Raw genomic sequence first — 115,343 nt, 5'->3', positions numbered from 1 at the left:
CCGGTCAACAATAGCCAATTAATTCACTATCATTCCACTCCAAAGTATCACCAATTTTTTCGCCGTCGTGGTAGGCGGCGAGTAAGATTTCGCTAGTTTTGCCCCAAGCGATCGCTCCACTACAATCTAAAGCGATCGCTCCCAAATCCCGTTTGTTCTGGTGCGCTTCTCCAAAGGATCGCAGCATGGCTTCCTTCAAAGACATTCCATCAGTGACACGTATTACAATCCGCGGAGCTAAACATTCATCAATGATATCTTCGCCAATGCCAGTACAGCTAACACCAGCATAATTAGTAGCATAATTACCTGCTGGCATCGCAGAATCACTTACTCTGCCAATCCGCTCAAAGCCTTTACCACCTGTAGAAGTGCCAGCAGCTAATTTACCCGATGCATCTAAAACTACCACACCGATGGTTCCGCGTCCGGTATTGCTGGTTTCTATCAGTTCGGGTTCTGCTACTACGCCAGCCATTGCACTTTTAAAATTATCCTGACGTTCTTGTATCCACTCTTGTAACCGCAAATCAGTTAAAGCGTTATAGCTGGGAAGTTGCATTTCCCGCGCCAACTCAGCCGAGCCGAAATCTGATAGCACTCGGTCTGGCGAGTTTTGTAAAAATTGTGCCAACTCAATGGGATTTTTCACCCGTGAAATATTAATTACACCACTAAACCGTCCTAATGCGCCATCCATCAGCGAAGCACTCATGCGGATTTGCCCATCAGATTGTAGTACTGAACCAGTACCAGCATTAAAGCGGGGGTTATCTTCGAGCATTTGGCAACCATGCACCACCGCCTGTGAGGCAGTTGCTCCGCATAATAGTAGAGAATAGACTTCTTCTATTACTGTATGGAGCGATTGGCGCACCGCCTCTAATCCTCCTTTACCGTGGAGAGAACTACCAGCCCCCCCATGAATAATTAATTTAGGTTGCACCTGTAACTCCATTAATCTCTTGCGCTATTTGCGTCTGTGTTGCGGTTAGTTTCATTTTGAGCTTCAGAACGGCGACGACGACAACGTTCTGAGCAGTATTTCACATCGTCCCAACAATCTTGCCACTTTTTACGCCATGTGAAAGGACGTTGACATACCGGACAGATTTTTGTAGGTAGGTCAGATTTAGAACGAACACGTCCCATATAAATGCTGTGTATATAAGAATTTAATTTCTGAGAGAGATGGAAAATAATTATAACCAGTTTGCTAGGAAGGAAGGAAACTTTCGGCGAACAAATGTAATGTCAATCTATCCTTAGACTTGTTTTTGAGCTACTTGTCTAGGAATATAGAACTATGAGCAGAAATACTGACAAAATCAGATGTAGTGTATATGTATTAAATAAGTCTTACAACTATAAACTAGAAAAGTGAGCAAGTTTTGGTGTGGAAAGTGAGTAATAGGAGCTAATAAGCTGTAAGGCGCTTTGGTAATAACCGCACTATTTACGCATACAATACTAGAGACAAAACACCTCAACAAAGGCAACTATGAGAATAAATGCTCAAAGCCTTACTTCTTTTATACCAACTGAAGGCTTGGTATTTATAGATAAACTAGTGCAAAATATGGCATTTTTTCGGATCAAGCGATCGCTATATTGGACTAAAGCTACTCGTTTTTTTCGTACTATAGTGGCATTTGTCGCTATTTTGCTGGTAGTCCTAACCTATGCAACCCCTAAAGCTTTGGCTTCAGACCACCAGGACACAATTTTTCTTGCCAGTAGGCTTACTGCTGCGGATCTCACAGATTTGTTTGTGTTTGAGAGTCCGACAAACCCCAAAAATGTTGTCTTAGTGATGGATTTCGACCCTCTGATCGTTTCTGGTGAAAACAGACCATTCGAGCCAAATGTTCTTTATCAGTTCAAGATTGATAACACTGGCGACAGTATTGAAGATGTCGTACTTCAATTCAATATAAATGGTAAAGGCTCACAGCAAACGGTCACAGTGCGCGGCCCAAGTAGTCCAATCAAAGTAGGAACAACGTCAGCTTTGCTTCCAGTAAGTTGGACGGGGCAACTCAACCAAACATTCTCCGCATCTAACGGCATAAAGTTCTTTGTTGGGACACGCAAAGACCCGTTCTTTTTCGATCTGGAACAGTTCTTCAAAATCATCCCGGATCGTGATTATAATATTCAGCCTAATCCCAATCCTCCCTTCACAGTTCTTACCTTCAGACCACCTGGACAAGCACAAGACACCCTAGCGCCATTCAATGTTCACTCAATTATTGTCGAGCTACCCAGGAAACTGCTTGGTAAAGGCAAGATTGGTGCTTGGATAACAACTAGTGTTAGAACTCCTAGACTCAGAAACGGGAATTTAGCTCAGATTGAGCGGTTAGCAGTTCCAGCCCTGAATGAACTTTTTATGGACTACAAGGATCATAATAATAGTAATCTTCAGACACCAACACAAGACGCTAGCAATCAATCCCAATTTATTCAAACCTTTGTCAAAGCGATCGGAAGACCGAAAGGCATAGCCGATGCAGTGATCTCAGTGGCGATTCCTGATGTGATCCAAGCTGACCTTTCTAAAGCTAGCGGTAGTTATTTTGGTACTCAGTTAGGCAACAACTTTGGTGGTAGAAGACCAAAAGATGACGTAATCGATGTAACAGCATCTGTTGTCTTTGGTAATGCAGTTACAGGGATTACTACAGGACAAATTCCGGCGCTGACTAGCGATAATGTTGGGCCTAATAATGCTAACTTTCTTTCTACCTTCCCTTATTTAGGTAATCCTTTGTAAGGTTTATGCATCTACGAATACTATGGGTGTTAGTGCTGACTAGCCTACTGGTTTTACTAAGACCCTGTGATACAGAAGCGTTAAGTTTAGGCTACACCAATAGTAATTTAGGCGCATATTCCTCTGCTGTGCAACTGCTGACTGTTAATTCTAGGCAGATATTATCAGTTCAGCAGTCCGATTTAGTCTTCCCCGATTATTTACAGCGATCGCATATTATCAGCATCTATGAGGAGAAAGTTGCTCAATCTCCCGATTCCTCAATATTTTTACGTCTGTTAGCCGATCAATATTTGAGGCGCTTTCGAGAAATTGGAGATATAGACGATGTGTTACGAGCAGAACAAGCGGCACGTAGATCCCTGGCACTACAGCCGCTCTATAATGATGTTTCTTCCATGCTCCTAGCATCAGCTTTATTATCTCAACACCAGTTTCGATCAGCTTTAGAAGTATTAAATAATTCATCTGTTGATAATCCCAGTATTATCTCGCTCTTGGCATCGATTCAGATGGAGTTGGGTGATTATGAAGCAACTCATCAACTATTGCAGAGCCTTGCAAAGGAGGAATCGAACTCTGGTCATAACGCAATTGTCGCCCGTTACTTAGAGTTAACTGGCAATTTAGCCTCAGCGCGACAACTGCTAGATGAGGCTATGCAGGAGATGGACTCTTTCTACACGACGAGCGCAGAAACTCGTGCTTGGTTTCATGTGCGGACTGGGGATCTGGCTTTTGCATCTGGGGATTTTGCCCTGTCTGAGCAGCGATATCGGGAGAGCTTTGACCTCTTCCCACGGTATATACCTGCGTTTACAGGACTAGCCCGCCTCTATGCGGCACAGCATCGCTGGCAGGATGCCCTGAATGCAGCCAATCAGGGTATAGAACTAATGCCGTTGGTAGAAACGCTGGGGTATAAAACTGATGCTCAAATAGCGCTGGGAGACCAAAAAGGCGCAACTGAAACTGAAGATTTGATCGGGGTAGTCGCTTACCTGAGCAAGGTTAAAGGAATCTATGATCGCGCTTTGGCGGTCTATTATACTGAACACGGAATCCACTTACCAGAGGCGCTACAGATTGCCCGTAGTGAAGTGGCAGTGCGAGATGATGTATATGCAGAGGATACGTTAGCTTGGGCAGCTGCGGCTAATGGGCAATGGGAAGAAGCGCAAAGGGCAGCACAACGGGCAACTCGCTTTGGAACAGAAGATGCTTTGCTGCAATTTCATGCTGGCATGATTGCGTTTCACTTAGGTAATCGTGAGGAAGCAATAAAGCGATTAACTCAAGCTGTTAGCCTCAATCCTCAATTTCATCACAAGTATGCTGATCAAGCTCGTCAAGTTTTGGCTAACTTAGTACCCTCTGTCTCTTTTCCCACTGCTAACGCTATAGGGAGTTCTTTATGAAAAAGCTGTTACATTACTTGGCTTGGACTACTGCTATCATCGCAATATGTTTATTTTGGATGCTCCCGGCGGATGCCCATCCTTTAGGCAATTTTACCATCAATCACTACGCAGGAGTGCAGGTAGCAACCGATGGTGTGGGGATTGATTATGTTCTAGACATGGCAGAGATTCCTGCTTTTCAGGAAATTAATCACTTAGATACCAATCGCAACCGCAAAGCTGAACCTGTAGAGACGGTTCAATACCCTGACCAAAAATGCCAGGAAGTCAATTCACATCTGGAACTGTTGATCGATAAACAGCCTTTAGCACTGTCTTTGATCAAATCAACAGTCGAATTTCCTCCAGGTGTAGGAGGATTATCTACGCTGCGGCTGAGTTGTAACTTTCAAGGGCCAACGAAGTTAGTAGGCGCGAATCAGTTAATATTTGAAGATCAGTTTTATCCACAGCGCTTGGGCTGGCGTGAAATTACTGTTGCGGCAAATGGCGTTCCCATTGAAGGTGATTTCACCTCTTTGAGTATCACCAACCGCTTGAGAGATTACCCCAGTGAGTTACTTAGCAGTCCTCTCGACCAGCGTCGGATTGACTTTAAACTCAATCCGTCTCTGACATTGAGTGAACAAGCGCCTCCACCGTTTGTTAAATCATCCAGCCGTTTAGATAATGCTTTGACGGGAAGAAGCAACGATGTCTTCACTAGCCTAATTACCCAGGAAAATCATAATTTCCTGACTATCCTAATAGCTCTAGCGATCGCCTTTTTATGGGGTGGTTTACACGCCCTGTCTCCTGGTCATGGGAAAACGATAGTGGGTGCTTATTTGGTTGGTTCCCGCAGTAATGCCCAACACGCCCTATTCCTGGGGTTGATTATGACGATTACCCATACTGCTGGAATATTTGCTCTGGGTCTAGTCACTCTTGGCACATCCCAGTTTATTTTAACAGAGCAATTGTATCCTTGGTTAAGCGTACTCTCTGGTGTGCTGGTAACTGTAATTGGTCTGAATTTGTTTATCAGTCGATTGCAAGGGACTCAGGTTTCTCATTCACATGACCATGTACATAGTCATCAACACAGCCACGACTTGCATCATCACCATCACCATCACCATGAGCATTCGCATCTACCGCCTCACGATGATGTAAGTTCCATGAAGTGGTCTAGCCTATTAGCGCTAGGAATTTCCGGCGGCTTGTTACCTTGTCCTTCAGCCTTAGTAGTGTTGCTGAGTGCGATCGCAATGGGACGAGTAGGCTTTGGATTAGCGCTGGTATCTGCTTTTAGCTTAGGTCTAGCAGCAGTACTAACTGGAATCGGCTTAATGCTAGTCTACGCCAAGGATCGGTTTGAGCATTTACCATTGCAGATACCCAGGATAAAAATGTTACCTGTGGCAAGCGCTTTATGTATCACCCTAATTGGCTTAGGCATTACTTCACAGGCTTTACTCGCTCATCCCTGGAACTAGATGAAAGTGCAATCATAACAAAGCACTCAGTTTTGTCAAATAACCCTGAACAACTAGATGTCAGAAAATCTTATTTCGAGGAAAATATGAAACGATTTATCTTCATCTCTTTAATAACTGCTTTGTGCATAATCGGCTACTTTGAAATTAGCTTATCACAGGCTGAAAAACTTTTTTGGCTTAATTTGAGTCTTTGAAAGCCTGCTCACGAAATCATTTTACACTTCGCACTCGGAATTTTTGCTGATTATTAGTACATTCGTAGGGGCGTATTGCAATATGCCCCTACGATGGGATATTTTTTCGATTTAAGTTCTGCAAAATGGATGGTTCGCGTTTCTCGCCATACCATAAAGCCGTACAGTTCAGTTAAGCATTTTTTGCTTCTCTTCCTTCTCTGCGAGACGCTACGTGAATGCGTTCTTAGCGGTTCGTTAAAAAAATTCACTTTGGTAAAGAGTTAAGCTTAACTGAACCGTATTGTACTATAAAGAGGGCGATTTAATGCCTAATTCAAAGGGTTATAGTCTGAGAGTAGATGATCTAAAAGCTTACCTTCGTAATGATTTAAATATGAAGCAGATGTTCCTAACTCCTGTAATTTCTGGTAAATAAAATCACGTTCAAATGTTTCGATACGTTCTTCTAAGTTTCCATAAAGTTCCTGAAAGGTGAACTCAGTTGCTAAAGCTAAGGCAATTTGTTCTCGATTTTTGCCAATTGACCGACTGTTAAATTGATAATCACCTTGAGAATTCTGGGTTAGTAGCCCAAGGGCGATCGCTAACAGCAGGGTTTGATAAGCTAGTTTTAATTCCCTACCAGAACCAATTTCTTCTGGGATTAAATCACGAATGTTTTCGTCTGGCTCGATTTGTTCGCTCTGAGTCCGTTCGTAGCAATCTCGATAATACTCAATTTGACTGAGGAAATAAGCCGGAAAACCCAACGAACGAGTCAAAATACACAATCGCTGCTCATCTTCAGCTACCAAGGCGGTTAAACTACGACTAAAGCGACTATAAAATGCAAAAATTTGTTCTTTATCTTTTGCTCCCACCCAGAGGGTAATCTCCCGTTGAGAGGTTGGGTTTAAGTTAGTGTCAATATCTTGAATTCGCAGCAACAAATTAGCGCTATCATAAAGTTGATTCAAACGCAAATTAGCTGTATTAGCGGTCATTAAATCTGACTGCTTTAATACTTCGCCAATAGACAAATTACCCAATTGCTCGAACTGCTGCCGAGCAAAGGGCATAAGTTGGTTCTGAAATTCTTCAGCAGAAATTTTCCACGACTGAGAACGGCTAACCTGTTCTTGAGTAAACTTTTCAGTTGGTAATATAGAAAGGAAACTTTGGTAATAAGTATCAATATCCGCATCAGTTAGAACTGTAAGCCGAATTTCAGAAAACTTTGTGGTCGCTCGATCGCGTTGAGCAACCAAATTATTGTATATTTCAGAGAAATCGGACAGAGTTTGACGTAAGGTTTCAGTTCTTTGTTTAGCTGTTTTAATCAAATAATTTAACGCCTCGACACGGAGATTTTGGGCGTATAAATCGTACTCTAACTTTAATTGTTCATTATAACTGCGACGCAATTCGACGGCGGTTGCTTTAATAGTGCTTTCTAGGCGTTTAATATGTTTCTGAACCTTCTGAATGCGATCGCGAATATTAGTGCTGTACTTCAGCCAAACTATACCCAAATAAGTCAAAATTGTTACCGCAGTCCAAAGCAGATAAGTAACTAAGTTAGCCCAAAACTTTTGCAAAAATAGCCATAGTGTTGATTGGCTGAAAATTCCGGTCAGAATCAGCAAGGCTAATAAAGCACCAGTAACCAAGGTAGGATAAACGATTAGATACTGCGATCGAAAACGGTTTTCTTCTGTTAGTAGTTCATTTAAACTATCTGTGGCTTTTTCGAGTTGATTTTCAATGGCCGTTAAGTGGTTCTGAGCTACAATGATCGCAGCTTCGGCTTGTTCACGAGCGCGAGCAATCGCCATAAAGCGGATTTGTCGAGCTTGTTCGATTTCGGCATTTAATGCTTGACGATAGTCAGCAACTGCGGTTTCTAGCTGTTTCTGAGTTGTTTGTAACTCTTGCAGTTGTTCTTCAGATTTTCTTTCAACTAAACCATCTTGTAATTGTTGCTGCCGTAATTTTAAGGATAGAACTTGGTTAAGCAGCTTTTGAGTGGCTTCTCGATCAATTGTTACCTGCAATCTTGAGTCGAGAAATGCTTCAGCCGCACGCAGTTCTGTAACCAGATTCTGGGATTGCTCACCAATGGCATCTGTTTGCAGTTCCAAATACAAAAAGGTCAATATGTTTAATAGCCTAACTCCTTCATGTAAGCCTCTAGGTGTAGCATCAACATAGTGATTGATGCTGCGATCTAAGAAGTCGGTTAAGTTTCCTTGTAGTTGTTTGCAACACTTTTCCAATGTGCGCTTATACGCAAGCAACTCTTTATTTTCAAATTGCCGATAAGCACGTTGCAATTCTATGCCATATTCTTGCGCCATCCCAGGATGGATGTCGATACGCGGATTAAAATCTTGCCAAACTGGTTTACCGTTGTCTCGTTCTAATTGCAGAAAAGCATTACTGAAATCTTCGCTGAGGACAAATTCTTTGGCATCTAACAGGCATTTACGGCTTGCTTCGGGAGTGAATTCTGCCTTTGGTAAAAACTGCTCCATAATAATATCGGCAGCTAAGGCAGCACTCAAACGATTAATAGTTGTTTCTCCAGCGAAAAACAATTCTCCATAACCAAATGAACTGTAAGCGGGTATTTTCCCCCGTACTTTTTGGGTGCCAATCAATAAGCCATTGGTTTCCGGTTCCACGGTGAGAAAACCTGCCAAAGCATCAGCATAACTAGGTAAATTATCCCTTAGTCCGCCAATTCGCCCGTCCATTAGCCAGCAGTTATCAAAAGGCGGTACTTTTTGAGTACCTTTAATCACAACTCCACTGGTCATTTTGTAATCTAACTCTTTCAGGAAGGCGTAAGCAGCACCGTAATCAGCAGTTGTGACTTGGGAAAATAACCCTGGCAGTAACAACAAAGCTTCTAAGCTGTAAGGAATATCGGCAAAGTAGTTAGAAAATAGCCAACGAATCAAGCGTACTATGTCAAAAACTACTCCCTTAGCAAATTGATTGCTGACTGAGAGCATGAGATATACTTGATGGCTGCTGCTGATTTCCACTCCTTGGCGTTTCGCTGCTATCGCTTCTTTTGATTGACTAGCCGTTTTCAATAATTCAATCAGTGCAGTTTGGATCTCGCCAGTCGCTTCGCTGAACTGGGTACGAATTTTGGAGACATAAGCTTGTTTACTATGAGTTTGAGCCAGAGCAAAACTCGTGTCAGCAAACTGATCTAACTCGCCACTAAAGCCAAAAGCTTGACCATCCCAAGTTAAGGTATAAGTTTGAATTAAGCAGCTTTCGGCGGCTGGAAATTCTTGCAGTTGCCGTTTAATGGCTGCACAAAAAGCGGCACTGTGAGGATCGAGTGCAAGTAAAATAGTTGGTTTTGGCATGGGGACACTCTCAGAGTGCAAACTATGGGGCTAAATAATCACATCTAAATCTTCCAGGTAAGCTTCAATTTCCTGGATTTCCATTTCTACCTGTTCTTGAATTTGGGGATCAACCTTGCCTCCCTTTAAAACCTGATTGAGGTGATTGATGTAATTTTGCAAAGTGAATTTGGTTTTGTTTTGGTCTTCGTGAGTAATACGCTCAACTTTGTCAGCAATTTCCTTGACTAGAGGCAAGTTACTTTTGAAAGTTTTAAATGCTGACTTGCGATCGCTTCCCAAAGGCAAAACCCCGCCCTCTAATTTTTTCGCTTGTTGTGTAGAAACGAAATATTTCCTACCCTCATTAACAACCAATTTATATGGATCGGGTGCTAAAGCTAAAGCAAACCAACGCAACGCCCCACCGTCGTCTTCTGGAGGAATTAAATTGGCTAAGTTTGCCCAATTGCGATGCAGGTGCTTAAAGACTTTATTCGGATCTAGGTAAGCTGACTCCATATCCCTCATTCCGTTGAATGCAAATAAGGGAACACCAATTTCGACTCGAAATAGCATCACCTTATGGGGTTCACCTGTTGGTACGAAAGAAGGATGATTATTTCCTTTAGGCAAACGACTAGAAAGAGGCGGATCGCTAAAAATTGTGTTGTTGCTCTCTACTCCGTAGTAATAAAATTCTGTGATTACGTGCTGCTGTTGAACGGGAATTTCCGTTTCTTCATACTGCCAAAGAGGAACTGCAAGTTTGCCAAGTTGTTGCAAATCTTGCCCTGCATCTTCGGGATTACTATCTGCTAAAACCTGCTCAACAGTCATACTGGTTAGCGGATAGTAAGCTTCATTGACAAATTTTAGGATTTCGTTCTTGACATCTTCAGCTTTTTTCTCAGACCAATTCGTTAAAGTTTGAGACTGTTCTCGATACCAACGGATAAAATCTTCGCCAGTAACTTTAGGGCGTTTTGATTGCAGATTGATGCGCCCAATGGTATGAATAAAAGGATTATCGTTACTTCCTTGACGGTTAACCTCGTGATAACTCTGTTCTAAATCTCGATAAACTTTATCTAAGTTGCTATGTAAACGCTGACACTTTTCTTGGATTTGCTCTATCTTAGCCCGTAGTACACCATAGAGTTCAGCCGCTTTATCACAACGTTTCCAATGTAAATAAGTCTTCCACTTCTGGTCAGCCCTTTCTTTGTATCTCTGGCAAGCTGCTTGAATATTGTTTTTATTTGGGAACCAAGTTTCTGCGGCTTCTTTAATTTTTTCTTCTTGTGATTCTAATTTCAAAGCATTGAAACTGGATTGTGCCTCTTGTGATTTGCGCTGCACGCTTTGCTGTAATTCGTCTAATTTTTGGGAAAGGCTACTCAAAAATTCCAAAATATAAGCTAGTCCATTGGGACGATTCAGACTGCGCTCCCAGAAAGTTGCGATCGCAGCAGTTGTAGTTTGTTGTAAGCGATGAAAATTCGATCCCAATTCTTGAGCCGTTCGTTGTTCAAATTGATCTAACTGCCGTTTATAGAGTTCTTTAATGGTTGGTAAAGCAGTGCGATCGTGACGGATTTCGCCAATTCTAAATTCGGGTTTCATTTGTCCGCCGCGATCGCTTTCAGTCAACGCATTCAAGACAGTAGTAGCGTCTGCTAACTTGCAATCTTCTAAAAACCGGGCGATGTCGCTTTCTAAATCGATTGCTGGGGTAGATGCCATTAACTCATTCTTCAGCAAGCTTTGAGCATCCTCTAATTTCATCCGCTCGTATTGCTGTACTGGCAGAGTCAAGGTGGCAAAGCCAAAACTACAGTAATTTATATTGCGCCCTCGAACTTTTTCACCATTTGCCAGATAAGCGCGAATGTTATCAGCAACGTTAGCGGCGTCTAGACCGATTTGAGAACCAATTTGGATATATAAGCCATCTGCAACTAAATTTTGCAAATCGTCTGGACGACCGACTACAGTTCCATTTTTGTTAACCCCGTCAATTAAAAATACAGCATCAAAAGGAGGGCGATCGGCTTTGATTTTTCTGATACCATAATCAATCTCAATGCTATTAGATGGTGACAATCCCCAGAAGTTTTCTATTTCCTTGAGAGCGCCATAAGCATTAGACTTCACCAAGTGAGTTTGGGGAATATTGGCAAACACTCTGGGTAAAACAAATACCCCAGTAATATTAGAAAAATTATTCAGATGTTGCCGTGTTAAAAAAGCCGTATCTAAGAATGTGCCACTGCCGGTCCCACCTGCCAAACTGCCAACAATAAAAACTTCGACACCATCCCGACTGGAAACTTGAAAGTTATCTGTAAATGTTTGTTTACTAGTGCGAATTTCGCGTACAGCATTGATTGCTTGAGCAATCAATGCGTCAATATCGCTTACTTTCGCAAATAAGGCGAGCCGTCCCCGGGCCCGAATCTGTCCAGCACCATTGATCAGGGCGTTTGCTGGAATGTCCCTAGGCCACCATTCTGCGATGTGGTCGTTACGTGTTAGTGGTAATGGATTTGCGACAGAAATTGCATAAAGTTCATTAGGTTCTAAAAAAACTTTAGTGCCATCAGGTGATTTTTCTCGTTCTTGGATATTTTCAGTAGTATCAATAGAAATAAAACGAATAACTTCTGGAACTGAGCCGTAAACATCTATAAATCGCTTTTTAAGTTTAAGCACGACTTCATAACCCGTTCCTCCTAGCCCGATAACAACAGTAGGACGAAAAACAACCGTGGGACGCACAACCGTGGGACTTAACATTCACTTTCCTGTGATATTATTCAAAAGTTTGTTTGCCCACTGCTTGGCTCAGAGGGTCTTTGGTGTTCAATCCAGTTAAATCGCAGCTTAACGTTGCCAATCTGGATGATGTCCTCGTCGAAGAGTTCATCTGTATTTATATTTTTAGTATTGACAAAAATTACACCTTTCAAACACTGCAAATCTATATTTTTTTTGCCTGCCCGCCAAACTGTGACTAACTCAGCATCAGAATTTGTAGTCGCAATAGCTGGTATCAAATCACTTAGGCATACTTTACCCTTTTGTAGATGAGTAAGACTAATCTCTTCGTCTTCCGATGATTGTGGGAGTGGTTCGAGCAATACCAACGCTCCTTCTAAACGGTTGCGGTTGCGGAAATCTTCGACTAATTCCAAGGGGGTTTTGCGTTGAATCAAACAAACTACTATCAGGGCAATTAACAACACCAACAGCACTAAGAGTAATGAAATAACTATTTTCCGCCATAGTGGCATCAAAATATACAGATGAACTTCTGCACTGACAGGATTAGCAATTGAGTTATCTGGGGTTATAACTAGGGTAAAGGTGCGATCGCCTGCAAAACTGTTATCAGTAACCTGTAACTGCACAGGAATTTTAGTTTCTCCTGGTTGTAAGGATATGGCTGCTGAAGGTTCTGCCATAGAAACGTTTTTGAAATTACCTTGCAGTTGTGAGCTAGCTGTTCCAGATATATTGCTGCGAACTACCAAAGTTTGAGTTTCAGTGGTTTTGCCTGCTTCTATTGAGCCAAAATCTATCTTTGTAGGTTGTATTTGCAGTTGTGACTTAATGGTTACAGGTAGGTCAATTTTAATTGGTGCAATCGCTTGGTCTGCGCTGATCAACACCAAGCGCAAGTTATTTGCGCCCCCTTTTGCCTCTGGTGGTATCTGTAAACGCACAGGAATGACTGTTGCTTGATTAGCAGCTAAGTCAATGGTGCGATCGGGTGAAATTAAGCGAATACCACTTTGATTAGGGTCTTCCAGTTGCAAACTTACCTTACCATTGACATTACTGATGGTATTAACATTGAAGGGTTCAGTAGTTGTTCCCGGTAATACTGGTGGCAAATTGGCAGTGGGTAAATTAACATCAAGCTTGGGTGTAATCAGCACTGGTCGGATATTTTGAGCCAGTTGATTTAGCTGAACTCCTCCAGGATCTCGCAATACTTGCCCCTTACCACAAAGTGCTGGATTACTAGCAAAGTCATTTAGTTGCTTTTCATGTTCTTTTAATCCTAAAGACACAAAAAATATATAGGGCTTGCATTGTTGCTCACGTAAAAATTGGGTATTACTAGGAATATAAACAGGATTAGGAATACCACGCACATCTTCTAATCCATCTGTCATAAATACGATACTAACAGTACGACCAAGAGCGTTAGCACGTTTATTTAACAGGGCAGAATGTTCCAAAGCTTTTTGTACAGCCTTACCTGTATGAGTACGCACACCCTCAGCTTGAAGTGAGCTAATTATTTGCTTGAGTTTACCTCTGTCTGGATTAGTGTTAATAGCGATATCATTGGCATTTAGGGTGACATCTTTATCAAAACTATAAATAGTAACTGTATCGCCTAATCTGGCTGTGTTAACAAATTCGGTAATAGAATTTTTTACTGAGTCAAAAATGTTTTTTGTTCCACCAGCACCACGCATGGAAGCAGAAGTATCTACGACTAAAATCCAGTCAATTCCCCCTTTAGGAGTAGTCTGAGCAGATGCACTATATAAGTTAGGAATTGATATTAGAGCCAAAACAATAATGCTTCGGATTGAACTAAATCTTAACCAATGCTTGAAGTATCTAAAATTCATTGATAGATTTCTCCAGACATATACATTTTATTTTGGTCTTCTTCAATACTGTATATTAAAAGTCTATATTTAATTTTATTGATACTTATAAATATATTTTGATAGTATTTATGTATTTTTATATATAGGAAATTAATAATTCCTGAACTGGCATTTATAATTTGATATAATGATTCCATATTGTTCATTAATAAATGTATGATCAATCGAATATTTAGCTTTTAAAAAATATAATAATTAGATAAGATTGTAAAAACATATTTAAATATAATTAATTTGGTTATTGTCAAGATAAGAACAACATTGTAATAAGTGACAAAGCGTTAATAAAAATTGGTAATTATTTCTGCTTGCATCACATTTCTAGATGGGCTTTATATAAAAAATTGACAAATTTAAACTGGCTAATTACTTTTTCATAAATTAAAAACCTGGAATAGTGTTAATCAGCGTTTTATCAAGTTATATGTTAACTAGTATTTTAAAAAATGTCACGTTTTTTTGAGACATTCAAGTTATTAAAAGCTATCAGTTTAACTCTTGATGGAGTCAGTAAATATATACAAAATAGTTGAGATAATTGCCAAAATAATTTTATATTTCCGTTTAATTAACCTTGACAGTGACAAGATAAATTGTTAACGCTTGTAGTTATAGCAGTTGTCAAATAATTACCACAGTCAAGCAATACATCAGTACTATTATAACCTGCGGAAATGTTAGTGTATCTGCGTTTAAATTTCAACTAAATACAGCATTTCATTAATTCGTAGCGAATTCTTTGCGTGCCTCTGCGCTTACCTCTGTACCCTTTTGCGTTTAAACTTTAACCCTCAATTCACACGAATTTACACAAAGCTGTACTAAGAATCATGATCAATTAAGGTCAACAACAAGCGGCTAACTACCCGATTATCTGGTAATTGATAGAAATTCAATTCTCCTCCTAGTTTCTGGATAAGGTTTTGGCAGATTAGCAGATGTAAACCTGGCGGTTGTTCGAGGTTGGAGGGAGCAAGCACATCTTTGGGTCTATTATCATGTAACTCTGTGAGTAGCTGTGGTTCGATCGCACCGTTGTATGTAATCGACAGTTCTAGCGATGTCTGATTTTCAGTCGCTTCACTTGCAGAAGAATATTTTACATTTGAGGGTTTTGACGGATCTAAACGACGACACCAAATATCAATTCTGCCGCCGCTTTGAGAACGGTTGCAGGCATTAACCAATAGTTCATGGATTACTAACTCAATTTTGACAATATCACCAGCGATCGCCATTGCAGATTGAGCGCTGGAGATAGGAACACCTCTGGCGAGTGAAGAATTTTTTGGCGATTGTTCCTCAATTTGTTGCCCCAAACCATGTACACCAATCCACAGCTTTTGGTGTTTAAGGAAATTTTCAATACGTTCGAGCGATCGCTTTAGTAAACTGGCTATGGGCATAGTTTCCCAACTTATATTTAGCTGCCATTGCTCAAGTTTTAGCATTCCACTCATGGAGGCGGTTGTATGATCTAATTGCCGCAGCAATAGCTCGTAGCGCATCTGAGTTAGTTCATTAGCAGGAATACCCAAATCATGTATTTGTCTAAGAGATAGCGCCGTTATTCTTTGAATTTCTTCTAAGCGGCGATGTTTGTACCAGTTGAGTTGTCGTAATTCTTCTGTTGTGGATTCTAAAAGTTGGGTAATTTGCTTTTCACGACGCCACCAGGCTAATTGAGAAATCAAAGTTGCGGTCGCACTGAGGTTTTGTTCTGACCAGCGACGCTCTTGATAGTCTGCTAACAATACCACACCTGTAATTTCATAATCAGCATTAGTACGTAATGCCATCACCAAAATTTGACCTTTATTGGGAGTATTCAACCATTTTCGAGTTTTCGGGGGTAAATCATCTACGTTCAAAGTCAGGTAACTGTCTGTGGCAAGTGCCCACTGAATTAGTGCCTCAGCCTGGATAGAAATAGATGCGTCTGAAAAAAGCCCAAATAGGCTATTATCAACCACTCCAGTGATAATTTCTGCCCAATTTTCACCAGGCGACCAGGATAGCAGTACCGCTAAGGGACAACCCAGAATCGATGCTATTTGTTCGAGTGCTGTACGTTCTAAATATTTTTTCCCTACCTCGATTTTGCTATTTTGGGATTGTGTCAAGATGCGTAGGCATTGCTCAAATGCCTGGGAAGTTTTTTGCTGCTGGGTAGTGCGGTTATGTAATTGCCACTGGCGAATAATTACACCAATCTGTTGACTAACTGCCCAGAGTAATTCTTTTTCTAGAGTTGTCCAACAACGATGGGTTTCGTGAGTGATGACCAGAAGCGTTGCTGGTATATGCTCGTGAGTGCATTTAGAAATAAGTAGTGATCGCACTCCACTTTCTAATAACAAGGGACGCCAATTAAAAAAGCGTAAATCTTCATCTAAGTTCTCAATTTCCACTGCATGAGTTGAACGTTGCAAAAGCTGCTCATCTAATTCTTTGAGAGTATTAAGGGCAAATGTCAACGGTCGGCGATTATAGGGCTGATTTTGGTAAATAAATTGATAGTTATTCTGTTCAGGATCGTACTGCAACAGCAAAAATCGCGTAGCAATTAATCGAGCTAAAACTCTTTTAGCACAGCTGTCTAAAGTTTCCTGAAGGTTGTGTTCGCTATAGATACCTTGAGCAACTTGACTAGTCAGTTGGGCATCCTCCTGAATCTGTTTGATAATGCTTTCCATGCTTTCGGTAGTTGCAACCAGGGAAATTAAACCAGCAGCACCTTGGACAAAATTTTTGTCTGCCTCTGTCCAGATTCGAGGTTCATTGCTTTCTACCGCCAAAAAACCAAGCAAGTTCTTTTGCCAGATAATCGGCGCTGCTAAGAGCGATCGCACCTTCAGCCGTTGCAGCAATTTTGCGGTAAAATGACTCTTTAAAGAAGTGCGTGCATCACCAATCAAGACAATTTGATTAACTGTCAAAGCATAATAAAAGTCACTCAACTCCTGTACTGTTATTCCCGCCGCTTGCTGAGTGCTAAAATTGCGATCGATTTTGACTAGCTGATTGCTCATCCGACACCAAAAATAGCGCCCTTCCCGCTCAAACCAGTAAACATTTGTCCGGTTGGGAGAGACAAATTTATGAGTTGCTTGCACTGCTGCTTCTAGTCTTTGATTAAGGTTACTAAGGGTGCCTAAATTTTCTAGCAATTCTAATAATGGTTCGTCGGTTCGCTTGGTTTGCTTTTGCTGCTTATCTATCTCATTTTGATAAAGCACTGCCCCCAGTTCGCCTAATACCATCATTAAACGTGCTTTGGCTTCCCCTGTCACTAGGTAGCCCCAGCGTTCTGAACCCAGTAACAGCACACCTAAACAACGGTCTTTATAACGAATTGGTAAAATAATCGTTCCTTGAATGTGGAATTTTTCAGCAATTTTTCGCCATTCGGCGGCGCGGATTTCAGTTTGCAAATCAGCTATACCCAAGGGATGCTGTTCAATCACCACTTGCTCTAATAAATCCCCAGGACTGAGAACAACCCTTTGGCGTAAAAAGCTCGTGTCACGATCGGGTGTGATGCCCCCTTTGCCGAATAATATGTGATTTAGGCGATCATAAAGAGCAATCCAAATCAGTTTGTAGTCAAACTGTTCTTTAAGATAAGAAATAGTAGTTTCAATCAGAACGTCAACATCATCTTCTTCTCTAAGGCTCTGGAGGACGCGCCCCAATGAGAGGATTTGCTGTTCGGCGGCTATAGGTTTTTGCGGCTGCCCCATCTGATTTATTGGTTAACATAACTTGTAATATATAAGATGCCCAGAAAAGTACCCTGAGTAATATTGCCACGGGTGTTTGCTAAAAGTTTTAGGTAAACAGGTTCGTTGAAGTTAGATTATGGAGTGCTAGTAAATGGGTGAAACTTCCTCCAATGCTCAAGAGGAGCAAAGACAAATCTCAGAGGAAAAGCGACAGTCTGCTGAAGATAAAAGGCTTTTACAAGAGAACGAGCGAGAGTCTGCTGAAGATAGAAGGTTCTCACAAGAGAACGAGCGAGAGTCTGCTGAAGAAATGCGGGAGATTGCTGAAGAAATAAGAAATTCTGCCGAAGAAATGCGGCAGATTGCTGAAAAAGTACGACTAGGTAAAGAAGAACTCCAACAGGCTAAAGAGGAAGCACACCAAGCTAGAGAGGAACTTCAACAAGCTAAAGAGGAACTCCGACAAGCTAAACAAGAAGCGCGGCGTCTACCGAATTCGGATAGTGTTAAGGATTGAAATGGATATTTATCAACTTGCCATTCGTCCACTTTTGTTCAATCTGGCAAAAACCGATCCAGAGTGGTTGCACCAGCAGACGATTCGCAGTTTTAGCTGGCTATCGCAAACCCCTGCTAGTTGGGCAAACCAACGCTTACAAAAATCTTTATGTCTGTACGATTCACGCTTAGAACAAAATTTGTTTGGGCTAAACTTCCCAAATCCTGTAGGGTTAGCAGCTGGCTTCGACAAGGATGGAGTAGCTGCTAACATTTGGTCTAACCTGGGTTTTGGTTTTGCGGAATTAGGAACTGTAACTTTTCATGCACAGCCAGGAAATCCGCTTCCCCGCTTGTTTCGCTTGCCGTTGGATAAAGGTGCTCTTAATCGGATGGGCTTTAATAATAGCGGTGCAGCAGCAATGGCGGCACGTTTGGCACAAGAAAAACAGAAGTTAACCCAGTCAATACCCATAGGGATAAATTTGGGTAAATCTAAGGTAACTCCTCTAGAAGCAGCCGCACAGGATTATCTCGATAGTTTTCGCTTACTCAAGGATTTGGGAGACTATTTTGTTGTTAATGTCTCTTCTCCTAATACACCTGGGTTGCGATCGCTCCAAGATGCTTCTATGCTCAGTGCCATCTTGAATTTCTTACAACAAGAAAATATCTCACAAAAACCTATTTTTGTCAAGATAGCGCCAGATTTGGATTGGGTTGCGATCGCTAACATTATTTCTTTGGCTAAAACCTACCAACTCGCAGGAATTATCGCTACTAATACCACCATCCGCCGTGATGGACTCAAAACCCAGGTGATTGACCAAACAGGCAAATCACCCCAGGATGAAGCTGGCGGAATTAGCGGTGAACCATTGCGCGATCGCTCCACTGAGGTAATTCGTTTTATTTGGCAGCAAACCCAAGGACAAATCCTGATTATTGGCGTTGGTGGCATCTTTTCTGCTGAAGATGCTTGGGAGAAAATTACTGCTGGTGCTAGTTTGATCCAGATTTATACAGGCTGGATTTACGAAGGCCCACTGATGGTACGCCAGATTTTAGCAGGTTTGCTTTTCAAGCTAGAACAAAGCGGCTTAAATTCCATCAACGAAGCTGTGGGTTTAGAATTCAAAAATCAAAAGTAATTAATACTCTTGAATTTTGAATTATTTAACCTTCTTCCTCCACTGGGAAAAACTCCTTCATTTTTTCTGAGTATGACCAGGCAATACCATCAGGGTCTTTACTGCGACTCCACTCAGGAAACTCTGGATCGTTTCGCCGTTTATAAACCGTGCTGGAATAGACATTTAGCCGTTTGGCAAGTTCAGATTGAATCAGAGAACCAAAAACTAGCTGTTTGTCGAGGGATCTTTGAGCTGAATCATGGGTTAGCTGTGGTGGTGATTCGGTTTCTGGTTCTTCCTCCTGTAGGGTTGATAGTGGTGCTAAAAGCGATCGCGCAGTTTTAGTAACTGGTTGATTAGGAAGTTCTTTAACAGGCTCACTACTATCAAGAATATTGCCGAGAATGCTGGCAGTTATAAAGTAATAAGACTGCCCCGCTTCTTCGGAGTTCACTATACTAGCGCCAAATTCCGAGGCTTTACTATCCAAGTAGCGTTTCGCCGTTGTTCCAGGAAAATTGCCCCTCATTGCCAAGTCCATTGGCGTAAGTCTGCCTTGATTTTCCCGAACCAACTGATGAAAAATTGGGTTAACTCGATGAGTCCACTGTTGCCATTGATATTCCTGCCAAAGCTTGAAGCCAATTACCAGAACAATTAGCGCTAGTAAAAATCTCCAAGTGGTAACTAGGAAAATAATCAAGAACGAGATGGGCAAAAGTAGAACGAGAAAAGCCTTGCCGTTATCTTCTATGGGTTTCTCACTCATGCCGATTTTTGCCAAGTGAATTTTGGGAAATCATATTATATATCTTGGCAAAAATTGTGACACTTTTTTGTATCTTTTGGCAAATTCGCCGGCAAAAGCTTTATTTATTAGGTGTTATAGCTTATTGAACTGGAACTTATCCAAAATTAGTCTGCGATCGCACAAAAGTTTTTATTAACGAAAATAAAAGGTTTTTTGACTCAACCAAAAACTTTATAAATTAGCTTCCCAGCCCCTTGACAACTAATATTACATATACTACATTAATAATACAAGTCAATTTTACTTGATATGTGGTGGGTAGCTTAGTGGTTAGAGCGCCTAAACATCCTTGTTCTATTCCTTGCCTGAAAAGGCCGACGAATTGAGGGTTATCGCCTGCCAAGCGGGAGGTCGCGGGTTCGATTCCTGCTCCACTACACCAATTAATTTTAGATTTTAAATTCAATCCAAAATCTAAAATCCAAAATTTTTATGTGGCGGGTAGCTCAGAGGTAGAGCGCTAAACATCCTTGTTCATTCCTTGCCTGAAAAGGCCGACGAATTAGGGTTATCGAATTGGGTTCGAGAGGTCGCAGGTTCAAATCCCGCTCCGCCACCTTTCATTTTTGCCCGCAAGGGCCGGGAGATGAAAACATGAATTACAATTTTTTCACTAAAAAGAAAACAACTACACCACAAAATCAGCCTATCCCCGGACGAGAAGCAGAAATGATTCAAGGACGTTCCGGCGGCTGGATGTTTGATGCTGGCATTTGGAAAATGCTGCGCCGTTGTTTATTGGTTGGCACAGCAAAAAGCACTTACTACGCTGGAAAACAGAAATTAACTGAGGATTTTGTAGCAGTTGTCAGACAAGCTGTTGCTGAAAATCCTGGCCGTGTAGCGGAAGAAATTTTGTATGCTAGCGATGGACGCGCCATCAATAACAGTGCGCCTATCTTAGCTTTGGTGCTGCTGTCGATGGGCGAAGCCCCAGAAGCAAAACAGGCTTTTGGTGAAATCTTCCCGCAAGTTGTCCGCACTGGTAGCCACTTCTACGAATGGCTGAACTACACCAAATCTCTACGGGGATTTGGCAAAGTAGTACGGGAAGCTGGTAAAACTTGGCTCTCACGGGAAGATGTTAAGGGTTTAGCTTATCAACTGTTGAAATATCAACAGCGTCAAGGCTTCTCCCACCGAGATGCATTGCGGTTATTCCATGTCAAACCGCCTACAGAAAATCACCGTCAACTATTTGAGTGGGTAGTTAGAGGCTGGGAAGAATTGCCAGCAGACATCCCCTCGGAGGCGTTGGCGCAGATTTGGTGGTATGAGTGGCTCAAGCAAAATCCAACTCAAACCCATGAAGCTATTTCCCAAGGACGCCTAACCCACGAAATGGCTGCACCTGTAGGCAAAATGGATAAGCTTGCTTGGCAACTGCTATTTCAGGAAATGCCAATAGGTGCAATGCTGCGTAACTTAGGTTCTTTAACTGAACTGGGTGTGTTGCGAGCTGATGAAAGCGCAAATTTACTGCAAGTGGAAACAGTTCTTAATCGTAGAGAACATCTGCGTAAAGGTCGCATTCATCCGATTGATGTTTTGAAAGCACTCAAAACATATCAATCTGGTGGAACATTAGGACGCAGTAAGAAAACTTGGAACCCAGTTCCTCGGATTGTGGACATCTTAGAAAAGGCCGTTGAACTGTCTTTTGATGTTGTGCAACCCACAGGTAAAGTGTTTATGCACGCCGTAGACGTTTCTGGTTCTATGGGTAGTTTAGTTGCAGATATGGGACTGACTTGCTGTGAAATTGCCACCACAATGGCACTGGTGACAGCAAAAGCAGAGAAAAACTATATGATTCGTGGTTTTGCTACGGAATTCCGTGAATTAAATATCACTGCCAAAGATAGTTTTAGTTCTGCGGTTCGCAAAGCTAGCAATCAAAACTTCGGTGGAACGGATGCGTCTGTAGCTTATGACTGGATGATTAAGAATAAGTTTAAAGCAGATGTAGTCTGCTTTTGGACTGACTCGGAAAGCTGGGCTGGGTATAAGCATCCAAGTCAAGCGCTGAAGGAGTACCGCAAAAAGGTAAATCCCAACATTAAGGCGGTATATGTCACCTTGACACCTTACCAAATTACTTTGGTAGATCCTGAAGATTCGCTGTCTTGGGATTTGGCAGGGTTCGACCCAGGTACACCTCGGATTATCCAGATGCTGGCTACAGGTGAATTGTAGATATTACTGAAGGGTAAAGAATGAAAAACTTTATCCTTCATACTTCATGGCGGGTTATCCTTGTTCGCAACTTGCCTTTCGGGGCCGAAGAATTTAGGATTATCGGTTACGTCTCCACCATTGTGGGGATTAGCGGGTTCAATCCCCGCACCCGCCTTTGTTTTTTTGCACGATTCCCAAACGAATGGAATTTGCAGCTATACAAACGAAGCCTGCCTTCGCAAGCAAGCTACAGGACGATCACGCAAGCTAATCTTAATAAACAGAGTTATCGCTTTACTAAGATTATGTAGTCTGAAACCCCATTATCTATATTTCTAAGCTTATACATAGTAGTATTCAAACTCACTCAAGAAAATATTAGTTTAATTTCCTAATCTATCTAATTTAAATTCCACAGCAATAGATAAAGCTTTTAGCATCAATTTCTGGCTAGCTTCCAAACATCTTTGCCAATATTCAAATCCCTGTTGACTTTGTTGAAAATTAAATCCCATCTGATCAATTAATGCTATTTCAAATGTGGACTTTCCTAATTCATAAATGCTTTTAGATAGGTTTTTACGCCATTCAACACACTCAAAAATAAGTTGGACAAAAAATAATATACCGGAATTATCTAAAAGACTTGTCTTTAAAATTAATTCTTCTAAAGAATCTAAATTATGCAAACATAATAAATGATAAAATATTTCAAAAACTATAATTTCTTCTGGATAGTTTTCCTGTTTAACAACCAATTCTAAATAATCTATGAGCAAATATAAACGTTCTTCATAGCTTTTTGCTTGATTTAAATCTATCATTTGAATTTGTAATTGTTCACTTTTCACTATTTGTGAGAAATTTATACTCCAAAAAGAAGCAGCTTTTTCGTGAGCTTGCCTCCATTCAAATGTTTGCTTGAGTCTTTTGATTGCCTCTGAACAAATTATAGGATGTAACCAGTATTCTCTATTTTTCCACTCGACTAAAGACCTATCTTGCAAAGATTTAACCACCCTCTCCTGCTGAGATTCTGGCACATCCCACAGCAAACAGAAAAGTCCTTCGATGCTTACAGAAGGAAAAGTTTGATAGCGATAGCATCCCAAACGGTAGAGAAGTCGATACGCATCACGATCAATTTCTTCCAAACGCTCGAATTGACTTATAACTAAATCTTCTAAGCTTTTATCCTTTAATAGTTCACTCTGATTTTCTTGCCAATATTCCTTTAAATTGCTTGAATAATCTTTTTTGATGATCCCGCAGAGGATTTCCATTACTTTGGCATTGCCACCGTAGGCGTTGTGCATTGTACTCAGAGAAGAAGTGTCTGTTTTAATGTAGCGGCTGTTAAAAAACTCCTGCCATACTTCTACAGCCAAACCTTTTAAGCGATAGTCATCAATTTTGACACTAGATTCATGCAAGCGATCGCGGCTAGTAATTAGCGTGACAGATTTCACTCCTTCATCAGCTAAGACTCTCAATAGCTCTACATAAGAGCGATGAGCCTTAATAAATTTACCATTCCCATCTAAGGCAGGTTCAAGATTATCAATCAACACTCCAATTCTTTTACTTGAGTCTCGCAGATGCTGCCTCAATCGTTCTAAACTAATGCTAAACTCCCGCCCTGGCTCTTCGTTAAATTTTCGTCTTAACCATTCCTCAATAATACTGTTAGCTGAACAGATATTTTGGGTTTCCTTTGCCATCCAAAGTTCCAGCACCAAGTCGAACTGCTGGATGTACTCCCAGGCTAGCTTTGTCTTACCAATACCACCTTTTGCATAAATCAGGATTATCTTCACACCTTGCTTAATCACGTTGTTGAGGTGTGTGATCGCTTCCTCACGCCCCACAAAATTATTGTTGATTGCCGTATCTTGAAGTTGCTCTGTTCTAGGTTCATTAGCTGGAATATCAACTATCTTTTTCCAATCTAAACCTAGCCTTTTACAAATTTCTTCAAAATTAAGTCGGTCAACTGCTTTACGGCTAAAAAAGTTATGTACTGTTGACCGAGCTATTCCTAACTCTAAGGCTAAAGCCTTTTTACTCAAAGCATTACAAGATAAAGCTTTGCTTGCTTGTTCTATTCCTTTTAGAGATGCTTTAAGTGATCGCCCAGTCATATTTTAAATATGCAACTTTGAATAATTTTAACTGAGTTAATTAAAAGTCATACGTACTCATACACAAAGTCAGACACTCTGGACTTCTGGCTCAAACACAATCTCAGACACCAGCCCTCGAAGCTAGTTGATGTACTCATTCACAACATTTATGAAATCTACCTACATCAACGGACGATGCTACTATCAAGGCAATAGTGGCGTTCTTCTTCCTGCTGTCACCACAGTTTTAAAAGCAACACAGCCACTAAAGTCTCTAGCCGCCCTTTCCTATTGGCGTAATAAAGTTGGCGATGCAGAAGCAAATCGAATCGCTGCTAACAGCCGTCGCCGAGGAAATGCCTTACACCAGTTGATTAAAGAACACTTGCAAGGTTACTCGTCCAAACCTGACAGTAGCCTGATTCAGCCTTACTGGGATAGCGTTCAATCTGTGCTAAACCAACTTAGCGATGTTCAACTAGTTGAGCAAGTTGTGCCTAACTATCAAGAACTTTACGCCGGGAAAGTTGATTTAGTTGCTCGTTACCAAGGTGTTCCGCATTTAATTGAATGGACTACAGTTGAGGAACCAAAACTGAGAATTGATAAGCTTTATGACAAGCCTTTACAACTAGCTGCTTATGGTGGTGCGATAAATCGGTATTATAGCGATCGCCTCTTTAACTGTAAAATTAACCATGCTCTGATTGTCGTAGCCTTGCCAGGTGAGGAAGCAGAGATTTTTGAATTTGACCGTGCAAGGTTAATTCATGTTTGGCATCAATGGCTTAATCGGCTGAATTTTTTCTTCAGTGCAGTTGCTGCCTAAAAGTGCGATCGCATACCCACCCAAACTAGGCGATGTCTACGACGGGCTACGCCTACGCAAACATCTACCTATTGTGGAATAGACAAAATCCTTCTTTGGCAACATAATGTAATATAAATTAGCAAGAATCGAGCGATCGCTGTTCCTTTTGAATGTAACTGCTATTAATGTGGCAACTTGCTAGATATCAGCCTGGCTTCATGCTAAATTGTCCACCCAAAGACAGTAGATTAAGTTTTGTGTGAATCACTATAAGGTATGAAATAGCTCTGCTTTCCAAAAAGTGAAAAAGGAACAGATTTTTATGACATTTGATTACGATTTGTTTGTCATTGGTGCTGGGCCTGGGGGATTGGCAGCAGCTAAAAAAGCAGCTAGTTACGGTGTACGTGTCGCTGTTGCTGAACAAGAATCCATCGGTGGGACTTGTGTAAATCGCGGCTGTGTTCCGAAAAAACTGATTGTCTACGCAGCTGACTTCGCCCTGCAAAATCAAATAGCCCACAGTTATGGGTGGAGTGACTGTCAAACATACTTTGACTGGACATTATTTATTAAGTCAGTACATCAGCATATTGACAGGATTAATCAGTCGTATTTTCAGCAATTGCAAAAAGCTGGAATTGAGTTAATTTCTCAACATGTCACTTTCATCGATACCCATACTATCAGTATTGATGGACGCAAAGTTACAGCCGACAAAATTTTAATTGCTGTGGGAGGGCAACCCCTCAAGCCCAAAATTCCAGGTATAGAATACGCTATCACATCCCGCGAGATGTTTCAGCTACCCTATCTGCCCAAACGTTTAGCAATTATTGGCGGTGGCTACATTGGCGTAGAATTTTCCAGCATGATGCACGCTTTTGGCTGCGAAGTGACTGTGATTGAAAAAGACGGGATGATTTTATCAGGGTTTGATGATGATATTCGCTCTGCTGTACAACAGGGTTTGATTAAACGCAAAATTAAGTTATTCACCGATAGCACTGTTGGTGAAATCAAATTTTCAGAAGAAGGTTTCTTGTTGACTATTAGTGGTGAGAGTCAAGAAATAATTACAGCAGATACCATCTTAGTTGCCATAGGTTACGTTGCAAATACCAAGAATCTTGGTTTGGAAAATGCCCATGTTGAACTTGGCGAAGATGGTGCAATCAAAGTAGATGAATACAGCCGCACCAGCCAAGAAAACATTTTTGCTGTGGGTGATTGCACCAACCGCGTGCAATTGACTCCAGTAGCAAAGGCAGAAGGTATTGCCTTTGCTGATACAGTTTTTGGCAACAAGGCGCAAAAACTAAATTATGATTATGTACCCACTGCTGTTTTTTGCCGTCCAGAAGCGGCTAGTGTGGGGATGACGGAGGCCAAAGCACGAGAAAAATTTGGTGAATCTGTACAATCCTACTGCACCCAGTTCCAACCACTGTTGTATCAGCTAATTGAACAGGATGAGCCAACAACTATCAAATTAGTGCTAAATACTGATTCTGGTCAAGTTTTGGGTGCTCACATGGTGGGTGAACATGCAGCAGATATCATTCAAAGTCTGGGTGTGGCAATTCGCAAGGGCATTACTAAGGAAGATTTGGATGAAACAATAGGCATTCATCCCACGACAGGAGAAGAATTTTTGTCGTTAAACTAAAATTATATGCACAACTAAGTGAAGAACATACGGGGAGGGAAAGAAGACTTGGGGACAAGAAGAAAGACTTGTTGCAAGTTCTAACTTTTGTCACCTCCTCTCCCCTGCTTATTTATCCAAATTATCCCCCATCCTTGCGTCCTTCTTAAGTAGTTTCTTAGGATGCTTCTGAGCAAGATTTTGTGGGAGCGCCTAAGTCATCTAAAGTATTCATTAATGAGTCATTCTGTAGCATGGGGTATCTGGTTGGAAAATTTAAAACATCGTCAAAAGCTTTAAGATCCTCAAGAGCCTCTGATGCAGACTGATATCGCTGTTTGAAATCCTCTAGCACCATTTTACTGAGAATCTTAGCGAGGGAGTGACTTACCTGGGTGCTTAGTTTACCGTCGTAGGCATCGCTCCATTTTATCTCTCCATCAGCATCTCTAGGTAGCTCACGGGGAGCCATACCAGTCAAGGCTTTAATCCCAACCATGCCGACTGCATAGATATCACTACTATAGTGGGGACGCCCAAAACATTGCTCGCTTGGTGCATAACCCTGAGTACCAATGCCAATGGTAAAGGGGCTTTGCTCCTGATGAGCAAGCTGTTTTGTACTAACTTCTTTGACAGCCCCAAAGTCAATCAAGATTAGTTTACCGTCTGAATGGCGGCGGATAATATTGCTGGGCTTAATATCCCGGTGAATCACATTATTTTTATGGACAAATGTTAATGTTTGCAATAAGTCCCTGACAATTCTGATCACTGCAATTTCCTCAATTGCTCTACCTGATGGCAATTCCTGATTTAAAGGATGACCAATGATTTGCTCTTGTACTAAATAAAATTCTTCATCTTCTTCAAAATACGCCAAAAGTTGCGGAATTTGAGGGTATGTTCCCAATTTTTCGAGTGTTTGTGCCTCTGAGTTAAATAAACGTCTGGCAAGTTGCAAGGCTTCTGGTTTGGTGTTGGCTGGTTTTAGTTGTTTGACAACACATCGCGGATTTCCAGGACGTTGGGTATCTTCGGCAATGTAGGTTTCACTAAATCCACCAGAACCGAGAACTTTAACAATTCTGTAGCGTCTAGCAAGGACTTTTCCTGATAAGGCTAAATCTCGTTGCTGGATTAGGTCTTGCAAGTCATCTTGTTGGCTGATAATTTCTTGGACAATGGCGGAAGTTTTATATTTCTGAAAAATATCTACTAATTGACGTTTTTTGATGCTTTCTCTAACTAATGAGGTTCCTAGATAGGAAAATCCAATCATAGCGATCGCGATCGTTGGTACAGTAGTGGGAAATATTAACCGACCATGAACAAATAACCCATAACTAATTCCTACCCAAGTGCCACAGAGGGCGAGACTATATAGAAATCTATTGATAGCAGGCTTGCGTTTGCTAATCATAAAGGCTGTACTGCCAACTATAATTAGCACAAATAAACCCCGCAACCTTAGACTGGTAATTCCTAGAGCGATCGCTTTACCTTGCATCAAAGTTGCGATTGCATTAGCGTGAATTTCCACGCCCGACATGGGTTTAGTGCTGTTACTTGCAGCAACTGGATAATAATCATTGTGTAACTTCTCTGTTGCACCAATTACCACTATCTTGTCTTTGAAGACCTTTCCCTGCTGCAAATATGTGTTCCAGTTTCCCGGGTCGAGTACATACCAAAAGGGAATTTGCTCAAATGTATCCGCAGGCCCCCAAAAATTAATGTGATCGCCCTTTGGTCGGGGATAATTTACTTGTGCTGCCTTCAATGCTGCTTCATCAAAAGAGGGTAGCTTCTCAATCAAATTATCTTCAGCTAACAATTTAGAAAATTCACTCGCCAATCGATGAACTTTACCATCCGCCTCCAAGGGAAAATTAACTGAGCCAATAAACACAGATCCTGTATGAAACATCTGTTGTGGGTCAATCAGTTGCATAAAAGACCCTTGGTGTGTCTGGGAATTTTCGTAGACGGCTGCTAAGGTAACTTTGCTGCCATATTTTTGCAATACTGCCTGGAGTTGGCGGTCGTCAGTAGCTCCATAACTACTTTGCGTGTCAAAAACTACATCTACTGCTACAGAACGGACACCTGCTTTGATTAACTTTGTTATTACCTGAGCATAAGCAGCCCGTTTATAAGGATAAGATTTCAGTGTTTCTAAGTAGGCATACTGTTTCGGATTTTTTTTATAATACTGTTTGGGAACTGATATTGACTGATCGTCTATTGCTAAAATTACGATGTCTTCTGGAGGCAAAATCGGGCCACGCACTTGAAAAAAGGCAGAAAGCGCCTTATTTTCCATCAATTGAACTAATTCTCCACCAGAAGCACTCATCACTGCTGCACCCATTGCCCAACCGCCAGCCAGAAGATGACCTAAGAGAACCATCCATTTAGACTGACGAGCCGATGCTGTTGACGTTACCTTGGTCGGTTTACTTGAGTGTCTATTGGCAGCAGAGACATAGTTTTTAGTTAAGGTAGATGTAGGTTCTTCTGCCATATCGTGTTACTGATTGATTTAAGTCCAACACTTTTATTTATTCAGACCACGTTTTAGTACAAGCACATTGAAATAAGACTTAAATGACAATTTTATACATTTGTAAAGTATCTTCTATTCATCAACAAACTTTTATTGGCAAACGTAGCCTCCAAGAGATTCCTACTTTGGTCTAAATTATTATTTTTCTGTTAAGTGAGTTACAAGTAGTGATTGTCTCACAGATCATAGCCGAATATACTTTGTCTCTTTAGTTGGTTGCAGCGAGATTTTAGCCTAACCTAACCAACAAGTATGCTCTTAACTGGGGTTTTACCAGAAGCTGTCCCAAGCTTGTCTTCTGTCTTTGGCGCAATATTGGTACTCCCCACAAAGCGTATCCTGATACTGAAAGCTAAACCTATAGATAGGGATCAACTTATATCTTACCCTAAGCCTATGCTATACCTCTTTAGGAGTAAAATTTATTGTTATACAGTTATGAATGCTGTTACTAGTTCAATTTTATTGGTAGATTTTGATCGCAGGGTGGCTCTTGCAGTGCTGGAGGTGAATAAGGTTTAGCACCCAGTATCTTAACTCCAATGTTGCAGGCGTTTTTATGCCTTGAAAGAGGTAGGATAAAAGCTACAGATGAAGAGTTAGTTTATAGATATTAGCAAACAAGGCATTTGAAAATTGCTATAATCTATTGTTCCATCTAAATTCATATATATTATTAGGTGTAAATTTGTATGGGTTCTCCAATGAATCGTCTGTCTATTTTTGTAGATGGAAACAATATGTTCTATGCTCAACAAAAAAATGGTTGGTTTTTTGACCCGAGGCGAGTTTTAGAATACTTTAAACATGAGCAATCAGAAACAACATTAATTAACGCATTCTGGTACACTGGCTTAAAAGACCCACAAGATCAGCGAGGTTTTAGAGATGCTCTAATTAGTTTAGGATATACAGTTAGAACTAAAATTCTTAAAGAATATTATGATGATACTTCTGGTCGTTACTCCCAAAAAGCGAATTTAGATATTGAAATTGTTGTAGATATGTTTAATACAGTAGACCAGTATGACAGAGTGGTATTATTCAGTGGCGATGGAGATTTTGAAAGAGCAATCGAACTATTACGTTCAAAAAATACACATATTACAGTAGTATCTACAGAAGGAATGATAGCTAGAGAACTACGAAATGCTACTGACAGATATATAGATTTAAATGATATCAGAGATCAAATAGAAAAAACAGAAGGTTAGTAGTCTTAGCAATTATTTACAAAGGTAAGAGTAAAAGAAAAATTAAGGTTGAAGATATTTTGATACACAAGTAAAAACTAAACAACAAAGCGCAAATGACAAACAAAACAGACCGAATCATCATTTTTGATACTACATTGCGAGATGGAGAGCAGTGTCCAGGAGCAACTCTGAATATAGACGAAAAGCTAGTTATTGCCAAGCAACTAGCGCGTTTGGGTGTAGATATAATTGAGGCAGGCTTTGCCTTTGCCAGCCCTGGAGATTTTGAAGCAGTCAGCAAGATTGCCAAAATTGTGGGGACAGAAAATGGCCCGGTAATTTGTAGTTTGGCAAGAGCGATCAAAGCAGATATTGAAGCAGCCGCAGAAGCATTAAAACCAGCAGTTAACGCCAGAATTCACACGTTTATTTCGACTTCAGATATACATTTAGAGTATCAGTTGCGAAAGTCACGGGCAGAAGTGCTAGCGATCGCAGAAGAAATGGTAGCTTATGCCAAGTCTTTCATGACAGATGTAGAATTTTCACCGATGGATGCGGCTCGTTCCGATCCAGAATTTCTTTACCAAGTGTTAGAACGAACGATCGCAGCTGGTGCAACAACAGTTAATATTCCCGATACAGTCGGTTACACCACCCCTAGCGAGTTTGGGGCAATTATTAAGGGGATTATCAAAAATGTCCCTAACATCGACCAAGCGATTATTTCCGTTCACGGTCATAATGATTTAGGCTTGGCAGTTGCTAACTTCTTAGAAGCCGTGAAAAATGGCGCGCGCCAACTAGAATGTACCATCAATGGCATTGGCGAACGCGCCGGAAATGCCTCACTAGAAGAATTGGTGATGGCGCTACATGTGCGGCGACAATATTTTAATCCCTATCTTGGAAGACCAGAAGAATCTCAAGAATCCCTGACAAATATCGACACCCGGCAAATTTACAAAACCTCACGCTTAGTTTCTAATTTGACGGGAATGTTAGTACAACCAAATAAAGCGATCGTCGGGGCGAATGCCTTTGCTCATGAGTCTGGGATTCATCAAGATGGTGTGTTAAAAAATAAGCTCACCTACGAAATTATGGATGCCCAATTGATTGGTTTAACAGACAATCAAATAGTTTTGGGCAAACATTCCGGCAGAAATGCTTTCCGCACCCGGTTGAAAGAATTGGGCTTTGAATTGTCAGATACTGATTTAAATAAAGCATTTGTTAGATTCAAAGAAATAGCAGATAAAAAGAAAGAAATTTCTGATTGGGATTTGGAAGCAATCGTTAACGATGAAATCCAACAAGCACCCGATTTGTTCCGGGTGGAATTAGTGCAAGTTTCCTGTGGTAGCAATGCTCGTCCTACAGCTACAGTTACCTTGCGTACTCCAGATGGTGAAGAATTAACCGATGCTGCGATCGGTACTGGGCCTGTGGATGCAGTTTACAAGGCTATCAACCGTGTGGTGAATGTGCCCAACGAGTTGATTGAGTTTTCTGTGCAGTCAGTAACAGCCGGTATTGATGCTATTGGAGAAGTGACGATTCGTTTACGTTATCAATCTAAAGTGTTTTCTGGTCATGCAGCGAACACAGATATTATCGTCGCATCCGCGCAAGCTTATGTAAATGCGCTCAATAGGCTATATTCTGCGTTGCAAAAGCAAGAAAAGCCAGAGGAAGTATCTGCACAGAAAGTCTGAGATGATAATATAAGCACCACACCTTGTTTTTAGCTGATGCTAAAAAACTCCTTCCCGACTTTGGGGAGGAGTTATATCGTGTCCGGTGAAAGACTTATCATTAAGATTGCAGTTCTTGCTGGGGGCTATTAGCTGGGGGAAAGAGGGTTTTCCGATTTCTACATAGATTACAGGATTTATAACTAATCAACCGGACTTGATATTAAGTGTGAGTTCCGAAAATTTGTTGGAAAATGATGCTGACCAGAAAGCGATCGCATTACAGACAACCTAAAACTAGCTAAGTATAAGCGATCGCATCTTGTTCAGCTTTAGGAAGTTGCATCTTACAGTGCGTAACTCTTACTACTCACTCCATATATCAAGAGTTTTAGGATATGAGTGAAATTTCCTCATATCGTAATCGATATTGTCCAAAAAGATAGCGAAGCTGTGTCGGCTATATTCTCCCTCTAGAACTGAGGTCAAGACAATAATAGGAGAATTATCTTCAAAGACGCGAATGTATGCTTTTACAAAGATAAAGATACTGTTTAATTCATTAACATACATATATAGTGGAATCAAGTCATTATAAAATTTTGCTGGCAACGAATAAATAATTTGAGCCATCACACCTACATTTTGCTTTAGTAGAATTAATTTCAGTAAATCCTTTCTTGGGTGATGGCAGACAATACAAAATTCACCTTCTTCCTCTATTGAATACCCTAAAAATTCACAATGATTCTTGTAGTATTCGAGAGCATGGGTAATTGGCATATCTTCTAGCTTTCTTTTTGGTTCCACTATTTTGTGCCTCATTATGAAGTAAGGAATACGACTGTTACCCTCAAAAGTGCATCAGTTTACTAGGTAACTTGCTACTCAATTTCTAGTGTTCCCCAACTATGGCAAGGTCTAACTACTAATTAGATGGAAAATCCCTAATATTCTCTGCAATTAATATTTAATGTAGAGCGATCGCTTACAATACACTCAGATAAGTTTGCTCAGAATTCATCGGTAAAATCCGTAACTTTCGATTTTTAAGGTCTGGTTCTAACCCTAAAACTTCCATTGGTGTTACACCTAAAAGGGGATATGGTACTTCTGTGAGTTCCAAACAATCAAAGGTTCCTTGGCGCTGTGCAATACTAAGTTCAACATCTCGGAAAATCCGCCCCTGCTGTACTCCAGCAGCAGTCTGTACCTGAGCTTCTCCACCTTGGACTAAACCTAGTTGACTAATAACGCTAGCAGGTAAACATAGCAACGTTGCACCCGTATCAACTAAAACATTATCCAGAGTATAAGAGCGAACTTCCCCCGAAGAAATAAAGCCTCGCTGTGCCAAAACTCGATCAATTCGATTCGTGAAAGTAAGGGTAACTATTACTTGCCCCATTTGCTTACCCCGAAGATTTGGCAGTACCAGTTTACCCATTTGAGCAAACTCCTGAAAACAAAATATTTTTGAGAGATGCCTGAAAACACAAAGACGCAAAAGCACTTTCTGCGCCTTTGCGTCTCTGCATGAGATATTCCCTACTTATACCATCTCAGACGAAGCCTGCATCATTTGCTGCGGCTGCGGCTGGAACATGAACAACGAGTACACTACATCTCGGCGAATGTTGACCATCATATCCAAGAAGAGTTCGTAACCCTCACTCTTATACTCAATCAACGGGTCTTTTTGCCCATAACCACGTAATCCTACTGATTCGCGCAAAGCATCCATTTGTTGCAGGTGTTCCCGCCACAGTGTATCAATGCGTTGCAAGATAAAGAAGCGTTCAGCTTGGCGCATAAGTCCGGGTTGAACTTGGTCAATCTGCGCTTCTTTAAGGTCGTAAGCAATTCGCACCTGTTCATGGAGGAAGGCTTTAATCTCGCTGACTGTCATATCCTCTAATTGATTTGGGTGCAAATCCGCTAGCAAATAGACGAATTCTTTAACTTTCTCAACCAACTTTTCTAACTCCCACTCTTCCGAGGGCAAGTCTACGTTGATATAGTAATCAACGATGTCATCCATCGTTTTTTCGGCGTACTTGATTACCTGTTCTTTCAAGTCTTGACCTTCTAACACCCGGCGACGTTCAGCGTAAATAGCACGACGTTGATTATTCATCACTTCGTCATACTCAAACACCTGCTTACGAATGTCGTAGTAATAGGTTTCAACTTTTTTCTGTGCGCCTTCCAAACTGCGGGTGAGCATCCCAGATTCGATGGGCATATCTTCTTCCACTTGGAAAGCATTCATTAATCCAGCAACGCGATCGCCACCAAAAATCCGCAGTAGGTTATCCTCTAAACTGAGGAAAAATCTGGTGGTTCCAGGGTCGCCTTGTCTTCCTGCACGTCCGCGCAACTGGTTGTCAATCCGCCGTGATTCATGGCGTTCTGTACCAATTACGTGCAAACCACCAATTTCTACTACCTCATTGTGTTCGCGGGTAGTAAATTGTTCGTATTCTTGCTTAACGCGGTTGTAAGCTGACCGCAATTTCTGGATTACAGAATCATCAATGGGAGCTTTTTCTGCGGCTATAGCTACCTTGTCTTCTGCTTCCAGTTCCGATAAACTGCGATCGCCATACTCACGCACCGCAATTTCTACTGCATCTTTGAGTAGTTTTTCGGTTTCTTTTGTCAACTGGGTTGGGAAAATTTCTGGCGAAGCCCGCCAAGTTTTGACTTTCTTACCAGGGACAAAGCCTTGACCACCACCGTGTCCTGTAGGCAATCCGGCAGCTCTTTGCACGCCAAAGGCATCTTCATCTTCTGGCATGACGATTCGGGGCATAAAGTATTCCCGCAGCTTCAGACGTGCCATATATTCGGAGTTACCACCCAAGATGATGTCTGTACCTCTACCAGCCATGTTAGTAGCAATGGTAACAGCACCTTTGCGTCCGGCTTGGGCAACAATTTCCGCCTCACGTTCGACGTTTTCTGGCCGGGCGTTGAGTAATTCATGAGGAATCTCTAGCTGCTTCAGTAGCCGACTGAGAAGTTCAGATTTTTCTACACTAGTGGTTCCTACTAATACAGGTCTGCCAAGTTCGTGCATTTCGGCACATTCTCTAGCGATCGCCCCCCACTTGCCTGCTTCTGTCTTAAAGACCATATCAGACAAATCTTGGCGTCTGCGCTCGCGGTTGGTAGGAATTACCGCAACTTCCAATTTGTAAATTTTTTCAAATTCCGGTTCTTCCGTTTTTGCCGTTCCGGTCATTCCACCGAGTTTTGGATACAGCAAGAACAGGTTTTGATAAGTAATTGTCGCTAGAGTTTGAGTTTCTGGCTGAATTTCTACGTGTTCTTTGGCTTCAATCGCCTGGTGTAGTCCATCACTCCAACGCCGTCCGGGTAGTACTCGACCGGTAAATTCATCCACAATTACCACTTCCCCATTGCGGACGATGTAATTTACATCTTTAAGGAAAAGTTCTTTAGCTTTAATTGCATTGAAAATGAAGTGCGCCCAAGGATCTTCTGGGTCAAATAAATCTGTGACTCCCAAAAGATTTTCTGATTCAGCAAACCCTTCATCTGTCAAAAGCACGTTACGAGCTTTTTCATCCACATCATAATGCTCGTCTTTTTTGAGTGTGAATGCGATTTGGGCTGCTTGCAGATACTTTTCTGTAGGTCTTTCTACCTGCCCAGAAATAATTAGCGGTGTCCGCGCCTCATCAATTAAAATCGAGTCTACCTCGTCAATCACGCAATAATTAAACGGCCGTTGCACCACATCTGCCATTGATGTCGCCATGTTATCCCGCAGGTAGTCAAACCCTACCTCACTGTTGGTAACATAAGTAATATCGCAATCATAGTTTTTTTGGCGTTCACTGGGAGTCATAGTTGACTGGATTAGCCCCACACTCAGCCCCAAGAACCGATGCACCTGTCCCATCCATTCAGCATCCCGACGAGCTAGGTAATCGTTCACAGTGACGACGTGTACACCTTTACCAGTAAGGCCATTTAAATAGCTTGGTAAGGTTGCTACAAGCGTTTTACCCTCACCGGTCTTCATTTCGGCAATTTGCCCTACATGCAAAATGATACCGCCAAGGAGTTGAACATCGAAGTGCCGCAAGCCCAAGACTCGCCGTCCTGCTTCCCGGACAACGGCGTAAGCTTCGGGCAATAGGTCATCTAGAGTTTCGCCTTTGGCAAACCGTTGTTTAAATTCGGCGGTTTTACCTTTTAACTCCTCATCAGAAAGAGCCTTAATTTCTTCCTCTAGAAGGTTAATTTCAGTAACAGAAGGTTGGTATTTTTTAAGCTTACGAGCGTTGGGGTCGCCCAACAAAAGTTTTAGCATGGCAGATTATAGAACTGAATCAAGGGGGATGGGAATTAAAGCAGTTATCAGTTATCAGTTATCAGTTACACGGAGCGTTGGTGGCAAGTAGAAATCTCCCACCAACGCATTGCACCATTCGTTGGTGGGGGACTTAGACCCAAGGATAAATAGATCGCTGATAACTGTTCACTGTTCACTGTTAAAGGTTTGGCATTGATTATAAACATATAACCCAACCCAACCTTCTTGGTTGTGGATAGGTGTCAAATGAGAATTAACTCAAAAACAGGAGAAAAACGAGGCAATCAGTTTACTAAATGATTGGTTTTAACTCTTATCTGATTATTTAGTCTTTCTTCATAGTATCATTTTGCCCTCAGATGGGGCCGGAGAGGGAATAGAGTTAGGAGTTATAAATTTTTCAATTAACTCACAACTCCTTACTCTTCACTTCCATTCTGGTGTTAAGCGGCGGAAATTGTAATCGTTAGCGCTTTGATGACAGCTAACACAACTGCCAAGCTGGACGGGACGTGGTAACTTAACTCCTGGATGCAAAGCTTTGAAATAACGCGAGTCATTAAGGCGATATGGCGTTTCTTCGTCGTCTCGCTGGAGACGGGAGAAAGTCAAAAGATATTTCCACACCAAGATGCGTTGCGGATCGACTAAAGGCTTTAGTTGTGCGCCGTAGTGCTGCGAGTCTTCCAGGAGATTTTTCCAAGTTTGGGTGGGTAAAACGGCTGGTGGTAAGCCGATGTGGCATGTAGAGCAATTTTCTAAATACAGTTCTTGTCCTAATTGATACTGTGCCGGCACTACGTCAACAGTGCCAATTTCGGCGGTAGGAGTAGCACTTTGGGCATTAGTTGCTAAGGCTAGAAGCCAACCCATAGCTAGGCTCCAGGTTACAATTACTAGAAGTAAACCGAAAAATTGGCGTTTGAATTGGCGTTCGACGCTTTGCTGTAGCGATTGACGATCGCTCTTTGGCAGGTGATTTTTGCGATCGCGGATTTTGCGCTTAAGAAAAATTGACATTCCTCACATTCCCAGATATTTAGAAGTGGCGCTTGTGCTAATCATAGAACTTACGCAGCCTTGGCAGTAGCAACATAGCTCTTCACACAGTTTGGTTTTATTGCACCGACTTACTTGTAGGTGATTCAACTTGATAAATCAATCGATATCCAGCACTCTTACCTTTTTGGATATTACTATTGCGAACTCTCACTTTATAAACAATATACTCCTCACCAATGTCCGCAATGCGATCGCCAAACTGATTTTGTAGGAGATCCTAACATTTGAAGGATTTTAGGTGCATTAGGACGAATTTCCGTAAAAGAAAGGCAGTTATGAGCAGTGCCTTGAGTTGCTCATAACTACCTTTTTTAGACAACTACTGAAAAAGCTGCCAACAGTTCTACCATTTTTGCTTTCAGTACTGTAATTGCCTCTTCTAAAGTTTCACTTGGTTCTGTATCTAGCAAATGAGCATCACCGACATTAGCACTTGATTAAAAATAGCTAACAGTTATCTTTAAGGAATAGAAACCGATCGCAATAATCGCTCAACAACAGTTCTTGCATTCCTTCCTCCTCTAGGAATAAGGCGATGGCAAAGAACATGAGGGACGAGAAATTTTACATCATCGGGAATAGCATAATCACGCCCTAATATAAAAGCTAGCGCTTGGGTAGCCCGTTGTAATGCTAATGTACCACGCGGACTAACACCAAGGGCTATTTCTTCATCTTGCCGTGTTACTCGCACCAATTCGAGGATGTACTGTTGCAAAGAGGTTGCCACTTTTACTTGAGAGCAGAGGTAACGCAATTCCTCTACTTCTGCCAAGGTAATACAAGGCTGCAAATCAGCAACTTTCACACCATTTTGGAGATTTTGCAGCATAAGGAGTTCTTCTGCCTCGGAAGGATAGCCCAAACTTAGCGACAACATGAACCGATCCATTTGCGCTTCCGGTAGGGGAAAAGTACCTTGATACTCAATCGGGTTTTGAGTGGCAATCACAAAAAAGGGCTGGGGAACTGTACGAGAGACACCATCAACTGTTACCTGATGTTCTTCCATGACTTCTAGTAAAGCTGACTGAGTGCGGGGTGTAGCGCGGTTAATTTCGTCAGCTAGAAGAATATTGGTAAAGACTGGCCCAGTCAGAAAAGTAAATTCGCCGCTTTTTGGGTTCCAGATATTGGTGCCAGTAATGTCAGTTGGCAGTAAATCGGGGGTACATTGTAGCCGTTGAAACTTACCATCCAGTGAACGAGCTAGAGATTTAGCCAGTAAGGTTTTGCCAACACCAGGGACATCTTCTAGCAGGGCATGACCACCACCCAGCAAGGCTACTAGCACTAAACGTATTGCCTCAACTTTGCCAACGATGGTAAGAGCTAGATTTTGTGTTAAAGCGTCAATTTTTTCTCTCATGGGGTGCGGGGAGTGGGGAGTGGAGAGTGGGGAAGCAAGGGAGCATACTTCGACTGCGCCCTTCGACTACGCTCAGGACAAGCTCAGTAACCAGGGGAGCAGGGGAGCAGAGGAGAAGTTGCAGTAAGTTTTCCCCTCTGCCCCTCTGCCCCTTTGCACCTCTGCCTCTTCCCATGCCCCATGCCCTATCTATTGTTCCCACTCAGCACTCAAAACTTCTTTAGCAACAACGCAGTCAAGTTGAATTTGTGTTTTCAGGGCTTCTAGAGAAGCAAATTTTTGTTCAGAGCGCAAAAATTTCACTAGTTCTACAGCCAGTTTTTTGCCATACAAATCACCAGACCAATCGAACAGATGTACTTCCGCAGATGAATAAGTACCATTTACAGTTGGGCGGTTACCGATATTCATTACACCTAAATTTTCACTAGGAGCGACATCTGATGTTTCACTGAGAATGAAAACGCGGACAGCATAGACTCCTTGGTGGGGCAAAAACTTTTCTTTTGGTAGTTGGAGGTTGGCAGTGGGAAAGCCAATTGTTCTGCCCAATTGTTGACCTTGAACGACAACACCAAGGAGAGTATAGGGGCGTCCTAGTAGTAGATTTGCATTTTCGATGTCGCCTTGCTCAAGGGTTTGGCGAATTAATGAAGTGCTAATGCGGACATCCTGAGTCGGATTAGTACTGACGCAACTGCTTTCGGTGGGCGAGTTACCTGTATAAGTTTGTAAGGGAACGATGGTAACAGGGATATTGTGTTTGGCGGCAATTAATTGCAAATCTTTGGCAGTACCACTACGCTTTTCGCCAAAACAAAAATCCTGCCCGATGCTAATTTGCTGGCATTGCAGTTGTTGCACAAGAATTTTTTGGACGAATTCTTCGGGGGTCAAAGCAGATAATTCTTTGTCAAAGGGTAGTAATACCAGTTGTTCTACCCCAAGCGATCGCAATTGTTGGACTTTTTCATCCAGTGGCGTTAACAAAGTCCGGGGCTGCCCCGTAAAAAATTCCTGTGGATGGGGGTCAAAGGTAACAACTGTTGAGTAAATATATTCTTGATTTTCCTTTGACTGCGGACTACTAGCTACTGACAACTGGCTATCAGCGTGCAAGACTGGCTGAATTACCCTTTGATGACCAAGATGAACACCATCAAACTTGCCAAGGGCAACAGCAGTCGGCGTTAGCAGCCCAACGTTAGAAGAAGCAACCCACACAGAACACCCATTTTTAGACAAATTTAGCACGTGGATTCTGAGATTTTAGGTTTATTTTAGCTATCAGCAGGAAGCTACCTTATGGTAAACCGCCTTCAGGAAGACATTCATCAACTGCCCATAAGGTGTTGTGCGATCGGCCAGGGTGTTGCTGCTACCCCTTTTAGCTATCAGCCAAAAGCCTAACCAAGGGAAGTTGCCTAAAATGGTATCTTGCGCTATTAGCTTAAGAGCTAATTACTAAGTCCAGATAACCCCAAATACCAGAGCTAGAAAGGCTCTAGTTTCTTGTTGAGACTACAACGAAGGTTTTACCCTCTGATCAGCCGCAATCTTAGAGTGTCTGTGAGTATCTGGGCTGTATTGGTGAATCTATAAGGTATGTCCTCCTGTTGTCGCCCTTATCCTGTGGTTGGCGTGACAACTCTAGGCAGTGCTGTCTCACCATATAGCCAACAGGTACGCTCTTGCGCTGAAAGCTTCTGATCACCAATCTAATCTAAAATCTCCAATTCCTCCGATCGCAATCTTTAAGTAGAAAACTTACTAACAGGAAAAGATTCTGATAAGACAACTGAGGTGGGAATCTGAAGTACCAGTCCTTCCCGTGCCATAATCGCCCCAGGAAATTTTGCAGCTGCTTGTTTCCCTACACAATCCAAAAAATCGTCATCGTGTGCGGGGTCGTGGTGGTAAATCACCAGAGTTTTGACGTTAGCAGCTTGTGCCATTTTCACCGCTTCTTGCCAAGTAGAATGTCCCCAGCCAATTTTCGAGGATTTGGGAGAATAGTATTCCTCATCTGTGTAAGTGGAATCGTAAACCAGAATGTCAGCATTACGAGCTAGCCACAGGACATTATCATCAAGTCGGTCGGGAAAATGTTCGGTATCAGTGATGTAACTAGCAGCACCACCACGCCAGTTGACGCGGTATCCTACAGCTTCACCTGGATGGTTTAAAGGTGCTGTTTCTACGGTAACGTCATCAATGTGGATTGGTTGCCCCGGTCGAATGTCGTAGAAACTTAAATTGGCTTGCATAATTTGCAAGGGTACGGGAAAGTTCGGGTGCAACATCTGGTCATTGAGGCGCTGTTCTATGGTAGAACCATCAGGTGCGATCGCGCCGTAGATATGAAAGTCATTCCCCTTCACAAATCCTGGGGTAAAGAAGGGAAAACCCTGCATGTGATCCCAATGAGAATGGGTAAAAAATATATGAGCTTCTAACGGCATTTGGCGCAACAAAGATTGCCCCAAAACATGTAGTCCCGTGCCAGCATCGAAAACTAAGCGTTTATCGCCCGCTTGCATTGAGATGCAAGGGGTATTACCGCCGTAACGAACGGTGTTTGGCCCTGGGCTGGGGATGCTGCCGCGAACACCCCAAAATTGTACGGTAAATTGATTCTCTATCCTAGACATGGTGTTGCTTGCTGGACTGAGCGGGCGATAAGTGGAATAATTGTTACTGATTTTGTCTAAATTTATGCTGTCTTACCGATTTTGCTAAAGGGAGGATTTCTTGGTAAAACAGCATACCCTGTTTCTGGCTGATTGTGTAAATCTGAATGAGATACTCTCAAGTAGAATTTTCCAGTTTTTCTGGTGGATGTGTATCGGTTATTTCAAGAGTGCCCCTACGTTATAACCTACATTTTTCTCTGATGCCTTTACATAATTCTAGTTTTATCCTGATAAATCATATGATTCACGAAAAATTGAATTCCCACTCAGACAATTTATTTAGCCCATCTGCGTAAGTAAGATTGTATTGTAACGGGGTTATACTGATGTAGTTTTTACGTACAACATGCACATCTAACGGTACATTTGGAAGCAGATTTAATTCCGTTAGGGGTTCTACATCCTCAATTACCTCTCCGGTTAACCAGTAGTACGTTTTTCCACGAGGATCAACTCGTTTATTAAACACATCAATGTAACGCCGCACTCCTTGACGGGTAAGAGTAACTCCGGCAATTTCTTCCCACTTAAGGGCAGGAATATTGACATTGAGCAACATTAAATCTGGCAGGGGTTTTTGGGCTAACTGCTCTACAAGAATCTTGGCAAACTTAGCAGCAGGTTGAAAGTCTTTAGAAGTGTGACTCATAAGACTCAGCGCCACACTGGGAATGCCTTCAATTAAACCTTCCATTGCCGCAGATACAGTGCCAGAATACAAGATTTCAGTTCCCAAATTCGCACCTTGATTAATGCCAGAGAGAACCAAATCGGGGGGAGTATCTAGCAAAGCCCACAGCGCCAATTTGACGCAATCTGAAGGTGTACCATCGCAAGCCCAAGCTTTGACAGCAGGATGAAAAATCTCTTCAACAATTTCGGCGCGAATGGGTTGGTGTAGAGTTAATCCGTGTCCAGTTGCCGATCGCTCTCGATCTGGGCAAACTACATTCACATCATGACCTGCCTCTGCCAAGTAGTTGGCTAGGGTACGAATACCCAAGGCAGAAATGCCGTCATCATTGCTAATTAGTAATTTCATAGTCATTGGTCATTGGTCATTGGTCATTAGTCATTAGTTATTTGTTATTTGTTATTAGCCATTTGTCAATGTCTGAGGTCACAAGCAGCAAAAAACCATACATACTCACTAGTAGACTGTGGCGGAAGTTTGCCTACTTTTAACAAAGGCTTTCAGCTCCTTGTCTAATGAATTGAGATGTATTTTAGCTAGATATTGAGATGTTACCTGCATTTGTGTCAAGCTGTACTAGTATCGCAAGGCAGAGTTCAAAATTAAAAATTGTCTTGAAAAGTTCTGATGCCTCGAAACTTTCCCTTTGACTAATATTGATGGCATAACCGTAAGTTGATTTATCGAGCAGCTTACAGCTTTTGAATATAGACTAATGACTAATGACCCTCACGGGTGACGCTCGTGCCTCGCTAACGCTGCGAAGACAGCCAGTCACTCATGGGGGAAACCCCCTTGGCGCTAGCCTCTCACGAATGGGAGAAGACCGCGCTGGCTCACTAATGACCAATGACAAATAACTAATGACTAGCAATTTAGAAGCTCAACTTTTAGCACTGCGGCAGTCAGGAGAAAAAGCGATCGCAGCCGCCGACACCCTAGAACGTCTGGAGGAACTCAGAGTTAACTATCTAGGTAAGAAAGGAGAACTGGGGGCGCTGTTGCGAAGTATGGGGCAGATGAGCGCAGAGGAACGACCAAAAATTGGAGCGATCGCCAATACAGTCAAAGAATCTTTGCAAACTAGTCTAGACCAGCAACGCGTCGCCCTGGAAGCCGCGCAAATTCAGGTACAGCTAGAGGCTGAAACTCTGGATGTTACTATGCCGGGAATTTATAGCCCCCAAGGTCGCATTCATCCCCTCAACGGCATTATCGACCGGGCACTGGATATTTTTGTCGGTATGGGCTACACCGTGGCTCAAGGGCCAGAGATGGAAACAGATTACTATAATTTCGAGGCTCTTAATACCCCGCCTGACCACCCCGCCCGTGATATGCAGGATACCTTCTACCTGCCAGATGGTAATCTTTTACGGACTCATACCTCATCAGTGCAAATTCGTTACATGGAAAGAGAAGAACCACCGATTCGGGTTGTCGCTCCAGGGCGAGTTTATCGGCGAGATAATGTAGATGCGACTCACTCAGCAGTTTTCCATCAAATAGAACTTTTAGCCATTGATGAGGGATTAACTTTTACAGACCTCAAAGGCACAATTAAAGTATTTTTACAAACAATATTTGGCGATTTGCCAATTCGCTTCCGTGCCAGTTATTTCCCGTTTACTGAACCCTCCGCTGAGGTGGATTTGCAGTGGAATGGGCGTTGGCTGGAGGTGATGGGCTGCGGTATGGTCGATCCAAATGTACTTAAAGCAGTGGGTTATGACCCAGAAGTTTATACTGGGTTTGCTGCCGGTTTTGGTGTAGAACGCTTTGCAATGGTGTTACATCAAATCGATGATATTCGTCGCTTGTATGCTAGTGATTTGCGGTTTTTACAGCAATTTTAGGTAAGCGATCGGGCATTTGCTCAAATCTCTTGCAAAAATCAATTTGATGAAAATAGAACCACAGAAAAACATCGACGAATTATACCAATTATTTAAAATCAGGCTAAATACTTAATCGGGATTTCCAGGTTAAACCTGATTTTGTTAATACGAATTAGGAATTGGTATTATCTGTGGTTCTAAATAATAAACCAGGATTTTTGCAAGCTCTATAATTTCTACAATCAAAACTAGCCTGAGCAATGACCGAATCTAAGCACGTGTAAGCTGATGCAATAAGGAAGATAGGCGAAGGAATTTGAGAGGTGCGATCGCACAGTTTTCTTGAGCCAGAATCGCTCAACAGATTTCTGAACGTACACAAGTCCCAAAAATGAGGAAATTAAGGAACTTTTGCAGATTTGAAATTAATTATTTTTTATTTAGATATGTATTTCTGTATAGATTGCTAATGGGTCGATGACTGTTTGAACTTCTCCTGCCATTTGAGTCCATAACTCAGCCATGTTTAGATTTCCTGCCAATCCAGGGAATGTAGTTTGTTCTATCTTTCGTTTTGGTACAAATCCAACAATAGTTGTTTCTACATCCCCTGGCATTACGTATGTTGAACGTAGTTGATCTTTTGTCATGCATAAATTTTCAACATTAAGAGAGCTAATTAAAATTGAATTTCCTATTTTCGTGTGCAAAGTAATTTCACCCAGGGAGAATAATTTCACTGCTTGGAATATTAGTTTAATTGCATCTGCTTGTAATGCTTCTTCTGGAGGTGAATTATTAGCTAGAACATTTCCAAATTCATCAACAACTTTTAGTAATGAATTCCAATCAAAGAATTTTGAGGTTCCTGTAATTTTAATTAAAGATGCATACTGTTTTAATTGGTCTTCATGGTGTATTTCTTTTAAAATACCTTTTGTAATTAGTTGATTTTCAAACATTAAATAAGTGTTGTGATAATCAATTTTATCTTGCGAAAAGCTTTCTGATGATTCGTCCGTTATTGTTTTTGCACCTTCTTTATATCCTTCTTTTTTAGTTAATTTATCATTTCCTTTCGCTGATACCCCCCCCATAATGTTCTTTGGCCCTAGACTGACCTCTATGTCTCTTGCTTCTTCTTCTGTTTTTTCTGTATATCTCTCTCCGTGTACATCAGAAGTTTTATTTCCTAAATTTTCTGTTAATCTTCTTATTTGAATTATCCCGTCTTCTAATTGGGAAGAATATGAATTTAGACGATTTCTATCTAAGTAGATAAAGTGTTTTAGACTAGTAGCGCTTCCATTGTTTTCTGATTTCATCTCTTCTTGCTTTACGTTTAATCTCTGCTTCTGAGGTTCGTTCTTCTTCTTCATTCTCATTATTTTTAATTATTGAATTCAATTCTTCTAAGGCCTGTTCTAATTTTTCTTTTGATGTTTCTTTTAATTCATTAATAATTTTTTGACTCAGTTCCGCCGCCGACTGAATCTTTTTATCTAATTCACTGGGTTCGGAGGACATCATTATTAGCCCTACTACTTGCGGACTATTCTAATTTATTTTACTCATTTTTAGCCAAAATTTTGATTTATTATTCTTTAAGACAGTTGTAGCGAAGCCGTGACTGAACTCTATAAGCGTCATCTGTGTTGCTCAAATTAAGTCAAAAATCAATGGCCCTTTCATTGGAATTAAACGAAAAACAATACTCTCCCAAAACTATGGCTTTCAACGTTGCCTTAGTGTAAAGTTTTCTCGTTTGTCACGGTGATTCACTTTGCGTCTACGTTTACTTGATTAAAAATATCAAGGTGGTCGGTGAATGACACTAACCACCATGCGTGAAACTTTATTTAACTATTCCTGAATGACCGGGGATATCTGCCAAAGGTTCAAATCTACCGCCTATGTATTTGGCGAGAAACTCTTCTGCGATCGCAAAAAAGTGCAAGCGATTTTCTGGTCTGGCAAAACCATGTCCTTCATCACTGTAAAGTACATATTGCACTGGTAAACCAGCTTGTTGCATTGCGTTGACAATTTGATCGCTTTCTGATTGTTTCACTCGCGGATCGTTTGCACCTTGACCGATGAGTAAAGGTTTTTGAATTCGATCAGCAAAAAATAAAGGCGATCGCGATTTGAGAAACTCCTCTTCTGTCTCCAAGTTGCCAATGCGATGATAAATCATTGCTTTGATCGGTTCCCAATAAGGCGGTATAGTTTCTATCAGGGTAATCAGGTTACTCGGCCCAACAATATCCACGCCAGCAGCAAAGATTTCGGGTGTAAAAGTCAACCCCGCTAGGGTGGCGTAACCTCCATAAGAACCGCCCATAATCGCAATCTTTTGCGGATCGGAAATGCCTTTTTCTACTAGCCAGTTCACGCTGTCAATCAAGTCATCGTGCATTGTGCCACCCCATTCCCGATTTCCAGCATTCAAAAATGCTTTACCATAGCCAGTGGAACCGCGAAAGTTGACTTGCAACACCGCATAACCTCGGTTAGCTAGCCATTGCGTTGTGGGAGAAAAACCCCAAGTATCCCGCGCCCAAGGCCCGCCATGAACCAGCAAGACTGTTGGGAGATTCTGCGTCGGTATTCCCACAGGAGTTGTCAGGTAACTGTGGATAGTTAAGCCATCCCGCGCTTCGTAGGAAATCGGTTGCATTGAAGCTAACTGCAATGTTTCCAGTTTGGGCTGGTTGCTAAAAAGGAAAGTGCTAGTTTTAGATTCTCGGTTGTAGGCATAGTAATAAACTGGGCCATTGTCAGTTCTATAAGCTAAAGCCCAAGTTTTATCTTCCAAGTCGCGGCTAATTATAGAGAATTCTCCAGGACGCACCTTGGCGATTTCCTCAAAATCTGCGGCGATACTGCGATCAATTACCCGCCATTCTTGTTTATCTTTATAGAAAGAAACTGCTTGAATAACTCGCGTCAGTGGATGAATAATTATTCCCACGACATCATACTGCTCATCTTCAGCAATGACAGTTTCTTTACGGGTTTCTAAGTCAACAGCTAGCAGACGTTTGGCGTTAGCATCATGATTCCCTTGAATATAAAGGGTTTTGCCATCATCTGAGAAACTTAAAGAATTTCCTTCCTCCTCTGCCCCCCAATGGCGAAGAATTTCCCACTGTTTATCGGGTTTCTGCAACAATAAATCGTAACCACCATCAGGTGTGCTAGCTGTTGCTGCACGTATTTGTAACTGGGCGTTAGATGTCCAACTGATAATGTTACCCGGGTTATCAGTGTCGAACTCAACCGCACCATTTTTGAGGTTGATACGGTAAACGTCAAACTTTTGAGGATTGTTCAAGTTCAACGCTACCAGCGCTTCATTTGGAAATTTGGGTTCTAGTTCTACAAGTTCGGCCTTTACACCCTGGAATGGCGTTAAGTCACGCACAATCTGGGAGTGAATATTAACTAAGTGGAGGTGAAAGTTCTCATCGCCATCCGAGTCTTGCATATAAATCAACTGGTCGGCGTTATAAGTCCAGAAGAAAATGCGGATACCACGCTTTTTGTCAGCAGTTAGTATTTTGTCGTCTTCTTGTCCTATAGTTCGCAACCATACCTGCAAGACATTTTTCTCATCAGGGGCGATATATGCCAAGTACTTGCCATCAGGGGAGAGTTGTGGGCTAGTTTTTTCGGGATTCCCAAACAGGATTTCACGCGGAATCAGTGGTGGTAAGGAAGGCGCTTGAGCAGATGACATATTTTTATCCTCTACTTAACTACCCTATTGTCACTTGGTTATGAAAATGACAATTCATCCTATTGGGTGAACCTAGTACCGCAAGGCGGAAGTCAACCCCTTCCCTACGGGACGCACTCGCGTTCGGGGAAGTCAAAAGTCAAAAGTCAAAAGTCGAAAGTATTTCTTGCGCTGTGCCACTCGTTATACATTTTTTATTGTTTCCATAAATAAATTTACTTGCTCTGTACCTTTTTCTTTCTGGTAAATGAGTCTTTGATACTCGGCGACGAGTCTTTAATACTCGGCGACGAGTCTTTGATACTCGTGAATGAGTCTTTGATACTCGGCGACGAGTCTTTGATACTCGTGAATGAGTCTTTGATACTCGTGAATGAGTCTTTGATACTCGGCGACGAGTCTTTAATACTCGTGAATGAGTCTTTGATACTCGGCGACGAGTCTTTAATACTCGTGAATGAGTCTTTGATACTCGGCGACGAGTCTTTAATACTCGGCGACGAGTCTTTAATACTCGTGAATGAGTCTTTAATACTCGTGAACGAGTCTTTGATACTCATTGACGGCAATTATCGCAATGTCCGCAACGCAAGTTAGCAGCTTCTTTGTCAAAACCAAAGGCATTTAACAAAAACTGCCAACGACACTGCTTAGTTGTCAGGTATTGATGCATCTGTTTAGCAGCATGTAATTGCGTTGGTGGCTGATTTCCGGCTTTTTGAGCAATGGTGTAATGAAAAGGATCAAGCCAGTTTAACTGACCACTGCTGTGGAGTAAAGCTAGAGCCATTGCACCTTCAGGAAATTGTCGCGTTACGGCATTCACTTCTCCCTGTTTTGGTAATTTTTTCACAAGTTGCTGTGCTATTTGTTGTTGCGATCGCATTTTTTCTTGAAAAAACTCCTGTCTTTGCTTATCCTCTGGATCTAACCATCCCGTAGGTTCACTAACTAATGTCAGTGCTTCAGCCGGTTTCCCATCCCTTCCAGCCCGGCCAATTTCTTGCACATATTCAGATAGCAAATGTGGCGCGTGAAAATGGGCAACCCAACGGACATCACTTTTATTTATCCCCATACCAAACGCACAGGTACACACAACAAAAGGAATTTTGCCACCTAACCAGCTTGCTTCTACTTCACGGCGTTCGGTTGCACCCAATCCCGCATGATAACTAGCTGTTGCATAACCCATCTCTGCTAACCATTGGGCTAAATCTTCGCTATCTTTTCTAGTGCGAACATAAACTAACCCCGATTGTTGCGGTCTATTTTGAATAAACTTTAATAATTGTTGTTTTCTACCTCGTGGTGTCCAAGCGATGCGAACGCTGGGATGCAAATTAGGACGGTAGGGATTCAATCGGAAAATCTCTGGTTGTTGTAATTGTAAAACTGTTTGAATAATCTTTTGGGCTAAAGGGTCAGCAGTCGCAGTAAAAGCGGCGATGCTGATTTTTGTTCCTGGTGGTTTTGATTTTAGTAGTGCAGGACGCACCGCCCCTAATCTGCGATAAGCTGGGCGAAACGTGTCTCCCCACTGCACTAAACAATGGGCTTCATCTAAAATTAAGCCATTAATTTGCAATTGCGCCTGACATAATCTCTCCCAGACTGGCGCACTTAACAAAGTTTCTGGCGATAAATACAGCAATCTTAGCTGTTGACGTTCTAAAGCTTGCAGAGTTGCACGGCGTTGAGATGAAGATAATTCACTATGCAAAAGTGCTGCTTTTTGATTACTTTGTAATAGTTCCTGAACTTGATTTTCCATCAATGCTACCAAGGGCGAAACTACTAAAGTTAATCCTGTTTGTAGTAGTGCGGGAAGTTGAAAACAGATTGATTTCCCTCCACCTGTGGGCATAATAATAATTGCATCTTTTTGAGACAATAAACTGCTGACAATTTCTCCTTGTGGCGGACGGAAATCTTCATAACCCCAAATTTTTTTAAACGTAGCGATAACTTCTTGCCAAGATTTTATTGTAGGCTGATTCATATAGATACATTTATATCCTTAAAAATCGAATATAGCCCCTGTTATCTAGCTAATGGTTCAGTAATTTCATCATCTCAGGTTGCAATCTATTGACTACAAGAATCAATTAGAACTATAGTGATTCTCATAAGCTTGAGGTGCAGAGGGAGAAAGAACTTGTACAAAAACTCTCCTCTGCTCCCCTGCTCAAGCGCAGGCTTTGAGAGATGTGGTGAGAAATCCGGGTATAGTAATTCTTACTTGGCTTTCTATCAGCCTACCGTTAGATAAGCTGACGCCAAACGGCTAGAGGAATAGAAGTTTAAAATTATCCTGATTAACGGACAAAGCAGTGTAATTACTAAATACTGAGTGTTATATAACTCACAACACTAGTTGATTTAGTATAAATAATTTTATGTTGTCTGATATAGATTTAGTTCGAGAGTTCGTATCCAACTCTATCCAGAAAAAAGATATTTTATTGGCAAATCGTTCTTTAACAGCACAAACAATTTATAATACTAACCGTTTAGCAACGAAGGCTGAAGGCGTAATTGCCACTGCCCAAATAAATACTACACAAACGGAATTCTTGATTTTGTCTAACTCATCCCATTGGGAATTACTAAATCAAGCTTTACCAGAATCTAATTATCTCCTGAAAGGAAATATGGACAGTAGTGGTTTCTATCACTATCAACATTGCGAAATACCTAAAAACTATAAGTTGCAATGTACTAAATCTGTGATGCTATGGCGAGCTTGGTGGAAATATCGCAAAAATACTTTACAACTAGGAATTCCATTGGATATTTTAATCCAGACAAGAGATACATGGTATCCAATCATAGATTTAAACATTAGTGATGGACTTCTGTATGTTAAAACTTTAGCAAATGAAATAGAAATTTATGCAGATGATTTAGTAATTTGGTTAAGCAAAAGTGAAGTTAATTCTCAAAATTAATTATTAGTCAAAAACTTCACCTCTCTCTATGCATCATAAATCAGTTCCCGATCGCCTCAGTGGTGTGTCTGATTAATTTTGATGAGTTCGTAGTAAGCATAAAGGTGCTTAAAGATATAGGACTAAAGTCCTGATACAAACTTTTCAGCCTTCATAACTAATGCGATCGCCTTGGTCAAAAAAAGTGAAGCACGAATTTTTTCAAGCGTGCTATCCGTCTGTGAGTGAATCATATCTTTTTCGAGCTTCCAAGGATTGTAAGTTAGTTTGCAGATCGCTACAACTATAAATCAAGAAATCAAGTTAGCGATCGCTCGAATTAATTTAGCTGGTTCCACAGGCTTGGTGATATGCAGCCCAAATCCGGCGGCAATTGCCTGTTGGGAATCAGCCTCAGCTGCATAAGCTGTAAGGGCGATCGCTGGAATTGTCCCTCCTTGTTCTGGTGACATAGCTCTGATTTGACGCATTAGCATATAGCCGTCTACTTCCGGCATTCCTATATCGCTTAACAACAGATTTGGCTGAAACTCAGGCATAATTCGTAGTGCTTCTATAGCAGATGCGGTCTGAGTTACTACCGCGCCAGACTGCTCCAAAATGAAAGCAATTAACTCTCGCGTATCATGTTCATCATCCACAAGTAGAACTTTTACCCCATTTAGATTAAGTGAATCATCAATTTGTCTATCAATTTGATGGCTATTGGGGTGAGTCTTCATTAGAGGTAGCATGACTGTAAAAGTTGCTCCCTGTTCTTCGCCTAAACTTTCTGCCTTAACTGTGCCGCCATGTAACTCTACGATGTGACGAACAATAGCTAATCCTAATCCCAGTCCGCCGAATTTCCTGGTAGTTGCGCCATCAGCTTGTCGGAAGTATTCAAATACAAATTGTAAAAAATCTGGATTAATTCCCTTACCTGTATCACTGACTCGAAGTTGAGCCTGAGAAGCAACACACTGTAAACTGATTTCTACCTTTCCACCTTGGGGCGTAAACTTAATAGCATTGGAAAGTAGATTCCAGATAACTTGCTGCAAGCGACCTGAATCACCTGTTACTAGGAATTTGTGATTTGAAATTTGGGATTTTAAATTGTTAGGTTGTTTGTTAAAATCGATATCTAAATTTCTGTGAGGATTTTCTAATCCAAAATCGTTCGATGGTTCTTGAGCGAAGTCAAAGGACTGAGCTTGTCCTGAGTTCAGCCCGAGCGGACTTGTACTGAGCGACTTGTACTGAGCGTAGTCGAAGTAAGTCGAAGTAGCCGAGGGGCGCAGCCTCTGGTAGAGTTGGGTGTATCCGTTCGCGTAGCCTTCTGCAGGAAAGTCTAAAATTGTAAATTGCAAATTGATAGATTTGGCTTGGGCGGCTAGATGCACTGTTTCTATTGCAGCTGCGATCGCAGTTTCCAGATTCACAGGAGCAATATTTAGACTGAGTTTACCTTGCAAAATACGAGAGACATCCAACAAATCTTCTATTAGTTGCGTTTGAAGCTTGGCATTGCGCTCAATGGTTTCGAGAGCGCGAGTAGTGGTTGCTTCATCATACTTTTTAGTTTGCAGTAACTTCGACCATCCCAAGATCGGGTTTAGCGGTGTGCGAAGTTCATGAGAAAGAACCGCCAAAAATTCATCCTTGATTCGGTTAGCTTGGACTAATTGCTCTTTTTGCTGGTGTAACGAATCCATCAACTGAGCACGTTCCAGAGCAACCGCTACCTGATCGGAGGTTGCTTGTAATAGAGCAATTTCCCCAGAAGTGAAGCGGGTACGGGTGCGACTGGCAAAGGAGAGGACGCCAAGCAGCTTTCCTTGAGCAATTAATGGTTGACCTGCATAGGCTGTGATTTTCAAAGCAGTAAGAATGTCGGCATTTGGATGGGTAAAATGCTGCACATCATTGAGGACGATTTGACGACGTTCTTGCACTACTTGTCCACAAATTCCTTGATTAAATTCTAGATATTGAATTGCTTGAAATACTTCATCAGTAATGCCGTTCCAGCCTACTAACTGAAGTTTCTGCTTATTTTCGTGCGTCTCAATTAAATAGTGAAAGTAAAAATGCAAATCCATCTGCGCCGAGAGTTTGCTAAACAAGCTGTTCATTAGATCCAAGGGGCGCTCGGTTGAAAGCAAATCGCTGGTTGTTTCAGAGAGCAGTTTGAGTCTTTCAGTGCGATCTTGCAAGGCTTGTTCTGCAAGCTGGCGTTCACGAAGGATGCGTTCGCGTTCGGTGATGTCAACTGCAACCCCTCCTACCAGGCGTTGCCCAGATGCATCGGCAATGGGAAACTTATATACTAAAAATTCGCCGAGTGTGCCATCTGTGCGTGGGGCAGACTCGATCGCTTCAAGAACCTGATTCGTCTGGGCAACCATTCTAATGTTATCGAGGAAGGGTTGAGCGATTTGGGTTGGGTATAGGTCAAAAATATTTTTATTAATTGCCTTATTTGTTGCTACATCGAATGTACTAAGATAAGTTGGACTGAGGTAAAGTATACGTCCGTCTGCATTCGTAATCCACGCTGCGGCGGGAATATTGTCCATAAAAGCTTGAAATTGCTCTTGACTCTGACTCAGCGCTTTTTTAACTTGCTGGAGATCGCTAATATCAAGAATGAATGCAACTAAATTCTGTTGAGATTCACCTAACAAAGAGTAACCAACTACAACCGGCACACTAGAACCATCTTTGCGAATGCATTCCTTCTCATAAGGAATACAGGTTCCCTTCGCTGTTGCCTCGCCAATAGCTAGTTCATCTAAATATTGGTACTCAGGAGGTGTGATATCAGTCCAGCGTAGTCTGCCTGCCTTGATATCTGCTTGGGTATAGCCCACAATTCGCAAGAACTCATCGTTGGCTTCAGCGATCCTACCATTGACATCACCAAAGAGAATACCAACTATATTCGCTTGGAAAAAACTCTTGAGGCGTTCTTCACTTGCTTGGACTGCCTTCTCTGCTTGCTTGCGTTGGCTGATGTCACGGAAGAAAATATCAAGTCCATCCTCACAAGGGTAGGCGTGAATCTCTAGCCACAGGTCATACTTAGATGGGAAGTAATAGTGATGCTCGAAGTGGACGGGAATCTGTTGTGCGATCGCCTTTCGGTACTGTAGCTCTACATTAGTATTTACTGAAAAGGGCCATTCCTCCCAATATGACTTACCGATAACCTCTGTCCGGGATTTGGCGTTAATTCCCCCTGCTTCGGCATTTTGGTAGATGATTCGCCAATCCCGGTCTAAAGTAATAAATGCATCACTCATGTTTTCTAGAGTGCGTGTGTTCCGCTCATTGGCTTGCTGTAATGCCGCTTGGGCTTGTTTGCGTTCACTCAAATCAACAACGAAGCCTATGACCTTTTCTTGAGTATCTTCCAGGACAACAGAACCAAGCAGAACAGGAATGCGATCGCCATTCTTGCAAATATATTCCTTCTCAAAGGGTTTGCAGACTCCAGTTGTTCTCAGTTCTTCTACTGAACATTCACTCAATACAAGATACTCTTGTGGGGTAATCTCGCGCCAGTTCATTTGGTTTGCGGCAAAATCTTTTCGCGTGTAGCCGACCATCTTTAGAAAAGCATCATTGGCTTCTATGATGGAGCCGTTGCTCATATCAGTTACGATAACTCCAATGATATTAGATTCTGCCAGTCGGCTAAACCGCATTTCGCTATTTTGCAACAATTTTAGGCTTGTCTCTGCTTTGCGTCTAGCAGTTCGCAACTCTGAAGAGAGGGCGGTAATTAAGAAAGATACTAGCGAGAATGTAGTTAATCTTACCAAGACGTTCGGGTTGAGGATATTGAACGAGTAGACTGGCTCGATTAAAAAATAGAAAGCAGTTGTAACACAAAGAGCGATCGCCAGTACTCCAAGTCTCATGCCACCATACCAGGCACTGATTGCCACGGCAGCATAAAATAATGTAAATACGCTTGGATCGAAGACTGGCAACAACAGTCGCGTTAGCAGCAGCGCCGCTATAACTGCCAGAATCATCACACCATAGGTTAGTAACCAAGAGCGCATCATGACAATTTTTTCGAGTACTTTCACCATCATCTTAAGAGTTTTCCCGTTGCTTTGCTTTTAGGAGATACTCGTTGAGTACTTTTTTGCCTGGTTCACCTATCTTTTGCAACATTTCTTCAATTAGCTTTAGTGCCATCTGTGAAGGCTCTGTAAATCCGTTCTCCCAGCGATTAACTGTTCGCAGGGAAACTCCCAACTTAGCTGCAAACTTTTGCTGAGAGAGATCGAGCTGCTGCCGAAGTTCACGGATTAAATCTGAAATTTTTAGTGACTTTCCAAGTTCCATACATAGTAGGAAGAATAGGACAGGTGTTTCACCATTTGTCTCCAGCTTTAGGAAGAATTTAAATTGTCATGAGTTATTCTCAATTTCATCTTTTGGCTAAATACCAATATTAGTTATTAATCCTGATTAATTACTGTTCACTGATTGAAGTCTCTACCATACTTCTGATAACTGTTAACTGTTTTAATGTGGTGTGACAAAAAATTTGTGAGACACAATAACTGTGTCAGCTAACTATAAAATAAAAATTAAGTTTTTTCAGGTGCGTGATGCCAAAATAATTTTATTAGGACTTATCGCAAAAAGTGCTAAAAAGCTTAATTTATCGAACTGCCAAGAACGCCTTCTCTGTAATAGGCTCCGCCAACGCGTAGCGTCTCGTTAGAGAAGAACGCCAAGAATCGTAGAGTTTGCGTAAATCCCAATTATAAGTGATCTAAGAATTTTCAAGGTTCATGCACCGCCAAAAATCTAGGGGTGGTGTATTATATAGTATTTAGTTATGGTTCATAACCGACTTAATAATTTTATATACAGCAGAATTCAGCAGTAAAACACCCTTTTTACCTGTGTAACAGACTTAGTATACGTCACCATTAATAAAGGTTAAAAATATTAACTCTTTGTTGGGTTTTGCTCTGCTCAACCTAACAAACGCAGGGATGTTGGGTTTCGTTCTTCAAACACCACTTGCTTCTCCTGTCGCAGATGCTGCGCATAGCTTGCTTCCCCGTTCGCGCTAGCGTCTTTGAAGGAGAAGGGGTAAAGCTGGGAAACCCGTTTAACACAGTGGCTCCCCAGTTTACAGAAAATCGAATTCCAAACCTTTTTTATGGTGGGCTGTAATTTAGCGTGTGTACCTCACCAATTTGAATCTCGACTTGGCTCGATTACCACGTAGCCGAAACTCGATTACCGCGTAGCCGGAACTCGATTTTTACAAAGTCGAAACTCAGTGGATCGCTGGGAAGAAGGAATAAAGGTGTACTGAGTTTTTTTTTAAATCAAATATGAGTTTTATATCCCAATGGTAAGACTATAAAGCTATAATAAAATTTAAATAAAATTTTTGCCTAATTCATATCATTGTTTTGATTAATCAACACTCCGAAAATTTTCTAAACACTAAACTAGAAAATGCACCAGGTGAAGGCTATATATTTAGCTGGTTTGATTGGTTTTGTCTTTGGTATCCTCCAGGCTGGCTAATTATATTTAACCGTCATTGGCAGCACTATCATACCGATTCAGACGGTTGGAATTGGCTTGAATATGGATTATTTTTAATTCCTGGCGGATTTTATCTGGCGCTGCTGAGTCGTTGGTTGCGTCTTGGTTTTCGTTCACCTCGCAAAGAAGTTGGTGAATTTGATCCCAAATATCAACAAGCTTTTCGCAAAGAAGTTCTTGCCCCCATCGTCAAATACTATTTTCGGGGAGAATTACAACAAGTTGAAAACTTGCCGCAAACAGGGTCATTGATTGTAGCAATGAATCACGCAGGGATGAATTTTCCTTGGGATTTTTTAACCTTGGGTTATTTATTAAGTGAAGCTAGAGGATGGGTGGTACAACCATTAGCAAGTCCTGTATTATTTGAACATCCTTGGATAATTTGGTGGCTACCACCTAAATGGTCGCAGGTTTTGGGTGGTGTGCGTGCCGAGTTAGATGATTTTGAAGCAGCGATAGCTGCGCCAACGCCTACAGTGATCGCCCAAGATAAAATTCTCTTATATGCACCCGAAGGTATCCGTGGCCTTGTGAAGGGTTGGAGAAGACGCTATCAACTAGAAAAGTTTGATGTGAGTTTTATTAAGTTGAGCGATCGCCATCAAATTCCTATTTTGCCAGTAGTTTGCATCGGTAGTGAATCTTTACATCCTTGGGCTGTTAATTTCAAAAAATTACAACGACTAGTCAAATTACCATTTTTGCCTATCTCGCCTTTAATGCTTGCCTTAATTCTGTTTCCTTCAATGGGAGTTTGGGCAATGAGAACTCGATTGCATTACTTTATTCAGCCTTTAGAAACAACAGGATTGCATAACCATTCAAACGAAGGGCATAAAGTAACTTATCGGCAGGCACAACAATTACGAGAAAAACTGCAAATTAAAATTAATCAGTTATTGAAATAAATTTAATACTACTAAAAACTCTACTATAGCAATCCGGTTTTATGTATGAAAAAATTAGGTATTGTAGGGTGTGTTAGATGGAACGTCGTAACGCACAAATCCTTAGAAATGGAAATGATGCGTTACGTTGTCGCTAACGCACCCTACATATCTTTTCAAAAATCAAATAGGATAGCTATATATTGTTGGTCTAAAAAAGTTGATCTACCAAAAGTGGATGCTGTCGTGGGGCTTGAAACCCTTTTAGCTCCAGAGAGAATTATTTTCTTAAACCTAGAGCAAGATGGCAAGATTGCCTTGTAGGCAGAATTCTCACTTGTATCGTGTTGCTTTTATTAAACTCATGCCCCGTTTGCCAGAGTGCTGTAGCAGAAAGAGCTATCTGCAAAAATAAATTTCTCAAAGCCAGTCGTAGAAAGGTTAATGGAGTTTCCATTGTTATTGAAACTGATTTTGGCACTTTCAAGGGTATTGCCAGAAATAACACCAGATACAATCACTTGGGAACGTTTGAAAGCGCCCAGATCGAGGGTGTCAAAACCTTTACCGCCATCAACAGTTGCTTCCCCGAATCCTTTCAAGTAGTCGTTTCCTGTGCCGAGATCAATCTTGATACCGCCACCGATAGAGACTTTTTGTTGAACTCCATCTAGGATACTGGTGGCGATAAGAGAGTCATTCCCATCGCCAGTCTTGATGTTTCCTTGTCCATAAATGCCATAAGCAGTACCACCAATTATGGTTGTTGCCTGTCCGGTAAGTTTGTCAGAATCATTGCCGGTATCAATCACTCCATCATTGAAGATGCCATAGGCTGTGGCGTTGGTTCCTGAGGTATTCCCATAACCGATAATCGTGTCTTTGCCTGATCCTGTAATGATGGTGGCGTCTTTAATATTCTGGATGCCAGTCCCAGCACCAGCCTCGCCGATGCCGCCGTTACTGTCCTCACCATCCTTGCCACCCTTGCCGCCCTTCCCTGTGCCGATGATCGTGTCTTCTCCGTCTCCGGTATTTAAATTGCCACTGTTAGCAATTCCTATGCCACTACCGCCGTTGCCGCCATAGCCGTTGTAGCCGGCCTTGCCACCGTCGCCACCAGTACCAATGCCGTTGATAGTGTCTTTTCCGTCCCCAGTATTCAAATTGCCACTGTTAACGATGCCTGTGCCACTACCGCCATAGCCCCCGTAGCCGACATAGCCGCCACCGTCGCCGCCGTTGCCACCCTGACCTGTGCTGTTGATAGTATCTTCTTGGTCTCCGGTATTGAAATTGCCAGTGTTAGCAATGCCTGTGCCACTACCGCCATAGCTGTAGCCGATACCGTAGATGTAGCCGATGCCGCCACCGCTGTTGCCGCCCTGACCTGTGCCGATGATGGTGTTTTTTCCATCTCCTGCATTCAGTTCGCCACTGTTAGCAATGCCAGTGCCAGTACCGCCGTCGCCGCCCATGCCCTCGTACTTCTCGCCGAAACCCCCGTCGCCACCCTTGCCGCCAGTACCGATGCCAGAGATAATGTCTTCTTGATCCCCTGCATCCAGACTGCCACTGTTAGCAATGCCAGTACCGGTACCACCGTCGTCACCCTCACCACCGTCGCCGCTGTCGTCGCCGCCGTTGCTACCTTTCCCGCCAGTACCGATACCAGAAATAGCGTCTTCTTGGTTCCCTGCATCCAGACTGCCACTGTTAGCAATGCCAGTGCCGTTACCACCTTTGCCACCCTTGCCTGCAATAATGATGTAGTTGCTGTAGCCGTTGCCGCCGTCGCCTCCAGTACCAGTGCCAGAAATAGTGTCTTCTTGGTTCCCTGCATTCAGCTTGCCATTATTACCAATGCCAGTGCCAGTACCGCCATTGCCGCCGTTGACACCGTTGCTGCTAGTACCGATGCTGCCGATATTACCAACACCCGTGCCCTCAATGGTGTCCTTTCCTGAGCCTGTATTAATCAAACCTGGAGTTAAAATCTCAATTCCAATTGCTACAGATGCATTTAACTGTTCCCCTACTATTGTGTCGGCACTGGCGGCTCCGATAAAATTGGGTGGGATGGTTAGTCTAGGCATAATCAAAATCCTCTCAATTTTGTTAGTACGGTCGGTTTGCTGATTCAAAGTTCACAGAAACTAAATGCATATCAACTTGTAAGATGCGTTCTTGCTCTATGCTTATCTAGGTAATAGTTGTCTCAATGACTCAGTATGTGTTATTGAGCGCAGATTTAAAAAACTGAGGCGTTTTATGATGTTCAGAGAATATCTGCGAACAAATGTTTTTTGTCCGAAGTCAAAATTTTCTATCTGCTCAGTAACATGTTAATAAACGGATAGTAAATAATCTATAAGTATTTTGTGTATAAAAATATATAGATAACTTGAAATTATATCATATTGAGCGAAAAGTCTGCACGGCAGTAAATGTATGTAAAGTCAATACTTTTTTTTGATGATTTTTAGGGGATTTTTTGAAAACGCCGATTTTGGTGAAGTTGTATGTATCATTTTTTTACATCAAAAAAGATTAGAAAATTAAATATAAAATTAAAGGTTTTTTAACACCGATTCAGTAAGGGGCTTCCAAGGAGTAAATTACTCAACAAAAATCAAGAGTCCACATTTCAATAATAATTATTTAGGAGAATTTTATTTTTTTCAGTCCCTAGCTGCTTCTCTTAAATATTTTTTTAATATTTTTTAAATTGATTTTTCCATAATAAAGTTTATCAACTTTTGCCCTCTACGTTCTACCTCTTGCTGCTTCATAACAATAAAATTATGGTTTTCAAAAAAAGGTTTAGCTGTAATACTAGCTTCTGTAAATAACTTTTTAATTTTCAAATACTTTGCTTTTGATTCAAGCTGTTCTAAGATTTTCTTACCAATCCCTTTTATTTGAAAATCTTTATGACAGTAAAAACGGTCAATATGTCCATTAGCCTCTAATTCTCCAAAACCAATAATTTTACCCTGCTCCTCTGTCTGCTATATAAGTAAACTTACTTCCTAAACTTTTAATCCAAACGTCAATATCCATATTTGCTGGTGCCCAAGCACCTACTTTTTCTTGTGTATAATCGTGAATATTCACTTCATGAACAGTGTTGTAGAACAATTTCATAATTTCTTCGGTATCAGCTATTTCGTATATTCTTAATTTCATAAATAAGGTAATTAATCACAAATAACTCTCCTAAAAATATTATCACCCCTGGCGGGTTTACTTCCAATAGGGTTCGGTTAAGGCAAGAGACGCCATAAATCACTGTCTCTACAAAGGAATGATTATTGTAAAGACGGTAATTTATCGCGTCTTTGCGATCTAGAGCATGTCAAAAATAATTCTTTCAAGCTTTTCTTAATTATCCTGCGATCGCAAATAAACCATGCTATAGGGAACAATGCTGTGCCCTGTACCCATAGGAAATATATGGTTATTAACCTCATCCATGCTTGGTATTTTTTGTCAATGCATACTTATTAAGTATCTTTATTTACATCAATCCTGTGGCGACTGAAGACGGCGATCGCTTTGCTATCACTAACCAAGCACTCAGGAATTTATCTGTTTGTATGATTGTTTTTACTTTCTCTGGCAGTTTCTACTTCATGAAAATGATTTATTGACCACTGGCATAGTAGCTGAAGTGGCTCAACTAACGTTTCTCCCAACGATGTCAAGGAATACTCTACGGTGGGAGGATTAGTAGGATAAACTTTACGCTTCACAAGACCATCTCTTTCCAAATCACGCAAAGTACGGGTTAGCATTCGTTGTGAAACGTTTCCAATTTCTCTATGCAACTCACCATAGCGTTTCGTACCTTTGGATAGAAGGTAGATGATTGCTGTAACCCATTTGTCAGACACTAACTCAAGTGTCTGCCGTAAATAAGGATGTGAGTTGAGAATTTTATGTGATTGAGCCATGTTTAGGATAGATGCTACGTACACTTGTGTTCCTACTTGTGCAATGCTTGATGTTCGTTTCAGAATGAAGTCTAGAAATTTTTAAGATCATCTCAACGGTCAACTAGGAAAACAATGAAATTTTCTAACTTTACTCAAGAAAACTCAGCCATGCTTCTGATTGATCATCAAGTTGGCACTATGAAGCTGATCAAAAACTTGCCTTTGACTGAGGTAGAGAAGAATACTCTTGCACTTGCAAAAGTAGCAAAGGTACTTAATATACCTGTAGTTTTGACAAGTAGCCAAGAAGAGCGGTTTCAAGGTTTGCTGATGACTGCTTTAGCACAAAGCCTACCTGAAGCTTACGAGGTAAGAATCAAGCGTGCAGGCATTGTAAATGCTTGGGACGATGAGAACTTTGTTCAAGCAGTCAAAGATACAAATCGTACTAATTTAATTATGGCTGGCATAACTACGGACGTTTGCTTAGTTTATCCGGCTATCAGTGCAGTGCGTGAGGGCTACAGTGTTCAAGCAGTTATGGATGCTTCTGGTTCACCATTCCATCTCTCGGAAGATTTAGCACGGCAACGGATGCGTGATTCTGGGGTTGTGCTAACTGCTACTATCACTTTGATTGCTGAGTTGGTTAAGGATTGGAGCCGTCCCGAAGGCGTTGAGTTACAGCAATTATTGTTTAGTGAGGTGTTGCCCCCTGAGTTTATTGAAGGCACTAGCACTCCATATTAAACTACTTCCAAAAAATAAATTATCCCAAATTAATTTGTCCGTCTGTAGGGTAGCACAGTTGTGCTACCCAAAGATGCGATGTTTTTTTAATTAGAAGTTCATAATCGAATAGCACACTTGTTAATCACAAGATCGCAACCCGTGGATGGAAGATTTGTCTCACGATAGTGTCAACCGATTTTTACTACGTGAGCGGTATTTTATTCTCTTAGGCATCATATTTTATAGTACAAATATACTATTTAGCTGCTAAAATGCTTTAAAAGTCAGCTAGCGTTGCTTGAGGTAGTATGAAAAAAATCCAAGACACGGACAAAAAGCCCATTTTGCTGTTTCAGCCTACATCTGTAATCACTGCTATAGTGCCACTGCAACCCCAAGAGGAAAAAATCATTAGTGAACGGGAGCGTTTTATAATACAAGTCGAACGCATCAATCAGATGGCACAAGAGCTAGAAGCAGCGATATTAGAGTTGAAAGCGATCGCTAACACACTGAATACTCAAAAACGTTGCCCACTCTTGATAAAGGAGCTATGCAAAAATATTTGTCAGTATTTCGCAGTTAGTATCCCTTGGGTGAAACGAAAGTCTAATGAATCATTTATTTTGACAACGCGAAAAGTTGATTTATTCCGAGCCGAAAGGGAAGCCGCACTGCTAGCACAGCAACTTCGTCAGCAAACCAAAAAAAGATTAGCATCGCAACGACACAAAAAAAATAAGAATGGGGCTAAGGCTGACACAAAACACTTCTTCAAAAAGCTATTAGTCAACAAATCTTAAAATTATTAATATTTAATGGCAGATTACCCCTGATGTTGTAACAGTTATGCTATTGAAATGGCAAAAGAAAATTTTTCCTCAAAATTACTTGTCATACTGCCATTGCTAATTGCTACTAACTGTGGTAATAAGGAGGCAAAGCTGCCCTAATATTTGCACTTCTGTAAAACCAGAGTGCAACATCAGGGACAATCAATCAGCGCACAGAAGAGGTAAAAAGAAGGTGTTAAAGACACTTTTAGTGATTGCCGTTGGTTTTTTACCGTCCCTGATTTCTCTGTGGGCGATCCGCAAAACCCATGCGCGATCGCGCCTACGACTGAGACAAGCAGCCATGAATTTTCGACCGATGCAGGGACGACAAAACATCAGACCTGTAGAAGGCGATCGCTATTATTTAGAAGGTGTGGGTTATCTGATTGGCGATATCAGCTGCAAATTTAATGCTCGATCTGGCTACATGCGTTGTGCTGTCAATCCCCAAGGCCCATGTAATAATTGCCGTCACTACGAACCTAAGGAATTAGCTGGTAGTGAAAAAAAGGCTTAATAAGTTTTACTTGTTTAATACTCAAACAATCTCAAATTATTAAAGAAGGGGAAGGGCATAATTGGCGAGAGAGCAATTTATCCGATGTCCTAAACTAACCCTACCCTTCACCCTAAAGAAACGTGAGTTCGACGAACCTCTAAGAGCCTTGAACTTTAGTTCAAGTCTGTTCCTCTCGTCCGTCGGAGAGGGGCGGTTTTGCATAGTAAAACCTTTTTAGAGCAATACGCTTGGGTTAAGCATTTTTTCTCTTCTCTCTGTTTCCTTTGCGCCTCTGCGGTTCGTTAAAAAAATTGACTTTGATGAAGAGTTTTAGCCTTAACCCAAGCGTATTGCTTTTTAGAGGTTTTTTGATTGAGCAAATTGGGTAGATATGATATGAGCAATCGAAATCACGTTAAAGAAAAACCGTTATAACTATGGGCCACTATTAACAAAAAGTGCATCATTGGTTCCAAGACCTGCACAAATAACCCGATTTGTACCTAAGGAAGCACAACTAGGATTTGAGGTGTATACACCTCCTAGACCCTGAGGCCCACTCCAGGAACTGCCATTAAACCGATTCACATAAAGTGCACTATCGGTTCCAAGACCCGCACAGATCGCCTGATTTGTACCTAAGGAAGCACAACTAGGATCTGAGGTATATACACCTCCTAGACCCTGAGGCCCACTCCAGGAACTGCCATTAAACCGATTTATAAAAAGTGCTTTATTGGTTCCAAGACCTGCACAGATCGCCTGATTTATGCCTAAGGAAGCACAACTAGGATTTGAGGTGTATACTCCTCCCAGACTTTGAGGCCCGCTCCAAGAGCTGCCATTAAACCGATTTACAAAAAGTGCTTTATTGGTTCCAAGACCTGCACAGATAGCCTGATTTGTGCCTAAGGAAGCACAACTAGGATCTGAGGTATATACACCTCCCAGACTTTGAGGCCCACTCCAGGAACTGCCATTAAACCGATTTACAAAAAGTGCTTTATTGGTTCCAAGACCGGCACAGATAGCCTGATTTGTACCTAAGGAAGCACAACTAGGATTTGAGGTGTATACTCCTCCCAGACTTTGAGGCCCACTCCAGGAACTGCCATTAAACCGATTTACAAAAAGTGCTTTATTGGTTCCAAGACCGGCACAAATAGCCTGATTTGTACCTAAGGAAGCACAACTAGGATTTGAGATGTATATTCCTCCCAGACTTTGAGGCCCACTCCAGGAACTGCCATTAAACCGATTTACAAAAAGTGCTTTATTGGTTCCAAGACCGACACAAATAGCCTGATTTGTACCTAAGGAAGCACAACTAGGATCTGAGGTGTATACTCCTCCCAGACTTTGAGGCCCACTCCAAACAGCAAGAACCGGTTGGCTTACCAGGGATAAAATTACCGATGTTGTGCCTGCTAAAATTGTAAATTTCCTTTTCATAGGATCTAAAGTCTTCCTCCTTAATACTGCTTTGTATTTTGTTGCAAAGATTTAGACAGATGTAAAGTTTTAATTCCTGAATTTTTCTTTCAGTTTGACTGGTATTGTACGATAAAACCACGTACCTATTTTGGATTCAGTTTCAGTTTTAAAAGCTACAGGAATCAGTTACAAACCTTTACATGATCCAGTTCCAACTCATAATCTTCGTACGATAGAACTGCTATTATCAACCGTTGCATCAACACTGATCGAATTCAACTCTACTAAAGTAAACTTTAGGTAAAACTTTGTTTATACCAGAGTTTAAGTCTGAACAAATCATGCATCAACTTAGTCTGATACTTCGCCGTTATTAGGCTGCATGAGTTGAGACACTTAAGTTTGACTCGAACATCTGACACTTGAAAGCGCTCACGCTTAACGATTCCCAAGTTTTACCTGGGAATGGTAAAATTATGGCTAATTAAAATTTGTATTTACAAACACTTTGAATATTTGTCTTTGCATGGTCAAATAAGAATGATTTAATATAATTCGTGCAAAAGTGGAAATCTGCGTAATTTGTTCGCAGATGATGAAAATTACTATTAACTTTTGCCGAATATCTAATAACTACATGATTATCTAACGATGAACAACGCGATCGCTCAGACAACAGCATTATTATCAACTTGCGCTTTACTACTAACAGGCTGTGGTGGCGGTGGATCTGTGACAAATTCTCCAAATAGTACTACAAATAACACTACAACTAACACCGCCGAGACAACGACTACATCAGCTGCTATTCCCATCGGTATTGCCTTGGCACAAACTAGCAACGTAGCATTACTTGGTCAAGAGGGATTCGTGGGAGCTAGAATTGCCGAGAAGTATTTCAATAGTAAAGGTGGTATTAATGGCACACCGATTAAATTGGTAACCCAAGATACTAGCGGTGATGAAGCTGGAGCAATTAACGCTTTTCAAACTTTAATTAACAAAGATAAAGTAGTCGGTATTGTTGGCCCTACTTTATCACAGCAAGCTTTTAGTGCTGACCCCATCGCCGAACGTGCTAAAGTCCCAGTTATTGGCGCATCAAATACCGCAAAAGGAATTCCAGAAATTGGTGATTATGTAGCTCGTGTATCTGCCCCCGTTTCTATAGTTGCCCCTAATTCACTAAAAGCTGCACTCAAGCAAAATCCCCAAATTAAAAAAGTGGCAGTTTTTTACGCCCAAAATGATGCATTTAACAAATCAGAAACGGAGATTTTTCAAACAGCAGTAAAACAGCAAGGACTAGAATTAGTAACAGTTCAAAAGTTCCAAACTAGTGATACAGACTTTCAAGCCCAAGCTACTAACGCAATTAATTTAAAACCAGATTTAGTAATTATTTCGGGACTAGCTGCTGATGGTGGTAACTTAGTACGACAACTGCGAGAACTTGGTTATAAAGGCATAATTATTGGTGGTAATGGTCTGAATACACCTAATGTTTTATCAGTGTGTAAATCACTTTGCGATGGGGTACTGATTGCTCAAGCTTACAGTCCTGAATATACTGGTGAGATTAATAAGGTATTTCGCCAAACTTATATTGAGCAATACAAGAAAGAACCAGCCCAATTTACTGGTCAATCTTTTGCTGCTGTGCAGGTGTATGTTGAAGCGCTTAAAGAGTTAGATAAAAAGACCAAAGTCAGTACATTACCTCTTGATAAACTGCGTACAGAATTGAACAAGCAAATACTAGCTGGAAAGTATGATACTCCTTTAGGTGAGATAGCTTTTACACCAGTCGGTGATGTAATTCAAAAAGAATTTTATGTTGCCCAGATTAAGATGGATAAAGATGGAAACACTGGAAAGTTCGTATTTATAAAATAGTTGCAACATGGATATAACTCTATTTTTGCAACAATTTTTGAACGGATTATCTATCGGTAGTATCTATGCAATTTTTGCATTGGGATATACGTTGGTTTATTCTATTTTGGGCATCATTAATTTAGCTCATGGTGCGATTTTTACCTTGGGTGCATATTTCACTTATGCACTTATAGGTGGTAACTTTGGATTTAACGGCTTGCTTGCTAATGCAGCCTTACCGATAAAATTACCATTTGCTATAGCCTTAATTTTAGGAAGTACCTTGGCGGGATTAGTAGGGGTAGTGATGGAACGGGTTGCTTTTCAACCTTTGCGCCGTCAAGGATCTGATCCCTTGCTAACTGTTGTTTCCAGCTTGGGGGTAGGAGTGGTAATTGTAAATTTAATCCAGTATTTAGTAGGCGCAGAAAGTTACACATACCCGGCAAATACTTACGGTAATTTGCCACCTGCGATTAATTTTGGTACTACAGATAATCCAATTCCTATTCGTAGTGTTCAGGTGGTAATTTTTGCTGTATCAGTGGTGATTGTGGCAATTCTTACCTATTTTATCAATCGGACTAAATATGGTAAGGCAATGCAAGCGATCGCAGAAGATCCAACTACAGCTAGTTTGTTAGGAATTAATAGCGATCGCTTTATCATCTTAACATTTTTTATCAGCAGTTTTTTAGCAGGATTAGCAGGAACTTTAGTTGCTTCTAGTGTTAGTATCGCTGGGCCATATTTTGGCATTGCTTTTGGTTTGCGGGGTTTAGCAGTAATTGTCTTAGGTGGTTTAGGTAGTATTCCTGGTGCAGTGGTGGGAGGCTTAGTAATTGGATTAGTTGAGGCATTTGTTCCTTCTGAATTCTCTGGATATAAAGACGCAGTAGCCTTTGGAATTTTGTTTATCATGCTATTAGTCAGACCCCAAGGTTTGCTAGGGCGGCGGTTTATTCAAAAAGTTTAATCCAAATTTTTAAAATGACTGATTTTTTCGCTACTTATGGTTCTTTAATTGTCTCTATGGTATTAGGAGCGCTAATAGGATTATCGCTTTACTTACCGCTAATGACAGGACAATTGTCTTTAGCTAGTCCAGGATTTTATGCTTTAGGTGGATATATTGCAGCAATTTTATCTACCAAAGTTTTTACATCTACCAGTCCTTTATTTCCCATTACCTTGTTGTTATTGGAGATGTTAATTGCTGGAATAATTTCTGGCCTATTAGGTATAATAGTGGGAATTCCAGCATTGAGATTGCGAGGAATTTATTTAGCGATCGCTACTATCGCTTTTGTAGAAGTTCTGCGCGTCATCTCCCTTAATCTAGATATTACAGGCGGTGCTGTTGGAATTTTTGGCATTCCTCAACCTTTCCAAACACCAATTGAATATTTATGGATTGCTCTGCCTTTACTATTAATTAGTATGGTGCTACTTTATCGATTAGAACGCATCCGTGTGGGAAGGGCATTTATCGCTATCCGCGAAGATGAATTAGCTGCGGGTGCAATGGGAATTGATCCAACTTATTACAAAGTTTTGGCGTTTACACTAGGGGCTATACTTGCAGGGGTTGTAGGTGCAATTAGCGCCCACTTTCTCAATACCTGGAATGCTCGTCAAGGTACTTTTGATTCTAGTATTATATATTTAACTTTTGTTTTAATTGGTGGTTCGAGAACTTTTTTAGGCCCGGTAGTCGGAGGTATGGTGTTTACAGCTTTACCAGAAATTTTGCGAAGTCTTGCTGATACTGGTGGTTTACCTAATTGGTTAGCACAATTTTTGCGCGATGGGAGATTAATTATTTTTGGTTTTTTAATAGTAATAGGTACAATCTTTTTTCCTCAAGGGCTAATTACTCCAGATGTTTTTAAAAGACGGAAAATCATGGAAAAACGAACCGCAAAGGCCGCAAAGGGCGCAAAGTAAGAAAAGTTTTAGAGAGTTATTGCATAAGTCTTACTATTCCTAATAATATGTACAAATGTCAGATAGGATTATAGAAAATAACAGCAGTATTGTTTTAGAAGCAAGAGCATTGACTCGTCGCTTTGGTGGTTTAGTGGCGGTAAATAATGTATCTTTTAGTGTAAAAAAATATGAGATTTTTGGACTGATTGGCCCTAATGGTGCTGGCAAAACAACACTATTTAATTTGATTACTGCTTTCATTCCACCTTCTAGCGGTAAATTAATTTATCAAGGTGCAGAACTTTCTCAACTGCGTCCTCATAAAATTGCTAGGTTAGGTATCGCTCGTACTTTCCAAAATATCCGTTTATTTGGGGAATTATCGGCATTAGAAAATGTGATCATTGCTCGGCATTTACATACTAAAAGTAATATGATTGCAGGTGTTTTGGGATTACCACCAGCACCTAGTGAAGAGTTTAAAACTAAGCAGAAAGCTTTAGACTTATTGGATTTGGTAGGATTAAGCGATCGCTCTGACGAAAAAGCCAAAAACTTTGCCTACGGCGATCAACGTCGCTTAGAAATTGCCCGCGCTTTAGCATTAGAACCGCAAATTTTACTTCTCGATGAACCTGCGGCGGGGATGAACCCCAACGAAAAGCAGCAACTCAGTAAATTTATCCGTAGCCTGCGCGATCGCTTTAATTTGACGATCATCCTTATAGAACACCATGTACCATTGGTTATGGGTTTGTGCGATCGCATTGCCGTATTAGATTTTGGGCAATTGATTGCTTTGGGTGAACCAGCAGTTGTCAGAAATAATCCGGCTGTAATTGAAGCTTATTTGGGAAATGAATAATATCTAATTATCTATCTTACAATTATAAAACCTGTTGTAATTCCTCAATATTATTTGCTGTTACAACGTTCCGTAAAATTATCTTCAAACGCTCTATATCATTAATTTCCGTGATTTGTGGCATTAACTGTAACCCGTTGTTGCCAAATTTTAACTCCAAATTAATTTCAATACCAGAAAGTATTCCTTGCAGCTGTCCGCGTGCCTCTCCGCGTGCCTCTCCGCGTGCCTCTCCGCGTGCCTCTCCGCGTGCCTCTCCGCGTGCTTCTCCGCGTGCTTCTCCTTCGCGTAAAATTTCTTGATACCAAGGCGACTCATGTAATACAGTCATATCCCACCTCATGATTTCTTGAACGAGTGCAGTTTCTAAAACAAACGTAGCAAAAAAAGCTAAGACTGTTTCTAGTTGGTTTAGTTGTTCATTAGCACGGAGAATTTGCAATGCTTCTCTAATAGTAGATTCATTTTCACCACCTTTGAGAATAGGCACAAAGGGTAGTAAGGATGGTAAGGGTTGTTGAAAAGCAATATTGACATCAACTTCCCACAGGTTAATTACCCGATAATCTTGTATTGCCCGTAATCCAGCAATATTTGATGTAAAGCTTGTGGGTATTTCGTTGTTGCCAGTTTTAAGAATGTTAATCAGAACGGGGTATGTTGGCAAGTTATATTTTTCTTCTGCAAGTGCAGCGTATGCACGCATCCGACGTGGCATTTTGGATTGATAGCGTAATTGCAATTCGTTAAGAAGCAGAAATTCTCCGTGTTGGGGACTGTTGACACGGATTAAAACATCAGTTTCCCGGCTAATCCACTGAAATTCGCCACTTACAATTTCTTCAGCAACGACATCAGAAATCTGCGTTACCCATCTTACCCAGTTATCGGGTGCAAGGCTAATTAATTTTTTGGTGCTGACATCGGCGGGCCTTGTCATCAGGGTGTAGATGCTCTCAATAAGTAAGATTTATCGTAACTTGAAGCATGACATTAAGTAGATGGATATAAATAAATATAAGATAGTTCGTCATTGCGTTGGCGCAGCCTGAGCGTAGGGTACGAAGTGAAGCAATCGCAAAGATTTTGGGATTGCTTCGCTTCGCTCACAATGACATGACAACTGTTCAACCGGACATGATATGATAGGTTTGTGCCATAGCCATCTAATACTTGGCTATTGTTAATAATGATTTTTCTGCCGTTGTTGATGGCACAATCTGTACAAGCACAGGTTAAGCAGAATTAGCTAACAGCAATCAACAGTGGCGATTTCAAAGCGATTGCCGATTCTTCTAGTAATAGTTTTACTGCTGATAAATTAATCGGAAGGGAGCAAGTGTACACAACATTTGCTGCCAATTTTCTAAGCTCGTCCTGTTAGGTCTGCAACGAACAACGCTAATCGATCTGGCTCGACAGGTTTAGCAACGTGCATTTGAAACCCAGCCTCAATGCTCAGTTGTTGTTCTGACTCACTTACATAGGCAGTCAGCACAATGGCTGGAATTTGTCCTCCGGCTTCTGCACTCAGCGATCGCACTTGCCGAATCAACCAGTAGCCATCTTCCTGTGGCATTCCAAGATCGCAGATTAGCAGATCGTACCGACTAGGGTTTTTACTTATAACCGCTAGAGCAACTCTTGCAGATGCCACGGTCAGCACTTCAGCCCCGTACCCTTCCAGCATAAATTTAAGTATGTCACGGGCATCGGCTTGATCGTCAACCGCTAAAATCTGCAAACCTGACAATGAGGGGACAGGATCGCTCAAACGATCTGGAGCGACTTCTAACGCAGTCGGCTCTAAATCGCTCGACAGTGTAAATTCCTCTTGTAGATCCCTTTTTGGCAGCCTGACGGTGAACGTTGCTCCTTGTCCTGAACCCAGACTCTCTGCCTGAATTGTGCCACCATGCAGTTCAACCAGATACTGCGCGATCGATAGCCCCAGTCCCAGCCCTGGCTTCGCTTTCGTGGTGCTGGAATCTCCTTGACGAAATCGCTCAAAAATATACGGCAACAAGTCTGGCGAAATTCCTTGTCCTGTATCACTGACTTGAACTTGAACGTGAGTTCTATCAGACATGAGCCTAACTTCGACTCGTCCACCTTCGGGCGTAAATTTGATCGCATTCAATAAAAGATTATACAGGACTTGCTGCAAGCGCTCGGTATCGCCGACGATTATCTCAGAACTCAAGTTTGAAACGATTTGAATATTTTTTGCTTCGGCTAATAATTGCACTGTCTCGATTGCGGCTTGCACTACTAAAAGCAGATCAATCGGGCGGGTACTGAGATTGAGCTTACCATTGACAATCCGAGAGGTATCTAAAATATCATTAATTAACTGAGATTGCGCTTTTACATTCCGCTCAATGATTTCTAAAGCACTAGTTACCGTGGCTTGATCGAGTCTGCGGGTGCGTAGCATTTGTGTCCAGCCCTGGATGATGTTTAGGGGATTGCGGAGTTCATGCGAGAGGTTCGAGAGGAATTCATCTTTGGCTCGGTTAGCGGTTTCTGCCTGCTGACGAGCTAACTCTAAGGTGGCGGTATGGCGTTTAAGCGCGTCAACATCCTGGAAAACCATTGTCACCCCATCAATCTGGTTTTCTGTTGTGCGATAGGGGCGAATGCGGAGGGTATACCAATAGCCTGCTTGAGTTTGAATCTCCTGTTCTTTGGTGTTAAGTGTCTCTAGTACCTCTAATATCATCGATTCTAAGTTGGGAACGTCAAAATTGGTGCGGATGTCGCTAAAAGGTCGCCCGACATCGGCAAGGATGAAATTGAAGAGTCGCCGGGCTGCGGGCGTAAAGCGGTGAATAATTAAATCGTTGGTCAGCATCACAATCGGAATATTGATACTGTCAATAAAATTATTCAGATCGCTATTGTCTCGGTTTTGGCGCAAGTTGCGGCTGCGAAGTTCGTCGTTGGTTGTGGAGAGTTCTTCATTGGTGGCTTGAATCTCTTCTTTAGCCGTTTGGAGTTCTTCATTTGTGCTTTGCAACTCCTCGTTGCTCGACACAATTTCTTCGTTCGCCACTCGCAGGCTTTGGTTGAGATAATTGTGTTCTTGAACCACCGCTTGCAGATGCGCTTGAACTAAAAATTCGCGTTGCGTCACGGCTGCTAGCGCCTGCCGTAGCTGAATAATTTCACGCTCTAAGCTTTCCTTTTCTGATTCTTGGCTTTGAGCAGTAGCAAGGCTTAGTTGAACCGCAGGTAAAGCCGCTTCAAAAATCAGCAGGAAATAGAGAGGGTTGGTGGTAGCAGTCGCAGGTTTGAATGGAATCACTTCCAAATTCAAGATGGTCGAGCGCTCACCCGCTTCAATGCGGATTTGCTCTTGTCGAACTGAAAGGTTTTGGGTTTGGGCTTGATAAATTGCCGTTTGCAGGGCGACGGTCAATCCTTCTCTTGCCATCAACAGCACATTTAAGTTGGTTGTGTCAGCAGGCAACTTCAGGTAGAGATCGGTGTCTCCTCGCAGTTGCAAAATCTGCATCTGGTTATCGACTACGACAGATACAGGCGCGTAGCGATTTGAGATTATTTGCTCGACTTCTCGCGCTAAATCAAAATTAACAGTGATGGTTTCAGTTCTTCGCTGCCGCTCAATGCTCCTGGTGGGGTAAGAACTAGTGGTGAACGAAAACAAAGGACGGGTCAAGCTTAAATTTCTCGCATAGATTTTCAAGGTCTCGTTGACAGACTTAAACAGGTCTGAAGAGTTTTTGACGCTTTCTGAACTACCTAACATCAAAAAGCCAGCCAAGTTGAGACTGTAGTGAAACAGGGACATAATGTATTCCTGCAACGAATCTGATAAGTAAATCAGCACGTTGCGACAGCTAATCAAGTCGAGATTCGAGAATGGCGGGTCGCTCCCCAAATTATGCCGAGCAAAGACGCACAGTTCGCGGACAGTGCTGCTAACTTGATAGCCACCGCTTGCCAATGCCACAAAAAAGCGGTTGCGGCGCTGCGGTGAAATTCCTTGTAACTGAGTGTCTAAATAAAAACCCGAGCGAGCTTTGTCGATCGCAGTTTCGCTGATGTCTGTGGCAAATATCTGAATTGGAGGGAGGCTGGCGCAATCGCTGAAAAACTCTAATAGGCAAATAGCAATCGTATAAACTTCTTCACCCGTTGAACATCCCGCCACCCAAATCCGAATCGGATTGTCTACTGATTTGTTTTGACTAATGCTAGGAAAAACCTGGGTTTTCAAGTATTCAAAGGCTTCTGGGTCACGGAAGAAACTGGTGACGTGGATCAGGATTTCTTCATACAGCGCTTGCACTTCATTAGGATGCGCTTGCAGGTACTGAGCGTAGTCTTCCAGGTTTTCTAACTTATACAACAGCATCCGTCGCTGTATTCGTCGATCCAGTGTTGTCGGTTTGTAGAGGGTAAAGTCAACGCCAGTTCTCGTCCGCAGGAGCGCAAAAATGATGGTCAAAGCATCACCTGGTTGAGGCGGTTGTTCGATCACCGTTAGCGGCTTTGGGTCAAGCAAAAAGGGACTATGACTAAGAGCTACCAGTTTTTCAGCAATGGCTTCAGGCGGCAGCACAAAATCAACGTTTCCGGTGGCAACGGCAGTATTCGGCATATCGTCAAATCTTGCCGTGCTTTGGGACTGAGCAAAGGTGACGCCTCCTGCAACCTTGACGGCTTTCAGTCCTTGCGCCCCGTCTCCATCAGTACCCGATAGAACGATAGCGATCGCTTTGTTGCCCTGCTCCGCTGCCAATGAGGAGAAAAACGTATCTCCGGGCATATACCTTCCAGAAGTTTTCTGGCGGGGAGCCAAATGCAGCATTCCATTCCTTAGCGTCATCTGAGTGTTAGGCGGAATGACGTAAACCTTATTTGGCTCGATTATCATCTGGTCTTGCGCTTGATACACAACCATTTCGGTCACTCTACCTAGAATTTCCGACAGCAAGCTTTCGTAGTCCGGGGATAAATGCTGAATCAGCACAAATGACATACCCGTATCTGTAGGTAGATAACTGATTAGCTCTGTAAATGCTTCTAGCCCACCCGCTGAAGCAGCGATGCCGACGACAGGAAAAGGGGCATTGGGTTGATCTAGATCAGATGCAATAGAAGTATTCAATTTAGATGAATTGTCTGGAGCAGGTGAGTTAGAAGTCATAGAACCAGGAACGGATGGAGTGTTGTTAGGCTGATCAGTCCTTAGGAAAATACTGCGCTAGCAGACGGGAAGCACTCTGTTGGCTAACCTTAATTTTAGACTGATTGTGAGCAGCAAGGCTTGCAGTTGCGGGAGTATTAAAGGCATAGGTTTAGTTCGATATCCCAACAGTTAATTGTTACTACTGTTACGCCTAGCTTAGAGCAAACTGCTTTTGCGTTAGTTCACACAACTTTTGCAGAGGAAAAATCAGGGCATTCATTGAAGAAGACACGGGGACGCTCCGCGTCCCCGTGTCTTCTTCGATAACTCGAGAAATTGTATAGTTTATTAAAGAGTATAGAGGTGCAAAAGCACATCTACCTCTCGAATAGCTTCAAAATACCTACCATTCGTTAGAGAATCAGCATGATTTACATTGGACTCAGGACGGATAAATATAGGAGTTGCCAGATAAACTAGGACATAATGACAAGCGTGAATCTCAGGAATAGTAAAATTTTTACCCTCTGCCTCCTGCCTTTCTTGGTAACTAGCATCAAACAAAGAAATCTATGCCTGGACACGACATCATCGTTATTGGAACTTCAGCGGGTGGACTCAAAGCACTGACTACCATCATTAGTGCTTTGCCTGCCGACATTGATGCTGTATTGTTGATTGTTCAACACCTGGCAGCAGACAAACCCAGTCTCCTGCCCCAGATTTTTGAAAGCGTAAGCTCTCTTTCCACATCCCACCCCAAGGATGGTGAGAAAATTCAAAAAGGACACATTTACATTGCTCCGCCAGATCATCATTTATTAGTCACCCAAGAATATCTCCGGGTGGTGCGTGGCCCTCACGAGAACAAATTTCGACCCGCAATTGATGCGTTATTTCGTTCCGCCGCGATTACTTATGGCCCCAGGGTTGTGGGTGTAATTCTCACTGGCTACCTGGATGATGGCACAGTAGGTTTACAAGCGGTTAAAAAGCGAGGCGGAGTTGCCATAGTGCAAGACCCACAGGAGGCACAATACCCCAGTATGGTAAAGAGTGCATTACAGTTTGTCAAGGTCGATTACTGCCTAACACTAGCAGAAATCCCAGACCTGTTAGTCCGTTTAACTAAGGAACCAGCAGCAGAAGAAAAAGCTTATCCAATACCAAAAGAAATGGAGATTGAGTCAAACATTGCTCTACAGCAAATGAATACTAAAGAGTTTTTAGAGAATGTAGAGGAGATTGGGACTCGCACGACTTATACTTGTCCTCAATGTAATGGGACTATTTGGCAAATTAAGGACTCGAAGCCGCTGCGATTTCGCTGCCATACTGGGCATTCCTTTACTGCCGATGTTTTATTGAGTGAACAAACTGAGAATATTGAAAATGCCTTGTGGTCGGCTGTTCGAGCTTTAGAGGAAAAGGTAACATTTTCGCGTCAAATGGCTGAACAAATGAAAAGTTACAATTTGCTGGAGGCAACTACAAAATATGAAGATTATGCGCGTAATTTAGACAAAGAGGTGTCAATTATTCGCGGATTAATCCTCAATGGCTTTGCTACGAACCGAAACATTGTAGAGTCAACTCAAGAACAGCAGGAGTAAGGAGAGACTGCTCCTGTTGTGATAGCACCTCCTTTGATATCAGTCGTCATTAGTGCTAGTGCTGACGAGACGCAAACAACCAGTGAACAGGCAAATCTCAAACAAAGCGCGATGGCAGCTTAAGCGCCCGCCTGAAAGCGATCGCCCTACAGCCCTTCTCAAGACAGGAGACGCACTCGCGTTCGGGCATCCTACGGCAGGCGTTGGCAAAGCGATCGCTTTCGTGTTTAATAAAAGCAAATTTGCGAAGTTCCTATATTGAATTCGGGCAGTCGTTGATTGAATTCAGACAGTCGTTGATTGAATTCGGGCAGTCGTTGATTGAATTCGGACAGTCGTTGATTGAATTTGGGCAGTCGTTGATTGAATTCGGACAGTCGTTGATTGAATTCGGACAGTCGTTGATTGAATTCGGACAGTCGTTGATTGAATTCGGGCAGTCGTTGATTGAATTCGGGTAGCCACAAAGGGCTTACGCACCCTCAAACGTGGAATTGTGAAAAATCTAAAGGCGATCGCTGTTTGCTCAAATAGACAAAATACTCACAAATTCCTCTAAAGAACTCACAGCGATCGCGCTATCCATTAAAGTTTCTAATTGCTCCACATTCTTGCCCTCAAGCCTTATTTCTGCTTCATGGGAAATTTCACCAAAGCGTTGTTCCAATACCCGAATTAGCTGCCGTAGCGCACCCTGCTGAATACCGCTTTGCTCAATTTCATGATACCAAGGCGATTCTCGCAATACTGCCATATCCCACCTCATGATTTGTTCCACTAAAGGCGTGTCTAACACAAAGCTCGCAAAAAATGCCAGCAATGATTCTAACTCGTTCAACTGTTCATCTGCTCGTAGCGCCTGTAATGCCCGTTGCACAACTGATACTTCTCCCCCTCCTTGCAGGATTGGCACAAAGGGTAACAACGATGGTAATGGTTGCTCAAATACTATCTCGGCATCGATTTCCCACAAATTAATCACGCGATAATCTTGGATAGCACGTAATCCCAAAAATTCCTGCTCGTAACTACTGGCAATAGTTAACGTGGATGGAGGCGGTAAAATGTTGATCAATACTGGGTAAGTTGGCAATCGATAGCGTTCTTGTGCCAAGGCTGCATAGGCTCTCATCCTTAGAGGGATCTGTGCTGTGTAATGCAGTTGTAGTTCATTTAGTACTAGAAAATCCCCATCAGTGGCACTGTATGCTTTTACTAACACATCTGTTTCCTGGCTAATCCAGTGAAACTCAGAGCCAAGAATTTCTTTCGCCACGACTTCAGGACGCTGTGTTACCCACTGTACCCATGCATCGGGAGCTAAATTGATTAGTCGTTTGCTACCAATATCTGCTGCTTTTCCCACAGGACACTTGATATCTTTATCAGTAATTAATGGTACACCATAAAGATTGTAGTATTTTGGCGTTGGTTTTTAAATTGAAGCAATGTCTACAATGGGCTACGCCTACGCACTGTTTTAAGAAATGTATGATTGATGTATCTTAGGTTTTGAATCAACATTTCTGGATGTAAACCGCCGATGAAATCCGAAAGTAGACCAGACTATACAATTTTAGAAGTTCAAGAACTTGATGTTAATTATGGCGGCATCCAAGCTCTGAAAAAGATTAATTTAATGATTCAAAAAGGCGAGGTAGTTACTCTAATTGGTGCTAATGGTGCGGGAAAAACTACTACACTTCGCGCCATATCTAAAGTAGTTAATCCTAAAAGTGGCGTAATTATCTATAATGGACATAATATTAACCGCCGCCAAACTCACGAAGTTGTACAACTTGGTATTGCCCACTGTCCTGAAGGACGCAGAGTATTAGTGCGGCAGACAGTATTTGATAATTTACTATTAGGTGCTTATATCCGTTCTAATCAAGCAGAGATAAAAGCAGATATTCAGCGCCAATTTGAGCTATTTCCACGCTTGTCACAAAGACGCAATCAACTAGCAGGAACCCTCAGTGGTGGCGAACAACAAATGTTAGCGATCGCTCGTGCTGTCATGAGTAAACCACAACTCTTACTTTTAGATGAGCCTAGCTTAGGTTTAGCACCTGCGATCGTCCGAGAAATCTTCTCTATTATTGAAAATCTCCGGGCGACAGGCGTGACTATTTTGTTAGTTGAACAAAACGCTAATCTGGCACTACAAATTGCCGATCGTGGTTATGTTTTGGAAGCCGGTTCTATTACCTTAACAGGCGCAGCATCAGAATTAATTAGTGATGAGCGAGTTAAAAAGGCTTATTTAGGGTGATTATTTAAATTAAAAATGGAGAGGTAAAAGCAGATGGTAAAATCACCAACTAAACCCCTAACTCTAGAAGAGTTTTTGAAACTACCAGAAACAAAGCCTAGCTCAGAATACATCAACGGTCAAATTATTCAAAAACCAATGCCACAAGGAAAACATAGTATTCTTCAAAGTGAACTAGTAAGTAATATCAATTCTATAGCCAAACCTCAAAGAGTTGCCCTTGCATTTCCAGAATTGCGGTGTACTTTTGGCGGTCGTTCAATTGTACCTGATGTAGCTGTATTTGCTTGGGAACGGATTCCCCTAGATGAGCGTGGAGATGTCGCTAATGTCTTCAAGACATATCCAGACTGGACAATTGAGATTCTTTCACCAGAACAAAGTCAGACTAAAGTAACCGGAAATATTTTACATTGTTTAAAACATGGTAGTCGTTTAGGTTGGTTAATTGATCCAGGCGATCATTCTGTTTTAGTTGATCCACCAAAGCAGCAACCAGAACTTTTACAAGAATCACAAGAAATATTACCAGTTCCCGATTTATTTAGTGATTTTCAATTAACTGTAGGGCAACTATTTGGATGGTTGAAGTTGTAAGCACTTGTATAAATTCATATCTAGCTTTGGGAATACTAAAGGTAGTAATTTACTCAAGTTAGAGCCAGATAATGGATTTCGTAAATTTAATAAAAACGGGTAATAGTTGGAAATTTGCGACTGAAGCTGATTTAGAAGATTTTGTCTGGGCTAATTTAAAGGAACTTTTCGGGTTAATTCCGCTAAAGCGACAATATTATATTAAAGGTCAAATTTGCGATATTTTAGCCTTGAATGAGAAGAGACAGTTAGTAGTGTTGGAATTGAAAAACGGTGAAGATAGATATATTGTTCAGCAACTAACTCGATATTATGAAGCTTTACTTGAGAATAAACCCTTTCAGGAAGAGGTTGATTATGGACAACCCATTGGTTTAATAGCGATTACAGCCAGATTTCATAGAGATAATTTTACAGATAGAAAGTATAACTGTCTTTCTATTGAGTTTTTGCGTTTTGAAATTTTGACAGATGATGAAAGATTTTATTTATATTTAAGAGATATTGATAATCAAAAAATTTCAGAGATAGAACTTCATTATAAAGAAAACAATATTTCTCTTGAGGATCTTCCTCAGCCACCAAAAATACTTAATAAAATTTTGAGTTTTTGTAATCCTCAGCAAAAAGAACAGTTAATAAATATCCGGCATAAAATTCTTATATTTGATATACGTATGCAAGAAATTTCAGTGTCTGGTAGCATTAAATATGGAAAAGCAAAAAGTTGTTTTTGTGCTGAAATTTGTTCCGATAGTAAGGGACAGCCAGTATTATTTTTATGGTTGCCTTTGAACTATTCTGATGGTAAAAAGACTGGCAGAATGAAAATTTTGACAGATTGGGAAAATCATACTTTAATTGAAGACCATGTACCAAAAGGAATTCGTACAAAAGTAATTAGTAAAACTGAAAAACAGCGTCAAAGGGGAGTTGAAATGAAAATATTATGGAGTCATTCAGGAGGTATAAGGTACAAAATAGGTAGCAAAGAAGTGAGTGAAACGGAATACATCAATGAAGACAAAAGACGACATCAAGAGTATCAAAATGCTATTAAATCTCGAAAAACTTTGAATGAGTTAGTCGATATTGCTTTAGAGACTTGGCTAAAAAGGCTTTAAGAAAAGCTACATTCACAGCATTTATAACTTTTCCTAATTATTAATATTATTAAATATTATTACGATTTTTGTCATATATTAATATTTGTAGCCCTCCTTGCAGATATCTATATATTTGTTTAGCGGCGAATTCTATTCACCGGAATAATTAAACCCATGAGTCAAATAATCTGGATCGCAAGACACGCTAACCGCCTCGACTTTGTAAACCCTGATTGGTTTCTTACCGCCGAACGACGCTACGATCCACCCTTGTCTGATGATGGTATGGTGCAGGCACAACAGTTAGCTAAACGATTAAAAGGAGAAAAGATTACCCATATTTTCGCTTCTCCTTTCCTGCGAACCGTACAGACGGCAAACGCAGTTGCAGAAATGCTCAACTTACCAATCAAATTGGAAACAGGCTTGAGTGAATGGCTAAACCCAGTTTGGATGACAGAAGAACCCGAAAGACTCTCAATTCCAGCGTTAGCAGAGTTATTCCCTAGAATAGACACTAGCTATACTCCGCGCATCGCCGCTAATTATCCTGAAACTCGCGAACAAGTGCGAGAACGTTCTGGGCAAACTGCTAGATGTTTAGCTACTGAGTTCCTTCCAGAGGATATCCTGCTAATAGCACATGGTGCATCTGTGTTGGGAGGAGCAATGGGGTTAGTAGGGGAAATTGCCAAAACAGAAGTTAAGGCTTCTTTATGTTCTCTAGTAAAAGTGGTACGCGAAGATCCAGAATGGTTATTAGAACTAAAGGGAGATACTTCCCATTTAACCCATATAGAAGAAGTTATTCGATTTGCTTAAACCTCTGATAGAGATTTGCGTTCATGACTTCTGCTAGGTTGGGTATATCTTACAAAACAAAAGAAGTAATTTAATTCACTAATAAATTCTATGACTTTGTTACTAGCAGGAGACATCGGCGGTACAAAAACTATTCTGCAATTGGTTGAAACATCAGATTCATCAGCAATACATACTATTTATCAGGAAAGTTACCACAGTGCCGATTTTCCTGATTTAGTACCGATAGTGCAGCAGTTTTTGCTCAAAGCTAACACATTAACACCAGAAAAGGCTTGTTTTGCGATCGCAGGCCCTATTGTCAAAAATACTGCCAAACTGACCAATTTAGCCTGGTTCCTAGATACCGAACGTTTAGAAGAAGAATTGAATATCCCGCATATTTCTTTGATTAACGACTTCGCCGCCGTTGGCTATGGCATTTCAGGTTTACAAGAACAAGACTTACTGACATTGCAAGTTGGCAAATCTCAACCCGAAGCCCCTATTGCAATTATTGGTGCTGGTACTGGCTTAGGACAAGGATTTTTAATTAAACAGGGAAACGAGTATCAAGTATTTTCTTCAGAAGGTGGACACGCTGACTTTGCTCCTCGGAACGAGATCGAGTTTCAACTGTTAAAATACCTGCTGGGTAAGCATGATATCCAGCGCGTTTCTGTAGAACGTGTGGTTTCTGGAATGGGAATTGTGGCAATTTACCAATTTTTGCGCGATCGCAAATTTGCCGCCGAATCACCTGATATTGCCCAAGTCGTCAGAACTTGGGAACAACAAGCCGGACAAGAAGAGAAAATCGATGCTGGTGCTGTTATTGGTAAGGCTGCATTAGAAGAACGCGATCGCCTGTGTGAACAAACTTTGCAATTATTTATAGAGGCTTACGGTGCAGAAGCTGGCAATCTTGCCCTTAAACTCCTACCTTATGGTGGTTTATACATTGCTGGCGGAATTGCGCCCAAAATCCTGCCCTTAATTCAAAACAACGATTTCTTATTAAATTTCACTCAAAAAGGCAGGATGCGCCGCCTCCTTGAAGAGATCCCCGTGTATGTTATCCTCAACCCACAAGTGGGGCTAATAGGTGCTGCTTTATGCGCTGCTAGGTTATAACAGCTAGCATCATCAGTGAGATCAGCATCTCAAAAGGCAAAAAATATGACAATTAAAAGTCTGTTGTCATTAATCGCCGCCACACTTGTCTATGGTGGTTGTGTTTTTGTGGAAGCGCGTCAAGCCAAACCTACCACGGCTGTTGTCAAACCAAAGGTTTCTCAACCCGTGCAGCCACAATGGAAGTTATTCAACGCTCCAGATGGATGCTTTAGTATTTTGATGCCAGGAAGCCCCAACAGAAATACCGAATACCAAAAAACTTACATGGGGGAAATTACTTTAGAAATATTTGTCGCTCAACCACCAAAACAGCAAGTAGCTTATGTAGTTGCTTACAATGATTTTCCTTATAGTTATGGTCAAATAACTGACCCCCAAGCTGTACTTAATAACGCACGGGATATGGCTTTAAAGACTACGAAAAGCAATTTAATTAGTCAAAGGAATATTCGTAGTTCCAATAATCATCCTGGCAAAGAAATTGAGTACATCAATTCTGGCGGGAAAATCACTAGAAATAGAATGTATGTTGCTGAAGGAAGATTATATCAAGTAATGGCAATAACTACAAAAAAACAGCAGAAGACATTAGCTAAAACCATTACTGGGTATCTAAATTCTTTCCATGTAGTTTTGAAAAAGCCAGGCAATTTTGAATTTTAGATTGACCCCAGCAATCAAGTCAGGGGCTTATCAATTAATTTACGATGTTTGGATTTTAGATTTATTCTCACGTTTAAATTTCAGTTAAGCTTGTCAGCCGATACATTAGCATTGTCAGCCGATACATTAGCATTGTTAACCGATGCATTAGCATTGTTAACCGATGCATTAGCATTGTCAGCCGATGCATTGGCATTGCAGGGTATTGCCAAATTTAATTCGCTACAAATTAATGAAATGCTGTACTAAGCACTTCTCAAAGCCACAATCGGGTCAAGTTTAGCAGCGCGACGTGCAGGAACAACACCAAAGAATAAACCAATACCGCCAGAGACACCAACTGCCATAGTAATCGCTACAGGAGAAAGTGCCGCTTCTAAGGGAGTTAAGGCTGCCACTAATAGAATGCCACTGACACCAACCGCAGTGCCAACTAAACCGCCAGCTGCGGAAACTATTATTGCCTCAATGATGAACTGTAGCAAAATATCTTGCTCAGTTGCCCCGATCGCTTTTCTCAATCCGATTTCTTGAGTGCGTTCGGTGACGGAGACAAGCATAATATTCATGATGCCTATGCCGCCGACAAACAAAGATATCCCGGCGATCGCTGCTAGCATAATTGTCAATGCACCTGTAATTTGACCGACAGTTTGCAAAGCATCCTTTTGAGAGCGAAGAGTAAAGTCATCTTCACCATTAATTTTGTGCCGTAGACGCAGTAAATTAGTAATTTGAAACTCTGCTGCATCTACACTCTCTGAATCACGAGCCGCAGCGACAAAATAATCTAAGGCGATACCATAGGGAGAATTCTTTCCCACAAGTCGGTTTGCTGAAGTTGTGATTGGTATTAAAGCAGCATCATCATAATCTGCTCCCACACTGGAACCTTTGGCTATTAACGTCCCAATCACTTGAAAACTGGTATTTCCAATTCGTAATTGCTGACCGATAGCGTTACTATTTCCGAATAGTTTTTCTGCTAAGTCTCCACCCAACACAACAACTTGGTTACTTCGCTTAATATCTACCTCAGAGAAAAATCTGCCTTTATCAGTTTCAAAATCCCGCACCGACAGGAAACTGGGAGTTGTGCCAATGATGTTAACATCTGTGTTCCTGTTGTGGTACACAACTACCTGTCTCCTGTTTAACTCCGGCGCAACTCCTACTACTGTTGGTACTTGAGAGGCGATCGCTTCAGCATCTTGTAACACCAAATTTTTTGGTACTTCAAAGGAGATACGCTGAGTTTCTCGATTACCTGGCAGTATAAAAAGCACATTTGGCCCTAATGACTCCAGTTGTTTATTAACGTACTTTTGCCCACCTTCGCCAATACCAATCATGGCAATCACCGAAGCGTTGCCAATAACTATACCCAACATCGTGAGAGCGCTACGCAGCTTATTCGACAGCAGAGTTTTCCCCGCCATTTGAATACTTTCTAAAAAATTCATGTCTTAAAAATTACGAATTAAGAATTACGTAGCTTGCTTCTCGCCTTTGGCGAGTATTACGAATTATTCTGTTCTTTTGCCTTTTCAATTTTGTAATCTTTGGGTGGATTAACAAAAACGCGATCGCCTTCTTTAACTCCCCCTAAAATCTGAGTTTGGTTTTGGATTTGCGCCCCAATTGTCACTTCGCGAAACTGGGGTTTATTCTTTGCATCTGGTACAAGTACGCCAGTTTGCCCCTTTTCGGTGACGATTGACACCGTCGGTAATACCAAGGCATCATTGATGCGATCGCCTAAAAAAGTCAAGTCCACATTTAAGCCAGAACGCAGTTTATCTGTACCACTATCCAGAGCAACCCGCACCTGGAAGGATGTTACACCTTGTTCTATTACTGCTTCTGGAGCAATTAAGCGCACATGACCTTTAAAAATTTGATCGGGATAAGCATCAGCAACAATTTCCACCTGCTGTCCCGGTTTAATTCTGCCAAGATCAGCTTCAGGAACTTGAGCTAATATTTCTAACCCGCGTGCTACGGCGACAATTGAACTAGAAGTTGCCGATGCACTAGTAGATGCAGAAGTTGTGGGTGTGACAAACGCGCCAGGATCGGCATACTTTTGGGTAACAATTCCCGCAAGAGGAGCGCGAATAATTGTATCTTCCAATTGCACTTGCACACCCTTCAACTGAGCCTGAGCCGCTTCAACAGCTGCTTGACGCTGGACAATTTCTTCAGAACGAGTTCCATCTTCCAACAGTACCAATGCTGCCCGTGCTTCATTAACTGCTGCTTGACGTTGGGCGATTTCTTCAGTTCGACTGCCACTTTGGACTAACGACAATCGTTTTTTAATTTCTTCTAAACTGGCTCTAGCACTCTTGTCTTCGCTGATGGCTTGATCGAGTAATTGTTTATTTTCTGCTCCCTGTTCGTATAGATATTGATAACGCTTTACCTGTTCACCGGTGTAATTCACCTTTGCTTGAGCCGCATCCACTTGGGATTGAGATTGAGCAATTTCTTGGGGACGATTACCGACTTTGGCTTGGGTTAACTGGGCTTGAGCTTGTGCTAACCGGGCCCTTGCTTGAGCAATTTCTTGAGGACGACTACCAGCAAGGGCTTCGGCAAGTTGTGCTTGACTTTGGGCTAAGTTAGCACGGTACTGGCTCCTTTGAGCCTCAATACCTGCGCTATCCATCCGCGCGAGAATTTGCCCTTGTTGAATGCGATCGCCTTGTTGGACATATAATTGCGACAGCACTCCAGGATTCTTCGGACTAATATTTACGCTCTGAACTGGCACGACTTTGCCACTAGCTATAATCCGCAAGGTGACGTTTTTCGCTGCTACTGGCACAGTTAATTGAGCTATGTCTTCTTTATTTGCCCTTTGATTTACCAGGCTGTAGGTTGTAGCTGTACCAACAACCAAGACACCCCCTGCTATCAACCCCATCAGCCAGCGTAATGGATATTTAACTTTGCCAACAACAGGAATTTCTATGTGCGTAGCCATATCTAGAAGCCTATAAATCTTGCTTTATCAAAGTAGCCTGTAGTTATATTGATGATGCCCATCAAATTACCCATAGTAAAACTACCCCTTGAGAGCAAACAGCTGCACTTTTGCTACCCTTTGCGCTTATGGCGAGTGGTTGGGGGTTTTTCTTAACTATGCTTAATTGAGCGGACATAAATCTCAAAGGACAGGTGCAGGAATGCGGAGTTGTTTAAATTTTTGGATTAAATTTTTAGTTAATAAACTAACAATAGTTAATAAACTAACAACTAGAGGCATAGTTAGCTTCACAGTTGCTTCATTTTACTTCATAATAGGTGTTACATGTCTGTATGCCTTCACCTGAATGGGTGATAGCCACATTATTATTTGACACCCTGGCTTGCTTTTAAGTTGCACCTTTTTAGCGTAGGTGTAGCCCGCACTTCTTTACGAGACGCTGCGCGTAGCTTGCTTCTTTGTAGGAGTACGACATACTTCGACTGCGCCCTTCGGCTACGCTCAGGACAAGCTCAGTACAAGAAGCTCAGTGACCACCACAGGCATCGCTACTGTTGCACCAAAGAAGCCACAACACGTAGGATCTCGGCTTAAGGATAGTTACTATAGTTACAGCTGGTAAGCTACTCTCTTCCCAGTCCAAGATTACCTATCTTTTTATGGCAAACACTATTACAATTACTGATTCCCTGGTTCCTAATGCTGTACCAAAACCAGCAATCATTCGACTAGAAAACATTTTCAAGATTTATGGTAGTGGTGAAACAGAAGTACGAGCGCTGAATAATGTCAACCTAATCGTAGAACAGGGCGAATATTGTGCAATTATGGGGCCTTCTGGTTCTGGTAAATCCACAGCCATGAATATTATCGGTTGTCTCGACCGTCCCACAGGCGGACATTATTACTTAGATAACCTCGATGTAGCTCAAATGGACGATCACTCATTGGCACACATCCGTAATAAAAAGCTGGGGTTTGTGTTTCAACAATTCCATTTGTTACCCCAACTAACAGCATTAGAAAACGTAATGTTGCCAATGGTGTATGCTAGTGTGAACCCAAAAGAAAGAAGCGATCGCGCAATAGTTGCATTGACGCGAGTAGGTTTAGCAAATCGCCTCAACAACAAACCAACTCAACTATCTGGTGGACAACAACAACGAGTAGCGATCGCCCGCGCGATCGTTAATCATCCCGTAGTACTCTTAGCCGATGAACCCACAGGCGCACTTGATTCGCGCACAACCCAAGAAGTCTTAGATATTTTTAGCGAACTCAATGCTAGTGGAATTACCGTTGTCATGGTAACTCATGAACCAGAAGTTGCTCGTCAAACCCAGCGCATCGTTTGGTTCCGAGATGGTCAAGTAGTAGACTCCAATCTGGCACCATCTGACTTGAGTGACCTTACTGTTTCATAACTTATTCAAGTTTGCCTACCTTTGGCATTCCCACAGCGTAGGCGGGCTTTATTTGTGTAGCCGCGACTTCTGGAACTGAACCGTATTGGCTTATAAGTCCGAAATTTCTAAGCTTTGTGTAAATAACATATAAAAAAGACAGGCAAGATGCCTGTCCTACAAGTTGTCCTACAAGTAATGATTTAGCAAAGAATTTAGAAATTCATTTCAGCAGCTTGAACTTTCTCAACCTGCTTCTTCTTCAGCACAAGCATAACTTGAGCCAACATTACAAGAGCGACGAACGCAATCATCCATTGAACTCTAGAGGCGTCTTGCAATACGATTTCTGTATCTTTTTGACCGAATCCACCGACATTCGGGTTGCCGGTCAAAGCTTCACCAGTCTTAACTGCTTGCCCTTCAGAAACAATCAATTCTGGCCCTAAAGGAATCGTATCAACGACAACATCACCAGATTCAGGTTGGATGTTAACTAGATATTTAACGTTACCGTCTTCATCTTCCTCTTTGGCAATCTTGGTAATTGTGCCAGTAGCGGAAGCGTTGTAAACAGCGTTGTTGCTCTTTTCGCCAGTTGGATAAACTTGTCCGCGTCCCCGGTTAGCACCTAAGTGAACTGAATATTTACCGAAGTGGATGTTTTTGTCGGTTGCGGGGTTAGGAGAAAGAACTGGGAAGACGATTTCCTGATACTGTTCACCTGGTAAGGGGCCGACGATGACGACGTTTTCTTTGTCTTCACTGTAGGGTTGGAAAAAAGTGTCACCAACTTCTTCTTTAAGTTCCTCAGAAAGACGGTCTTCAGGAGCAATCTTAAAGCCTTCAGGTAGCATCAGTACAGCACCGACGTTCAAGCCAACCTTAGAACCATCCGCACCAACTTGCTGGGCGCTAAGATCGTAAGGAATTTTCACTACAGCTTTGAATACAGTGTCAGGTAACACTGATTGGGGAACTTCCACTTCTGCCGGCTTGGCTGCTAGGTGACAGTTGGCACAAACAATCCGCCCTGTTGGTTCGCGGGGGGTTTCGGGATAGGTTTGCTGTGCCCAAAAGGGATAGGCTGCAGCTGATTGGGGAAGGGCTAGATCGCTGGTGAAGTAAAATGTCACAGTAGCGATCGCTATCAGCAATGTTTTTACGATCACTCTAGCACTACGAGTTAACCTCGCTCTTAAGAAAACATTTCTCATCTCTAATAAGGGCAACGATTGAATTAGTCATTAGTCATTGGGCATTGGTCATTAGTCATTAAGCCCTAAACAAAGCGCAAAGTCTGTAGACGCTTCTGCGGCTTCCCGCAGGGTGCGCCGGCTTCCGGCGAACAGAACTTTGTAAGAGAGGACAAATGACTAAGGACAAAATGATTAAGCCCACCAAGCTGGATCACCGGTGCGGAAGTCGGTTTCAGTCCAAGGGGTCAAAACGATTTTGTCGTCTTTTACATTGGTATGGGCCAAAGGTAAAGACAACGGTGCTGGACCCCGAACCACTTTACCAGTTTCGTCATACTGGGAACCATGACAAGGACACTTAAACTTGTTCTCTGCAACGTTCCAGGGGACGACACAACCTAAGTGGGTGCAGATGGCGTTAATGCCATAATCTTTGATCGCTTCTTTGCTGTCTACCACAATATAGGTAGGATCTCCCTTTAGCCCTTGGACTAGGTTGCGATCGCCTGCATTCCGGTTTTCTAAAAATTTAGAGACACTAACATCGTTACCTAGCTCGTCTTTTGCCGTTGTCCCGCCACCAGCACCACCGGTTGCGGGTGGAATAAAGTAGTTGACAACGGGATACAATGCACCCAGAGCCACTCCAGTGACAGTCCCAAAAGTGAGCAGATTCATGAACTGACGACGCCCCATATCGGGCACGTCTGCTGATTCAGAAAATTGAGCCATAATCTACGCGCTCTTTGTGTATTTTGTTAAGCATTTTGACAAAAGTACTGTACTTGAGGAACTCTTGTCTAAGTCGAAATGCTAGCGCTCACAACGATGCCATACTTCTTTGTTCCAAGATATATCAGGCATCTTTTCTGTTAGCATTACATTTCTTTATATCCTTATCATACTGGAGTCACGGAACTTAACATCATAACTAAATGTAAAATCTGATTGAGAAAAGCTATGACAGGACAGGAATTACATCAGATGTTGCTTGATAAGTGGGGATACTCTTACGATGTCCAGTTTCGACGGGCACAGGGAAAGATATTTTTGCAAGTCATGTGGAAATATCTGGAGCAAGCTTCTTTTCCCTTAAGCGAGGCGGAGTACCAAGAGCATCTTGACACGATTGCTAATTATCTTCATGCATTGGGAGGGTCAACGCAGGTACAAACATATATTAACCAAACACGCGATCGCCCCCGCCTTGGCAAAGCTGTTAGCATTCCTCTAGATTTGGGTGAACGTTCTTCGGAATGGATATTATGACCAAGTTTTTCTTCCTTAATTTAGAATCATCCTAACTCCTCATTTCAGGATAGTAAAACTATGAATTCTCCATTTCCCGGAATGAATCCTTATTTAGAAAATCCTGTGTTTTCGTCAGAAGTACATCATCGATTGATTACAGCTATAGCAGATACTATTGAGGAAAATATTCCCCCACAGTATCGAGTTGCAATTGAACAACGTACTTATTTAAGCGATGACTCAGATTCTGTATTAGTTGGTATTCCTGATGTTTCTATTTTTTCTCAACAAAAATCACAGCAGCAATACTCATCAACTACTACCCAAGCAGAAATGTCAGAAGGCATTACGGTGATGATACCGTTACCTGAACATGTTACGGAAAATTATTTAGAAATTCGAGAAATTTCTACAGGTTTTGTGGTAACTTATATCGAAGTTTTATCTCCTAAAAATAAACGCCCAGGCGAAGGTAGAAAAGCCTATGAACTGAAACGTAAACAAGTTTTAGCTAGTCTTTCTCACTTAATCGAAATTGATTTACTCAGAAGTGGACAAGCCATGTCAGTTTTAGGGGGAACTCCTATAGTAAATTATCAAATTATTGTTAGCAGAAGTGAAACACGTCCTCAAGCTAAATTATACGGTTTTAGCATCAGAGAAACGATTCCCGTATTTCCATTACCGTTACAGTCAGAAGATAAAGAACCGATTGTAGATTTGCAATCTTTATTGCATGGTATATACAATCGTGCTAGATATTACTTAGCAATTGATTATAATAAAGAACCAATACCACCCCTTAAACCAGAAGATGCTGTATGGTCTGATACCCTCTTACGCAAACAAGGGTTAAGGAATAATTAGTAATTGGTAATTGGTTAAAAATTTTTCCTATTCCCTGTCACCTATTCTTATATTATTTACCTGTAAGCTTAACCAGCCCAACACCACCAAAATAAAGCCCTAAAACTGCTCCCGCTAAAAGACTTTGAGTCAGAGGGTCAGTAGAAGGTGTAAGCACGGCTCCTAAAACTACTGCTCCCATAATCACGTAACGCCAACCAGAAACCATTCGTTGAGACGAGACAATATTCAAATTACCGAGCAACAGTTGGATAATCGGAATTTGAAATGCTAAACCAGTGCTGAATAACAGTAGCAACACAAATTCAAAATATTTATCAATTGACCAAAGTTGTTCAACGACATCTGCTCCGTAGCTGATGAAAAATTTCAAAGCTGCGGGAATCAAGAGTAAATAAGCAAATATTAACCCAGCAGCAAATAGTATACTCGAACCCAAAACCACAGGCCCTAGTATACGGCGTTCGCGGCGAGTTAGTCCTGGAAGTACAAATTGGATAATCTGGTAAAGAATGAAAGGACTAGTAAGTATGAGGCCAGTGTAGGCTGCAACTTTGACGGAGACAAAGAAATATTCTCCAGGTGCAAGTTGGAGAAATTTTACTCCTTGTGCTGGAACTTCAAGTAGCTGGACAATCGGCTTAACGGCAAAGAAACAGCCAATAATACCCACCGCTACGGCAATCAGTGAATAGAAAATGCGCTGCCGTAACTCTTCTAGGTGGTCGAAAAGGGACATTTCAACTTCACCTGGCAACTCATCAAGAGGATCGGTGTCTGAGTTGTCATATTCTTCTGGGTCAAGGTTGGGAACGTTTACAGTCTCTACGTCTTGTGAAGGCGTCACGTCGCTTCGCTCCGAATTCAAAATTCAAAACTTGTACTGAGCTTGTCGAAGTATTCAAAATTTGTACTGAGCGTAGCCGAAGTATTCAAAATTAACAATCCCCTAAATTTATTTATGGGCTTGTATATTTTTTTGTTAGTCATCGACCATTTCAGTGACTCAGCACTCTTCATTATTTTATCTGGGGAATGCAGCTAGCAAGATATGTTTTTGAGTAGTGTGGGTTTTTTGTCCTGTTTTTTCGGGTTGCATCTGCATAAATTAGTAGTAAGCCATCTTGTAGGCAATGTTTAACCTACAAAAAGAGTGGAACCGATGATTTAGAAATTACGTCTCTGCGGCTAGTAGCGCTGAGTAAATTGACACAACATCATACAATACTCAGTTTTTGAAATCCGGTTTATCAAGGTGGCACATACATAGTGTAATCGGAAATTTTTGGCTGAGGTTTTATGAATCGGACAATTTGCATTGGACTGATGGCATTGCCTGTGTATTTATACAATGCTCAACTAGGCAATACTTATAGTAGTGACGTGTCAATTGTCGAAAACCAGCTTCCCGTAATAACTGCTCTAGTTGTTTACAACACAAATTCTCAGTTAGACAAATTCCTGTGGCAAATCTCGGCTAGAGATGACCAAACCGAAGATTGTCTTCGCGCTGGTACTTGCAGAGATTAACACTAATGCGTAATTCGTAATTTGTAATATTTCGACTGCGCTCAATACAAGTTTGTAATTTGTAATTTCAGTAATTTCATCATAATACGGAGAGAGTTAATGGTTGTAGGGAATCAGCGCACAGTAGTAGTCACAGGAGCATCAACAGGAATTGGTCAGGCGTGTGCTTTGCTTTTAGACCAGTTGGGCTTCTCTGTTTTTGCTGGCGTGCGTCAAGATATTGATGCTCAAACACTTAAACAGAAAGGATCACAAAGGCTCATTCCGATTTTTTTAGATGTTACTGAGGCTGAATCGATCGCAGTTGCGGTTGCTCAGGTAACAAATGCAGTCGGTGGTGCGGGGATTTTAGGTTTAGTGAATAATGCCGGAATTGCTGTCCCAGGGCCGTTGGAATTATTACCGATCGCAGAATTTCAACACCAAATGCAGGTTAATGTCACCGGGCAATTAGCAGTGACACAAGCATTTCTTGGTCTATTACGCCAGAGTCGGGGTCGAATTGTCAATATGGGTTCTATTGCTGGTAGAAGCCCTATGCCATTTTTGGGCGCTTACAATGCTTCTAAATTTGCCCTAGAAGCACTCACTGATGTGATGCGGATGGAGTTACGACCTTGGGGAATCTCAGTTTCAATTATTGAACCTAGTGCGATCGCTACTCCAATTTGGGAAAAGTCCCTAAGTCAATCTGAAGTGGCACAGCAGCATCTACCCGAAACGGCACAAAATCTCTATGGACAAGCGATGAATATTGTCCGCAAGAAAATGCAGATTATCGCATCTAGAGGAATTTCTGCCGATATTGTCGCTCAAGCTATTCTCCATGCGCTGACTGCAAAACAACCCAAGACGCGTTATCTTGTTGGACAGGATGCCAAAATTGGAGCTGTGCTAAAGCATATTTTGCCCGATAAGATGCACGATCGCGTTATTTTATATTCAATGGGTTTGTAGATTACAAAAAATTGGCGGGAATCCCATTCTTCAAGGGGTAGGAGGGATAGGCGTCCGCCGATTTAGTCATTAGTCATTAGTAATTAAAATTGCTGTAACAGACTCTATATTCAAAAACACTCCAAAATTGTACTCAACAGTACCTTTTTTTGTGTTGGATATTTTTAATATTCATAAGAGTACCTTATTTAAGGTAAGAAATTTTTGCTATTTGTACTTATAGTAGTATTTCTGCTTACTTAAAATTAAATATCAGGATTGCGATGTGCTACACATAACTTATATATGAACAATGATCCTGAATGCTGCTAGTTTAGTTAGTAATTTGGGTGATATGTACTTAAATTAAGGGTTCAATTCCCTAAAACTAATATATTTAGTCAGTAAATTTAGTCATCCCTATTTTTAAGTGAACTCGATTAGTTATGCTCCTAGATTTAGAAAGATTTTATCAGGCTTGCAATCCGAGCAGACCTCTAATCATAGGAAATGCCAGCGATCGCAGGTACTATATCGATTTTGCTGCGGTGCGGGGTGGCAAAATTATCGAAGCTTTACAACGCACGATCGCTAGAATATCGCCAGATGTTCCAACCTGTCAACTATTTACAGGACATCTCGGTTGTGGCAAATCAACGGAGTTGTTGCGGCTCAAAGCTGAATTAGAAGTGCAGCAATTTCATGTAGTTTACTTTGAGTCTACCCATGTCTTAGAAATGGCAGATGTGGATGTGACTGATATTTTGTTGGCGATCGCAGGCCAAGTGAGTCAAAGCCTAGAAGCAATGAAAATTAGGCTAAAACCTACCTATTTTTCCAAGTTGTTTGGTGAACTTGTGGATTTTTTGCAAACGCCAATTGACCTTGGGGTAGAAGCAGAATTGTCTGTGGGGATTGCCAAAATTACAGCTAAAACTAAAGAAAGTCCCCAATTGCGGCGGCGGTTAAGAGATTATCTTGAACCAAGAACAGCAAATATTTTACAGTCAATTAATCAAGAATTGCTCGAACGTGCCAACAAGGAACTGAAAACCAGGGGTAAAAAAGGACTGGTAGTTATTGTTGATAACTTGGATAGAGTCGCAATTCGACCTTTACCATCGGGGCGATCGCTACCAGAATACTTATTTATTGAGCGGGGTGAACAGTTACGCAAACTCAATTGTCATGTAGTCTACACTATTCCCTTAGCCTTAACTTTCTCCAACGATAGCGCCGAACTTCAGCATCGTTTAGGGGGAGGAGTCGCACCAAAAATGTTACCGATGATACCTGTACGTTTGCGCTCTGGGGAGATTTTCACCCAAGGGTTAGCACTGATGCGACAAATGGTACTAGCTAGAGCTTTTCCAGACATTCTGCCTAGCGATCGGTTAGGCTTAATTACAGAGGTGTTTGATAGTTTAGAAACCTTAGATCGATTGTGCCTGATTAGTGGTGGTCATGTACGCGACTTGCTAGGGTTACTGTTTGACTGTCTGCGAGAACAAGATCCACCCTTCGAGCGGGAGTGTGTCGAATTGGTGATTCAAAGACAACGGGATTACCGAGTCAAGGCCATCGACCCTCATGAGTGGGAATTAATCTTTCAGGTGGTGCAACAGCAGAGAGTTAGAGGTGATATAGAATACCACGCCCTATTGCGAAGTTTATTTGTATTTGAATACCGCGATCATCAAGGAGCTTGGTTTGCCGTCAACCCAGTTTTAGCAGAGACAGACAAATTTAAATCATGGTTGAACGACACGCACAAGTAGATATAAAAGCAGCTAACGAGCGGGCTTTACGAAGTTTGGGGAGAGCAATTGCCCTTTCTAACGGTCAATTCTCCCTGGTTTTGGTGTGCTGCAATTATCGAGTTTTGCAAGAGCGAATGCTGCAACGACTCGAAGAACTCTCTTCAGGAGTACACCGAATTCAAAAAGTAGTTCTGTCGCATAATGCTAGAAGCCTTTACACAAGTATTCATTTACAACTGCTAACCGAAGAAAATCCCCCATCGGCGTTGATGATTTTGGGTTTAGAGTCAGTAGATGGACTTGACGATCTACTGAGGTCTATCAATCATATTCGTGATGAATTTCGCAAGCGCCACCCATTTCCGATGATTGTGTGGATGAATGAGGAAGTCTTGCAAAAGGTTGTGCGTTTAGCGCCAGATTTCGCTAGTTGGGCGGCGACACCGATTCGCTTTGAGATGACAACTGAATCATTGTTGCAATTTTTGCAACAGGAAACTGACTCTTTATTTGCCACGGTGTTACCAAGTGATGCTACACAACACCAACCTCCTCAAGTTGCAAAGCATTATTTTACTGTGGAGCAAGTCTGGGAACATAGCTATGAACTCCACTTTGCCATTAGAGAGTTAGATGATCGTGGTATTACTTTAGAGCCAGAATTACACGCTAGTTTAGAATTTGTTTTTGGTTTAGATGATTATATTAGCGATCAGATTAATCCAGCTTTGAACCATTTTCAGCAAAGCTTGCGAGTTTGGCAAAAGCTAGGGGAGATGGAGGGTAAGGGAGCAGGGGAAGCAGGGGAAGCAGGGGAAGCATTTTCTTTTGCTACGCCTCCTAATCGCCCATCTTCACTACTTCTGCGACAGGGAGTTTTGCTATTTTATATTGGGCTATGTTATTGCCGTTTAGCAGAGCAAAATCAAACAGAAAACCGCCGTCATTGGTACACAGCTAAATCTTATTTTCAGCAGTGCTTCACTATCTTACAGGTGGCTGGGCGTCCAGATATAGTTGCTGGATTTATTAGTCAACTCGCTCAAGTTTTACAATATCTGCAAGAGTGGCAGGAATTACAGACGGTTGCTCAAAAGTCTCTGGAGTTGCATCAAACTTATGGTAGTCAAATCCAATTAGCTTGTGACTACGGTTTTCTGGCGCAAGTGGCTGTGCAGCAGTCGCGGTGGGTACAGGCGAGTATATTAGCACACGTATCACTGCTGAAATTAGGTGAGGCGCAAAAGCACAATGACCCTTATAACTGCTTATTTCCATTACTGTTGGGGCAAATTTACTATTTAGTTTTAGCGAAAGCACAGCGAAATTTAGGTGAGTTACAAGTAGCCCGTGAATACTTAGACAAAGCGACAAAAGAATTACCCACAGCCTTAGAAACCAGTGCCCATCAATACGATGCCCATCGTTATATTCGCTTATTGCGGACACTGCGATCGCTTTATTTTGAAGAAGGGCGATATTTAGAAGCATATTACATTCGCCAGAAACGGCGTTCTGTTGAGCAACAGTACGGTTTTCGGGCTTTTATCGGTGCGGGACGCTTGCAACCGCAAAGACAGGCGACAAACCCAGCATTGATGTTACCTTCTGGCAGTAGCAGCGTTGCTTTAGAAATTGCGGCTTCTGGTCGAGAACGTGATATTAATAACTTAATTGGCAGAATTAGTCGCGCCGATCGAAAATTGACGGTGATTCACGGTCAATCAGGGGTAGGTAAGAGTTCTATTGTAACTGCGGGGTTAGTTCCAGCACTACAAAATCGCGCTATTGGCGATCAAATAGCTGTACCTGTAGTACTGCAAGTTTACACCGATTGGGCCCGGGAATTAGGGAAATCGTTAAGTGAAGCGATGTCTAATGACGCATCCCTTGCCATATATGCTGACATCATGGTAGAAACAGCCATTGAATCGGAAGTTTTGCCTTACTTTGTCACACCAATTACCATCGTTAGAATTTTACAACAACTCAAACAAAATGCTGATAACCATTTGATCACAGTTTTAATTTTTGACCAGTTTGAAGAATTTTTCTTTGGTTATAGCGATCGCAATCAAAAGCAAGAATTTGATAAATTTATTAGCGACTGTCTGAATATACCCTTTGTCAAAGTTATTCTTTCTTTACGAGAAGATTATTTACATCGTTTATTAGACTTTAAACATGTTTCCGCACTGGAAGCAATTAATAATAATATTCTCGACAAGCATATTCGCTACCAGTTAAATAATTTTTCGCCAGAATATGCTAAAACAATTATCCGAAAATTAACAGAGCGATCGCAGTTGAATTTAGAGCCTGCTTTAATTGATGCCTTAATCGAAGATTTATCCACAGGATTTGGAGAAGTCCGTCCCATTGAATTGCAAGTTGTAGGAGCGCAAATTCAAGATGAGCGAATTACTACACTAGAAGAATATCAACCATATAGACCAAATAAACTCATCGAGCGATATCTTAAGGAATTGATTAAAGACTGCGGCCCAGAAAATGAACGAGCCGCGTTACTGGTCTTATACTTATTAACAGATGAAAGTAACAACCGACCTTTTAAAACTCGTGCTGAGTTAGCGGCGCAGCTATCAGAATTAGAAGATGCTAGTAAATTAGAGTTAGTATTAGAAATTTTAGTTAGCTCTGGTTTAGTGGTACTATTCCCTGATGTACCAGAACGCTATCAACTGATTCACGATTATTTAGTAGACTTGATTCGCTACTTGCAACAACAAGAATCGAGCTTACAAGTACAACTTAACCAGTTACGCTACAAAGTAGAACAGAGTCAAGCTGAGATTGAACGACTTAAGAGCGAACTTAGCCAAAATGAGCAGCGATCGCAATTAGTAGATCCTTATCCCCAACAGGGTTTGGATTTATTAACAGAATTACGAGAATTACACAAGCGCGAAGAATTAAGTCAGTTAGAAATTGAGCAATTACGAGCTGAACTCAAAGAAAAAGAATTAACAGCTAAACTCGCAGAAAGTCAAAAGAAACAAAGGCTCAGTGAAGCTCAATTAAATCGTTCTTTGAAAATTGCACTTACTGCTTCTGTTCTCGCCATATTGGGATTAAGTGTTTCTATCGTCACAGCAGTAGATAGCGAAATTAAAACCCTCAGCGCATCTAGTGAAGCCTTATTTGCATCCCAAAAAGGTATTGATGCTTTAAAAGAAAGTTTAAAAGCAGGGAGAAAATTACAACAAACAGTCTGGGTAGATTCCAATACTAGAGAGCAAGTACAGACTGCGCTTTATCAAGCAGTTTCCGGGTTAAGAGAATATAACCGCTTGGAAGGGCATATATCTGGGGTAAATAGTGTTACATTTAGTCTTGATCGCTCTTTAATTGCTTCAGCCAGTGCGGATACTACAGTCAAACTTTGGCATCCCGATGGTAGCTTGGTGAAAACGTTATCGGGGCATGAGGATGTAGTTAATAGCGTCAGTTTCAGCCCTGATAGTCAAATCGTTGCTTCTGCCAGTCAAGATAAAACGGTAAAACTTTGGAGTCGAGAGGGTCAACTACTTGCTACTCTATTAGGGCATCAAGGTGTGGTGAATAATGCCAGTTTTAGCCCTGATGGTCAGATTATTGCTTCAGCGAGTAGCGACAAGACGGTGAAACTGTGGAGTCGAGATGGTAAACTGCTCAAAACCTTGCAGGGACATCATGGTGCAGTTTTAAGTGTCGCTTGGTCACCTGATGGACAAACCATTGCTTCCGGAAGTGCTGATAAGACGGTGAAATTGTGGAATCGGGATGGTAAGCTGCTTAAAACCTTCCTCTTACATGATGATGCAGTTAAAAGTGTAGCTTGGTCACCCGATGGTCAAACTATTGCTTCTGCTAGTTTAGACCAGACAATCAAATTATGGAATCTAGAGGGTAAGCTACTACGAACTTTATCGGGGCATAGTGCTGGAGTTACTAGCGTTACTTTTAGCCGTGATGGTAAGACGATCGCTTCGGCTAGTACCGATGAGACAATCAAACTTTGGAGTTCTGAAGGTATGTTGTTGGGAACTCTTAAGGGACATAATAATTGGGTTAATAGCGTCAGTTTCAGCCCAGATGGTCGCACCTTGGCTTCTGCAAGTCGGGACAAAACTATTAAACTCTGGCATTTAGATGATGTGTTATTGCAAAAGCCCAAAGCTAATAATGATGACTGGGTAACTAGCATCAGTTTTAGCCCAGACGATCGCACCTTAGCAGCAGCAAGTCGAGACAAAACTGTAAAACTTTTCAGTCGAGACGGGAAACTGCTCCGTACATTCACGGGGCATCAGGGCGAAGTTTGGGGTGTTAGTTTCAGCCGCGATGGTCAAGTAATTGCTTCAGCTAGTAAAGATAAGACAGTAAAGCTTTGGAGTCGTGACGGTAAACTGCTCAACACCTTGCAGGGTCATAACGATGCCGTCTTGAGTGTTGCTTGGTCGCCTAATGGTCAAGTAATTGCTTCGGCTAGTAAAGATAAAACAGTAAAGCTTTGGAGTCATGACGGTAAACTGCTCAACACCTTGCAGGGACATCAAGATGCGGTGAATTGGGTAAGCTTTAGTCCTGATGGCAAATTGCTAGCCTCAGCCAGCGATGACAAAACAGTAAAAATCTGGAATTTAGCTGGTAAATTGCTATACAACTTAACTGGTCATAGTCGCCGGGTTAATGGGGTTGCTTGGTCACCTGATAGTCAGGCGGTAAGCAAAGCCATGCCCAAAGGGCTTATCGCTTCAGCTAGTATTGATAACACGGTGAAGATTTGGAGCCGGGACGGGAATCTGCTAAATAATCTTACAGGCGATGGTGATAGTTTCATCAGTGTGAGTTTTAGCCCTGATGGTAAAACTTTGGCAGCTAGCAGTGATGACAAAGTAAGGATTTGGAACCGAGAAGGGACATTGCTGATTGCATTAAAAGGCGATAAGCAAGAGTTAACCAGCGTCAGTTTCAGCCATGACGGCAAGACTCTGGCTGCGGGTAGTGGTAATGGCACAGTAATTTTCCAGAATTTGGCAGATATCGAACTGGAAAAATTACTGGCACGGGGTTGCAATTTGCTACATGATTATTTGCAGACTAATCAGAAGGTAATGAAGGGCGATCGCGCCTTGTGTTCTAGTAGGTGATAGCGTATTTGATTATCGAATTTATTTTTTACTTTTACCTTATTATACTAATTTGTTTGCTTGTTCAATTTAATGTACACTATATAAAAATTACCTTTACAACGTTCGCTCATTTACATTCATACTTTCTTCTAAAATTTTACTTATAAGTTGACCGCGAACACTACGCCCTTTTCTACTAGCAGTACCTTGATGTGTATAATAATAATATTGAGCAAACATATTTTTAGATACATCTTCATTCTTCTTTATATATAGTTCTTCTTCTAAAGATTTTAAAGCATCAGCTAAAATTTGTTCTTGAGGTAAATAACTATACTTGTTTTTAATTTTTATTAATTCAACAATTAAAGTAAATAAACTAGACTTCTTTATCCACAAACTATCTGGAGGAAGATTACACCCAATAATTAATTTAGATGCTTCATTAAAATTATTAGACATTAAGTCTTTATTTGAATATTCATTATTGTACTTTTCTACATAGGTCTTTACTTCTTTATCACTAGTAAAATAACCACCTTCTTCTATTGTTGACATAATTAGCAATACATATTCCAGGTCTTTCATCCGAGAAAATTCACCTTCACTAAATACCTCTAAACTTGTAAAAAGAGCATTATTTTCTAGAATATCTTTAGCAGTTGTGATGAACTCCCCTTCGTATAAGGAGTTGCTAATTTCTATTGCATTTAGTGCATATTGTACAGAGTTTATTCTCTTAAAAACTTCTCTAATTTCACTTTCAGGAATTCTTCCTAAATCTCTGACAACAACTGTATAATCAAAAAAATCTGTTTGTTCTTGTGTAGACAATTTTTTAAACTTACTGATATTTTTAATAGTGAATTCTGGTGATGCTGTGACATATTGGTAGATTGTACTTAATCTTTGTTGGCCATCTACTACAAGTGTTTTTGATGTTTGAATATCAAGATCAATTTCACCATCAGCGAGATATATTTCAGGAAAAGGAAGTTTTAATAGAATTGTTTCTATAAATTTCTCTTTATGTGCATTATTCCATACAAGTTTTCTTTGAAAAGATGGAGCAAGTATTAAAGTACCAGTTTTCATCATATTGAATAAATCTAAAACTTTTTTATTAGTCGCAATACCATTTTTACTCATTTTCAACATCCTACTGTCTCAGTTTTTTGATATTCTGCATGTGATATTTTTCAAAAAGATCAGAATTATAATAAATACCCCCTGCTATTTTTTGGGGTGTATATTTATAAGAGATTGATTTAAAATATTCAAACCACTCGTTTGTACGAGAATATTTAAATGGAAATAAATCTGGTCTTAGCCACCCTTTAAAAAAATATTTTAAAAATTTTTTATACTTTTGTTCTTCTCTATCAGTTCTAGATACCAAACTTATGTCGAAATCATATAACTCTGACCAAAATTTTTCAAAAATTTCTCTAGATATAATAGCTATATCTATATCTGATTCTTCAGAAAACGAATTCCATAATTTACTCGGAGCTATACTAAATCCTAATTTAGCTGAACCGACCATCAGTACACATTCTGGTCTTTCTTCAAAATGAGTAGCAATTTCATGTTTAAGGTCAAAATATTTACCTTCATCATCTTTAAAAACATAAGGTGTACCATGTATTATATATTTTTGAACAATTAATTTCTCTGTTAGAGAGTAATCACCTAATGCTGCTTTGAATATATCAATCTTTTGATTAATATGGCTTTGGTCAATTATTAGAGTCTGCCACATGGAGTATTTTATTTAATCAACATAACTTGAGCCAAGTTTTTATAGCTAAAAATACATATACTAAATGCTAAAATTTACAAAGTCAACAAGTGTATATACTTAAAAAAACGGTGATTTAATTTTTTAGCTTTGTTAGTCCGAACAAAAAACAACAGAAGTTACAAACTGTAAATAGTCACAGAATACAATCGGATAGTTAAAATAGGTAAGCTGTTGTTTCAGAACTACGGCAGGAAAATCAAGCAGGACTCATAGACAAAGCTATACATCTTGGTAGCATTGAGTCAAGTACCCGTCAGCAAGGGAGCGAGGACGATCTACGCAACTGTCACACAACCACTGACTTTTAAAGAGTTTCTTGCCTGGGATGATGGTTCAGGCAGAGAGTTTGAGCTATTGGATGGAATTCCCGTGCCATTATCAGAACCAAATGCAAATCATGAGGATTTGATCGAGCGACTGTGTGCCTACTTAGAAAATCACTGCCAAGAAAATGACCTGCCTTACGTGTCGCGCCAGTCCAAGCAGGTTCGGCTCAAAACAACACCAGGAGAAAAAGAAAAAAGCCGGAAAGCAGATATTGTCATATTTGCAAGAGTTGAATGGCAGAGAATGAAAACTAGGTCTAGTTCTGCTGCTGCATATATTCCACCTCCCGGAATTATTGAGGTCGTTAGCAATAACTGGAAGGACGACTATCTGACAAAACTTGCTGAATATGAGGACTTGGGCGTTTTCGAGTACATCATTGTAGACTATGCTGCTTTTGGTGGCATTCGGTTCATTGGTTCTCCCAAGCAGCCAACCATTACAATCTACCAACTTGAAGATGGAGAGTATTTACCCCCAAAAGTGTTTCGAGGGCAGGATCGAATTGATTCTAGATTGTTTCCGAACATTCCCTTAACGGCTGAACAGATTTTTGCAATGAGTCGCTGATTAGCAACGAAGAAATTTATTCTAGTCGTCTTCTTGCCACTAGTTTAATGTGCGATCGCCCTTATCCTTGGCAAAGCGATCGCTAGACTATCCACCGCCAAGCATTTGGTCAAAGCGGTGTTAAGATAAATAAGCCGATTCACTCGCGCCAAAGTTCAATGACTATTGCCAAACTGTCCGAACTAGGCATTACTCACCTTCCCGACCATACTGAGTTACCAGAGTCGGATGGAAACTTTGTGAAAAATTTTCAGGAACATCCGCAAAGCATACTTCTAACTGACTCCGTTCAAGGTAGATTACAGCAAATTCACTCAGATAATCGGTATTGTATTGGTCAAGATTGTGGCATTTACTGGCGTTTGACCGAACCACCTGAACGCGGTGCCGAAGCACCCGATTGGTTTTACGTCCCGAATGTTGCACCTATGCTAAATGGTCAGTTTCGGCGTTCGTATGTATTGTGGCAAGAATATGTCGCTCCCCTAATTGTACTGGAATTCGCTTCTGGGGATGGTTCAGAAGAAAGAGACAATACTCCAATTAATGGTAAATTCTGGGTATATGAGCAAGCAATCCGCGTACCTTTTTATGGTATTTACGAATTTAGCAAAGCTGCGGTTGAGGTTTATCACTTAGTTGATGGTAGGTATCAGCAACTCACAGCTAACGAACGTGGACACTATGAGATTTCCTTAATGGGTGTCGAATTGGGTATTTGGCAAGGACAGTATGGAAATACTACAGCGCCTTGGTTGCGTTGGTGGGATACACAGGGAAATTTATTACTAACTGGTGAGGAAAAGTCACAGTTATTAGCACCTCAATTAGAACAAGAGCAAGAAAAATCGCAGTTATTAACATCCCAATTAGAACAAGAACAGCAAAAAAATAAGCGTTTAGCAGAACGCTTGAGACAGCTTGGAATAAATGCTGATGAAGTTTAATACAGCAGAATTCAGAATTTAGAAGTCAAACACGCTTTATTAATGGCTTTGAGACGAATCGTTGTTTACTTCACTTTCCTTAAAATCTGCTGTAGTGATTAGAGATGGATTCAACAATTATAGAATGCGATGTCTATGACAGGTTACACCTACGCACTTCTTGCATTCGAGTATTTTTTTAATTCAGTAAATAATTGACGCAAGCGATCGCTCCTCCAATGCTAAGAGCGATCGCTGGCTTAACTCAATAGACTTTTTGCACGAGTAAAGTCTCTGTGTTTGAAGTAGAGTTACCTGCAAGCTGCTTTTTAATAAATCTTGGTTTGTTCTAAACTCAGAGCTAACATGCCTCCTATTAGTCAACGTTTTAGGGATATCTTTGCTTACGGGACTGGTGCGACTTGAACGCACGACCTGACGCTTAGGAGGCGTCCGCTCTATCCAACTGAGCTACAACCCCAACTATGAAGCATATATAATTATAGCAGTACTTTTACCGAGACTGCCAACAATCATCCCAAGAGCCGCCACCTACTTCTAAACCACATAGAAAACTTTCTGCTTTCAAGATTATTTTAGATTTTCTCCCATTTACTTCTCGTAACTCTAAATTTAATTTTCCTTGCATGGTGTCTTTGCAACAATATCTTAAACCATCCTCTGTGGGCGCACGCAGAGGTGTACCAGCTAAATCTGTGGTTCCTGTCAATTCAATTTCATAATTAGAGTTAGTAGCTTTCATTTGCCATCTACCCCAAGGCTGAATTTCCCAGTCTACCTGTGAATTCCAGGGAACGAATTCATAAAACTTGCCTTGATAGTGCAACCCAACCATGGCTACAGATTCCATCCACCACAGCACACCCCGCCGTCCACCGCCAGCAGTTAATGCTAAATCGGGTTCGCCTTCAAAGTAATTACAATTTAGCCAAAACCATTTTTGCGGAAAAGCACCACCCCAATTTTTCTCGCCGTAGGCTGGAGCGTTGGTAAATTCGTAGATTTTGCCATTCCAGTCAATTTTTCCACTGGCTAAACCGTGAGCCATCAAAATTTGCCATCCAGGTTCAAAAATCTGTAAGAATGATAGCCAGCCTGCGGTTGATTGCTGAATGCTATTTTGATTACCCCAACCGTATACAGGTTGAATTTCATACTGCCAACGGCAATAATTATTGGTGGCGCGATCGCGAATTATTCCCTGATTCAAGGTGGCTGTGGCTTGATATCCCTCTTGAACATGATGCTCAAATTCTGCTGGGAGCAGATATAGAGGAGAAATTTGCAAATCCGTTTTACCCCAATGACCTAAACCCAGGATATCTTGACTACCCCAAAATTTATTCACATCAGGAAAAGTACGCCATAAATACTGATCATCCGGGCCGAGGATTTGGGCTGCACCGCCACTGTGGGGTTTACCACCGATGGGATCTTCTATGGAGTACATAAAGGCGAACGTTTGCCCAATTTCCGGTAAAGTGACGCGGTAATACCAGCCTTCAAAGAAGCGGCGACTACTACCATCCCAGTGATAACCAGAATGGGGCGTTTGAGTTGATTGGAGGAGATTTAGGGGAATAGTTAACATATATCTATATAGTTATAGTTGCCGATTTTTTCAGTATGCGCGATGACCTCGATCTCAATCATGCTTATGAAATTCTTGGGTTGGAACCGGGTGCATCACAAGCACAAGTAAAGCGAGCTTATCGTCAACTGGTGAAAATTTGGCATCCCGATCGCTTTCTTGAGCAAAAGCAAAAACAGGAAGCTGAGGAAAAAATCAAATCAATCAACTCAGCTTACAACAAGCTCAAATCTGAAAGTCCATCTGAGCCTCCTATTCCTGAAAATCCATCTTCATCTTCGCCTAAAAATCCCACAAAAATATCTGTCAATCGTTGGGATGCTGAAACTTTCTATAGTTTAGGAGTAGAAAATGCTACACAAGGAAGGTATGAGGATGCGATCGCAGATTTTACCCATGCAATTCGTCTCAATCCTCACTATGTTGAGGCATATAAATATCGTGGGCTAGTTTGCTCACAACTGGGATACGAATATAGAGCCGCTTCCGATTTAAATAAAGCTGGACAAATAGAACAAGAGTTAAGAAATCCGGGCGCTGCACGTAAATCGCGATCGTCTAGATATGTATCCAAACCTAGACCTGTGTTAGAAAGATTTTGTCAGAGGATTAAAAAGATATTGCGGCTAAATCGACGTTGGAGATAAAAAGCGATAGTTTAAGCGGCTTAAGACGGCGACACGCACCTTGAGTTCGGCAGACAAGGTGAAAATAGTAACGGAACAGTATGTAGTTTAATGAGTCAAGTCAGATATCAACCAATAGATACTCTTCAACAATGGTTCTGAATCAGATTTGTTGGAATTCCCTGACAGCATCTACTTTGACAGTACTAACTATTGCTGTTTCCGGTTGCACTCCCTTGACTTCAGACACTCAGGATTTAATTACCCAGTCGTCAGAAAATAGTCAAGTACTTCGCACCCTCTCAACGCAGTCTGATTCAGGTTATTCGGTTGCTTATTCTCCAAAAATATCTCAGGTAAACAGTCCTATTGGGGCGACTCTTGCCAGTGCTGATGCAAAAAGCGTAAAGGTGTGGAATCCCAACACTGGCAAACTCTTGCGTATCCTATCAGGACAGGCTTGGACTGTTAGCTTTAGCCCTGATGGTCAGATTCTCGCTAGTGGCTCTCAAGATGGCAGTCTGAATTTGTGGGATATAAGCAGTGGGAAACTAATCCGCACTTTCAAGCATTCAGAACCAGTGATTAATGTAGTCTTTAGCCCAGATGGGCAGACTCTAGCTAGTGGTCTTGATCTGGGGTCTAGCATTAGGCTGTGGAATTGGTGTACTGGAGAAATCATCCGCATTAATGATGACCCTAACGCTTTTAAAATGGGATTTTCTAACTTTAAGTCTCAACCAACCGTTTTTAGCCCAGATGGTCAGACCTTATTTGCTACAAGTGATTCTGGTTCTGTGATTCAGTCATGGAATGTTAAGACTGGTAAACGAACAGGCAGTTTCGATGCTAAATCGTCGATTTATGCTGTCGCCATTAGCCCTGTTGGAAACACCCTCGCTACTGGCATTCGTGACAATGCTATTAAGCTGTGGAATGTTAGTAATGGGCAACTCATTCATACTTTAACTGGCCAAAAGGGTGAAGTTAGAGCTGTTGCTTTCAGTCCAAATGGACAGCAAATCGCCAGTGGCAGTCAGGATGGCACTGTCCATCTGTGGAATGTTAGTACTGGCAAAGTAATCAGCATTTTCACAGCGCATAAAGGACAAGTTTGGTCTGTTGCTTTCAATCCTGATGGAAAAACACTTGCGAGTGCTGGGCAGGATGGCGCTATTAAGATTTGGCGTGTATATCCACAGTAAACCTGCTCTGTATCTTCAAATCAACATTTTCTGATTGAAGATTGGGAGCAAGAATTTTAAAGCTATTGGTTAACTCCGTCGCTTTCAGCCCCGATGGCAAAATTTTAGTTAGTGGTAGTCGAGACATGACAATCAAGCTTTGGGGATGCGATGTCTAACGACAAACCGAAACAAATTTGATAATTTCACCACTAATAACCGCATAAAGCAAGTAGTAAATTTTAAATGCGTTATCGCGTAAAAACTGTGCTGAGTATTGTTTATAAATGACCTATAAGCATAATTTATTCAAGTTGATTAAAAAATTAGATAACTGAAATAAATTACTAGATTTTTCATCAATGCGTCACCTAGCAGTTTAATAACATCTATCTTTGGGATTATCTTTCTTTCGATAAAATATTAACTCTCTGGAGATAGAGCCACTTGTCTAATCTCAGAGGTTATTCTGATAATTACCAACAGTTGAGTAGCAAATAAAACTCAATATTTATCAGCAACATAAATTTTTAAACTCATTAAAACCTCTTGTTCTTACAAAACTTTAGTTTGTCAAAACCATATCGAGGAGTTAAATTAACAGCTATGTCTATTCCCAATGAACGCGAAATCAAAAACAGTGAAATCAAGCAAGAATCTTACACTGATACTAATGGTAATATTCACACTGACTTAACGCGAACCACTGAAACAGTCAAGAACAGCACAGCTAATCCTAACTCTTACACTAACGGTTACGTACATGGTCGAAATGTTGAGCGTAGCTACCAGCAAGCAGATTTAGCCCAGCGTGATGAAAACAATGCTAGTGGTGGTTTACTGTTGGGTATTATCATCACTTCCCTACTTGGTTTGGTTATAGGTGGGGTCTGGTACTTCAACCAGCAGAATAATGCAGCAGTTAACAATACTGTGCCAGTCGTGGTTCCTGTACCGAGTAAGAGTAATCCAACTCCCAGTGCATCTCCTCAAACAAAAACGACGATAATCGAAAGAACTAAGGAAGTACCTGTTCCTGTTGCTGTTCCTGTTCCACAACAGCAGGTTACGCCTCCGTCTGCACCTCGCCAACCGGATATTAACATTACTATTCCACCCCAGCAGCCTGGGGCAGAAAAAGCGCCTTCTGCAATTGAGCCAACCCCTAAAGCTACACAAAGTCCAACTACTAATACTGCTGCGCCAGGTACGAAAAGTGACACATCTAAAACCACTCCACCTCAAGGAGTAGACCAGTCAAACAGTACATCTAATAGTGGTTCTTCTACCGCAAATGATACTACTACAGGCGGTTCTGCTCAATAACGGTTTCTGAACTTTCAGCCCACTTGATAATGCTGGCATTAACGCTAACATCTAACAAGTGGGAATATTCTTAAGAAAGATTTCTGAATTGTTGCGAAAAGTTAATGGTATTCAAGTTTAGTAAATGTGTCTTGTAGCTGAATAAACACAGTGCTAGATTAAGAGCAAGGTACAAACAGGTTAAGAGTTAAACAAAAAGTTTTCAGTTAGAGCCTGTACCTCCTGCTCTAATGTTCTTGCGATCGCTCCTTTGGTTGTGGCATCCATTGAATGTGTTTTGGCCTTAAGTCCCATGAGTTGTTTTGGAGGTTTTGAAACGCACAGCCAGAAAATGCCTGCCTAGTTGGAATGTAAGAATGTGCAATTCTGAGTAGAGTGATCGCCAATGCTGTCCACCTTAGTTTGAGTTAGTAACTTCTGAATTCTCCAATCTTCAAGAAACCGCCCCAAGCTGCTGATACTTATCCACCGTAGCTTCAGGCGGTTTCTGCTTTGTATTACAGATTTAAATTAACATTGACCAGTAAGGGCTGTCATTTGTCCTTTGTCCTTTGTCATTTATTTAGACCAATGCCCAATGCCCAATACTTCGGCAACTCTTGGAGACGCTACGCGTTAGCGGAGCTTTCGCTTTAGCGATACGCTCAGTACAAGTGCCCAATGCCCAATACTTAATGACTAATTAACGTGATTACAGTCACTTCTGGCGGACAAAATAAACGTCCTGGTTTATAAGTTCCTAAGCCCCGATTGACATATAGTTGATTTTCTTCAACATTGTGAAACCCTTGCGCCCACTCCCAATATCGCACGACTTTAGAACAGTCTCCCAAGAAAAATGTTACCCAACGCCGTAATTTTTTGGGGATTTGTTTGAGTAGCTTTTTATAATAAAATACTACAGGGCCAATGCCTGGAATTACGATGTGACCACCGTGGGTATGACCAGATAGTTGCAAATCTACCCGCCATTGTTGCAATATCTTTGCTGTATCTGGGTTATGGGATAAAACAATGCGCGGTGTAACCGAGTCTAGTTGATTCATAACTGGTGCGGGGTAAAATTCCCGTGACCAATAATCAGCTAATCCTACTAACGGTAATTGTTTTCCTAGTGGATAGGCGATTTCATTCCAAAGCACATGTACCCCAATGCTAGTTAACGCCTGTGTAACTTCTGCTTTTGAGTGGCTGTAATAGATATCGTGATTACCAAGTACGGCATAGATCCCACAGCGACTTTGCAAATGTTTGAGTCGAAGCGCCAATTGGTGAATCGGCGTCGGATCGTCAGTTACGTAGTCACCAGTTAATAGAATTAAATCTGGTTCAGCTTCGTTAGTAAGTGTGATCGCTTTTTCTAACATTTCTTCCGACAGCCGCAAACCATCGTAGTGAAAATCTGACAACTGCACTAGCGTTGTACCTTGTAAAGATGCCGGAAGTTCCGCAATCTTAACTGTGATTTTATCTACTCTTAATTGTCCCGTAAACAACCAATGCATAAGGCAACCAATACCACTCATACCAGCGCTTACAGCTTACCAAAATTAAAATGTAACTTGATAAACTGCAATAATTTATGTTATCTATTCCAGATACAATTAATTAATAGATTTAAATTCTGAAACTAAATTACACGTACTCATTAGCCAGAATACCTACTATGATTCCGTTATTGAATTTTGAAATTTGAACTACTTACTCACCCTGTAGGGTGATTATAGTAACTTCTGGGCGGCAAAATAAGCGTCCTGGGAGGTAAGTTCCCAAACCACGATTGACATATAGCTGATTTTTTCCCAGTCGATGGAAACCTTGCGCCCATTCCCAATGGCTGATTACAGAAACATTTTCTGACAAAAATGGAAATCGACGCTGCATTTTTTTGGGTATTTTTTCTATAAGTTTTTCGTAAAAAAACATTGCAGGTCCAATTCCAGGAATTACGATTTGACCACCGTGAGTATGACCAGATAATTGTAAGTCAACTCGCCATGCTTGCAGTATTTCCGCAGTATCTGGGTTGTGGGATAAAACGATGCGGGGTGTGTCAGGGTTTAGTTGATTCATAACTGGTACAGGATTAAATTCCCGTGACCAATAATCAGCTAATCCTACCAATGGTAATTCTTTTCCTAGTGGATAGGCAATTTCGTTCCAAAGTACATGAATTCCAATGCTAGTAAGGGCATCTGTAACTTCTGTTTTTGCATTTTTGTAATGTATATCGTGATTGCCAAGAATAGCATAGATACCACTGCGACTTTGCAGATATTTGAGTCGAAGTATCAGTTGGTGAATCGGCGCAGGTTCGTCAGTTATATAGTCACCAGTTAATAAAATTAAATCTGGTTCAGCTTCGTTAATAAGTGCGATCGCTTTTTCTAACATCTCTTGCGACAGCCGCAAACCATCATAGTGAAAATCTGACAACTGCACCAGCTTCTTACCTTGTAACGATGCAGGCAACCCTGTAATGTTAACCGTCAATTTCTCTATACTCAACGGCCCAGATAACAACCAATGCATAAGACGTTCAATAAAGCTCAATCATAGCGCTAACAGCTTAACCAAACATCCTCGGTTCGTGTGTAGAGATCGGTACAACTTATTGAAAATTTAATTAAAACTAATGAAAAGCCTGGAAGCTAGTGGTCTGTCTCATTAATTTTGATGAGTTTGTAGTAAGCACTTTAGTGCTTAAAAACCCAGGACTTTAGTCCTGACTATGAACTTTTCACCCCTCATAACTAATGGGACAGACAACTGCGCTTTTTTGCACAGATATTTCGATTCAGTCCCCAAAAGAAACCCCCTCTGCTTTCGTCATAGTAAAGTCATTACAACACAGAGGGGTTTAATTTTTTATTATATAGTGTATAGGCAGATTTTAAAGATAATGGTGGCAAAAACCAGTTTCTCTGATGTTGTCTTTATTTTAATCTGCCTACCCAGTTGAGCCTATTTCCAATCGGGAATCTCAGCATCTTCTCCACCAATTCCGATTCCAGTGTTAAATATTTCGGCATCAGTGAGATTAAGATCGTTCATTGATGCTTTATACACATTAGAATCGTGAATCGTAGCGCGAGTAAAATTTACCCTGTTGAGATTGGTTTGCTTTAAATTCACATTGCTTACATAAGCAGATGTTAGATTAGCACCTGCCAAGTTTGCACCAGTTAAGTCAGCACCTTCGAGGTTAGCCCCTACAAGGTTGGCTCCTTGAAGCTTTGAGCCTCTCAAGTCAGCACCAATTAAATGAGCGCCACTGAGGTTAGCTCCCGATAGATTGCAGTTAACACATGCCCCAGTTGAAAGCAGCTTTTGTAAGTCCTGGGGATTCTCGGCTCTAACCGAGCTAATAAAAAATAGGGGAGTTGCTAAGGCCATGGTCGCTAATAGCTGGAGTTTCATAATTTTCCCCCTTAAATAATCAAGTTGCGTCCGTTCTGTCCCTCACAACTCTATTATCTCATTAAACTTCTTAAGGTCAATCTATCTCTTGACAACTTAGTTGTGATATGAGACAAGGATAACAGTAATCTAAAAATGCCATTAATTCTGATTTTTGGTGATTTTTAGGAGACAATCGCTAAAAAACTGCCAATATTAAATCACTGTTAAATCTTTTTAAAAGCTTGCATTAATCGCCATAATTTGACTAGTTCGATAAGTATTTATACTTTTTAGTAAATACTGTTAGTTTTAGTCTTCAGAAATTCTCGCATATACTGATTAACTAATTCAGGGTGTTCTTGCTGTACCCAATGACCACAATTGGGTATATACTTGATTTTAAAATCACTGACATAGGCTGCGGTGTCGTAGCTTAGTTCTTTGCCGAGTGCAGTGTCATTTTCTCCCCAAATCATCAGTGTTGGCACTTCCAGAACACCCCAACTTGGATTTAGCATTCTCTGTTGCAAAATATTGCGGTAGTAGTTCAACATTGCTGTGAGGGCACCGCGTTTAGCAGCAGCATTTTTATAAGCGTCAATATCCGCTTTGGTGAAAGCATTCTTGTTAACTGCTGTACCTGTAAAAGTTGTTTCAATTGCTTGGTAGTCTGAAGATTGTAAAAGTAATTCTGGTATCCACGGTAGTTGAAAAAGGAATATGTAGTTGCTACGTAGCAACTGTTGGGGAGTGCGTAACCCTTGAGCAAATTTTGCAGGATGAGGGAGGTTAAGAATAATTAATTGTTCTAACATTTCGGGGTAAGTATATGCAAAATTCCAAGCGATCGCACCTCCCCAATCATGTCCAACTAATACACATCTTTGATATCCTAATCCTTTAATTACTCCCTCAATATCTTTGATAAACTCATCCATTACATAAGCTGATTGCTCATTTGGTTTATCACTATCGTTGTAGCCACGCAAATCAAGGGCGACGACTTTAAAATCTTGGGCAAATTCTGGTATTTGATGCCGCCAAGAGTACCAAAACTCAGGAAACCCATGTAACATCAACATTAAGGGACCTTCACCTTGGGTAACGTAATGTAGTTTTACCCCATTGGTTGTTATATATTCGTGTTTCCAAGTCAGTTCTGTTACAGTCATGGTTGTATTTTTATTAGTGATATTTATTATGTGTAATACTTTTGGTTAAAACATCTGCTGGGAGACAGTTTTAGAATTACAATTTTCCTTTAGGTAGATGTTGGCAAGAAATCAGCAGGGTTTCATATAAGTACGAAAATATATAGCAATCCTAATCTGATTTGTGAAAATGAATGAACAAACCGCCATATCTACGAGAGGCTTGTGCCAACACGCAGCGTCTTGTAGGAAAGAAAGAGAAGTTTTCAGATATGATTTAGGACTGCTATATCAAGCTGGGTAACATAATTATTTGATACATAAATAATGAATACGATAGAAACCCGTGGTATCTGGCTGACTACTACTGATAGTAAAGTTCTCAGGTCAAAGCAACACATTGCTGAGGCGATGGATTTGCTTGCCGAGACGGGATTTAATGTGGTGTTTCCCGTTGTTTGGAATAAGGCAGTAACTCTGTATCCTAGTCAAACAATGCAGAAGACATTTGGAGTCGAAATTGACCCTATGTCTTTAGGCCGTGACCCTTTAGAAGAGGTGGTAGTTGAGGCGCGACGAGTTGGATTGAAAGTTATTCCTTGGTTTGAATACGGTTTTGCCAGTTCCTACAATTTGAATGGTGGTGTACTTTTACAAAAAAAACCGGAATGGGCTGCGCGTGAGGGTAATGGTAACTTAGTGAAGAAAAACGGCTTTGAATGGTTGAATGCACTGGATTCACAGGTGCAAGAATTATTCTTGAACTTGGTGCTAGAAGTTGTAAAGAATTATGATGTGGATGGTGTTCAAGGAGACGATCGCTTCCCTGCATTACCCTGTGAAGGTGGCTATGACGTGGGAACTCTCACCCGCTATCGTCAAGAATTCAATCGCAATCCGCCACAGAACCCCAAGGATAGACAATGGTTGCAGTGGCGTGCAGATATTCTCACTGAGTTTTTGGCGAATCTCTACCGGGAAGTGAAAGCGGTGAATCCTAATTTATTAGTAGCGATCGCACCTAATATTCATGATTGGGCATTCCGGGAATATTTGCAAGACTCACCCACATGGGTGAAGCGGGGAATAGTTGATATGATTCAGCCGCAGATTTACCGCCGTGACTTTAGGAGTTATCAGGCGATCGTTGATAAACTGGTAAACCAACAGTTCACAGATGCGACGTTGCCCAAGTTAGCGCCGGGAATACTGATGAAGCTTGGTTCTTACTGCATTAGTCCAGAATATCTGGTGCAGGCAATTGAATACAATCGCCAACTTGGTATTCAAGGAGAGGTATTCTTTTTTTACGAAGGTTTGCGCGAGAATAACAATAACCTAGCTAAAGTTTTGCGAAATGGGCCTTATACTAAATCTGCATCATTTCCCACTCTGTCTGATTTGAGTGCGGGTGGTGTGACTAACAAGAGGACATCTTCTATTTGGCAAAGGTTGTTCAAAAAGATTTTTTAAGGAAAAATGCGCGTGGAATCTCAATTATCGGTGGAACGGGTAATTAAGACTTTAAAAGAGGATTTACCAACACTTTTTCAAAAAGATATTACATATCACATTTATACAGATGATATCTACTTTAAAGACCCGGTAAATACATTCAAATATAAATTTAACTATCGCATTATATTTTGGACTTTGCGATTTCACGCTCGGCTATTTTTTACCCAAATTTACTTTGATGTGCATGAAGTTTATCAGTCAGCCGAAGACACGATTTTAGCAAAGTGGACAGTGCGGGGAGTGTTACGCGTTCCTTGGAAAGCAGGTTTGCTTTTTAATGGCTATTCAACGTATAAACTCAACCAAGATAATTTGATATACGAGCATATTGACACATGGGATCGTAAACCAGGCGAGATTTTAAAGCAGTTTTGGCAAAGGGGAGAGATGGCTAATTAGATACATGGTGAGTTAAAAATTTATCCAGAACAAGCTGAGAAACGTCGAAATAAAAAATTAATGCACGTCATCAGTCGGAAAAAGCTACGACAATTCTGCCAAAAACACGCTGATTGCTGTGAAGCACTTGATGACTGGTACATAACTGCTAGTAAAGCAGACTGGGGTAATTTGTTAGAAGTTCAAACTATTTATCATAAAGCCGAAGCAGTAGGCGAGTTTACAGTTTAATTGCTAGTATTAACTATGAAAAGCAGGTCATTTATATAAAATATGTCTTAACTCATGCAGAATATGACAAAGACTCCTGGAAAAATGATCCTTACTTTCAACTCAGATATTTATAGCCAATTGCTGTCTCAACATCAACCTCGGATTATCAACAGGACTTACGCAACTGGCACAATGCGATCACTACTTTATAGTATTTATGTACTATAAGAAAGTGGCGTACTCAGAGGGGATGGCTGAAATTAGTAACAGCAATCGACTGTGTGAAGT

General features: G+C 41.3%; 93 protein-coding genes, 3 tRNA genes and 2 pseudogenes. 49 read left to right on the top strand and 49 right to left on the bottom strand.

Annotation, left to right across the window (positions count from 1 at the left end; all coding sequences use genetic code 11):
* Nucleotides 1-4 precede the first annotated feature (4 nt).
* Nucleotides 5-958, bottom strand: coding sequence for an isoaspartyl peptidase/L-asparaginase (locus tag V7L20_RS29885; RefSeq protein WP_334747554.1), 954 nt, complete (start codon nt 956-958; stop codon nt 5-7).
* Nucleotides 958-1,152 carry a DUF2256 domain-containing protein gene (locus V7L20_RS29880; RefSeq protein ID WP_094350216.1) on the bottom strand — a complete coding sequence of 65 codons (195 nt, stop codon included), beginning with the start codon at nt 1,150-1,152 and terminating at the stop codon, nt 958-960. Before V7L20_RS29880 ends, V7L20_RS29885 begins: the two co-directional genes overlap by 1 nt.
* Before the next feature lie 349 nt (nt 1,153-1,501).
* Between V7L20_RS29880 and V7L20_RS29875 the strand changes: the two genes are divergently transcribed.
* Genes V7L20_RS29875 through V7L20_RS29865 form a run of 3 tightly spaced genes read left to right on the top strand, consistent with a single transcriptional unit; the run spans nt 1,502 to nt 5,675 of the window.
* Nucleotides 1,502-2,776 carry a DUF4331 domain-containing protein gene (locus V7L20_RS29875; RefSeq protein ID WP_334747553.1) on the top strand — a complete coding sequence of 425 codons (1,275 nt, stop codon included), beginning with the start codon at nt 1,502-1,504 and terminating at the stop codon, nt 2,774-2,776.
* Between the two features lie 5 nt (nt 2,777-2,781).
* A complete protein-coding gene (locus V7L20_RS29870) occupies nt 2,782-4,194 on the top strand; it encodes a tetratricopeptide repeat protein (protein WP_334747552.1) in 1,413 nt (470 codons plus the stop codon).
* Nucleotides 4,191-5,675, top strand: coding sequence for a nickel/cobalt transporter (locus V7L20_RS29865; RefSeq protein ID WP_334747551.1), 1,485 nt, complete (start codon nt 4,191-4,193; stop codon nt 5,673-5,675). The genes V7L20_RS29870 and V7L20_RS29865 overlap by 4 nt, the downstream gene beginning before the upstream one ends.
* 508 nt (nt 5,676-6,183) lie before the next feature.
* Here the strand turns inward: V7L20_RS29865 and V7L20_RS29860 are convergent.
* The 4 genes from V7L20_RS29860 to V7L20_RS29845 form a co-directional block, all read right to left on the bottom strand.
* On the bottom strand, nt 6,184-9,240 hold the full coding sequence (locus V7L20_RS29860; RefSeq protein WP_334747550.1) for a hypothetical protein: 3,057 nt from the start codon (nt 9,238-9,240) through the stop codon (nt 6,184-6,186).
* A gap of 30 nt (nt 9,241-9,270) precedes the next feature.
* Nucleotides 9,271-12,018 (bottom strand): tubulin-like doman-containing protein, encoded by a 2,748-nt coding sequence (locus V7L20_RS29855; protein ID WP_334747549.1) that lies wholly within the window; start codon nt 12,016-12,018, stop codon nt 9,271-9,273.
* A 20-nt stretch (nt 12,019-12,038) separates the two neighbouring features.
* Complete coding sequence (locus tag V7L20_RS29850; RefSeq protein ID WP_334747548.1) at nt 12,039-13,811, bottom strand: VWA domain-containing protein; 1,773 nt, start codon at nt 13,809-13,811, stop codon at nt 12,039-12,041.
* Nucleotides 13,812-14,734: 923 nt separating this feature from the next.
* Nucleotides 14,735-17,656, bottom strand: a complete 2,922-nt coding sequence (locus tag V7L20_RS29845; protein WP_334747547.1) for a sensor histidine kinase — start codon at nt 17,654-17,656, stop codon at nt 14,735-14,737.
* A 133-nt stretch (nt 17,657-17,789) separates the two neighbouring features.
* Here V7L20_RS29845 and V7L20_RS29840 point away from each other — a divergent pair, with 133 nt between their 5' ends.
* Together V7L20_RS29840 and V7L20_RS29835 are read left to right on the top strand one after the other, a co-directional pair.
* The gene (locus tag V7L20_RS29840; protein WP_334747546.1) at nt 17,790-18,155 is read left to right on the top strand and encodes a hypothetical protein; all 366 of its coding nucleotides are present in this window, start codon (nt 17,790-17,792) and stop codon (nt 18,153-18,155) included.
* Nucleotide 18,156: 1 nt separating this feature from the next.
* Complete coding sequence (locus V7L20_RS29835; protein ID WP_334747545.1) at nt 18,157-19,287, top strand: quinone-dependent dihydroorotate dehydrogenase; 1,131 nt, start codon at nt 18,157-18,159, stop codon at nt 19,285-19,287.
* Between the two features lie 25 nt (nt 19,288-19,312).
* Here V7L20_RS29835 and V7L20_RS29830 read toward each other — a convergent pair whose 3' ends face one another.
* Complete coding sequence (locus tag V7L20_RS29830; RefSeq protein ID WP_334747544.1) at nt 19,313-20,038, bottom strand: hypothetical protein; 726 nt, start codon at nt 20,036-20,038, stop codon at nt 19,313-19,315.
* A gap of 293 nt (nt 20,039-20,331) precedes the next feature.
* Here V7L20_RS29830 and V7L20_RS29825 point away from each other — a divergent pair.
* The 3 genes from V7L20_RS29825 (at nt 20,332) to V7L20_RS29815 (ending at nt 22,276) form a co-directional block, all read left to right on the top strand.
* Nucleotides 20,332-20,462: transfer RNA gene (locus tag V7L20_RS29825), tRNA-OTHER, on the top strand.
* A gap of 53 nt (nt 20,463-20,515) precedes the next feature.
* A tRNA-OTHER gene (locus V7L20_RS29820) sits at nt 20,516-20,637 on the top strand.
* A gap of 37 nt (nt 20,638-20,674) precedes the next feature.
* Nucleotides 20,675-22,276: a TROVE domain-containing protein gene (locus V7L20_RS29815; RefSeq protein ID WP_334747543.1), complete on the top strand. Its 1,602-nt coding sequence runs from the start codon at nt 20,675-20,677 to the stop codon at nt 22,274-22,276.
* A gap of 365 nt (nt 22,277-22,641) precedes the next feature.
* Here V7L20_RS29815 and V7L20_RS29810 read toward each other — a convergent pair whose 3' ends face one another.
* Nucleotides 22,642-24,399, bottom strand: coding sequence for a hypothetical protein (locus tag V7L20_RS29810; RefSeq protein WP_334747542.1), 1,758 nt, complete (start codon nt 24,397-24,399; stop codon nt 22,642-22,644).
* A gap of 151 nt (nt 24,400-24,550) precedes the next feature.
* Between V7L20_RS29810 and V7L20_RS29805 the strand changes: the two genes are divergently transcribed.
* Both V7L20_RS29805 and gorA read left to right on the top strand, forming a co-directional pair.
* The gene (locus V7L20_RS29805; RefSeq protein ID WP_334747541.1) at nt 24,551-25,210 is read left to right on the top strand and encodes an exonuclease; all 660 of its coding nucleotides are present in this window, start codon (nt 24,551-24,553) and stop codon (nt 25,208-25,210) included.
* Nucleotides 25,211-25,514: 304 nt separating this feature from the next.
* A complete protein-coding gene (gene gorA, locus V7L20_RS29800; protein WP_334747540.1) occupies nt 25,515-26,861 on the top strand; it encodes a glutathione-disulfide reductase in 1,347 nt (448 codons plus the stop codon).
* A 157-nt stretch (nt 26,862-27,018) separates the two neighbouring features.
* Here gorA and V7L20_RS29795 read toward each other — a convergent pair whose 3' ends face one another.
* Nucleotides 27,019-29,367 (bottom strand): serine/threonine-protein kinase, encoded by a 2,349-nt coding sequence (locus V7L20_RS29795; RefSeq protein WP_334747539.1) that lies wholly within the window; start codon nt 29,365-29,367, stop codon nt 27,019-27,021.
* 734 nt (nt 29,368-30,101) lie between these two features.
* Between V7L20_RS29795 and V7L20_RS29790 the strand changes: the two genes are divergently transcribed.
* Nucleotides 30,102-30,623 carry a LabA-like NYN domain-containing protein gene (locus V7L20_RS29790; protein ID WP_041565194.1) on the top strand — a complete coding sequence of 174 codons (522 nt, stop codon included), beginning with the start codon at nt 30,102-30,104 and terminating at the stop codon, nt 30,621-30,623.
* Between the two features lie 95 nt (nt 30,624-30,718).
* On the top strand, nt 30,719-32,323 hold the full coding sequence (locus tag V7L20_RS29785; protein WP_334747538.1) for a 2-isopropylmalate synthase: 1,605 nt from the start codon (nt 30,719-30,721) through the stop codon (nt 32,321-32,323).
* Nucleotides 32,324-32,668: 345 nt separating this feature from the next.
* On the opposite strand, the gene V7L20_RS29780 is transcribed toward V7L20_RS29785, so the two are convergent.
* The 10 genes and pseudogenes from V7L20_RS29780 to surE all read right to left on the bottom strand — a co-directional run bounded on the left by V7L20_RS29780 (nt 32,669) and on the right by surE (nt 42,816).
* A complete protein-coding gene (locus V7L20_RS29780; protein WP_334747537.1) occupies nt 32,669-33,112 on the bottom strand; it encodes a DNA mismatch repair protein in 444 nt (147 codons plus the stop codon).
* A gap of 178 nt (nt 33,113-33,290) precedes the next feature.
* Entirely contained in the window at nt 33,291-33,749 is a 459-nt protein-coding gene (locus V7L20_RS29775; protein WP_334747536.1) for an aspartyl protease family protein, read from the bottom strand.
* Between the two features lie 105 nt (nt 33,750-33,854).
* Nucleotides 33,855-36,647: a preprotein translocase subunit SecA gene (gene secA, locus V7L20_RS29770; RefSeq protein ID WP_334747535.1), complete on the bottom strand. Its 2,793-nt coding sequence runs from the start codon at nt 36,645-36,647 to the stop codon at nt 33,855-33,857.
* A gap of 65 nt (nt 36,648-36,712) precedes the next feature.
* Complete coding sequence (locus V7L20_RS29765; RefSeq protein WP_334747534.1) at nt 36,713-36,856, bottom strand: hypothetical protein; 144 nt, start codon at nt 36,854-36,856, stop codon at nt 36,713-36,715.
* A 220-nt stretch (nt 36,857-37,076) separates the two neighbouring features.
* Entirely contained in the window at nt 37,077-37,670 is a 594-nt protein-coding gene (locus V7L20_RS29760; RefSeq protein WP_334747533.1) for a cytochrome C, read from the bottom strand.
* A gap of 97 nt (nt 37,671-37,767) precedes the next feature.
* Nucleotides 37,768-37,917: pseudogene (locus tag V7L20_RS29755) on the bottom strand (type II toxin-antitoxin system RelE/ParE family toxin); the annotation flags it as partial.
* A 255-nt stretch (nt 37,918-38,172) separates the two neighbouring features.
* A complete protein-coding gene (locus V7L20_RS29750; protein WP_334747532.1) occupies nt 38,173-39,081 on the bottom strand; it encodes an AAA family ATPase in 909 nt (302 codons plus the stop codon).
* 189 nt (nt 39,082-39,270) lie between these two features.
* The gene (locus V7L20_RS29745) at nt 39,271-40,335 is read right to left on the bottom strand and encodes a bifunctional riboflavin kinase/FAD synthetase (RefSeq protein ID WP_334747531.1); all 1,065 of its coding nucleotides are present in this window, start codon (nt 40,333-40,335) and stop codon (nt 39,271-39,273) included.
* Between the two features lie 500 nt (nt 40,336-40,835).
* A complete protein-coding gene (locus V7L20_RS29740; RefSeq protein ID WP_334747530.1) occupies nt 40,836-41,732 on the bottom strand; it encodes an MBL fold metallo-hydrolase in 897 nt (298 codons plus the stop codon).
* A gap of 286 nt (nt 41,733-42,018) precedes the next feature.
* Nucleotides 42,019-42,816, bottom strand: a complete 798-nt coding sequence (gene surE, locus V7L20_RS29735; protein ID WP_334747529.1) for a 5'/3'-nucleotidase SurE — start codon at nt 42,814-42,816, stop codon at nt 42,019-42,021.
* A gap of 374 nt (nt 42,817-43,190) precedes the next feature.
* Here surE and V7L20_RS29730 point away from each other — a divergent pair, with 374 nt between their 5' ends.
* The gene (locus V7L20_RS29730) at nt 43,191-43,328 is read left to right on the top strand and encodes a hypothetical protein (RefSeq protein WP_334747528.1); all 138 of its coding nucleotides are present in this window, start codon (nt 43,191-43,193) and stop codon (nt 43,326-43,328) included.
* A 3-nt stretch (nt 43,329-43,331) separates the two neighbouring features.
* Nucleotides 43,332-44,324, top strand: coding sequence for a phenylalanine--tRNA ligase subunit alpha (pheS, locus tag V7L20_RS29725; protein WP_334747527.1), 993 nt, complete (start codon nt 43,332-43,334; stop codon nt 44,322-44,324).
* Between the two features lie 422 nt (nt 44,325-44,746).
* Here pheS and V7L20_RS29720 read toward each other — a convergent pair whose 3' ends face one another.
* The 3 genes from V7L20_RS29720 to V7L20_RS29710 all read right to left on the bottom strand — a co-directional run bounded on the left by V7L20_RS29720 (nt 44,747) and on the right by V7L20_RS29710 (nt 48,048).
* On the bottom strand, nt 44,747-45,631 hold the full coding sequence (locus tag V7L20_RS29720; RefSeq protein WP_334747526.1) for a DUF6414 family protein: 885 nt from the start codon (nt 45,629-45,631) through the stop codon (nt 44,747-44,749).
* Complete coding sequence (locus tag V7L20_RS29715) at nt 45,600-45,836, bottom strand: hypothetical protein (protein ID WP_334747525.1); 237 nt, start codon at nt 45,834-45,836, stop codon at nt 45,600-45,602. Before V7L20_RS29715 ends, V7L20_RS29720 begins: the two co-directional genes overlap by 32 nt.
* A 325-nt stretch (nt 45,837-46,161) precedes the next feature.
* The gene (locus tag V7L20_RS29710; protein ID WP_334747524.1) at nt 46,162-48,048 is read right to left on the bottom strand and encodes a S9 family peptidase; all 1,887 of its coding nucleotides are present in this window, start codon (nt 48,046-48,048) and stop codon (nt 46,162-46,164) included.
* A 219-nt stretch (nt 48,049-48,267) separates the two neighbouring features.
* On the opposite strand from V7L20_RS29710, the gene V7L20_RS29705 reads away from it, so the two are divergent.
* Entirely contained in the window at nt 48,268-48,645 is a 378-nt protein-coding gene (locus V7L20_RS29705; protein WP_334747523.1) for a hypothetical protein, read from the top strand.
* Here V7L20_RS29705 and V7L20_RS29700 read toward each other — a convergent pair.
* Complete coding sequence (locus tag V7L20_RS29700) at nt 48,605-50,050, bottom strand: RecQ family ATP-dependent DNA helicase (protein ID WP_334747522.1); 1,446 nt, start codon at nt 50,048-50,050, stop codon at nt 48,605-48,607. The two genes, V7L20_RS29705 and V7L20_RS29700, sit on opposite strands and share 41 nt — an antisense overlap.
* Before the next feature lie 397 nt (nt 50,051-50,447).
* Between V7L20_RS29700 and V7L20_RS29695 the strand changes: the two genes are divergently transcribed.
* On the top strand, nt 50,448-50,999 hold the full coding sequence (locus tag V7L20_RS29695) for a hypothetical protein (protein WP_334747521.1): 552 nt from the start codon (nt 50,448-50,450) through the stop codon (nt 50,997-50,999).
* A gap of 290 nt (nt 51,000-51,289) precedes the next feature.
* On the opposite strand, the gene V7L20_RS29690 is transcribed toward V7L20_RS29695, so the two are convergent.
* Together V7L20_RS29690 and V7L20_RS29685 are read right to left on the bottom strand one after the other, a co-directional pair.
* A complete protein-coding gene (locus V7L20_RS29690) occupies nt 51,290-55,087 on the bottom strand; it encodes a hybrid sensor histidine kinase/response regulator (protein ID WP_334747520.1) in 3,798 nt (1,265 codons plus the stop codon).
* A gap of 1 nt (nt 55,088) precedes the next feature.
* Complete coding sequence (locus tag V7L20_RS29685; protein ID WP_334747519.1) at nt 55,089-55,343, bottom strand: helix-turn-helix domain-containing protein; 255 nt, start codon at nt 55,341-55,343, stop codon at nt 55,089-55,091.
* 1,091 nt (nt 55,344-56,434) lie between these two features.
* Here V7L20_RS29685 and V7L20_RS29680 point away from each other — a divergent pair.
* Nucleotides 56,435-57,484: a 1-acyl-sn-glycerol-3-phosphate acyltransferase gene (locus V7L20_RS29680; RefSeq protein ID WP_334747518.1), complete on the top strand. Its 1,050-nt coding sequence runs from the start codon at nt 56,435-56,437 to the stop codon at nt 57,482-57,484.
* 45 nt (nt 57,485-57,529) lie between these two features.
* On the top strand, nt 57,530-57,787 hold the full coding sequence (locus V7L20_RS29675; RefSeq protein ID WP_334747517.1) for a hypothetical protein: 258 nt from the start codon (nt 57,530-57,532) through the stop codon (nt 57,785-57,787).
* 38 nt (nt 57,788-57,825) lie between these two features.
* Here V7L20_RS29675 and V7L20_RS29670 read toward each other — a convergent pair whose 3' ends face one another.
* From V7L20_RS29670 to V7L20_RS29655, 4 genes are all read right to left on the bottom strand, one after another.
* Nucleotides 57,826-59,559: a hypothetical protein gene (locus tag V7L20_RS29670; protein ID WP_334747516.1), complete on the bottom strand. Its 1,734-nt coding sequence runs from the start codon at nt 59,557-59,559 to the stop codon at nt 57,826-57,828.
* 627 nt (nt 59,560-60,186) lie between these two features.
* A complete protein-coding gene (locus V7L20_RS29665; protein WP_334747689.1) occupies nt 60,187-60,417 on the bottom strand; it encodes a GNAT family N-acetyltransferase in 231 nt (76 codons plus the stop codon).
* Between the two features lie 37 nt (nt 60,418-60,454).
* Nucleotides 60,455-60,652 (bottom strand): hypothetical protein, encoded by a 198-nt coding sequence (locus V7L20_RS29660; protein ID WP_334747515.1) that lies wholly within the window; start codon nt 60,650-60,652, stop codon nt 60,455-60,457.
* Nucleotides 60,653-61,050: 398 nt separating this feature from the next.
* Nucleotides 61,051-61,419, bottom strand: coding sequence for a winged helix-turn-helix transcriptional regulator (locus tag V7L20_RS29655; protein ID WP_334747514.1), 369 nt, complete (start codon nt 61,417-61,419; stop codon nt 61,051-61,053).
* A 114-nt stretch (nt 61,420-61,533) separates the two neighbouring features.
* On the opposite strand from V7L20_RS29655, the gene V7L20_RS29650 reads away from it, so the two are divergent.
* From V7L20_RS29650 to V7L20_RS29640, 3 genes are all read left to right on the top strand, one after another.
* Nucleotides 61,534-62,151, top strand: a complete 618-nt coding sequence (locus V7L20_RS29650; RefSeq protein ID WP_334747513.1) for an isochorismatase family protein — start codon at nt 61,534-61,536, stop codon at nt 62,149-62,151.
* A 290-nt stretch (nt 62,152-62,441) separates the two neighbouring features.
* Nucleotides 62,442-62,936, top strand: a complete 495-nt coding sequence (locus V7L20_RS29645; protein ID WP_334747512.1) for a hypothetical protein — start codon at nt 62,442-62,444, stop codon at nt 62,934-62,936.
* A 223-nt stretch (nt 62,937-63,159) separates the two neighbouring features.
* Nucleotides 63,160-63,486: a DUF6464 family protein gene (locus V7L20_RS29640; protein ID WP_334747511.1), complete on the top strand. Its 327-nt coding sequence runs from the start codon at nt 63,160-63,162 to the stop codon at nt 63,484-63,486.
* A 417-nt stretch (nt 63,487-63,903) separates the two neighbouring features.
* On the opposite strand, the gene V7L20_RS29635 is transcribed toward V7L20_RS29640, so the two are convergent.
* Nucleotides 63,904-64,920 (bottom strand): hypothetical protein, encoded by a 1,017-nt coding sequence (locus tag V7L20_RS29635; protein WP_334747510.1) that lies wholly within the window; start codon nt 64,918-64,920, stop codon nt 63,904-63,906.
* A gap of 633 nt (nt 64,921-65,553) precedes the next feature.
* On the opposite strand from V7L20_RS29635, the gene V7L20_RS29630 reads away from it, so the two are divergent.
* The 4 genes from V7L20_RS29630 to V7L20_RS29615 are packed head-to-tail and all read left to right on the top strand — an operon-like array spanning nt 65,554 to nt 69,574.
* Nucleotides 65,554-66,798, top strand: a complete 1,245-nt coding sequence (locus V7L20_RS29630; RefSeq protein ID WP_334747509.1) for an ABC transporter substrate-binding protein — start codon at nt 65,554-65,556, stop codon at nt 66,796-66,798.
* Nucleotides 66,799-66,805: 7 nt separating this feature from the next.
* Nucleotides 66,806-67,756 carry a branched-chain amino acid ABC transporter permease gene (locus V7L20_RS29625; protein ID WP_334747508.1) on the top strand — a complete coding sequence of 317 codons (951 nt, stop codon included), beginning with the start codon at nt 66,806-66,808 and terminating at the stop codon, nt 67,754-67,756.
* Between the two features lie 14 nt (nt 67,757-67,770).
* Nucleotides 67,771-68,727 carry a branched-chain amino acid ABC transporter permease gene (locus tag V7L20_RS29620; protein WP_334747507.1) on the top strand — a complete coding sequence of 319 codons (957 nt, stop codon included), beginning with the start codon at nt 67,771-67,773 and terminating at the stop codon, nt 68,725-68,727.
* A gap of 55 nt (nt 68,728-68,782) precedes the next feature.
* The gene (locus V7L20_RS29615) at nt 68,783-69,574 is read left to right on the top strand and encodes an ABC transporter ATP-binding protein (RefSeq protein WP_334747506.1); all 792 of its coding nucleotides are present in this window, start codon (nt 68,783-68,785) and stop codon (nt 69,572-69,574) included.
* Between the two features lie 22 nt (nt 69,575-69,596).
* On the opposite strand, the gene V7L20_RS29610 is transcribed toward V7L20_RS29615, so the two are convergent.
* The 3 genes from V7L20_RS29610 to V7L20_RS29600 all read right to left on the bottom strand — a co-directional run bounded on the left by V7L20_RS29610 (nt 69,597) and on the right by V7L20_RS29600 (nt 75,296).
* Nucleotides 69,597-70,514 (bottom strand): Rpn family recombination-promoting nuclease/putative transposase, encoded by a 918-nt coding sequence (locus V7L20_RS29610; protein ID WP_334747505.1) that lies wholly within the window; start codon nt 70,512-70,514, stop codon nt 69,597-69,599.
* Nucleotides 70,515-70,940: 426 nt separating this feature from the next.
* Entirely contained in the window at nt 70,941-74,750 is a 3,810-nt protein-coding gene (locus V7L20_RS29605) for a CheR family methyltransferase (protein WP_334747504.1), read from the bottom strand.
* A 330-nt stretch (nt 74,751-75,080) separates the two neighbouring features.
* The gene (locus V7L20_RS29600; RefSeq protein WP_334747503.1) at nt 75,081-75,296 is read right to left on the bottom strand and encodes a hypothetical protein; all 216 of its coding nucleotides are present in this window, start codon (nt 75,294-75,296) and stop codon (nt 75,081-75,083) included.
* 8 nt (nt 75,297-75,304) lie between these two features.
* Here V7L20_RS29600 and V7L20_RS29595 point away from each other — a divergent pair, with 8 nt between their 5' ends.
* A complete protein-coding gene (locus V7L20_RS29595; protein ID WP_334747502.1) occupies nt 75,305-76,345 on the top strand; it encodes a chemotaxis protein CheB in 1,041 nt (346 codons plus the stop codon).
* 39 nt (nt 76,346-76,384) lie between these two features.
* On the opposite strand, the gene V7L20_RS29590 is transcribed toward V7L20_RS29595, so the two are convergent.
* The 3 genes from V7L20_RS29590 to V7L20_RS29580 all read right to left on the bottom strand — a co-directional run bounded on the left by V7L20_RS29590 (nt 76,385) and on the right by V7L20_RS29580 (nt 77,711).
* Complete coding sequence (locus tag V7L20_RS29590) at nt 76,385-76,585, bottom strand: hypothetical protein (RefSeq protein ID WP_334747501.1); 201 nt, start codon at nt 76,583-76,585, stop codon at nt 76,385-76,387.
* 45 nt (nt 76,586-76,630) lie between these two features.
* Entirely contained in the window at nt 76,631-76,810 is a 180-nt protein-coding gene (locus V7L20_RS29585) for a hypothetical protein (protein WP_334747500.1), read from the bottom strand.
* A gap of 61 nt (nt 76,811-76,871) precedes the next feature.
* Nucleotides 76,872-77,711: a DUF4351 domain-containing protein gene (locus V7L20_RS29580; RefSeq protein WP_334747499.1), complete on the bottom strand. Its 840-nt coding sequence runs from the start codon at nt 77,709-77,711 to the stop codon at nt 76,872-76,874.
* A 177-nt stretch (nt 77,712-77,888) separates the two neighbouring features.
* On the opposite strand from V7L20_RS29580, the gene V7L20_RS29575 reads away from it, so the two are divergent.
* From V7L20_RS29575 to V7L20_RS29545, 7 genes are all read left to right on the top strand, one after another.
* Entirely contained in the window at nt 77,889-78,620 is a 732-nt protein-coding gene (locus V7L20_RS29575) for an ABC transporter ATP-binding protein (protein WP_334747498.1), read from the top strand.
* Nucleotides 78,621-78,653: 33 nt separating this feature from the next.
* On the top strand, nt 78,654-79,217 hold the full coding sequence (locus V7L20_RS29570) for a Uma2 family endonuclease (protein WP_334747497.1): 564 nt from the start codon (nt 78,654-78,656) through the stop codon (nt 79,215-79,217).
* 71 nt (nt 79,218-79,288) lie between these two features.
* Nucleotides 79,289-80,341, top strand: a complete 1,053-nt coding sequence (locus V7L20_RS29565) for an endonuclease NucS domain-containing protein (protein ID WP_334747496.1) — start codon at nt 79,289-79,291, stop codon at nt 80,339-80,341.
* A gap of 156 nt (nt 80,342-80,497) precedes the next feature.
* Nucleotides 80,498-81,145 carry a histidine phosphatase family protein gene (locus V7L20_RS29560; RefSeq protein WP_334747495.1) on the top strand — a complete coding sequence of 216 codons (648 nt, stop codon included), beginning with the start codon at nt 80,498-80,500 and terminating at the stop codon, nt 81,143-81,145.
* 90 nt (nt 81,146-81,235) lie between these two features.
* A complete protein-coding gene (locus tag V7L20_RS29555; protein ID WP_334747494.1) occupies nt 81,236-82,258 on the top strand; it encodes a glucokinase in 1,023 nt (340 codons plus the stop codon).
* Between the two features lie 45 nt (nt 82,259-82,303).
* On the top strand, nt 82,304-82,924 hold the full coding sequence (locus V7L20_RS29550) for a hypothetical protein (protein ID WP_334747493.1): 621 nt from the start codon (nt 82,304-82,306) through the stop codon (nt 82,922-82,924).
* Nucleotides 82,925-83,014: 90 nt separating this feature from the next.
* Nucleotides 83,015-83,173, top strand: coding sequence for a hypothetical protein (locus V7L20_RS29545; RefSeq protein WP_334747492.1), 159 nt, complete (start codon nt 83,015-83,017; stop codon nt 83,171-83,173).
* On the opposite strand, the gene V7L20_RS29540 is transcribed toward V7L20_RS29545, so the two are convergent.
* Both V7L20_RS29540 and V7L20_RS29535 read right to left on the bottom strand, forming a co-directional pair.
* Nucleotides 83,170-84,387, bottom strand: a complete 1,218-nt coding sequence (locus V7L20_RS29540) for an ABC transporter permease (RefSeq protein ID WP_334747491.1) — start codon at nt 84,385-84,387, stop codon at nt 83,170-83,172. The two genes, V7L20_RS29545 and V7L20_RS29540, sit on opposite strands and share 4 nt — an antisense overlap.
* A gap of 56 nt (nt 84,388-84,443) precedes the next feature.
* Nucleotides 84,444-85,913: an efflux RND transporter periplasmic adaptor subunit gene (locus V7L20_RS29535; protein WP_334747490.1), complete on the bottom strand. Its 1,470-nt coding sequence runs from the start codon at nt 85,911-85,913 to the stop codon at nt 84,444-84,446.
* 662 nt (nt 85,914-86,575) lie between these two features.
* Here V7L20_RS29535 and V7L20_RS29530 point away from each other — a divergent pair.
* Nucleotides 86,576-87,340, top strand: a complete 765-nt coding sequence (locus tag V7L20_RS29530; protein WP_334747489.1) for an ABC transporter ATP-binding protein — start codon at nt 86,576-86,578, stop codon at nt 87,338-87,340.
* Nucleotides 87,341-87,534: 194 nt separating this feature from the next.
* Here the strand turns inward: V7L20_RS29530 and petA are convergent, their stop codons facing one another.
* Nucleotides 87,535-88,536 (bottom strand): cytochrome f, encoded by a 1,002-nt coding sequence (gene petA / locus V7L20_RS29525; RefSeq protein ID WP_334747488.1) that lies wholly within the window; start codon nt 88,534-88,536, stop codon nt 87,535-87,537.
* Nucleotides 88,537-88,710: 174 nt separating this feature from the next.
* On the bottom strand, nt 88,711-89,250 hold the full coding sequence (petC, locus tag V7L20_RS29520) for a cytochrome b6-f complex iron-sulfur subunit (RefSeq protein ID WP_334747487.1): 540 nt from the start codon (nt 89,248-89,250) through the stop codon (nt 88,711-88,713).
* Between the two features lie 228 nt (nt 89,251-89,478).
* Here petC and V7L20_RS29515 point away from each other — a divergent pair, with 228 nt between their 5' ends.
* Both V7L20_RS29515 and V7L20_RS29510 read left to right on the top strand, forming a co-directional pair.
* Nucleotides 89,479-89,787: a DUF3067 family protein gene (locus V7L20_RS29515; protein ID WP_334747486.1), complete on the top strand. Its 309-nt coding sequence runs from the start codon at nt 89,479-89,481 to the stop codon at nt 89,785-89,787.
* Between the two features lie 60 nt (nt 89,788-89,847).
* Nucleotides 89,848-90,636: a DUF4058 family protein gene (locus V7L20_RS29510; RefSeq protein WP_334747485.1), complete on the top strand. Its 789-nt coding sequence runs from the start codon at nt 89,848-89,850 to the stop codon at nt 90,634-90,636.
* Nucleotides 90,637-90,688: 52 nt separating this feature from the next.
* Here V7L20_RS29510 and tatC read toward each other — a convergent pair whose 3' ends face one another.
* Nucleotides 90,689-91,483 carry a twin-arginine translocase subunit TatC gene (gene tatC, locus V7L20_RS29505; protein WP_334747484.1) on the bottom strand — a complete coding sequence of 265 codons (795 nt, stop codon included), beginning with the start codon at nt 91,481-91,483 and terminating at the stop codon, nt 90,689-90,691.
* Between the two features lie 452 nt (nt 91,484-91,935).
* On the opposite strand from tatC, the gene V7L20_RS29500 reads away from it, so the two are divergent.
* The 4 genes from V7L20_RS29500 to V7L20_RS29485 all read left to right on the top strand — a co-directional run bounded on the left by V7L20_RS29500 (nt 91,936) and on the right by V7L20_RS29485 (nt 100,015).
* Nucleotides 91,936-92,166: a hypothetical protein gene (locus tag V7L20_RS29500; RefSeq protein ID WP_334747483.1), complete on the top strand. Its 231-nt coding sequence runs from the start codon at nt 91,936-91,938 to the stop codon at nt 92,164-92,166.
* Between the two features lie 99 nt (nt 92,167-92,265).
* The gene (locus V7L20_RS29495) at nt 92,266-93,123 is read left to right on the top strand and encodes an SDR family NAD(P)-dependent oxidoreductase (RefSeq protein ID WP_334747482.1); all 858 of its coding nucleotides are present in this window, start codon (nt 92,266-92,268) and stop codon (nt 93,121-93,123) included.
* Nucleotides 93,124-93,548: 425 nt separating this feature from the next.
* Nucleotides 93,549-94,880 carry a P-loop NTPase fold protein gene (locus V7L20_RS29490; RefSeq protein ID WP_334747481.1) on the top strand — a complete coding sequence of 444 codons (1,332 nt, stop codon included), beginning with the start codon at nt 93,549-93,551 and terminating at the stop codon, nt 94,878-94,880.
* Nucleotides 94,856-100,015 carry an nSTAND1 domain-containing NTPase gene (locus tag V7L20_RS29485; RefSeq protein WP_334747480.1) on the top strand — a complete coding sequence of 1,720 codons (5,160 nt, stop codon included), beginning with the start codon at nt 94,856-94,858 and terminating at the stop codon, nt 100,013-100,015. The genes V7L20_RS29490 and V7L20_RS29485 overlap by 25 nt, the downstream gene beginning before the upstream one ends.
* A 96-nt stretch (nt 100,016-100,111) precedes the next feature.
* Here the strand turns inward: V7L20_RS29485 and V7L20_RS29480 are convergent, their stop codons facing one another.
* Together V7L20_RS29480 and V7L20_RS29475 are read right to left on the bottom strand one after the other, a co-directional pair.
* On the bottom strand, nt 100,112-101,146 hold the full coding sequence (locus V7L20_RS29480; RefSeq protein WP_334747479.1) for a DUF262 domain-containing protein: 1,035 nt from the start codon (nt 101,144-101,146) through the stop codon (nt 100,112-100,114).
* A gap of 10 nt (nt 101,147-101,156) precedes the next feature.
* Nucleotides 101,157-101,759 (bottom strand): hypothetical protein, encoded by a 603-nt coding sequence (locus tag V7L20_RS29475; RefSeq protein WP_334747478.1) that lies wholly within the window; start codon nt 101,757-101,759, stop codon nt 101,157-101,159.
* 270 nt (nt 101,760-102,029) lie between these two features.
* Between V7L20_RS29475 and V7L20_RS29470 the strand changes: the two genes are divergently transcribed.
* Both V7L20_RS29470 and V7L20_RS29465 read left to right on the top strand, forming a co-directional pair.
* Nucleotides 102,030-102,698 carry a Uma2 family endonuclease gene (locus tag V7L20_RS29470; RefSeq protein ID WP_334747477.1) on the top strand — a complete coding sequence of 223 codons (669 nt, stop codon included), beginning with the start codon at nt 102,030-102,032 and terminating at the stop codon, nt 102,696-102,698.
* A gap of 158 nt (nt 102,699-102,856) precedes the next feature.
* Nucleotides 102,857-103,645, top strand: coding sequence for a Uma2 family endonuclease (locus V7L20_RS29465; RefSeq protein ID WP_334747476.1), 789 nt, complete (start codon nt 102,857-102,859; stop codon nt 103,643-103,645).
* Nucleotides 103,646-104,031: 386 nt separating this feature from the next.
* Here the strand turns inward: V7L20_RS29465 and V7L20_RS29460 are convergent.
* Nucleotides 104,032-104,105 (bottom strand) — tRNA-Arg (locus V7L20_RS29460).
* Between the two features lie 33 nt (nt 104,106-104,138).
* Nucleotides 104,139-105,236, bottom strand: a complete 1,098-nt coding sequence (locus V7L20_RS29455) for a tocopherol cyclase family protein (protein WP_334747475.1) — start codon at nt 105,234-105,236, stop codon at nt 104,139-104,141.
* Between the two features lie 35 nt (nt 105,237-105,271).
* Here V7L20_RS29455 and V7L20_RS29450 point away from each other — a divergent pair, with 35 nt between their 5' ends.
* The 4 genes from V7L20_RS29450 to V7L20_RS29440 all read left to right on the top strand — a co-directional run bounded on the left by V7L20_RS29450 (nt 105,272) and on the right by V7L20_RS29440 (nt 108,372).
* Nucleotides 105,272-105,883, top strand: coding sequence for a J domain-containing protein (locus V7L20_RS29450; RefSeq protein ID WP_334747474.1), 612 nt, complete (start codon nt 105,272-105,274; stop codon nt 105,881-105,883).
* A gap of 176 nt (nt 105,884-106,059) precedes the next feature.
* The gene (locus V7L20_RS29445) at nt 106,060-107,067 is read left to right on the top strand and encodes a WD40 repeat domain-containing protein (RefSeq protein WP_334747473.1); all 1,008 of its coding nucleotides are present in this window, start codon (nt 106,060-106,062) and stop codon (nt 107,065-107,067) included.
* 41 nt (nt 107,068-107,108) lie between these two features.
* Nucleotides 107,109-107,225: a hypothetical protein gene (locus tag V7L20_RS32910; protein ID WP_442943657.1), complete on the top strand. Its 117-nt coding sequence runs from the start codon at nt 107,109-107,111 to the stop codon at nt 107,223-107,225.
* 427 nt (nt 107,226-107,652) lie between these two features.
* Nucleotides 107,653-108,372, top strand: coding sequence for a hypothetical protein (locus tag V7L20_RS29440; RefSeq protein WP_334747472.1), 720 nt, complete (start codon nt 107,653-107,655; stop codon nt 108,370-108,372).
* A gap of 671 nt (nt 108,373-109,043) precedes the next feature.
* Here V7L20_RS29440 and V7L20_RS29435 read toward each other — a convergent pair.
* From V7L20_RS29435 to V7L20_RS29420, 4 genes are all read right to left on the bottom strand, one after another.
* The gene (locus V7L20_RS29435; protein ID WP_334747471.1) at nt 109,044-109,877 is read right to left on the bottom strand and encodes a metallophosphoesterase; all 834 of its coding nucleotides are present in this window, start codon (nt 109,875-109,877) and stop codon (nt 109,044-109,046) included.
* Nucleotides 109,878-110,073: 196 nt separating this feature from the next.
* Entirely contained in the window at nt 110,074-110,904 is an 831-nt protein-coding gene (locus V7L20_RS29430; RefSeq protein ID WP_334747470.1) for a metallophosphoesterase, read from the bottom strand.
* Nucleotides 110,905-111,336: 432 nt separating this feature from the next.
* Nucleotides 111,337-111,792 carry a pentapeptide repeat-containing protein gene (locus V7L20_RS29425; RefSeq protein WP_334747469.1) on the bottom strand — a complete coding sequence of 152 codons (456 nt, stop codon included), beginning with the start codon at nt 111,790-111,792 and terminating at the stop codon, nt 111,337-111,339.
* A 272-nt stretch (nt 111,793-112,064) separates the two neighbouring features.
* On the bottom strand, nt 112,065-112,946 hold the full coding sequence (locus tag V7L20_RS29420; protein WP_334747468.1) for an alpha/beta fold hydrolase: 882 nt from the start codon (nt 112,944-112,946) through the stop codon (nt 112,065-112,067).
* Between the two features lie 306 nt (nt 112,947-113,252).
* On the opposite strand from V7L20_RS29420, the gene V7L20_RS29415 reads away from it, so the two are divergent.
* The 3 genes and pseudogenes from V7L20_RS29415 to V7L20_RS29405 all read left to right on the top strand — a co-directional run bounded on the left by V7L20_RS29415 (nt 113,253) and on the right by V7L20_RS29405 (nt 115,189).
* Nucleotides 113,253-114,398 (top strand): glycoside hydrolase family 10 protein, encoded by a 1,146-nt coding sequence (locus V7L20_RS29415; RefSeq protein WP_334747467.1) that lies wholly within the window; start codon nt 113,253-113,255, stop codon nt 114,396-114,398.
* Between the two features lie 12 nt (nt 114,399-114,410).
* The gene (locus V7L20_RS29410) at nt 114,411-114,842 is read left to right on the top strand and encodes a DUF2358 domain-containing protein (protein ID WP_442943656.1); all 432 of its coding nucleotides are present in this window, start codon (nt 114,411-114,413) and stop codon (nt 114,840-114,842) included.
* Nucleotides 114,843-114,902: 60 nt separating this feature from the next.
* Nucleotides 114,903-115,189, top strand: a pseudogene (locus V7L20_RS29405) (type II toxin-antitoxin system HigB family toxin).
* Nucleotides 115,190-115,343: the final 154 nt, after the last annotated feature.

Source organism: Nostoc sp. (assembly GCF_036916735.1).
Lineage (GTDB): Bacteria > Cyanobacteriota > Cyanobacteriia > Cyanobacteriales > Nostocaceae > Nostoc.
The sequence above is the reverse complement of the archived record's forward strand: the minus strand, read 5'-3'. Positions and strand labels throughout refer to the sequence as shown.

Coding starts and splice junctions, on each gene's coding strand:
- V7L20_RS29730 (WP_334747528.1), top strand. CDS start 43,191: ATGACCCTCACGGGTGACGCTCGTGCCTCGCTAACGCTGCGAAGACAG.
- V7L20_RS29515 (WP_334747486.1), top strand. CDS start 89,479: ATGACAGGACAGGAATTACATCAGATGTTGCTTGATAAGTGGGGATAC.
- V7L20_RS29865 (WP_334747551.1), top strand. CDS start 4,191: ATGAAAAAGCTGTTACATTACTTGGCTTGGACTACTGCTATCATCGCA.
- V7L20_RS29650 (WP_334747513.1), top strand. CDS start 61,534: ATGAAATTTTCTAACTTTACTCAAGAAAACTCAGCCATGCTTCTGATT.
- petC (WP_334747487.1), bottom strand. CDS start 89,250: ATGGCTCAATTTTCTGAATCAGCAGACGTGCCCGATATGGGGCGTCGT.
- V7L20_RS29760 (WP_334747533.1), bottom strand. CDS start 37,670: ATGTCAATTTTTCTTAAGCGCAAAATCCGCGATCGCAAAAATCACCTG.
- V7L20_RS29765 (WP_334747534.1), bottom strand. CDS start 36,856: ATGTTTATAATCAATGCCAAACCTTTAACAGTGAACAGTGAACAGTTA.
- V7L20_RS29815 (WP_334747543.1), top strand. CDS start 20,675: ATGAATTACAATTTTTTCACTAAAAAGAAAACAACTACACCACAAAAT.
- V7L20_RS29625 (WP_334747508.1), top strand. CDS start 66,806: ATGGATATAACTCTATTTTTGCAACAATTTTTGAACGGATTATCTATC.
- V7L20_RS29480 (WP_334747479.1), bottom strand. CDS start 101,146: ATGAGTAAAAATGGTATTGCGACTAATAAAAAAGTTTTAGATTTATTC.
- V7L20_RS29690 (WP_334747520.1), bottom strand. CDS start 55,087: ATGATGGTGAAAGTACTCGAAAAAATTGTCATGATGCGCTCTTGGTTA.
- V7L20_RS29420 (WP_334747468.1), bottom strand. CDS start 112,946: ATGACTGTAACAGAACTGACTTGGAAACACGAATATATAACAACCAAT.
- V7L20_RS29860 (WP_334747550.1), bottom strand. CDS start 9,240: ATGCCAAAACCAACTATTTTACTTGCACTCGATCCTCACAGTGCCGCT.
- V7L20_RS29610 (WP_334747505.1), bottom strand. CDS start 70,514: ATGACAAGGCCCGCCGATGTCAGCACCAAAAAATTAATTAGCCTTGCA.
- V7L20_RS29570 (WP_334747497.1), top strand. CDS start 78,654: ATGGTAAAATCACCAACTAAACCCCTAACTCTAGAAGAGTTTTTGAAA.
- V7L20_RS29810 (WP_334747542.1), bottom strand. CDS start 24,399: ATGACTGGGCGATCACTTAAAGCATCTCTAAAAGGAATAGAACAAGCA.
- V7L20_RS29630 (WP_334747509.1), top strand. CDS start 65,554: ATGAACAACGCGATCGCTCAGACAACAGCATTATTATCAACTTGCGCT.
- V7L20_RS29870 (WP_334747552.1), top strand. CDS start 2,782: ATGCATCTACGAATACTATGGGTGTTAGTGCTGACTAGCCTACTGGTT.
- V7L20_RS29840 (WP_334747546.1), top strand. CDS start 17,790: ATGGGTGAAACTTCCTCCAATGCTCAAGAGGAGCAAAGACAAATCTCA.
- V7L20_RS29880 (WP_094350216.1), bottom strand. CDS start 1,152: ATGGGACGTGTTCGTTCTAAATCTGACCTACCTACAAAAATCTGTCCG.
- V7L20_RS29530 (WP_334747489.1), top strand. CDS start 86,576: ATGGCAAACACTATTACAATTACTGATTCCCTGGTTCCTAATGCTGTA.
- V7L20_RS29875 (WP_334747553.1), top strand. CDS start 1,502: ATGAGAATAAATGCTCAAAGCCTTACTTCTTTTATACCAACTGAAGGC.
- V7L20_RS29565 (WP_334747496.1), top strand. CDS start 79,289: ATGGATTTCGTAAATTTAATAAAAACGGGTAATAGTTGGAAATTTGCG.
- V7L20_RS29700 (WP_334747522.1), bottom strand. CDS start 50,050: ATGAATCAGCCTACAATAAAATCTTGGCAAGAAGTTATCGCTACGTTT.
- V7L20_RS29695 (WP_334747521.1), top strand. CDS start 50,448: ATGTTGTCTGATATAGATTTAGTTCGAGAGTTCGTATCCAACTCTATC.
- V7L20_RS29675 (WP_334747517.1), top strand. CDS start 57,530: ATGAAAAAATTAGGTATTGTAGGGTGTGTTAGATGGAACGTCGTAACG.
- V7L20_RS29795 (WP_334747539.1), bottom strand. CDS start 29,367: ATGGCAGAAGAACCTACATCTACCTTAACTAAAAACTATGTCTCTGCT.
- V7L20_RS29615 (WP_334747506.1), top strand. CDS start 68,783: ATGTCAGATAGGATTATAGAAAATAACAGCAGTATTGTTTTAGAAGCA.
- gorA (WP_334747540.1), top strand. CDS start 25,515: ATGACATTTGATTACGATTTGTTTGTCATTGGTGCTGGGCCTGGGGGA.
- surE (WP_334747529.1), bottom strand. CDS start 42,816: ATGAAATTACTAATTAGCAATGATGACGGCATTTCTGCCTTGGGTATT.
- V7L20_RS29560 (WP_334747495.1), top strand. CDS start 80,498: ATGAGTCAAATAATCTGGATCGCAAGACACGCTAACCGCCTCGACTTT.
- V7L20_RS29535 (WP_334747490.1), bottom strand. CDS start 85,913: ATGGCTACGCACATAGAAATTCCTGTTGTTGGCAAAGTTAAATATCCA.
- V7L20_RS29575 (WP_334747498.1), top strand. CDS start 77,889: ATGAAATCCGAAAGTAGACCAGACTATACAATTTTAGAAGTTCAAGAA.
- V7L20_RS29620 (WP_334747507.1), top strand. CDS start 67,771: ATGACTGATTTTTTCGCTACTTATGGTTCTTTAATTGTCTCTATGGTA.
- V7L20_RS29490 (WP_334747481.1), top strand. CDS start 93,549: ATGCTCCTAGATTTAGAAAGATTTTATCAGGCTTGCAATCCGAGCAGA.
- V7L20_RS29750 (WP_334747532.1), bottom strand. CDS start 39,081: ATGAGAGAAAAAATTGACGCTTTAACACAAAATCTAGCTCTTACCATC.
- V7L20_RS29475 (WP_334747478.1), bottom strand. CDS start 101,759: ATGTGGCAGACTCTAATAATTGACCAAAGCCATATTAATCAAAAGATT.
- pheS (WP_334747527.1), top strand. CDS start 43,332: ATGACTAGCAATTTAGAAGCTCAACTTTTAGCACTGCGGCAGTCAGGA.
- V7L20_RS29555 (WP_334747494.1), top strand. CDS start 81,236: ATGACTTTGTTACTAGCAGGAGACATCGGCGGTACAAAAACTATTCTG.
- V7L20_RS29655 (WP_334747514.1), bottom strand. CDS start 61,419: ATGGCTCAATCACATAAAATTCTCAACTCACATCCTTATTTACGGCAG.
- V7L20_RS29430 (WP_334747470.1), bottom strand. CDS start 110,904: ATGCATTGGTTGTTATCTGGGCCGTTGAGTATAGAGAAATTGACGGTT.
- V7L20_RS29710 (WP_334747524.1), bottom strand. CDS start 48,048: ATGTCATCTGCTCAAGCGCCTTCCTTACCACCACTGATTCCGCGTGAA.
- V7L20_RS29835 (WP_334747545.1), top strand. CDS start 18,157: ATGGATATTTATCAACTTGCCATTCGTCCACTTTTGTTCAATCTGGCA.
- V7L20_RS29660 (WP_334747515.1), bottom strand. CDS start 60,652: ATGAAATTAAGAATATACGAAATAGCTGATACCGAAGAAATTATGAAA.
- V7L20_RS29775 (WP_334747536.1), bottom strand. CDS start 33,749: ATGGGTAAACTGGTACTGCCAAATCTTCGGGGTAAGCAAATGGGGCAA.
- V7L20_RS29595 (WP_334747502.1), top strand. CDS start 75,305: ATGCCTGGACACGACATCATCGTTATTGGAACTTCAGCGGGTGGACTC.
- secA (WP_334747535.1), bottom strand. CDS start 36,647: ATGCTAAAACTTTTGTTGGGCGACCCCAACGCTCGTAAGCTTAAAAAA.
- V7L20_RS29605 (WP_334747504.1), bottom strand. CDS start 74,750: ATGACTTCTAACTCACCTGCTCCAGACAATTCATCTAAATTGAATACT.
- V7L20_RS29465 (WP_334747476.1), top strand. CDS start 102,857: ATGACTATTGCCAAACTGTCCGAACTAGGCATTACTCACCTTCCCGAC.
- V7L20_RS29450 (WP_334747474.1), top strand. CDS start 105,272: ATGCGCGATGACCTCGATCTCAATCATGCTTATGAAATTCTTGGGTTG.
- V7L20_RS29785 (WP_334747538.1), top strand. CDS start 30,719: ATGACAAACAAAACAGACCGAATCATCATTTTTGATACTACATTGCGA.
- V7L20_RS29845 (WP_334747547.1), bottom strand. CDS start 17,656: ATGGGGCAGCCGCAAAAACCTATAGCCGCCGAACAGCAAATCCTCTCA.
- V7L20_RS29425 (WP_334747469.1), bottom strand. CDS start 111,792: ATGAAACTCCAGCTATTAGCGACCATGGCCTTAGCAACTCCCCTATTT.
- V7L20_RS29550 (WP_334747493.1), top strand. CDS start 82,304: ATGACAATTAAAAGTCTGTTGTCATTAATCGCCGCCACACTTGTCTAT.
- V7L20_RS29415 (WP_334747467.1), top strand. CDS start 113,253: ATGAATACGATAGAAACCCGTGGTATCTGGCTGACTACTACTGATAGT.
- V7L20_RS29485 (WP_334747480.1), top strand. CDS start 94,856: ATGGTTGAACGACACGCACAAGTAGATATAAAAGCAGCTAACGAGCGG.
- V7L20_RS29495 (WP_334747482.1), top strand. CDS start 92,266: ATGGTTGTAGGGAATCAGCGCACAGTAGTAGTCACAGGAGCATCAACA.
- V7L20_RS29510 (WP_334747485.1), top strand. CDS start 89,848: ATGAATTCTCCATTTCCCGGAATGAATCCTTATTTAGAAAATCCTGTG.
- V7L20_RS29885 (WP_334747554.1), bottom strand. CDS start 958: ATGGAGTTACAGGTGCAACCTAAATTAATTATTCATGGGGGGGCTGGT.
- V7L20_RS29805 (WP_334747541.1), top strand. CDS start 24,551: ATGAAATCTACCTACATCAACGGACGATGCTACTATCAAGGCAATAGT.
- V7L20_RS29720 (WP_334747526.1), bottom strand. CDS start 45,631: ATGAAATCAGAAAACAATGGAAGCGCTACTAGTCTAAAACACTTTATC.
- V7L20_RS29715 (WP_334747525.1), bottom strand. CDS start 45,836: ATGATGTCCTCCGAACCCAGTGAATTAGATAAAAAGATTCAGTCGGCG.
- V7L20_RS29440 (WP_334747472.1), top strand. CDS start 107,653: ATGTCTATTCCCAATGAACGCGAAATCAAAAACAGTGAAATCAAGCAA.
- V7L20_RS29635 (WP_334747510.1), bottom strand. CDS start 64,920: ATGAAAAGGAAATTTACAATTTTAGCAGGCACAACATCGGTAATTTTA.
- V7L20_RS29685 (WP_334747519.1), bottom strand. CDS start 55,343: ATGGAACTTGGAAAGTCACTAAAAATTTCAGATTTAATCCGTGAACTT.
- V7L20_RS29670 (WP_334747516.1), bottom strand. CDS start 59,559: ATGCCTAGACTAACCATCCCACCCAATTTTATCGGAGCCGCCAGTGCC.
- V7L20_RS29435 (WP_334747471.1), bottom strand. CDS start 109,877: ATGCATTGGTTGTTTACGGGACAATTAAGAGTAGATAAAATCACAGTT.
- petA (WP_334747488.1), bottom strand. CDS start 88,536: ATGAGAAATGTTTTCTTAAGAGCGAGGTTAACTCGTAGTGCTAGAGTG.
- V7L20_RS29455 (WP_334747475.1), bottom strand. CDS start 105,236: ATGTTAACTATTCCCCTAAATCTCCTCCAATCAACTCAAACGCCCCAT.
- V7L20_RS29740 (WP_334747530.1), bottom strand. CDS start 41,732: ATGTCTAGGATAGAGAATCAATTTACCGTACAATTTTGGGGTGTTCGC.
- V7L20_RS29830 (WP_334747544.1), bottom strand. CDS start 20,038: ATGAGTGAGAAACCCATAGAAGATAACGGCAAGGCTTTTCTCGTTCTA.
- V7L20_RS29855 (WP_334747549.1), bottom strand. CDS start 12,018: ATGTTAAGTCCCACGGTTGTGCGTCCCACGGTTGTTTTTCGTCCTACT.
- V7L20_RS29540 (WP_334747491.1), bottom strand. CDS start 84,387: ATGAATTTTTTAGAAAGTATTCAAATGGCGGGGAAAACTCTGCTGTCG.
- V7L20_RS29645 (WP_334747512.1), top strand. CDS start 62,442: ATGAAAAAAATCCAAGACACGGACAAAAAGCCCATTTTGCTGTTTCAG.
- V7L20_RS29790 (WP_041565194.1), top strand. CDS start 30,102: ATGGGTTCTCCAATGAATCGTCTGTCTATTTTTGTAGATGGAAACAAT.
- V7L20_RS29500 (WP_334747483.1), top strand. CDS start 91,936: ATGAATCGGACAATTTGCATTGGACTGATGGCATTGCCTGTGTATTTA.